We start from the raw sequence: 113,852 nt of genomic DNA on the forward strand, positions 1-113,852 counted from the left end.
CTTCTTTAAACTTTTTGTAATCAAATTCTTTTGTCATGAGGCAAAGTTATTTTCTTTTTAATCTATTATGACACAAAGTTTTGAACACTCTCAATAAAAATGGTTGTTTCGTAGTAAATATGGATCATCCGGCCTATGTTAACCTCTTCCCTTTTAATGTAAATATATTCGCAACCAATGTAAACTGTCATTGAGGCAGTGTCAACTGACATTGAAGCAGTGTCAACTGTCATTGAGGCAGTGTAACATGACATTGATTCAGGTCCGAAACGCTTTGTAAGCGATGCGAGTGCTATCCCATCACGTGAAACTGTCATTGAGGCAGTGCGACCTGTCAATGATTCAGGTCCGAAGGCTTTTGCAACCTTTACGAAGGTCTTTGTAACCAATACTAGATTTATCGGCAAAAATTAAATGTGTTTACATCCATTACAGATCACTTTTTTATGTGAATCAATAGTTGAAAAAAAGAATGATACTGAGACACAAAGGTAGAGAGCGTATTATATACATCACTCATCTAAATTAGAAAAAGAGCAGTAATCAAACTCCATTATTAGATAATTATCAAGTAGTTCACAGAGGTAAATCCTTACGGATTTAATGATTTTTTTTTAATAAACTCAGTGTCTCAATACCTCTGTGTTCATTTTTAACACTTGATTGACCTTATTCATCAATTTAGAGAACATGGCTACCATTATAGATTTGACCACTATCACTTGAAGACGACTTTACCTGCCTGCAATTCCCTATCCGCAAATAACAGAGGAATTGTTTTAAACAAAAAAAGGCTGTCCTTAAACCAGGGACAGCCTTCAACATCATGTAAAAACAATATTTTACTTATACTCAGCAAGTATATCTTTTACATCTTCAGGAGCTACTCTACCGTAAACTTTTTCACCTACTGTAACAACAGGTGCTAAGCCGCATGCGCCAACACAACGTAAGCTGCTTACAGAAAACTTACCATCGGGAGTTGTTTCTCCAACTTTAACATCCAGTAAGCGTTTAAACTCATCCAATACTTTTTCGGCACCACGCACATAGCACGCTGTACCCATACATATTGAAATAGGATGCTCTCCTTTGGGTGTCATGGTAAAAAATGAGTAGAAGGTAACTACACCATAAACATGAGCAATATTTACATTTAGTTGCTCCGCCACCACTTCCTGTACTTCAGCAGGCAGATATCCGAAGATTCCCTGAGCTGCATGCAATACATTTATTAATTCGCTTTTATCGTAATTAAACTTTTTGCAAACTTCTTTTAATTCCTGAACCTTACTTTCAGCTAATTTTATTTCGGCCATAACTGTTAGTCGTTATTAATTTTATTTTTCATTTATCTGACAGATTTCACCAGAACTTATCATTATTCGTTATCAACGCGTATAACTAAAGTTACGGATTCAATTCAACCTTATTTTTCTTATCAAAATAATGCGTATGAAGCAATTTATGTGACAATTCACCACAAGGCTCACCCAAAAATTCATCGTATAACTTAACAATAAATGGATTTTCGTGTGACTTACGAAGCGCTTTGCCTTCATCCTCACGATAAATAGCAGCAGCTCTTTTCTTAAGAATTGAGGTATCGCCATGGTGATATGGCTGACCAGCACCACCAATACATCCGCCAGGACAAGCCATAATTTCAATGGCATGAAACTCTGATCTTCCGGCTTGTACATCCTCCAACAACTTACGTGCATTACCCAAGCCATGTGCAATTCCAATTCTCAAAGGTAATCCATCAAAATCAATTGTTGCCGCACGAATACCGTCAAATCCTCTCAACTCCTTAAAATCAACCTTCGACAATGATTTTTTAGTATAAACTTCGTAAGCAGTACGTACAGCTGCTTCAATTACTCCACCTGTGTTTGCAAAGATAACACCAGCACCGGTTGATTCACCCATTGGATTATCAAAATCCTCATCATCCAGCTCTTCAAAGTTAATATTGGCACCTTTAATCATTTGTGCCAACTCACGGGTAGTAATAGAGAAGTCCACATCAGGATTACCATCTACGGCAAACTCTGGTCGCTGCGACTCATATTTTTTAGCTAAACATGGCATGATTGAAACCACAACCATATCCTCACGTTTGATGCCCATTTGTTCTGCCAAATACGATTTTGCTATGGCTCCGAACATTTGCTGAGGAGATTTTGCCGTTGAAGGAACATCTAACATATCAGGAAAGTTACTTTCAAAGAAGTTCACCCATCCCGGACAACACGATGTTAAAATAGGAAGCTTTACATTTTCATCACCATCCAGATGCTTTTGTAAACGACCCAACAATTCTGTTCCCTCTTCCATAATGGTAAGATCGGCAGCAAAATCAGTATCAAACACCTTATCAAAACCAATTTTACGAAGTGCAGACGCCATTTTTCCTGTAACCAGTGTTCCCGGTTCCAATCCAAACTCTTCACCTAAAGCAGCTCTTACCGCAGGAGCAGTTTGAACAATCACAGTTTTTGAGGGATCAACCAATGCAGCAATTACCTTGCGAGTGTTATCCACTTCGGAAAGAGCTCCGGTAGGACAAACAGCTACACACTGACCGCAATAAGTACAGGTTGACTTTTCTAAATCCATTTCAAATGCAGGAGAAACAACCGACTCAAAACCACGATTAATAGCCGACAAACAACCCACTGTCTGAATTTCGTTACATGCCATTTCACATCTGCGACACATGATACATTTATCCATATCGCGAATGATTGATGGTGATTTATCTTCCTTATAATGAGATTGCTCTCCTTCAAAAGGAATTTCACGGATACCTAGTTTCTGAGCCATGGTTTGAAGCTCACAATTTCCGTTCTTCACACATGTTAAACACTCCGCAGGATGATCTGAAAGAATCAACTCCATCACGGTACGACGGGCATTAACAACTCGTAATGAATGCGTATTAATATTCATTCCCTCCGAACACTCTGTTTTACATGCCGGAGCTAAATTTCTTCGTCCTTCAACCTCAACCACACAAATACGACAACCTCCCGGATTGTTTTCGTAATTCATATCGTGCAGTTTCATATGACAAAGCGTAGGAATCTCAACACCCACAGACTTTGCCGCTTCTAACAACGTAGTACCTTTTTCAACGACTACAGATTTGTTATCTATATTTAATTTTACAATATCCATTGTTTTATGAACTTTAAAGATTACTGGATGCTGATCGCATTAAATTTACATTTCTCCATACAGGCTCCACACTTGATACAAACAGCTGTATCGATAACATGAGGCTGCTTTTTATCTCCTGAAATAGCATCAACCGGACAAACCCGTGAACATAAGGTACATCCCACACATGTATCCGGATTAATCACATACTCCATCAGGTCTTTACACTGACCAGCCGGACATTTGCCTTCCTTAACATGCGCCAGATATTCCTCCGGGAAATTATCCATGGTTGACAATACCGGGTTTGGAGAAGTTTGACCTAAACCACACAGCGAAGTATCCTTAATTACATTACCCAGGTTACGTAAAATACCCAAATCTTCTTCAGTAGCATTTCCTTTGGTAATTTTATCCAGCATCTCATACAAACGCTTATTACCAATTCTACAAGGTGCACACTTACCACATGATTCCTCTACCGTAAAATCCAGATAGAATTTAGCAACCGAAACCATACAGTCATCTTCATCCATAACAATCATACCTCCAGATCCCATCATAGATCCACAGGCCAACAGATTATCGTAATCAATCGGAATATCAAGATGCTTTTCGGTTAAACAACCTCCGGAAGGACCTCCGGTTTGAACAGCCTTAAATTTCTTACCATCCTTAATTCCACCACCAATATCAAATATTACCTCACGTAAAGTAATACCCATTGGCACTTCAATCAATCCCACATTATTGATCTTTCCTGCTAAAGCAAAAACTTTTGTTCCTTTGCTTTTTTCAGTTCCGATGGCGCTAAACCACTCCGCACCATTATTTATAATTACCGGGATATTTGCTAGTGTTTCCACGTTATTTACGTTGGTAGGCTTTCCCTTGTAACCACTTACCGATGGGAATGGTGGTTTAACAGTTGGCTCACCTCTTAATCCTTCCATAGAATGAATTAACGATGTTTCCTCACCACAAACAAAGGCTCCTGCACCATAACGCAATTCAACATCAAAATCAAAACCGGTTCCGAAAATATCTTTACCTAAAACACCTAATTCTCTGGCCTGATCAATTGCAATTTTTAAGCGCTCAATAGCCAAAGGATATTCTGCACGTATGTAAATTAAACCATGATTTCCACCAATACAATATCCGCAAATAGCCATTGCTTCAAGTACTGAATGCGGATCACCTTCAAGAATAGAGCGATCCATAAATGCTCCGGGATCACCCTCATCGGCATTACATACCACATATTTCTCTTTTCCTTCAACATTATGTGTAATCTCCCATTTTAATCCTGTTGGGAAACCACCGCCTCCTCTACCTCTAAGGCCTGAATCTTTAATGATTTTAATGGCCTCTTCAGGAGTCATCTCTGTTAATACTTTTCCCAATGCAGCGTATCCTTCTCGAGCCACATATTCATCCACATTTTCAGGATTAATGAAGCCACAATTTCGTAATGCAATACGAATCTGTTTCTTATAAAAACCCATATGTTTTGAATCAGTTATATGCTCATTCTTTTCCGGATCGGTATATAACAAGCGTTCTACTTTTCTACCTTTTACAATATGCTCTGAGATAATCTCTCCGGCATCCTCAGGTTTTACCTGAACGTAAAATGTATTATCGGGGATCATTTTTACAATTGGTCCCTTTTCACAGAATCCAAAACATCCTGTTCGAACCACTTGAATTTCATTCTCCAGGCTGTTATCAACAACCGCCTGCTTTAAGTTTTCTACAATTTCTTCACCTTGCGAGGCACGACATCCTGTTCCTCCACAAACCAAAATGTGACTATTATACTTGGTCATGATTCAAAATTAGTTTTCGTTATCGTCTTCATTTGCAGTTGTGTAACTGACTGGAATAATTCCATCAACCAATTCACCTCCAATAATATGTTTGGTGATGATTTCATCAGCTTTTTTTGTATCCACATGTCCATATACCACAGGATCAAATCCCGGAATATGTACTTCAATTGTAGGTTCTGAATGACAGTATCCCATACAACCGGTTTGCGTCACAACAGCGTCAATAGAACGATTATCTAATTCCTCAATCAGATAATTCATGGTTTCTTTAGCACCTGAGGCTATTCCACAGGTTGCCATTGAAACCTTAATCTGAACCATTCTTTCAGGATGATCACTTTTTTCGCGAAGGGTCAGCCTGGACTGAAGCTGATCCCTCATCTTTTTGAGATCCTCTAAGGTTTTAACTTTTGCCATTTTGCGTTTATTATAGTTTGTAAATAGTTTTCTTTAGATTTTAGATGTGATTTTTAAGGGGCTCTATAGCTCCACTCCTATTTCTGTCAGATTTTCATCAACCATTTGTGTTAAAAACCGGACTACATTGGGTTGGGTAATATCCACTCCTTCTAATATTTGCTTAATTTCCCTGCTGTCCAACACAAACTGTTCTTTATCCAGAACATGGGTATAAACAAATTCTACCGAAGGGTTTCCGGATATCATAAGGCTGATTGTTGAGGGTAAATCCCCAAGTGGTGGTCTGTCTATGTGCGATCGCACAAAGGTTGCTTCAAGCGTTGTGCCTTCACCAATCTTTGATTTGATGATTAAAGCTCCGTCCGATAACTGAGCATTTTGCTGAAGAAGAGGAATTCCCAGTCCTACTTTTCTTGTTTTCCTTGAAGTAAAGAATGGATCCAATGCATTGGCAATCATCTTATCATCCATTCCACAACCGTTGTCCTTTACGATTAAAACAAGTTTATCATCTTTTGATTTTTCAATCACAGATACTTCTATCAGCGTGGCCTTTGCCCGAACTGAATTACCAATTATATCAAGTATGTGCATCGCTATATCTCGCATTACATCAAAACTTTAAACTGATACTTATTATTTTACGCCCATCTTCATTATGCAGGGCTTTCTTTATCTCATTAAAACCTGGTGCTTCCAGCAAAAAAGTGGAGTAACCTGCACCTATATCCTCAGGTACATGAGCATCTGAGTTTGTGAGAACCGGATAATTCTTTATCCAGCTATACCTTTCCAACACCTCTTTTAAGTTGGCTATACGGCTTACTTCAAGTGCTGACACCTTTAAATCAGGAGAAATAAATCCAAGCTGACTACTGACACTATATCTCGGCCTGTCAACATGAGCCGGAATAAAAATCCCATTTAAAGCTTCAACTTTATCGGCTACCTCATCAATCGACTGATCTAATCCAACTATTAACAGCCGATCCTCTTCTCCTAAAATATTACCTTCTGCATCAACCCAAACCTGATCGCCAAAAAGTTCAGGTTTATTTTGAATATAAGGCAAATGCTGATCTAAATAATCCTGAAATTCATCAAGCTGTTCATCTGTTTCAAAAAATGCCAGACAATGAACTTCTTCTTTTGTGTTTACCTCTGCTCCGCAAAGTACAAATACATCGTTTTGTTTTCCAATCTCTTTTATTAACCGACTTTGCCTGGTACTATTGTGATCAGCAATACCAATAATATCCAGATCTTTTTCTTTAGCCGATTGAATAATTTGCTCAGGACTCATTTCTAAACTTCCGCATGGCGAAAGAACCGTATGAATATGTAAATCAGCCCTGAATGCTTTCATTTTTTAACCATTTAATAACTGAAATAAAGTACCCGAGGCTTCAAACGTTTCCATGTCAGTTCCTAAAATCGGAATTCCCTCCTCGTTACTTTGTTCTATTGCTGCTTTCTCAGGCTTGTAGCCCTTTACCAGAATAATTGCAGCCACCTCTTTTAAAGAGGCAATAGCCATAATGTTTCTATGCGTTTGCAAGGTTATCCATACTTGTCCCTCATCCACATTTCCCATTACATCACTAAGCAAGTCTGAAGTGTAGGCTCCTACTACTTCATTATTTATTCCTTGTTCACCACAAAAAACCTTTAGGTTTAGCTTTTCCACTAAATCACATACCTTCATTTTTTGCTCCTTTTTTTCTACAGTCCTTATCTAATCGTTGTTTACCCCAGGTTTTTTCTATAATCCTTGTGGCATGTTCACTACTTAATTTTCTGTTCTTCTCCATCATACGCTGCATAAAAACACAATTAGACAGGTTTGCTTTTCGTTGAACAATATCTTCTGCCAATGACTGGCAACTGGGCGACCCGCAAGCTCCGCAATCTATTCCGGGCAAATAACACATTAAGTTACGAATTCGCTCCATCTTTTTCAATGCTTCAGAAAAATCCTGATCCAATGACATAGCCGGAAGCGGGTCTATTTTTGTGATAAATAAATCTTTATCCTGAAGAATATCTTTATGGTCCTTCAACTCATCTCCTTCAATCTCATTCTCAAGCTGACTGGCACGTATCTTAATCCGTTCCACAGTTAAAAACCGGTTTCCCTGTAATAAAGCGCCACCTGCACATCCCTGATCACAAGCTCTTAATTCAAGAAAATCCACTTCGGGTATATCATCATTCTCCAGCATTTCCAGAAACTCAATTACATTATGAATTTCATCAACTGAAAGCGTACGACCTTGCATGTGTTCAGCTTCACCATGCGATAAACTCCACTTCATGGCTTTACTCGACAAGTGAGGTAAAACAGGTAAATCCTTGAGAGAATCTTTCCTGTTTTTAATTTTATGATAGAGTTTATTGGATATATAACTCATATTGATTACACCATTAATCATATCGTTTGTATTTTGACCAAACCCTTTAATGGCTGCAATTTTAGCCGCACATGGTGTAATATAGAATATACCTATCTGATCGGTTGGAATGCCTTGATTACTCAGCATTTTTTTGTAAAAAGCTGCCGATGCATCCACCGGAGGTTTTACAGACGCAATATTATCAATTAGCGAAGGAAATTTAACCTGAATCAATCGTACTACAGCAGGACAAAATGTTGAGATCAATGGTTTTTCTTCACTTTGATCTATCTGCTCATTCATCAGATTATTGATGACATCTACCATATACTCAGCCTGAAAAACATGGGTAAATCCCAACTCTTTCATTTCGCTGAAAATCTCCTCTTCGGTAATTTGCGTAGGGAATTGTCCTGTAAATACAGCAGGTACTAATGCAACACGGCATTCGTAATCAAATATTTTTTCAAGGTCATCCTGTTCTACATAGATAGCATCAACCGGACAAACTTTTAAGCACTCTCCACAATCGATACAACGCTTCTTTAGTATTAATGCATTCCCATCATTGATGCGTATTGCATCAGTAGGACATACATTCATACAGTGTGTACAACCGTAACAAATATCTGTGTCAACCTTTAAGGCATGATATATTTGCTGCTTTCCCATTAACCCGCTATCTTATAAATAAGTTATCATTTCTACTGTTGTACCTTTATCCACCTCGCTGCTGACATTTAATTCGTCCACATTTTTCTTCATATTCGGAAGTCCCATTCCAGCTCCAAAACCCATTTCCCTGACTTTTGAAGAAGCTGTAGAATAACCTTCCTGCATAGCTAAATCAATATCAGGAATTCCTGGACCTTTATCATCCAAAACTATATGAATATGCTCTGAATTAATGGTTACTTTGATGGTTCCATTATAGGCATGTGCCACAATATTAACCTCTGCTTCATAAAGAGCAACAACAATTCTCTTTACTACTTTTGGGTTAACATTTAATTGCTTCAGTGTTTTTTTAACTGCACTTGAAGCATTTCCTGCCTTTGTAAAATCTCCGCCTTCTACTTCGTAAACAAATTCCATTGCACAACTAATAAACGGGTTCTAATCCAGCCTGATATAGCTTTCCTACCGCATTAAACATTGAATATTTACATTGAAGCAAAACCATATTATGCTCCTGAGCCAGTTTCAACATATCTTCAGATATCTGCTTATTTCTTACAAACAGGATACATTGCACATCAGCCATCTCCACAGTCCTGATGGTTTGCATATTAGCAAGACCCGTAATCAATATCATTTTATCAGTGTCCAGAGTAAGAACATCACTCATCAGATCACTGGCAAAACCACGCTCAATATTCGTTTCGATATAAGCTTCTCCGCATGCAATTGATGCATTCAGAACTTTAATAATCTCGCTAATTTTCATGTGTGTATAATATTCTTCATTGATTAAATGTAATACGCAAAAAAAACAATCACCCGCTATGTTGATAACATACTTTGGGGGCTTATTTCATTTAACAATTCAGCTTAATTCATATAAAACAATCCTGAGAAATTCAATTAAAGAAATTTTTCAAGAATTAACCTGCAAAATACAATGTATCAGATGAAAAAAAAAAGCTGAAACATAGCTTAATCGCAATACATAAACAATCTAAATAAACTATAAAAAGATTTAAATTAAATTTTCAACCCAATATGAATAATATACGAAAACAGGCCAACGTCCATCAACAATCACACATCTAATCTTCAACACCTTACACACTATTCAAAACATGAACACATCAACATCTCAAACCTTTGTTATACTTATATTTATTTATTTTGAAACGATATAAATTATATGTACTCAATTGAAACTTCTTTCAGAAACTTGTCCTCTAACAAAGCAGCGATTCTTTTTACTACAGATCGCCTGATTTCCAATTCAACAGGAAGGTTAGGATCCTGATGGGCTACATTAATTCTTGTTCCGTTGATGATGTGAATCTGATCACTCTCTAAAAACATTTTTACAACCTGATGCGCTGGTCCCCGACCTAAGGACTGGTCTTTTTCAAAGTGCTCAAGAACTCTCACAACTTTTCCCAGGGTTAAAATGCCTTCTGTTACCAGATCAATACCTTCCATTTGAGCAGCCGGAGGCAAATCCGGATCTAACATCTCTAAACTTGCGGCAAATTTAAGTCCCAGCTCCCTGGCTATTATTTCGGCTGTAGTTCCGCCACTAACAATCTTCTTACCTCCAAACTGTTGAACTTTCAGAGAGAAATCAGCATCTTTTTCTTCATCGTACGGAGGTCCTGTTACAAAGAGTAATTTTCGGGGTTCTCTTAAATATATAATCCCACACGAAGTATCATCAAGCGGACTTCCTCCATCATTTAACGAAGCCATATTTACAATCTTCCGGGTTAATTTTGAGGCTGAAATAAAGGGTGTGTTTTTCACACTTTTAATCACGTAATTTTCAACGGCTTCTCTTCCCCATCCAAATGGTAAAGTCTTTGATCCCATTCCGGATTGAACAATTCCATCCGACCAAAAGAAAATCCGGTCTTCTTTTCGCGCCTTAAAGTGGCAGGTATAAAGTTTCTTGCCTTTATTTTTTTGACTATCTAAAATAATTTCTTCCCAACCCGGATCAAAAGGCCGGTGTGTACGCATTATTAAACAGCGGGGATTATCATACTCAACAATTGTTGTACTACCATCATCCTCCACATCAATAATGGTAAAAGTAGAATAACTCACCTTACGAACACTACACACAGGAAGGGTGTTCATAATGATTTCTGCAGTTTTTTGAACCTCTTTATGCTCAATGGTAAAGTTAACTGCCATTGACGCAGTCAGTGTTGCCAGTACGTTGGCCTTTACTCCACTTCCCATCCCATCCGACAAAACAGCGATTGTTCTGCCATCTTCTTTAATACGACGAGAAATAAAAACATCACCACAAATGAATTCACCTCTGTGGTTATTCTGACTGCAGTTGATATCCAAATAAAAATCAGGTTCCTTAACTTCCATGACTATCCCCAATTTTTTGTGCTTCAATAATTGAATTCAGTACCTTTTCTGTTTTGGATGCACTTTCTCCCAGTAAAAAAGCAATCTGCTGAACAGTCTGCAAATTATCGCGGATAACAGACCTTGCTCTGTTTATGATTTCTTCCTTACGAACTTCAGGAGCTGTTAAATCACGAATAATACCACCAACTATTTTGTGTTTCTTGATGGCAAAAATGGATACATTCAAAATATTTTCACCAACTGATATATCTCTGTTTTTTACTTCCTGCCCGGTTTGCAATACGCTTGAAAATAGTTTACCAAATGGTAAAAGCGTATTGATATCTGCCCCTTTTAATCCGGGAATCACTTCATCAAGTTGCCTGGCATCCTCTCCCATCATTTCTACAAAACTCTGGTTGGATTCAATAATATTAAGATTGGCATCTACCATTACAACGCCGGCTCTTAATTTGTTTAACATCGCAGTCATGGTATCAGCAGCTTCCTGAGCTGCCTTTCCTTCTTTGCGAGCCAGTTCCTCACTCTCCCGTAATGCTTCTTTGGTATTTTTTAGTTTTTCATTTGATGAATGTACTTTATTGATATAAGTATGAAGACTCTTTATGGAATAGGAATAACACATTTCAAAATTTGTTAGACCCTGACAATAAGCTACAGCAAATTCTTTACACGATGGATACCCACAAGCCCCACATCCTAATTGATCCCTTATATCACTTTTACCCATATCATGTAACACTCTGTTCACTTCCTCTTCCGAGGGTTTGGGTAATCGCCTGTCTGTAATTTTAAAGGAACGGGAAAGATCCAGTTCGATAAATTCCTTCATATCAGCCCGCCACTGATCACAATCAATATCCTTCAATCGCTTTTCAACATACCGTACAATATCAGATTGCCGTGTAAATTTTTTTCCCCCCTGAGTCATTCCTGGCCCCATGGAACATCCCTCACAATAGTATAAATCGATATGCTGCCTCAGGTTACTCACCTCTGCAAACTCTTTTAAAGAACTAATAAAATCATTTCTTCCATCTGCTGAAATGACACTACTCTCCAGTAAATCCTGCGACATATCAACAGCCTGCCATAATCCGTGACTAATGGGATATAAGCCTCCTTTTCTACCTACAGGCGGATCAAAATCACTAAACTCAACGGATGATTCTGTCACATTATAGTTTTTAAACAACTGACGCAACTCCGTAAATGTAATTACTGCATCTACTCTGCCGTCTGTTTTTGTAAAACTTTTCACATCATCTTTAGCCGAAACACACGAGGTGATATAAACTACTTTGATGTCTTCTCCGTAACGCTTACGCATCACTTTTGACATGGCAATAAATGGAGGAACTATGGGAGCTAGATTATCAACCAGGTTAGGTCGGTACTTCTCAACAAAAGACCTGACCGGAGGACAATGCGTGGTTAAATAATATTTTCCCTGAAAATTTTTCAACAGCTCCTTATATTTTTGTGCCACCAGATCAACACCAAATGCAACTTCTCCAACCAAGTCAAACCCCAGGGCTCTTATCATGGCTACAAATTTCCTGTAATCAGATATATCGATAAATTCGCCGGATAAAGCCGGGTCGCAGATTGCTGCAACTCTTCCTTCTTCTTTTAGTAATTGCTCTACGTCAGTTTCCTCATTTCTGAAGTTAATGGCATTTTGTGCACAAACCACCACACAATTTCCACAACCAATACATTTACTATTGATAATATTAGCATGCTTATCTGCAATTTTAATTGCCTTTGCAGGACAAGCCCTGATGCAGGTAAAACTTAAATTACACTTCTCTTTATCTACTTCTATTAGTGGGGCCATTATCAAATCGTTTTATACATGAAAGTAATTTGCCAGAATATCATAAATCCCATCAGGAGTTACTAACGAGAACTCTTCATCATCTATTTTTAAAATCGGTCCTTTTTCGCAGTTGCCTGTACATAATTCACCTTTAAAAAACACCGACTTTTCAAGTTGATGTTCCGCCAGAAATTTTTTAACGATGGGCAACACTTCTTTATTTCCTCTCGAAAAGCAAGAACTTCCCATACATATGGTAATTGAATGCTCGTTTTGCATAGTTTCAATAAAATTAAAAATCACGATGATTTTTTGACCCTTGATTCTGTATCATTCTTCAAGAAGTTCAAAATACAAAAAATGACTGTCTGCACAAGGGCAGACAGTCAAATAATCCTTCTTATACTAGTATATCCAATCAATATCTATTTCGGGGAGTATAGGTAGTATGTAATAATTCATGTGACTTATGACCCAAAGGCTTTTTAAGAAATTCTTCATAGAGTTTAACCACTTCTGGGTTTTCATGTGATTTTCGAATCGGCATACCCTCATCTTCTCTGTAAATGGCTTCTGTTCTCCTTTTTCGAATTTCCATATTGGTTGGAATTGGTTGTCCTCCACCGCCTAAACAACCTCCGGGACAGGCCATAATTTCAATAAAATGATATTGAGCTTTACCATTGACCACACTATCCATTACTTTTTTAGCATTTGCCAATCCATGAGCAACACAAGTCTTCAATTCTACACCATCCAGAAAACTCCATTCCGGTAACGGATTTTCTATTTTAATGGCAGCCTCTTTTACTTCATCCATGCCTCTGACCGGAGTGATATTCAATCCATCAAACGGAACTTCTCTTCCTGTTACAATCTCGTAAGCTGTTCTGAGTGCTGCCTCCATTACACCACCTGTTGCTCCAAAAATAACTGCAGCTCCACTGGAAACACCCATGAACGAATCAAACTCTTCATTCTCCAAAGCTTTAAAATCGATCCCTGCCTGTTCAATCATCCGGGCCAGTTCTCGGGTTGTCAATACCAAATCAACATCTTTATAGCCACTTGAATGCATTTCAGGTCGATTAGCCTCGTATTTTTTAGCAGTACAAGGCATTATTGAAACAGAAACGATGTCTTCGGGATCAACTTTAATTTTATTGGCATAGTAGGTTTTAACCAATGCGCCAAACATCTGTTGTGGCGACTTGGCTGTTGAAACATTAGGTAATAACTGCGGATACATATGTTCGATGTATTTGATCCAACCGGGAGAACAAGAGGTTGTCATTGGTAACTTTACTTCCGGATCTTTATCAACCAAAGCACCTTTTAAACGCTGAAGTAGTTCGTTCCCTTCCTCAATGATTGTTAAATCTGCAGTAAAATCAGTATCTAAAACGGAATCAAATCCCAAACGTCTTAATGCAGCCACCATTCTTCCGGTAACAATATTACCTGATTCCATGCCTAGAGCTTCTCCCAGCGCAATCCGGACTGCAGGAGCGGTCTGAACCACCAAGTGCTTTTGTGGATTGTTAATGGCCGACCAAACTTCATCTATATAATTACGCTCAATCAATGCTCCTGTTGGACAACGGTTAACACACTGTCCACAGTTTGTACAAACCACTTCATACATCGGTTTTTCAAAGAAAGAAGCAATCTTCATTTTCTCACCCTTATAGGCCACAGATAATGCCCCTATATTCTGAAGCTGATCACATGAACGTACACAACGCTGACAGCGAATGCATTTGGAATCATCTTTAATGATTGATGGAGAAAAATAGTCAATCGTATAATTCTTTAATGCCACTAAATCAATTAACCCATCTTCCCCAATTAAATATTCTGAAGATAAATGTTGTAACTCACACACTCCATTTTTATAACACCTGGTGCACTCTGCCCGGTGTTCCGAAACCAATAATTCGATAACACTTTTACGGGCATTACGCACTTTTAAGCTATTTGTCAGAATTTCCATTCCTTCTGAAGCTGGTGTGGCACATGAGGGAACCAAACGATCACTTCCCATTTGTTCCACAACACAAACCCGGCAATTACCTGCTACACATAAATCTTCATGATAACACAAGGTTGGAATTTTTATATTGAGTTTTTTTGCCGCTTCAAGAATTGTAGCGCCTTTATCAACGCTAACTTGTATATGATCTATTGTTAAGTTTATTTTACTCATCATTCATTCTTTTATGATTAATAAATCATTTCTTCTTTAAAGTTCTCTACAATTGAGGAAAAGGAATTGGCCACGGACTGACCTAAACCACATTTTGCTGTCACTCTCATATTTTCGGCCAAACCCAATAGCTTCTCTAAATATTCAGAAGACTTTTCGCCCTTTTTAACAGCTTCAATACCCAATAAAAGCTGTTGCGTTCCAACACGACAAGGTGTACATTGACCACAACTTTCTTCAACAAAAAACTCCAGGTAATTATGCAAAACATTATACATACTTCTTGAAGAGTTAAAGATCATCATCGAACCTCCGGTTGGTAATGATACTCCGGTTAATTTACCCTGATAGCCTATTTTTGTATTTTCAAATTTCTTTCTGGGAACGCAAAATCCTGAAGCACCTCCTACCTGAACAGCTTTAGCATCTCCATCTCCAAAGTCTTCTACAAATTTTTGGAGAGACATACCAAATTCAAGTTCATAAATTCCGGGAATTGGAGTATCGCCAGATACGCTAAATACTTTCGATCCTCTTGAATCCTGCACCCCAAGATCCTTAAACTTGTCGGGTCCATATTTAAAAATGGAATAAGTATGTGCCAGAGTCTCTACATTATTAATTACGGTAGGCATTTTACGATAACCAGCTTGAGTTGGGAACGGAGGTTTATTTCTTGGTTCTCCCCTATGGCCTTCCATACTCTCAAACAATGCACTTTCTTCTCCACAGATATAAGCTCCGCTACCCAAAAATATCTTCACTCTAAAATCAAAGCCAATTTTATTTAGCAATACATGAAAATCATCAATTATCTCAGTCAACGGCTCTACCAAAAACTTATATTCACCACGTAAATAAATATACCCCTCATGCGCTCCAATCACCTTTGCACAAACAGCCATCCCGATAAGAACCTTTACGGGTACCTGACTCAAAATCTCACGATCCTTAAATGTTCCGGGTTCCCCTTCATCTGCATTGCATATCACATATTTAAAATCACCCTCAGCTTCTGATGCTAACTTCCATTTTAAACCAGTTGGATATCCGGCCCCTCCTCTTCCTTTCAACCCTGATATGATCAGATCATTTACAATATCCTGATTAGATCTTTTAAATGTCTTTGTAAGAATCTGTTCTCCATCCTGCTCATTCTTAAAAATGAGGTCTAACCTTTGTAGATTTTTCTTTGCCATAGCTATTTAGTTTAAATCAGGGTTTGACGTTTTTGATGTATCATTTAGCTTAATAGACTGTATTATCTCCCTCACTTTTTCCGGATTCAACTCTGTATAAGGTTCATCATTAATTAACATTGCCGGCCCCTTATGACACTGTCCTAAACAGTTTGTCTCCAACAATGTAAACTTACCATCCAGTGTAGTCTCTCCTAACTTAATTTTCAGACTTTTCTCCAGCTCCTGAATAATTTGATTCTTTCCATGCATCATACAGGTAATTGTTTTACACACTCTGATAATGTATTTTCCCATGGGACGGGTATTTAGAAAAGAATAAAATGAAGCTGTCCCAAAAACCCGGGCTGCTGAAATATCAAGCTCTCGGGCTATCTCTACCATTGCTTCCTCCGACAAATATTTATGTTGTTCAACGACCCCTTGCAAAATAGGCAGTAGGCTCTCTTGATATCGTCCATGCTTATCAGCCAACGATTTAACCAGGTTAGTTATTTCAGACATAGTAAGTGATTTTGGTATTAAACAACTTAATTAGAGAATTACTTCTTTAATAATTTAATACTTTTTAACAGTTGTAAAAGTGACGATTGTCATGTATTCTTATTTAGAAGAGGTAAAAGCTAGGTATTTAGGGAATACGTCTTCTTATCGCTTACTAATTTGAGATAAACCTTAAAACTTATATTTTTGCGTGAAATCAGCAAGTAGGCATGAGGAATAAGATATTACAGGAAAAAATAAATCAGGGGGAACATCAGCAGCAGGATTTTAAATTTGCGATTAATGACTCCAAAAAGATTGCTCGATCGTTAGCTGCTTTTGCCAATACTGATGGAGGCAGTTTACTTGTTGGAGTTAAAGACAATGGTAAAATTGCAGGTGTGGCCTCAGAAGAAGAATACTATATGATTGAAGCTGCTGCAAAAATGTATTGTAAACCACCTGTAAATTTTGAAGTATTAGAGTGGAAAAGTGAAGGGAAAACGGTGCTGGAAATAATTATTCCTCAAAGTGATGAAAAACCACATAAAGCACCTACCAAAGATGGAAATTATAAAGTTTACATTAGAGTCAAAGATCAGAATCTATTGGCAAATAAAATCTTATTGGAATACTGGAAAGCTCAAAAAAGAAACAAAAACCAATTATTACAACTTAATCCTCCTGAAAAATTTTTACTGGATTATTTATCTGAAAATGAATCCATATCCTTTACGCGCTTTTATAAGAAAGCGAATATATCCAGATATAAAGCTGAAAAAATTTTAGTCAGCTTGCTTTGTATGAATATTATTGAAATACATTTTACTGAAAAAGAGATATATTATACGCTTTCTGAAGAGCCAAATGAAGATGGTTATTCTTCCTTTGAATAAAGTAAATATTTATCACGTAATAAGGAATATTTCTTTAAATCAACTGCCCACTTTGCTCTTATTTCCTGTTCGGATAATCCATTAATAATATCCTCACTAAGTTGACTTTTTCCTGCTAAAAGATTAAACCATTTTACATCAAACTTAAAACCATCATTAGCTTTCAGTGTATTATAAAATTGCAGAAAATATTTTAATGAAAACTGATGCTTTAAAGATTCACTTCTTAGATCTACACCATAACATACTTGATCTTTCTGTTTTGGTGTTTTACTCATTCCATCAATACTCCTCGGTGTAAAAGAAAAGGATCCCAAACTTGAATCAGGGTATCCTATAACCTGAAAAGGAAAATATGTTCCACGCCCAATACTAATATTTGTGGCTTCAAAAAAACATAGTGAAGGGTATAAACGAACAGACAAATAATTGGGTAAATTTGGTGATGGCTTAACAGGTAAATCATAAGACATTTTATGATCCCAGTTTTTCATTTTAATTACAGTCAAATCACAATGTGTCTGATTTTCTAACCAGCCCTCTCCATTTATCATTTGTGCCAGCTCTCCAACTGTTAACCCATGTACTATTGGAATAGGATGCATTCCAACAAATGATTGATATTTTTTATCTAAAACAGGACCATCAAAATAGTCTCCATTAGGATTTGGTCTGTCTAAAACTATAAATTTAACGCTTGACTTAGCACATGCCTCCATCATATAGTGCATTGTACTTATATAAGTATAAAATCTTACTCCTACATCCTGAATATCGAAGACAACTACATCTAAATCCTGAAGCATTTCCACAGATGGTTTCCGGTTTTTACCGTACAATGAAACAATAGGTAAACCTGTTTTTTGATCCATATCATTTGCTACATGTTCCCCTGCATCCTTTTTACCCCTAAATCCATGTTCCGGTGCAAAAATCTTAACAACATTAATATCCTGAGCTATCAAAGTATCCAAAAGATGAACTCCCTGAACAAGTGAAGAATGATTCACTAATAAACCTACCCGTTTATCCTTTATAAGGGGAATGTACTCCTGAAAACTACTTGCACCAACTTTTATATGATTATCTGATATTAATTTGGCAGAGCAGGCAGAAAAATGGAAAACAATAACTAATAGGAATATTATACGGCGTACCATAAGGTAATAAATTAGAAGTAGTGTGTGAATGAAATGTAGTAGGACTCAATACTCAGAACCCTACTTTACATAATTTAAGCCTCAGGAGTTGTTCCACCAAAATTCATGGGAATATTTCCGGCTCCAGGGTGACCATCTTCTATATTCTTGATTGGTCCGTGTAATGATTCATACCTTTGAATATTATCTTTAAGAGCCATCATTAACCTTTTAGCATGCTCCGGAGTTACAATAACTCTTGATTTTACCTGAGCTTTAGGAATACCTGGCATTACTCTGATAAAATCTAATACAAATTCAGAAGGAGAATGTGTTATAACAGCTAAGTTTGAATAAACTCCCTGAGCCACATCTTCATTAAGCTCGATATTAATTTGGTTCTTATTTTTCTTATCGTCCATAATATTTTTTTATAAAATTATAAATCTCATTAAGATAAAAAAAGGGAAGCATAAAATACTTCCCTTTTGAATTATGATTTTGTAAATCAAATCTTAGTCTTCTTCAACTTCAGCTTTAGTCACAAGTTTATCAAATTCTTCTTGTGATCCAACTACTAAGTTGCTTAATGCACGTTGACCTGTACCTGCAGGAATTAAGTGACCACAGATTACGTTTTCTTTTAATCCTTCTAATTGGTCAATTTTTCCTGAGATGGCAGCCTCATTAAGAACTTTTGTTGTTTCCTGGAAGGAAGCAGCTGACATAAAGCTCTTAGTTTGAAGTGCGGCTCTTGTAATACCTTGTAATACCTGACTTGAAGTTGCAGGAACTGCATCTCTAGCCTCAACAAGTTTAAGATCTCTACGCTTCAACTGTGAGTTTTCATCTCTAAGTCTACGAGCTGTAATAATTTGACCAGCACGTAAATTTTCAGAATCACCAGGTTCAACAACCACTTTCTTATTATAGATATGGTCGTTTTCATGCATAAATTCTAATTTGTCAACAATTTGTTTTTCAAGGAATTTAGTATCACCCGGATCAACAATATCAACTTTACGCATCATCTGACGAACGATAATTTCAAAGTGCTTATCGTTAATTTTTACACCCTGTAAACGGTATACATCCTGTACCTCATTAACAATGTATTCCTGAACAGCTGTAGGTCCCATGATATGAAGAATATCTGAAGGTGTAGTAGCTCCATCTGACAATGGAATACCTGCACGTACATAATCATTCTCCTGAACAAGTATTTGTTTTGATAATGGTACCAAATACTTTTTAACCTGACCATTTTTAGAAGTAACGATAATCTCACGATTACCACGCTTGATTTTACCAAATGTTACTTCACCGTCAATTTCAGAAACAACAGCTGGGTTAGATGGGTTACGAGCTTCAAATAACTCAGTAACACGAGGAAGACCCCCTGTGATATCACCCGCTTTACCAATAGCTCTCGGTATTTTAGCAACGATTTCGCCAACTTTAACTTTAGCTCCTTCATCAACAGAAACGTGAGCTCCTACTGGTAAGTTAAATGTTTTAAGGATTTCTCCTGAATCATCAACTACTCTTAAAGCAGGGTTTTTAGTTTTATCTCTTGTTTCAATAATTACTTTTTCGCGGAAACCTGTTTGTTCATCAGATTCCTCTTTATAAGTAATACCATCAAGCATATTATCGAAACTAATAATACCTGATTTTTCAGAAACAATTACGGCATTATATGGATCCCATTCACTAATTAAGTCTCCAGCTTTAACCTCAGCACCATTTTTAATATACAGTTTAGAACCATAAGAAATTGGGTGGTTTGCTAAAGCAATACCTGTATTTTTATCAATAATACGTAATTCAGCCAAACGACCAATTACAATATCAATATCTTTATCTGTATCGTCTTTTGTAGGAACAGTTCTTAATTCTTCAAATTCAGCAATACCATCATATTTTGCTACGATGCTGTTTTGAGAAGAAATGTTACCAGCGGTACCCCCTACGTGGAACGTACGAAGTGTAAGCTGTGTTCCTGGCTCACCGATTGACTGTGCTGCAATAACACCAACTGCTTCTCCAATATGAACAAAGTTTCCTGTTGCCAGGTTACGTCCGTAACATTTAGCACAAACTCCAACTTTAGATTCACAAGTAAGTACAGAACGGATTTCAACTCTTTCTAGAGGAGAATCCTCGATGATTTTTGCTTTAAATTCATCAATCTCTTCACCTGATTTTACAATCAACTCACCAGTAGATGGATGGTAAACATCATGTACAGAAACTCTACCAAGAATTCTTTCATATAATGTAGCAACTACATCTTCATTATTCTTAATAGCTGTTGCTGTTAAACCTCTTAATGTTCCACAGTCATTTTCTGTAATAATAACATCCTGAGATACATCAACCAAACGACGTGTTAAGTATCCTGCATCGGCAGTTTTAAGAGCCGTATCCGCAAGACCTTTACGAGCACCGTGAGTAGAAATAAAGTACTCAAGTACTGAAAGTCCTTCCCTAAAGTTAGAAAGAATTGGGTTTTCAATAATCTGACCACCCTCAGCTCCTGACTTTTGAGGTTTTGCCATCAGTCCCCTCATACCTGATAACTGACGAATCTGCTCTTTAGAACCCCTCGCACCTGAATCAAGCATCATGTATACTGCATTAAATCCTTGATTATCGGTACTCAATTGTTTCATCAGCGTATTTGTCAAACGGGCATTAACATGCGTCCAAATATCAATGATCTGGTTGTAACGTTCGTTGTTCGTAATGAATCCCATGTTATAGTTATTCTTTACTTCTTCAACTTCAGCATATCCCTCTTCAACCATTTTGGCTTTAGCTTCAGGAATAATAACGTCACCAAGGTTAAATGAAAGACCTCCTTCGAATGCCATTCTATAACCTAAATTCTTAATATCATCAAGGAAATCAGCTGTACGTGGAGTACCACAAATTTTCTGTACTCTACCAATGATATCTCTCAATGCTTTCTTAGTCAATACTTCATTAATAAATCCTGACTCTCTTGGAGCAAATTCATTAAATAAAATACGACCTACTGTTGATTCTATAATTTGAAGCTCAGGTACTCCGTCTTTATTTAAGTCGTAACCTTTCACTTTTACACCAGCATGTAAATCAACTTTTCCTTCATTATAAGCAATCTTAACTTCTTCTAATGAATAAAAAGTTAAACCTTCACCTTTTGCACCTTCACGAGCTTTAGTCATATAGTAAAGCCCAAGAACCATATCCTGAGATGGTACAGTAATAGGAGCACCATTTGCAGGGTTTAAGATATTCTGAGAAGCCAACATTAACATCTGAGCTTCAAGAATAGCAGCATGTCCTAAAGGTAAGTGAACAGCCATCTGGTCACCATCAAAGTCGGCGTTAAATGCCGCACAAGCTAATGGGTGTAACTGAATCGCTTTTCCTTCAATTAACTTAGGTTGGAATGCCTGAATACCTAAACGGTGAAGCGTTGGGGCACGGTTTAGTAGTACCGGATGTCCTTTCAATACATTTTCAAGGATATCCCAAACTACAGGGTCTTTTCTATCTACAATTTTCTTAGCAGATTTTACTGTTTTTACAATTCCCCTTTCAATTAACTTACGTATAACAAAAGGCTTGTAAAGTTCCGCTGCCATGTTCTTTGGAAGACCACATTCGTGCATCTTCAACTCAGGACCTACAACAATTACAGAACGTGCAGAATAATCTACCCTTTTACCTAATAAGTTCTGACGGAAACGACCTTGCTTACCTTTTAAACTATCACTTAATGATTTTAAAGGACGGTTTGCATCCGTTTTAACTGCATTAGCTTTACGTGAGTTATCGAATAATGAATCAACAGATTCCTGAAGCATACGTTTTTCATTACGTAAGATTACTTCCGGAGCTTTGATTTCAATTAATCTCTTTAAACGGTTATTTCTGATAATAACCCTTCTGTATAAGTCGTTAAGATCTGATGTAGCAAATCTACCACCATCCAAAGGTACTAATGGGCGTAATTCTGGAGGAATAACAGGTACAACCTTAACAACCATCCATTCAGGACGGTTTCTTCCTACAGATTCACGGAAAGACTCAACAACCTGAAGACGCTTAAGTGCTTCATTTTTTCTTTGTTGAGAAGTTTCAGTATTTGCTTTGTGTCTTAACTCATAAGAAAGACCATCCAAATCTAATCTTGATAAAATCATATGAAGTGCCTCAGCACCCATTTTAGCAATAAATTTGTTTGGATCATCATCTTCTAAATATTGATTTTCTTTTGGAAGTGTATCAAGAATATCTAAATACTCTTCTTCAGTAAGAAAATCCATATATTGAATTCCATCCTCGGATTTAATACCAGCCTGAATTACAACGTAACGCTCGTAATAAATGATAGAATCAAGTTTTTTAGTTGGTAAACCAAGTAAATAACCAATTTTATTTGGTAAAGATTTGAAATACCAAATGTGAGCAACAGGTACAACTAAAGAAATGTGTCCCATTCTTTCACGGCGCACTTTCTTTTCTGTTACTTCAACACCACATCGGTCACAAACAATACCACGGTATCTAATTCTTTTATATTTACCACAGTGACACTCATAATCCTTTACTGGACCGAAAATTCTTTCACAGAATAATCCGTCTCTCTCTGGTTTATAAGTTCTATAGTTAATGGTCTCTGGTTTTAAAACCTCACCACTTGATCTTTCTAAGATTTCTTCTGGTGAAGCTAACCCGATAGAGATTTTTGTAAAATTACTCTTTACTTTCTGATCTCTTCTGAATGCCATATGTCAACGTCTTCTATTAATTTTAAAACAAATAAGGCAATCATTGAATAATGCAATGCACTATCCAATGATAGTAAGGCTTTAATCTAGGTTTACACTTAAACCAAGACCTCTAAGCTCGTGTAATAACACGTTAAGTGATTCTGGTATTCCAGGAGTTGGAAGAGAATCTCCCTTAACAATAGCTTCGTAAGCTTTTGCACGTCCCATTACATCATCAGACTTAACAGTTAAGATTTCCTGTAGGATATTAGCTGCACCAAATGCCTCTAATGCCCAAACTTCCATCTCTCCAAAACGCTGACCTCCAAACTGAGCTTTACCTCCAAGTGGCTGTTGCGTAATTAAAGAATAAGGACCGATAGAACGAGCATGCATTTTATCCTCAACCATGTGGCCTAACTTAAGCATATAAATTACACCTACAGTTGCTGGCTGGTGGAATCTGGCTCCTGTACCTCCATCATAAAGGTAGCTCTTACCATATTGTGGTACACCTGCTTTTTCTGTATAAGAATCCATATCAGCAAAACTTGCACCATCAAAAATTGGTGTTGCAAATTTAAGTCCCAGCTCTTTTCCTGCCCATCCTAAAACAGTTTCGTAAATCTGTCCAAGGTTCATCCTTGAAGGCACACCCAGTGGATTCAATACGATATCAACAGGAGATCCATCCTCTAAAAATGGCATATCTTCAGCACGAACAATACGAGACACGATACCTTTATTACCATGTCGACCCGCCATTTTATCCCCGATTGAGATTTTACGTTTCTTAGCGATATAAACTTTAGCTAATTGAACAATACCTGCTGGTAGTTCATCACCAATAGTAAGATTATATTTCTGACGTTTCTCTTTAGCCTCAAATTCCTGGAATTTCAACAAGTAGTTATGAATTACTTTTTGAATTAATTCATTCTTATCTGTATCTGTTGTCCATCCATTAGGATCAATATTATGATAGTCAATATCCTGAAGGATTTTTTGTGTAAACTTCGTTCCTTTAGAAACAATATCAACTCCAAAATAATCTTGTACTCCTTGAGAAGTTTTACCGTTTACTAATGTAAATAATTTATCTACCAAACGATTTCTCAAGTCAGCAACTGATCTGTCAAACTCTTCATCAATTTTAGCAATTAATGGTTTATCTGATGATCTTGCTTTTCTATCTTTAATAATACGAGAGAATAATTTCTTATCAATCACAACTCCTTTTAATGAAGGAGAAGCCTTTAATGATGCATCTTTAACATCACCAGCCTTTTCACCAAAGATAGCTCTCAATAATTTTTCTTCAGGTGTTGGATCACTTTCTCCTTTTGGAGTAATCTTACCAATTAAGATATCTCCCGGATTTACATGAGCTCCCACACGAATCAAACCATTTTCATCAAGATCTTTAGTTGCCTCTTCACTAACGTTAGGAATATCTGAAGTAAGTTCTTCTAATCCTCGTTTTGTATCACGAACTTCAAGTGAATATTCATCGATATGTACAGAAGTAAAAATATCTTCACGTACTACTCTTTCTGAAATTACAATCGCATCCTCAAAGTTGTATCCTTTCCAAGGCATAAATGCCACTTTAAGGTTACGTCCTAATGCCAATTCTCCTTTTTCAGTTGAATAACCCTGAGTAAGAATTTGTCCAGCTTTTACTCTTTGACCTGTTACAACCAATGGTTTCAAGTCAATACAAGTACTCTGGTTTGTTTTCTGATACTTCGTGATTTTATATCTCTTAGTTTCATTATCGAAACTAACGAACTTCTCATTTTCAGAAAGATCATATTTAATTACAATCTCTTCTGCATCAACATACTCAATAACACCATCTTTTTCAGCAACGATGTTAGTTCTTGAGTCGCGAATTAATTTACCTTCCAATCCGGTACCAACAATTGGAGCTTCAGGCCTTAACAATGGTACAGCCTGGCGCATCATGTTAGATCCCATCAACGCACGGTTCGCATCATCATGCTCCAAGAAAGGAATTAACGATGCAGCAACTGATGCAATTTGGTTTGGAGCAACGTCCATTAAGTGAATCTCTTCTGGAGCAGCTACTGGGTAATCAGCTTCAAGACGTGCTTTAACTCTTGAATTAACGAAGTTACCTTCATCATCAAGAGGAGCGTTAGCCTGAGCAATAATTAACTCTTCTTCTTCCTCTGCACTTAAATATTCAATTCCTGCTTCAGTTAAATCTACTTGTCCGTTGGTTACCTTACGGTATGGAGTTTCAATAAAACCAAGGTCATTAATCTTAGCAAATACACAAAGAGAAGAAATCAAACCGATGTTTGGACCTTCAGGTGTTTCAATTGGACATAAACGACCATAGTGGGTATAGTGAACGTCCCTTACCTCAAAACCTGCTCTTTCACGAGAAAGACCACCTGGTCCTAAAGCTGACATTCTTCGTTTATGCGTAATCTCTGCCAATGGATTAGTTTGATCCATAAACTGAGATAAAGCATTTGTGCCAAAGAAACTATTGATAACAGATGACAATGTTTTACTATTAATTAACTCAATAGGAGTAAATACTTCATTGTCACGAACATTCATTCTTTCACGTATTGTTCTAGCCATACGTGCTAAACCAACACCAAACTGATTACCTAATTGTTCTCCAACGGTACGAACACGACGGTTACTTAAGTGGTCAATATCATCGACCTCAGTTTTTGAGTTGATTAGTTCAATTAAATATTTGATGATTTGAATAATATCAGATTTAGTCAATACCTTAGTATCCATTTCTGTTTCTAAACCTAATTTCTTATTCAAACGATAACGTCCAACTTCTCCTAAATCATAACGTTTATCGGAAAAGAATAACTTATCAATAACATCACGTGCAGTAGCCTCATCTGGTGGCTCAGCATTACGTAATTGACGATAAATGTGTAACACAGCTTCTTTTTCGGAGTTACATGGATCCTTTTGAAGTGTGTTATATATAATTGCAAAATCAGATAAATTCTGATTTTCTTTATGTAACAAAATTGTTTTAGCACCTGAATCTACAATCTCATCAATGTGCTCAGGTTCAATAATTGTTTCACGATCAATGATAACCTCATTACGCTCAATTGAAACAACCTCACCTGTATCCTCATCCACAAAGTCCTCAATCCAAGTTTTAAGGACACGGGCAGCTAATTTTCTCCCAACAACTTTTTTTAATCCTGACTTAGAAACTTTAATTTCATCAGCTAAATCAAAAATTTCTAAAATTTCTTTATCACTTTCGTACCCAATAGCACGTAAAAGTGTTGTTACAGGTAATTTTTTCTTCCTATCAATATAGGCATACATCACACTGTTAATATCAGTAGCAAACTCTATCCACGATCCTTTAAAAGGAATAATACGTGCTGAATAAAGTTTAGTACCGTTAGCATGGGTACTTTGACCGAAGAAAACACCAGGTGAACGGTGTAGCTGAGATACAACTACCCTTTCTGCACCATTGATGATAAAACTACCTTTATCGGTCATATATGGAACAGTTCCAAGATATACATCTTGAACAACTGTATCAAAATCTTCATGTTCAGGATCGGTACAGTATAATTTCAACTTTGCCTTTAATGGTACACTAAAGGTAAGTCCACGTTCGATACATTCTTGAATAGTGTATCGAGGAGGGTCAATACCGAAGTCAAGAAACTCAAGTACAAAGTTGTTTCTTGTATCCGTGATTGGGAAGTTTTCTTGAAAAACCTGATATAATCCTTCTTCGCGTCTTTCCTCTAGAGTTGTGCCCTGTTGAAAAAACTCACGGAATGATTTTAATTGGATTTCTAAAAAATCAGGATAATCTAACTGATTTTTAATAGAAGCAAAGCTAATCCTTTCGCTTGTGGTATTTGGAGTCATCTATCAGCAATATTAATTGAACTTAATAACATAAATGCATAAAAAGGTCTAGGAACTTATCGTTAGATAAGTCCCTAAACCGTTCCCTATATAAGGTAGTAATAATTACTTAAGTTCAACTTCTGCTCCAGCCTCAGTTAATTGAGTTTTTAATGCTTCAGCTTCTTCTTTAGAAACTTTTTCTTTTAATGGAGCAGGTGCTTTGTCAACTAATTCTTTAGCTTCTTTTAGTCCAACGCCTGTCATTTCTTTAACAAGCTTAACGATAGCTAGTTTAGAAGAACCAGCTGATTTAAGAATTACGTCAAATTCTGTTTGCTCTTCAGCAGCATCACCATCAGCACTAGCTGCAGGTCCAGCAACAGCAACAGCTGCAGCAGCAGGCTCAATACCATATTCTTCTTTAAGGATCTCAGCAAGTTCGTTAACGTCTTTTACTGTTAAGTTAACTAATTCTTCAGCAAGCTTCTTTAAATCTGCCATTTTTCTATTTATTAAATATTAATTTTTTACTTTTCTTATTCTCTTTCTGCTAATGTTTTCAATACGCCATGTATTGTTGTGCCACCTGATTGAAGTGCAGAAATAACGTTCTTCGCTGGTGACTGTAGTAGAGCAATGATATCTCCAAGTAGTTCGTCTTTAGACTTAATGTTAACAAGAGCTTCTAAATTCTCTTCTCCAACATATAAACACTCTTCAACGTATGCACCTTTTAAAATAGGCTTTTTATTAGCCTTAGCAAAATCTTTAATAAGTTTTGCTGGGGTGTTACCTACGTTTGAAAAGAAAATAGCCGTAGAACCAACTAAAGTATCATATAATGGTGCAAAATCTCCTTCTGTAACTTCAAGAGCTTTTTCAAAAAGGGTATTTTTAACCACCATCATTTTGATATCTTTCTTGAAACACTCTCTACGAAGATCACTAGTTTTACCCGAGTTCATACCTGCTGCGTCTACCACATAAAAGTGACTGTACTCAGCGATATTTTGGGTAAGTTCTTTTACAAGTAAGCTTTTATCTTCCTTATTCATGATTCCTTTTTTCTGTTAGTTAAACATTAGGCTTCAGCCGCTTTGGTTTCAACACGGATGCCTGGACTCATGGTACTTGAAAGACTAATGCTTTTAATGTAAGTACCTTTTGCTGCAGAAGGTTTAAGTTTTAAAATTACATTTAAAAACTCTTTTGCATTCTCAACAATTTTATTCTCCTCAAAGGATACTTTACCTATAGAAGCATGAATAATTCCGAATTTATCAACTTTAAAATCGATTTTACCAGCTTTTACTTCGTTTACTGCTTTACCAATTTCCATAGTAACAGTACCACTCTTAGGGTTTGGCATCAAACCGCGAGGACCTAAAACACGTCCCAACTGTCCAACTTTTGCCATAACACTAGGCATAGTAATGATTACATCAATATCAGTCCAGCCTCCTTTGATTTTTTCCACGTATTCATCCAATCCAACGTAATCAGCACCTGCAGCTTTTGCTTCTTCCTCCTTATCAGGAGTACATAAAACAAGCACACGTACTTCTTTACCAGTACCATGAGGAAGAGTACAAATACCTCTTACCATCTGGTTTGCTTTTCTTGGATCAACACCTAACCGTACATCAACATCTACAGAAGCATCAAATTTTGTAGTGGTAATTTCTTTTACCAATTTGGCTGCTTCCTCAAGCGTATATTGCTTTCCGGCTTCGATTTTATCTAACGCTAACTTCTTATTTTTTGTTAGTTTTGTCATAACTCCAAAATGGTATTAATTAATTATCACCAGGGAATTCACCGCTAACAGTGATACCCATACTTCTGGCAGTTCCAGCAACCATCTTCATACCAGAGCTAACTGTAAAACAATTCAAATCCGCCATTTTATCTTCAGCAATAGCTTTAACTTGGTCCCAAGTTACTGAACCTACCTTTTTACGGTTTGGTTCAGGAGAACCTCCTTTAAGCTTAGCAGCATCTAAAAGTTGAACAGCTGCTGGAGGTGTTTTAATCACAAAGTCAAAAGACTTATCTGAATACACCGAAATAACAACTGGTAAAACTTTACCTGCTTTTTCCTGAGTTCTGGCATTGAATTGCTTACAAAACTCCATTATATTTACACCTTTTGAACCTAAAGCAGGTCCAACTGGTGGTGAAGGGTTTGCTGCTCCACCTTTTATCTGCAATTTGATAAAAGTTTCTACTTGTTTAGCCATGTAGCAATTCTAATTAGTTATTTATATATATAAAGACACAAACTATTCATATTCCTTGTAGTGATAAAAGAATAACTTCTTTTATGGAAGCTTAACTTACAAGATGATATAATTTATGATTCTTTCTCTACTTGTAAAAAACTTAGTTCCAATGGTGTCTTTCTTCCAAAAATTTTCACCATTACTTTTAGTTTTCTCTTTTCCTCGTTAACATCCTCAATAATACCATTAAATCCATTGAATGGCCCATCTGTAACCTTAACTGTTTCTCCAACAAAATAAGGCACATCAAGTTCAGTATTTTCGGTATCTGATAATTCATCAACTTTACCTAAAATCCTGTTAACTTCGGACATTCTTAATGGAACAGCACTATTATCTCTGTCTCCTAAGAATCCAATCACATTTGGTATGCTTTTTAAGATATGAGGAATTTCTCCTACCAAAGCCGCTTCGATCATTACATAACCAGGGAAATAATTTCTTTCCTTACTTATCTTTTTACCGTTACGTATCTGATAAACTTTTTCTGTTGGTATTAATACCTGAGAAATATAATCATGTAAGTTAAGTCTTTCGATCTCACTCTCCACACTTTCCTTAACTTTCTTTTCTTTTCCTCCAATGGCTCTTAATACATACCATTTTTTATCAACATTACTCATTCTCAAAAATATTAGTAAAGTTGATTATAAACCATGTCAAGAACTTTTTCAAACGAATAATCCATGCCAAAAACAATAGCTGCAATAATAGCAGAAGCTGCCATTACAACCAAAGCACTACTTTGCAACTCAGACCAAGTGGGCCAAGATGTTTTGTTCACTAACTCGTTTTGAACGTCTTTAAAATAATTTACTATTTTACTCACAAGATCTCTCTTTAATGGTTATAAATACAAGAATCAATTCCTTAAAATTAATTCCTATTCACGAACTTGCCGGATAACAATCGCCTTACGATTTTTTACCCGGCTAAGCACGAGAGGAGAGACTCGAACTCCCGACACCTGGTTTTGGAGACCAGTGCTCTACCAACTGAACTACTCTCGTGTATAAGAAGGAAGGATAAACCTTCCTTCTGCTTTATATTGATTACTCAATAATTTCAGTTACCTGACCAGCACCTACAGTTCTACCACCCTCACGGATAGCGAAACGAAGACCTTGATCGATAGCAACAGGGTAGATAAGCTCTACAGTGATAGTTACGTTATCACCAGGCATTACCATTTCTGTTCCTTCTTGTAATGTAATTTCACCTGTTACATCTAATGTACGTAGGTAGAATTGAGGACGGTATTTATTGTGGAAAGGAGTGTGACGACCACCTTCTTCTTTCTTCAATACGTAAACCTCAGCTTTAAATTTAGTATGAGGAGTAATTAGACCAGGAGCTCCGATAACCATACCTCTTTTTACTTCGTTTTTGTCAATACCACGAAGTAATAAACCTACGTTATCACCAGCTTGTCCTTCGTCAAGAATCTTACGGAACATCTCAACTCCAGTACATACAGTCTTTTTACCAGCAGCACCTAAACCGATAATTTGCATTTCATCACCAGTGTGAATAATACCAGTTTCAATACGACCTGTAGCAACAGTACCACGACCTGTAATAGAGAATACATCCTCGATAGGCATCAAGAAAGGCTTATCAACATCACGTGGAGGAATTGGAATCCAAGTATCAACTGCATCCATAAGCTCCATGATTTTATCAACCCACTGAGGCTCACCATTCAATCCACCTAAAGCAGATCCTAGGATTACAGGAGTATTTTCACCATCAAATTCATAGAAATCTAATAGTTCACGAACTTCCATTTCAACAAGCTCTAAAAGCTCTTCATCGTCAACCATATCAACTTTGTTCAAGAAAACTACCAATCTTGGTACGTTTACCTGACGAGCTAATAGGATGTGCTCGCGAGTTTGAGGCATAGGACCATCAGTTGCAGCAACTACAATGATAGCTCCATCCATCTGCGCAGCACCAGTAACCATGTTCTTTACATAATCGGCGTGACCTGGACAGTCAACGTGTGCATAGTGACGATTTTCAGTTGCGTACTCTACGTGAGCACTGTTAATTGTAATACCCCTTTCTTTCTCTTCAGGAGCGTTATCAATTTGATCAAAATCTCTCGCTTCTGAAAATCCTTTATCTGCTAATACTTTTGTAATTGCAGCAGTTAAAGTTGTTTTACCGTGGTCAACGTGACCAATTGTACCGATGTTCACGTGAGGCTTTGACCTGTCATAATGTTCTTTAGCCATAACTCGAAATAATTAGACAATTAGATATTAACTTATATTTTTTTAACTTCCGAACCAGAATAGAGCCAATGATGGGATTTGAACCCATGACCTCTTCCTTACCAAGGAAACGCTCTACCCCTGAGCTACATCGGCTGTTAAGAGCGGGAGACGGGATTCAAACCCGCGACCCTTAGCTTGGAAGGCTAATGCTCTATCAGCTGAGCTACTCCCGCTTTTTTTTTGATTCGGGCTACAAAGGTAATGAATTATCGTTCAAAATCCTTGATTTCCCGATGTTTATTTCAATATTTTAATCTGGTTCTTGTGGGGAGAGCAGGATTCGAACCTACGAAGACGAAAGTCAGCGGAGTTACAGTCCGCCCCAGTTGGCCACTTTGGTATCTCCCCAAAAATTACCTTTACTTTTAAAGGTTACTTTATTTCATTTAATAGGCTGATTACTTTTCAACAACCAGCCTATCTTATGCTTTTATTTTAGTGTATTAAATTCACTTTCCTAAAACGGTGTGCAAATGTATAATATTTTTTTAATACAACAAAAATATATCAGTTTTTTTAAATTATTTTGCTTGTACCTTCTCCTTCTTCTTTATCAACTGCTTACGAAGTGCTTCACAAGAAAGATCTACAGACTCCTCAAATGTTTTTGACTGTTTCTTCGCAAACAACTCTGCTCCAGGTACATTCAAACTAATCTCAGCAACCTTATTCTCCAATGTTTCCGACTTATCCAACTTAAGTATTACTTCAGCATCAATAATACCATCAAAAAACACATCTAACTTACTTACTTTTTGCTCGATAAAGCTTTGTAGATGATCGGCAGCATCAAACTTCACTGATTGAATTGTAATGTTCATATTAAATCCTCCATTATTTAAGACCGCGGATGGGCCTGATTATATATATCGGTTAATTTCTCAAAACTATTATGAGTATACACCTGAGTGGCATTTAAATTACTATGCCCCAATAATTCTTTTATTGCATTTAAATCCGCGCCTGCATTCAACAACGAGGTTGCAAATGAATGACGCAATACGTGCGGACTTTTTTTATGCAAAGTAGTCACTAAAGTTAAATATTTATTTACTACCCTGTATATTAATTTATGATATACTGCATCTCCTTTTTTAGTAAGAAAAAAAGACAATACATTCTCTTTTCCAAAAATAACATTTCTATAATTAATATACTCCTCCACCAAAGAAATTAATGAAGAATACATAGGAATAATCCGAACTTTATTATACTTACCTGTAACTCTGACCACACCTTGCTTTAAATCAAAATCACGATCCTTCAGGGAGACCAGTTCCGACAAACGCATTCCTGAACCATAAAACAATTCAAGAATCATCTTATCTCGCTTCCCTTCATAATCATCAGCAAAAGGAATCTCATCTAACAAAAGATCCATTTCTGATTCACGAACAAATACAGGTAATTTTTTTGGCAATCTTGGAGTAGGAACTCCATCAACCGGATTGACTTCAACAATCCCCTCTCTCATCAGGAATTTGAAGTACGATTTTAGCGAAGTAACTTTTCGATTCACACTTTTGGGTGCCAACCCAGAATTCACCATATCTACAATCCAATTACGAATATGCTTCCTGGTAATCAGCGCAATCGATTCTATCCCTTTTTCTTTCGAAAAAGCAATAAATTGTTCGAGATCGCAGCGATAAGAAACCAGTGTATACTTTGAACTGCGCTTCTCGAACTCTAAATATTTTAAAAACGATTTTATTGAAATCATCCAAGACCTATTCTACTGTTTCTGTATAAACGAATATACTAAATTTTCCAGTATTTGGTCTCAATTATTTCTCTATTCCTCGTTTTGTTGCAATTTTTGTATATAAACTGCTTTTTTAACTTCCTCTCTTCTTACTACAGAAGGTTTTGTAAAGGCTTGACGTGAACGCAATTCTCTCATTGCACCAGTCTTTTCAAATTTTCTTTTGAATTTTTTTAACGCTCTTTCAATGTTTTCACCTTCTTTAATCGGAATAACAATCATAATCTTCTCCTTTGATTTTATATTTTCGCTATATTTTTAATACTAACTCCCAAATAATCAAACGATTTCAACATCGACTGCTATCACCCCTCAATTATTTGCGGGTACAAAGAAACTAAAGTTTATTCATTGCAGCAAATTTTTATATAATATTTTTTTGTAACAGACTATAAAACACGCTAAAACACTAGTTTTTACACAAAAAAATTATTGAATATTTAAATTCAAACTATCTGATTTCAAATACATTTTCATCTTATTCCACTCTTCATCTGAGATATTTTCAAACACTAACTCTTGATCCTCAAAAATATCAACACCTTTCCTCATTAGATTCTTTAATTCAACTGTTTGTTTGTAATTAAAATAGGGATGCTTACACACCTCACTGATTTTAGTATTTATAAGGTCTATTTTATGAATCTGTTCAGCATCTACTGTAAAACTTGAGCATATTTTATTATACAGTTCTTCTGTAACACCATAAACCTCTTGTAATTGTTTAACCTCAGTATATCCGCCAAGTAAATTCCCATATTTTAATATGCGCTTTGACAATACTTCCCCAATCCCTCTCACTTCCTTTAAAGCTGATGCATTCGCTGAATTTAATTCTATCTGTGAGTTAAAATTCTGCTTTTGATATTTTACTTTAGAATGTTGCCGGAGCCATAGAAGTAATTTCTCATCAGTAAATTCCTTTACTTTATAATTAGGTAAAGATTTAGCGATGTAATTTAAATGCAGCAATCCTATTATAGTATCTCTAATTTCATTTGATTCCACATTTGTATACCAAAAATCATCTGCAACTTTATTAAAGTTAATCCAAACAATATCATCTTCAATATCTTTTTGCTCCTGGCGAATTTTAACCTCATCAAAGTGAATAAAAGCTTTATACTTATTGATAAAAACAGAATCCACCCCATATACTTTCTGTAAATCATTTATTGAACTCAATTGCCCAACTTTACTGCGATATCCTAGTAATGAATTGATTTGATAGGAAGAGAAACCTAACATCTTCATATCTAACTTAGATACTGTATTTGGATCAAAAAAGAATAAGGAATCATGCCGAATTTCCTTTTCGCTTAATGATAGATTTATTTTATCTATCTGACTCAAAAATTGCTTTTGATCTTCTGAGATTTGAGGATTCAAGACAAGAAAGGGCAGTATAATACGAACAACAATAACTATTGCAACAATAATCAGAAGAACAACAATACCCTTTTGCTCATTTCGGGAGTAGTAGAAAAAGTCTTTCCACATCATTAATTAAGGTTTGGTTAATAGCAACTATTGCACGAATCAATAGTTGCATGTAAAGTAATATAACAATGAACTACCCTAAGGTAGTTAAATATTTTTGTACCTGCTCATATATTCCATAAACAGAAACAATCATAATAGCAATTGGAGCAATATACTTTAACGAAAAGTAAATGGCATCAAAATACCACAGGTTAATTTTGCCATGGTTAGACAACTCTGCTTTTGCTTTCTTATATCCATATTTCCATCCTATAAAAAGTGATATCAACGCCCCTCCAAATGGAAGAAAAATATTGGCCGCAAAGAAATCTAACGTATCAAAAAAGTTCATTCCCAGAAACACTTCTCCATCCATATCCCCGAGTGACAAAGAACAGAATATTCCTACAAAGGAAATGGATACCGCAGCCAATACTACAGATACCCGACGACTAATTTTTAACTCTTCGGACAAAAATGCAACTACAACTTCTAAAATAGAAATTGAAGATGTTAATGCTGCAATAGTTAACAAGATAAAAAACATTACAGAAAAGATGCTACCTCCGGGCATCTGCATAAAAACATTTGGCAATGTTTTAAAAACCAAACCAGCACCGGCACCTGGTTTTAAATCAAAAGCAAAAACAGCAGGTAAAATTACCAATCCTGCCAAAATTGCGATAACAGTATCCGCAATGGTTACCTGCAGCGCAGTTTTACCCAGATTATTCTTTTTATCAATATATGAACCATAGGTAATTAGCGTACCCATACCTAAACTTAAAGAGAAAAAAGCATGACCTAAAGCATTCAAGACACCATCCCAAGTTAATTTCGAAAAGTCAGGATTCAGGAAAAACTCAATTCCTTTCATTGCACCAGGCAACGTGACGGAGCGAAAAACCAAAATAACTAAAAGCACCACCAACAAAGGCATTAATACTTTTGAATATCTTTCAATTCCTTTTTGAATACCCATTAAAACAATTACAGCAGTTAAAACCATAAAAGCAAGTTGCCATAAAACTGGATTAAGAGATTGCGAACTAAAATGATTGAAGTATGCAGATATTTCCTGCGGTGTTTTTCCCACAAATGTTCCTTTTACGGATTCTGCCACATAATCCATAGCCCAGCCAGCAACCACGCCATAAAATGATAAAATCAGGTATGCCGCACCAACTCCTAAAAAACCGGTTACAAACCACACCGACTTTGGTGCTAATTTACGAAAGGCACCAAACGCATTTCGTTTTGCTTTACGGCCTATTACAAACTCCGACATCATAACAGGCAGTCCAATTGCCAAAATAAAAGCAAGATAAACGAATAAAAAAGCAGCTCCTCCATATTGACCGGTGATATAAGGGAACTTCCAGATATTACCTAATCCTACAGCAGAACCTGCAGCTGCAGCTATTACACCAAATTTACTACTAAAACCAGTTCGTTTATTTTCTTTTAATTCTGACATTTGATAATCATTATTGTTTTAAAGCAGCTAAAAAACAAAAAAAACACCTAAAAAAAAAGCCCCTGTCTATTCAACAAGGGGCTTAAATACAATTTTTTAATGTCTATTATAAAACATCTACACAATTAAGATCATTAAAAGCCACTTTTAATCTTTCGATTAAAGTTTCCTGACCTTTTCTTAACCATACACGAGGATCATAATATTTTTTATTTGGCTTATCATCTCCTTCAGGGTTACCAATCTGTCCTTGAAGATACTCACGATTAGCAGCCTCATACTTACGAATTCCATCCCAAGTAGCCCATTGTGTATCTGTATCAATATTCATTTTGATAACACCATAGCTAATAGCTTCTCTGATTTCTTCTAAAGTAGAACCAGAACCTCCGTGGAACACAAAGTTTACAGGATTACTTCCTAAACCATGTTTTTCTTCGATATACTTTTGTGAATTATCAAGAATTTTTGGTGTTAACACCACGTTACCTGGCTTGTATACTCCGTGAACGTTACCAAATGAAGCAGCAATAGTAAAGTTTTTACCTACCGAGCTTAATACTTCATAAGCCTGATTTACTTCTTCTGGTTGAGTATATAAAAGTGCATTATCAACATCAGAGTTATCAACACCATCTTCTTCACCTCCAGTAATTCCAAGTTCAATCTCGATAGTCATACCAATTTTATTCATTCTCTCGAAATATTGCTTACATGTAGCAAGGTTTTCATCAAGAGGCTCTTCTGAAAGGTCTAACATATGAGAACTAAACAAAGGCTTTCCTGTTTCAGCAAAATTCTTTTCACCAGCTTCAATTAATCCATCAATCCAAGGTAATAATTTTTTAGCAGCATGGTCTGTATGAAGAATTACAGGAACACCATACGCTTCTGCTAAAAGGTGTACATGCTTTGCAGCTGAAATAGCACCAAGGATTTGTCCTTCCTGACCAGATAAACCAACACCTTTTCCAGCGTAAAAAGCAGCTCCTCCGTTTGACAACTGAATAATAACTGGTGAGTTAACTACTTTTGCAGCCTCTAAAACACCGTTAATAGAATCTGTTCCTACTACATTTACTGCAGGAATTGCAAAACCATTATCTTTTGCAACTTGAAATAATTTAGCAACATCGTCGCCTGTAACTACTCCGGGTTTAATTACGTCTAGTACTTTTCCCATGATTTTATTTGTAATTTTTGAATTTATAATTTCCAAAGTTAATATATATTATAACGACATCCTTAACAAAAAGAGAAATATAATTGTTCAACCGCCGTAACAAACTATGTTCTAATTTAGAATCACAACAAATTTCATAACAATAGAAGCGAACTAATTATAATAATTGGATAACAATACAGGAATATCTATTTTTGCGCTCTCAAATTTCACTCTAGCAGATACCGATATATTATTGCCTCTTTTGCGACACATTAGAGATTTAGTATGCACAAAATTATAAACAAACATAATTTAATCAATAAATTAATAATCAAATGGCAGTTAATTACAAAGAGCTAGGCTTATCGAACACAACTGAGATGTTCAAAAAAGCTGTAGAAGGCGGGTATGCTATTCCAGCATACAACTTTAACAATCTTGAGCAAATGCAAGCAATTATCCAGGCTTGTGTTGAAACTAAATCTCCAGTTATTCTTCAAGTATCTGCAGGAGCAAGAAAATATGCTAATGCAACTTTATTGAGAAACATGGCTAAGGGTGCTGTTGAGTATGCTGAAGAGTTAGGTTATAAAATTCCTGTTGTTCTTCACTTAGATCACGGTGATACTTTTGAACTATGTAAAGATTGTATCGACAACGGATTCTCTTCAGTAATGATTGATGGTTCTCACCACTCATACGAAGAAAACGTTGAACTTACTAAAAAAGTAGTTGAATATGCTCACGCTCACGGTGTGACTGTTGAAGGCGAGCTTGGTGTTTTAGCTGGTGTTGAAGACGATGTTGTTGCTGAAGAATCAACTTATACAAGACCAGAAGAGGTTGAAGACTTCGTAAAAAGAACTGGTGTTGACTCATTAGCTATTTCAATTGGTACTTCTCACGGAGCTCACAAATTTACTCCAGAGCAATGTACTACAAATGAAGAAGGACTTTTAGTTCCTCCTCCATTGAAATTTGAGATCCTTGAAGAAATTGAAAAAAGAATCCCTGGATTCCCTATCGTACTTCACGGATCTTCTTCTGTGCCACAAGAGCACGTTGCTACAATTAACAAATTTGGTGGTGCAATGAAAGCTGCTGTAGGTATCCCAGAAGAGCAATTACGTAAAGCTGCTAAATCAGCTGTATGTAAAATCAACATTGACTCTGATGGTCGTTTAGCTATGACTGCTGCTGTACGTCAGGTAATGGCTGAAAATCCATCTGAATTTGATCCTAGAAAATACTTAGGACCAGCTCGTGATTTATTAAAAGAGCTTTATATGCACAAAAACATCAATGTATTAGGTTCTGCTGAACAAGCTTAATTTACACATTGAGATAAAATACAAAAGCTGACTGAAAATATTTTCGGTCAGCTTTTTTTTATGTCTTGTAAATTCTTTGATGCAATAATTAGAATGGATATCCTATAGCAAAATTCATCGCAAAATCATCCCATGTATATTTTCTATTCGTAGGGATCCATCGATGTCCTTTTTCTTCAACAGGATTCCTTAGTTTCATTCCTGAGTCCAATCGAAAAATAAAATACTTAAAATCAAATCTCAATCCCAATCCGGTTCCCACAGCTAACTTACTGGTAAAATTATTAAACTCAAACAATCCGCCCTCCGGACTAATATCTTTCCTAATCGTATAAATATTACCTACATCCAGGAATAAAGCACTTTCGAGAATCCAAAATAACTTGAACCGATACTCTATATTAAATTCAAGTTTAATATCACCTGTTTGATTATAATAATCAGCATCCTGAGAATCATAGGAACCAGGACCAATTCCCCGAACAGGCCATGCTCTGATACTATTAGCTCCTCCTGAGAAATATCGTTTCTCAAATGGTAACACATCATAGTTTCCGTATGGATATCCAACGCCCAAATAAAAGCGATAGGCCATACTATTAATTTTATTCAGATAATGATGGTACCTCAAATCAATATCGCTCTGAACATACTGCGCATATCTAATCCCTAAAATTTCATTATATCCCTCTGGATTTTTCTTTGATATTGAACTCGACCACAAATTTAAAAAATTACCAGCCTCTTCCAGATTCCAGTTTACATACAAAAAGTCCTTTCTCTTTTCAACCTCTTGTTGATTATAAACAAATGAGTAAGATGTATTTGTAATTAAGTGATCCTGATACGAGTAACCTAAAAAGGTACCTTCAATATCCTGCAAAAAATCGTTATCAACAGTTGGGATTAACACAAAGTTAACACCCAATGGCGTTACCTGATGCGAAACCCTTTTACTCGAATTCCACAAATAACTAATTTTTCCATTGGCTATAGTTCTTGTGTAATCCGGACGCTTCTGATAATTATAGGCTACAGATAATGATGTTTTGGGATTAAAACGCTGACGAAACTTTTTAATTTGAAAAGGCATCCAGAACTTTGGAAATATAATTCTGGATTCTACTCCGAACTCAGTTGTGTTAAACTGCTCACTCTGTCTGTTTAACTGATTCTGCATAGAACCTCTGATATTAAAAGTAAACTCCTCTGCTCCTTTAAATAGATTCTTATGCTGATATTCAAGATTACCTCCTGCCCCTAAATTACCAGAGGAATTTAAACCTTCCACATCAATGGAGTATGATTGAAACTTAGCAGGAACCAGCTGTATGAAACAATTCAGAAGTCGGCTACCATCAACTGTACTTGTGGCACCCTGAACCTCTTCAAATCGAATATTAATAAAACGATAAAGACGTAAACTCGACAGCAAGTTTTTTGTTTTATCAACCAAGTTTGCCTGAAACAATTGACCCGGTGTAATATATGTAGAGTTTACCAACACTTCAGGCTTTACCTTCAGCTTATCGATATACATAAACTGAAAATCACCATATTTTAAAGTGTCATACTGATCGTAATAACTTTCCTTTTCGTTTAAAGCCCTATGCGGATCAAAATTTGTCCTGAAATAAACATTATGTATACGATAAATCGGATGAACAAAGCTGGAGTCCCTATTCTTAGCAACCTCAGCACTGGCATTTTTAATTAACACAGAATCTACTACTCTGTTACCTCCAAGTGTACTATCAGCTTTAAAATAGATAAACTCCTTAGAAAAACTGAAATAACCTCTGTCTCTTAAATATTTGGTGATACGTTCACGTTCTGCATCATGCATAGAAACATCAAAAGGTCCACCCTCTTTAAGAATACTATTCTCCAGATCTTCCTCCACTAATCTTTGAATGGTTGTATCTTCGGCTCTATAACCTACATGCTCCAATACAAACTGCTTACCCGCTTCTATTACATATTTAACTTTAGCCTTTTTCTTCCTGTATTTTACCACAGTATCCACATCTGCATGGTAATATCCTTTGTTGTGCATAAAAAGCTCTAACTGAGACATGGTTTGTCCCGACAGGAAATCATCATACAAAACAGGCTCTTCACCTATTCGTTGTAACCATTTATTAAAACCTTTCGTGGTATCTTTCCCCGCCAGATTATACAACCACAAATGAAACTTAAACATCCCAAAAATCTGAATATTGGGATTTTGTTTCATATACGGCGCAAACCTTTCTTTGGGAATATTTCTGGCAGTATTATGAATATCAACCTTATCCAATAGATATTCGTTCTCTGGCACATGTTTTACTGTGCTACAACTACTAATAATTAGAACAAGAATGATATAATAAAGAACTTTCTTCAATGTACGTACTTACTTTTTATTGCTAAAATATCAGATTAGATTTAAACTTGGGATATTTTTTGACACCCTTGTGCAATTTTTATGCAAAAGTATCTAAATCCGATGGAATAAAGTAAATTTGCATCTGTTTAAACAGTAAAAAATGATTAGTCAGAGTAAAATAAAATTAATTAATTCACTTTCTAAGAAGAAGTACAGAGATATCAATCAGCTCTTTATTGCTGAAGGAGAAAAATTAGTATCTGACTTATCAGATTCTTCTATTCATATTAAATGGTTATTTGCCAGTAAACAATGGATTGAAGATCATTCATCTATAATTGCAGATGAAATAACTGAATGCGAAGAATCACAACTTAAAAAGATTACACAACTCAAAACACCGTCTCCTGTTATTGCCATTTGCAGCATACCAGACCAAAAGATTCAGAACCTGGATATAGACAAAGATTTAACACTTGCTCTTGACGATATTCAAGATCCGGGAAATTTAGGCACTATTATCCGACTTGCAGATTGGTTTGGCATCAAAAACATTGTATGTTCTCAAAATACTGCAGATGCTTATAATCCGAAAGTTATTCAGGCAACGATGGGTGCAATTGCCAGAGTCAACTTATTTTATACAGATTTGGAACTGTTTTTAAAGCAAGCCAGGGAAAAAAACAATTCCATATACGGAACATTTCTGGATGGGGAAGATATTTATAGGAAAGAATTAAATTCCTGTGGAATTATTGTTATGGGAAATGAAGGAAAAGGAATCTCCTCGAAAATAGAATCACTGGTTTCAGACAAACTATTAATCCCATCCTTTTCCACAAATCCAATCCACTCTGAATCATTAAATGTATCTACAGCAACAGCAATTACATTAAGTGAATTCAGAAGAAGATTCTAGTATAATATTTTATTCGGATCTATAAAGCTTAGAAAGTTCCCTCGAGCATTTGGTTGACAGCATCTGCACATTTCTCACCATCAATAGCAGAAGATGCGATACCCCCGGCATATCCGGCACCCTCTCCACAAGGAAAAAGTCCTTCAATCTGAGTATGCTGAAACGTATATGGATCACGAGGAATTCTCACAGGTGAAGAAGTTCTGGATTCTGTTCCGATGACAATAGCTTCCGGATCGATAAAACCTTTAGCCCATTTTCCAAACTGTTTAAATCCTCCCTGAAGTCTGCTCGTAATACCCTCCGGCAAAACAAAATGTAACGGAGATGCAATTGCTCCGGGCACATACGATGTTGGAGGCAAATCAAATGACAATTTAGAATCCACAAAATCGGTTAATCGCTGAGCAGGCGCTATCAGATTACTTCCTCCATTAACATAACATAATCTCTCAACCTCTTTTTGATATTCTAATCCAGCCAAAATACCATACTTTTTAAATTCTGCAGGAATATCTTCCGGACGAATCTCTACCACCATTCCCGAATTAGCAAAAGGAGAATTCCTTCTTGATGGAGACATACCATTAACAACCATCTCATTTTCACCAGTCATGGCTGGCACCACAAAACCTCCGGGACACATACAGAATGAATAAACACCTCTCTCCTCTACCTGACAAGAGAAACTATAAGATGCTGCTGGCAAATATTTACCCCTTCCTTCAGGTGAATGATATTGTATCTCATCTATTAATTCCTGCGGATGCTCAACTCGAACCCCCATTGCCCAGGTTTTGGCTTCAAGCTCAATAGCCTTATCATGAAGCATACTATAAACATCTCGTGCTGAATGACCTGTAGCCAGAACTACTGCTTTCGATGCTATTTTTGTACCATCTTTTAATACAACTCCAGCTACTTTTTGCCCATCAAGCATCAAGTCCACAACCTGTGAATTAAACAACACTTCACCCCCGGCTTCAATAATGGATTGACGCATTGACTTGATCACACCCGGAAGTTTATCGGTTCCGATATGAGGATGTGAATCGATTAATATATCATCCTGTGCTCCATGAAAACGCAACACATTCAATATCTTATTAAAATCTCCTCTTTTGGTACTTCGGGTATATAACTTCCCATCAGAGAATGTTCCGGCACCACCTTCGCCAAAAGCATAATTTGATTCGGGATTAACAGGATTATTTCTGTTTAATAAGGCAATATCTTTCTTTCGCTCATTTACATCCTTACCTCTTTCAAGCACAATTGGTCTTAACCCTAATTCAATCAATCGAAGAGCAGCAAACAAACCTCCAGGTCCGGCTCCAACCACAACAACCTCTGGTTTATTGGAAACATCTGGATATTCAAATTTTACAATTTCAGGATCCGGCGCGGGTGTATTGGCATATACATCAAGATATAACTGAACCATTACCTGACGCTGACGTGCATCAATTGATCTTTTGCGAATTCTCATCGCCGTGATCTTATCCGGGCTCACCTTCATCTTTTTTGCCACTAATGATTTGTAGTACTTTTCATCAGAAGCCTCTTGTGGAGTTAATCTTAATGCTATATCCTTCTTCATCCTCTCTTAAAATTGTGGCGCAAAGATAGTAAATTTACCCTTATGCTAAACACTGTATGAAAATGATGTTATTTTTCTGTAAACTGATGATTGAGTATACTTTATTAGATTTTTAGACTATAGTTAAGCCTTACGTTGCAAAAAGGCGCACATTTAGAAATCTTAAGCAGGGGTCAACTATATTAGTATACTCACCAAAGGGCCGTTAGGCCTGTTTTCTTAGTAGAAAATAGATGATGTATGTAATCAAGGGGCGTAGTCCTGTTGTCTTAAACCGGACTATACCATTCAAAAAGATATTTAGGATCAAAGTTAATATCAAATTTTTTAAGAAATGATAGATACTCATCTTTAAAACATCTTTTTATATGATGTTCTGGTTGATTTAATATATATTTTATTACTCTGTCGGTTTGTGATTTAGAATATGTAAACGCACCATATCCATCCTGCCATGAAAAATGCCCAGATAAAAATCTTTTATCATTAATCCATTTTGAAGAGCCAGCTTTTATTTGTTCAATAAGCTTTGAGATCGATATAGTTGGATGTAGCCCTACAAAAACATGTGTATGATCTGGATTACAGAAAACAGCAAGAGGTTTTGATTTATGTTTGGTTGCAAGTCCGCATATTATTTTTTCTAATTCGTTTCTGAATTCTTCACTTATTAAATTTTCTCTACCTTAAACGGCAAAAACATATTGAACGAAAAGTTGGGTATAGGTATTGGCCATAATAAAAATTTAAGATAACAGGGCTAACGCCCCTTAATCTATTATATAAGAAATAAATATATTTAAAACAATAAAAAAATCTGAATGTAGAAAGAATTTCTATCCTCTATGTTTTCTATATTATTTCATATACTCTAATTAATTATTTTCATTGGTCATATGGAACTCATCTAGAAAACAATCATTTTTCCCCATAAAACGATACAGGCAACGTGTGATAGCTTCTTAACTTTCAATCTCACGATTCTCATACTTGTTTCATTTAATTAAAAGTTAAATACATTACCAGAATTGGCCCTAAAAAACTTTTTAAGAAAATGCAACGCATTTGTAAACTACACAGAATTTCTATTCAAAATAAAAAGATAAGACAAAGATTCTTGAGGTAAGCCTGTCTATTGCTTCTGTGTATTTGGCATCTAAAATATCACCGGTTCCTTGATGATCCAAAACATCCATTGTACCGATTGATATTTTAAGCTCTGTAGAAAGTCGAAAGTAGTTTAAGTAGGAATCGAATCCAACTCCAACCTCATAATATAAGTCAAGATTTTTAAGCAACATTCTATCTTGCTTATTCTTAGCTAAATCAAAGCGAGGATTTATACCTGCAACCAGATATGGCTTGAAATTATGCATCCGGTCTGAACCATATTTAAGCATAATCGGCATTTCCAGAAAAGTGGATTTTATTTGTAGTGGATCTGCCATGTCAATACTACTCGTTGCATTTGGCTCAGGATTATCATTTAATGTTTCTGGATCACCATCATTATAAATGTAAGTCAGATTTCTTTGTCCAAATGCAATACCAGGAAGCACTCGAAGGTTTAAATTCTTCCTCAGCTTTAGACTGGAAACAATACCCAGATTAATTCCCGGAGTTAAGTCCAACACTTCGGCATACATTGGTACTCCATTATTATTAGCATTACTTACCCCGGTATGCCTTACCGAGAAATTCATGGTATTGAAACCTATGATAAAACCAAAATGAATCTTCTTTTCATCAAAAGTAGTCAGGTTAGGTACCTTTTTATTTGTTTTTTGCGCAGAGGCATTAACACATAAAAAAGAAATCAAACCCAAGAAAAATATGTACATGAACTGTTTTATCATTTTTTGTTTTTGAAATCAACCAGACTCATAAAATATGAATCTTTTAACAAAACTCAATAATATAAAATTTATTGTATTTCTTTTTGAGCAAAATAAATTGTAGCAATTCCAAATGTTTGTCGCCAAACCTTTAAACTCTTAAAACCTGCTTTATTTAACTCTTTAACAAAAGCATCCCCTTCAGGAAAAGCGGCAACTGATTCTGGTAAATAAGTATATGCTGCTTTATCCTTTGATAAAAGACCTCCCCACCAAGGTAATATTTTAGTAGAATAAAACTGATAGATTTGCTTAAATGGAAATTTTGATGGATTTGAAAATTCCAACACCATAAATTTACCTCCATCCTTCAACACTCTGTTAATTTCTACCAACCCCTTATTTAGGTTCTCGAAATTTCTCACTCCGAAGGCTACTGTGGCAGCATCAAACTCATGATCTTTAAACGGTAAATTCTCGGAATCCCCTTCTACCATAGAAATAACTTGATCCAGACCTTTCTTTTTAACCTTTTCCACACCTACTTTAAGCATTTCGGCAGATAAATCTAAACCAACAATTCTTTTGGGATTTAATTTCATGGCAGCAATAGCTAAATCTCCGGTTCCGGTTGCAATATCCAACACTTCAGGACGATCTAAATCCTTCAGAAGTTTAATCGCTCTTCTTCTCCATATCTTATCAATCCCCATTGATAACGAATGATTCAGAAAATCATATTTATGAGCAATATTATCAAACATTGCTTTTATCTGCTTCTTTTTACCGTCAGAAGATGCCTTATATGGAGTTACTGTCATGAATTTTAATTTGAAATTTCAAATGCAAAAATAACAAAGTTAGCCTGATGACAAAACAAAGAAAAAAAGAACATATGGAGACATTCGCTACAGTTTGGCATATAAACAAATGAATACTGAATTTACTTCAAGTGAAAATAATTTAATTGATCAATAGATAACTAAGAACCTCCTCCCCCTCATCCTTCCGGTACTCCTCCTAAATCAGGAGGAGAGTTGATTTACAGCACGCCTATTCTTTTCATCGTAAGATCTAGAATTTTCTCCTATTAACACTCCCATCCATTAAAAGTAGGGGTGGCAGATTTGATGCACGAAAAGCTGACGGTGTGGTTGTATTAAGTCAATTACGACATGAACAAATTAAAAGCCCTATAGCTTGAGCAAAAGTATTTTGAAACGTAATATGTTATATATTATTCTTTTGACATCTCCCAAAAGAACCAAAAAGTCTAGGCCAATTGAACTGGCAATCGTACCTTGTTCATATTTCATAAGTAACAATCTTATATTTTATATTATATCCTATTTATGTAAATATGGAATTAACAACCTCCTTTTACTAGTTCAAGTTTGCAACTTGGACCTTTATTAAAGCTTTTTTACCAGAGAACGATATCAACATGTACTATAAATTATTATGAGATAGGGTCACAAGATACAATCTTGCGACAGCAATGATATAACTTGTTAAAAATAATGTATTGATTTGTACCACCTCCACCTCATCCTTCGGGTACTCCTCCTAAATCAGGAGGAGAGTTGATTTGCAGCACATCTATTCTTTTCATCGTAAGATCTAGAATTTTCTCCTATCAACACTACCATCCCTTAAAAGGAGGGGTGGCAGATTTGAGACACGAAAAGCTGACTGGGTGGTATTATTAAGTCTACTATTGTCCAACACAAAATAAAAAATTCTGCTGTTTGATTATAACTTCGAATTTATCAATAGACTACGCGTAAGGACACGCGTAGTTTCCTTGAAAGGAATTAGGATCACTAAATTAGAATAGTACTATACTTCTCTATCAATCCATTTTTTTAACTGAGTAGATATCTTCTCTTTATAATCATCAATAAAACCATATGACTCATCATCAATACGAATCTCTCCTTTGGTAACATGCCCTAATGCTGAAAATGGAGTATCTGCTTCAAGCATAAAGTCAACGAAATCATCTTGTTTTTCAGGAGATACTGAAACCACCACCCGACTTTGAGCTTCCCCAAATAAAAATGCATCCTTACGAACCTCTGCATCTGTTGTTATATCAAAACCAAAACCTAAAGGTAACGATGATTCTAACATATTAAAAAACAAACCTCCTGATGAAACATCATGAACAGAACGAACTAACTTATTCCTAATTAATTGCTTAACCACTTCCTGAACTTCAAGCTCTTCTTCCATATTAAAATATGGAGCAGCATGACTCTTCATTTTATGATAAAAATTCAAATACTCAGACGCATTAATATCATCTTTTGACTGTCCAATTAAGAAAATCATATCGCCCTTATGCTTATAAGTCAAAACGGTATGATGATCCTTTGATTCAACAACTCCAACCATTCCTATGACAGGACATGGAGATATTGCCTTAAGTCTTCCTTCCTGAGAACTTTGGTTGTAAAAACTAACATTACCACTTACCACAGGCGTATTTAAAGCTTTACAAGCATTAGACAACCCTTCTACTGATTGTGTAAATTGCCAAAAAACTTCAGGGTCATACGGATTACCAAAATTTAAACAATCTGTTACTGCCAGAGGAACTCCACCTCCACAAATAATATTTCGAGCAGCTTCTGCAACGGCAATCTGCGCACCTACATAAGGATTCGCTTCAACATAATATGAATTACAATCTACAGTCAGTGCAAGAGTTTTATCTGCTTCCTCAACTTTAACAAATGCAGCATCCGAAGGATATTTATTACTCATTGAATCTTTATGTAAAGCCTGATCAAAAGTATCCATCAAATAACTCTTGGAAACAATATTCAAACTATTCATTAAATCAGCGATCACTTTAGGGTAATGATCCGGCTCCGGAACATCGTCAATCATCAACTCTTTAATGACATTTTCACCGGGCTCCTGAATTTCTCTTTCATAAATAGGAGCCTTCCCCCCTAATCCCACATACGTAACAGGGATTTCAGCCAACAATTCTCCATCTGATTTACAAGTCAGCTTATCAGTTTTATTTACTTTTCCAATGACTGAAAATGCCACTTGCATCGGTTGTAAAATTTCGGAAACTTTGGCTAAATCATCCTTATCAATACAAAGCAAAATCCTGCCCCATGTTTCAGAAAGTAATTTCTCTCTTTCATCCAGATTGTCTTCTCTTACCGGTATTTTACTGCAGTCAATCTCCATACCTGAGTTCCCTCGAGCGGCCATTTCGGTTGCTGCACCGGCAATTCCCCCAGCTCCTATAGTTTGGATTCCTACAACAAGCTTCTTTTCATTCAGAGATTTTACGGCTTTTAGTAAACTCTTTTCGATATTTGAATCCAACATCTGATCATAAGTAATAGCCTCAGTTCCATTTCCTGAGATCACATCAGCAGAAAACACATCATTATCCACACCTTCTTTGCCTGTTAGAGCACCCACAACAAGAATTAATTGACCTTCCTCTGCTGCCACGCCTGAAATCAGATCTTCTTTTTTAGCAATCCCTACTGTCATATTATTTACAATAGGATTTGAATTAAACCCTTTATCAAAACCAACCTCTCCACCAACAACTGGCACCTTCATATTTTCTTCAAAATCTTTTATGCCATTGATAACTTCTGAGAACAACCAACGTGCAGTATCTCGCTCCCCATCACCAAACCTTAATGAATCCAGAAATGCAACAGGCTTCGCTCCCATTGAAAAAACGTCTCGCGTTACAACACGCATTCCTGTTGAGGCACCCAATCTGGGCTGTATGGAACAAGGATGATTGTGTGACTCCATTTTAAACACACATACATAACCATCTCCAATATCAATAGCTCCAGCTGACTCATCTCCGGCCTTTACAATAACATTATCTCCTGTCTTTGGTAGCTTTCCCAACCATTTTAATGAATTTTTATAAGATGCATGTTCCGTCCACAGTCGCGAAAACATATCCAATTCCAATTGATTCGGTTCTCTTTTAAGAATCTCAGAAATTAAATCTATTTCAGCATGGGTTAGGTCTATGTTTTCTGATCCACTGGAGGTAATATTACTGTTCATCTTAATATTTTTTTAAGTTCCTACTAAAAATCATTAATTATTAATGATCCTGTTTTTATCTTTGGAAAACTTCAACATACAAATGGCCTGTTTTCTATCAGGATAACATTTTTTAACTTTTTGAATGTATAAAAAAATTGTGTAAGATAAAAGACTGATCTTTTGCTTTTGATGAATAAATAAAACTTGTACAGCAAATAAATTTTTGGACTAAAATGAATAAAATAGCATTAATCACAGGTGCTACATCCGGAATCGGTGAAGCAACAACTATAGTATTGGCAAAATTAGGGTACAACACCATTATTACAGGTCGTAGAGAGGAGAGACTAATAAAATTAAAGGCTACTTTAGAAAACGAATATTCTATTAAAACACTCCACCTTTGCTTTGATATTAGAAATCAGGAAGAGACTTTAAATGCAATTAATAGCATTCCTGCGGAATGGCAAAATATTGATATTCTTATCAACAATGCTGGCTTAGCTTCAGGAACTGAAAAAATGGACGATGTAAGATGGGATAAATGGCAACAGATGATTGACACCAATATTACTGGTTTATTATTTCTTTCTAAGGAAATTATAAAATTTATGGTTAAAAACCAATCCGGTCATATCATAAACATATCCTCTATTGCTGGTATAAATGTATACGAGGGAGGAAGTGTATATTGCGCTACTAAACATGCAGTAAATGCCATTACCCAGGGAATGAGAATAGATTTATTAAAACACAATATTAAAGTGACATCTATTGCTCCGGGAATGGTAGAAACAGAATTCTCCTTAGTTCGTTTTGGTGGCGATCAACAAAAAGCTGATGATGTATACAAAGGTGTCACTCCTCTTTCTGCTCAGGATATTGCTGAAACCATTGAGTTTGTTGTTACACGTCCTGCTCATGTTAATATCAATGACATATTAATCATGCCAACTCAGCAGGCTAATGCTTATTATACGAATAGGGGTTAAGTAGTCAACGGTCGGCAGTTCTCAGTCGGCAGTCGGCTGAGAACTGATGACTATATGAAGTAAATAGTCGCATAAGCAAAATTAAGCAGAACGCTTTATCAAATTAAAATATAAAAAATCAAACAGATTTACTTTGTCCTCTTCATTCCGTATATTCTGTAAAAACACATACCAACATATAATACTTACGACAACCATTTCCCCACCATCTTCAATTAAACCCAATAAACCTTTAATTACCTTATTTGCATTAATTGAAGTATGTACAACATCCACTACAACACCACAAAATATCAAAACAGCAATCAACAACACCATATCATGACTCAGTTTTCTGAATACTTTAGATCCCAAAATATAAGTTAATAAAACTAATAATAACAATACTAAACCTACAGTACCAGATACCATTAACTCACCAATATCCTGAATTCTAAGTCCGGCAAATGAGACATTCGGAAGTCCACGAGCAACAATAGCCCCAGCAATCTCATGAAACTGCAAAGCATCATCCAATAACAGGTAAGTAAAAAACAATCCCCATACATTATAACTAAAAGATCGTTTTTTAAATGATAGATATACCAATAGAAATATGATCCAAAACCATTTTATATATTGGTATATTTCCGAATATCCTCTATCTGTACCTAAAGAAAGCATTGAATCATCCCAATAAAAGACTTTATTTATTATATGTAGCATTAAAAATACTATGTCGGTACTAAAAAGCAACACAAGTAAAAGAGTGCTTGATTGCTCATGAAATTTTCCCTTGAGTTCAGATATCATTTTCAGTTTATTAAATTAAAAGAAAACCATTATAAATATTTTAGTAGAGGAATAAAAAGAGTAACATTCTAAATGTTTCCTTTCTATCACCAATATAATTACGGTAAGCTCAATTATTTACTGAGTTAATATAAAACTAATAAAAATGGTAATACGGTAGTATTTCATGCTCTTTAATTTTTTACAAATATTTTATCAATACAATTAAAACTAGTGAAGCAATGCATCTATTGAATAAATAAACCATTTAGTGCTAATTTTAATAACGACTACGAGTATAAAATATGATAAATTGGTAATTCCAAGATACTTTTTTCTATATTAAGAAGTAATTTATTAGAGAACCATTTTTTTTTAGAAATTCAGATTGCTTATTTAATACAACTAAAGTTCTTATTGAGTTACTTGGAAATTAATTTATAGTTTAATAATATTCTTAAGAATTTAGGAAGAAGTCCATTGGGTTAATGGGAAAATTAAGTAGAACTGCTTCATCCTATTATTACTATGAGATTGTACATTCTGAATTAATTTAATCTTCTATGTTTAAATTAGAGAAGCAGGGAGATTTTGTTACATATCAGATATCCCATAATTATTAAAATCTATCTTTAATAAGAATAAATTGGAATTTTATCAATTATTTCTGACGTTTAAACAAAGTATTATCATTACAATTTTCAAAAGCAGTACCTTAAATAATGTTATATTTAAGTGTTTATCAATAGTTTTTTCTATAGTTAAACTAATAATCTTTAATAAATTAATTATAGTATTATGAAAGAAAAAATTAGAAGTTTTATTGCTGAAATAACATTTAATGATTCTTCTTTAATTAAGGATGATACAATGATTTTTGACGAAGGAATTTTTGATTCTATGGGATTATTGGGACTCATTAACTTTATTGAAAGTGAATTTAATGTTTTGGCTGAAGATTCAGATCTTCAGGAAGAAAATTTTGGATCAGTAGAGAGAATTGTTGCTTTTATAGAAAAGAAACAAACTCAAGCTGCTTAGTTTATCTTTACTCAAAAAGCAAGGAGTGATCTTCTGCTAGAAAAGAACATTAGTTCTGTTGGAAATAATTTTACGTACTACATATATAATCTATCACTTTTATAACTAGTGATTCTAGATTAAATAAGCCTCTTGTAGCTATTGGCTAATACCCAAAAGCTAACTGTCATTAGTGAATAGTTTTTATTACATATCAAGAAGCTAAAAACTAATAATCAAAATTCAATACTTATGTGTGGAATAGCAGGTTTTGTACCAAGAAATTTTGTCTCCAATCCCGAACGCACATTAAATGCGATGTTGACTCGCATTCAGCATCGGGGTCCGGATGAGTGCGGAACATACCTATCTGATAGGCTATGCATGGGGAACGTAAGATTAAGTATAGTTGATCTTGCATCTGGGCAGCAACCGTTATCCACTCAGGATGGTAGATATTGGATTGCATACAACGGTGAAGTTTTTAATTATCTGGAGTTAAAAAGAGATCTGGAAATTAAAGGACATACTTTTAAAACCAATTGTGATACTGAGATTGTTGTTCATATGTATCAAGAGTATGGCTCTGAATGTCTTCAACACCTTAACGGACAGTTTGCATTTTCAATTTGGGATGAAGTAAAGGATGAATTATTTCTTGCCAGGGATAGAATGGGAATCAGACCGCTTTTTTATTCCTATCAAAAAGAAAATTTTGTTTTTGGATCAGAAATTAAGTCTATTTTTGAATTTCCTGAAATAAACAGAGCATTAAATCATCGTGGTCTTCAACAAGTATTTACATTTTGGACAACACTAACACCACAAACTATATTTGAAGATGTATATGAATTACCTCCCGGACATTATGCTATATTTAATAGGGACAAAAGTTTAACCATTCATCGTTATTGGGATTTAAAATATGAAAAAAATAATTCTTTGACGATTGAAACTGCAAAAAATCAGTTTCAATCTTTATTTGAAGACTCCATAAAGTTGAGAATGAGAGCAGATGTACCTGTAGCAGCATATTTGAGTGGAGGTTTGGATTCAACAAGTACAACGGCATTTATAAAGAAAATGTTTCCTGAAGCCTTAAATACTTTTTCAATAGGTTTTGAAGAGCAAGATTTTGATGAAACGATTTTTCAAAAAGAAGTGGCAGATCATCTGGACACAAGGCATCATTCAGTCATATTTAAAAATGATGATGTTATAGATTTATTCTATGACGTAATTTGGCATACTGAAATACCTGTTTTACGTTCAGCTCCTTTCCCTATGTATAAGCTTTCTAAGCTAGTTAGAGACAATGATATAAAAGTAGTTATAACAGGAGAAGGAGCAGATGAAATGCTTGGGGGCTATAATGTTTTTAAAGAAGCTATTATCAGGCATTTTTGGTCAAAATATCCGGATTCTAAGATTAGACCAATGCTTCTTAAAAAGCTGTATCCATATTTACCTCAATTACAGGGTGCCGGCAATAGTATGTTGAAATTATTTTTTGGATATAAACTTTTGGAAACGGATTCCCCCATATACTCTCATCTCTTAAGATGGAATAATACCAGCCGAATTGCCAACCATTTTTCAGAAGACCTTAGAAAAACTTTAAATGGGAAAGATATAGTGCGTAAATATGAAGAATCTGTTATAGAAAAAATTAAGAATTATTCTCCTTTATCTAAAGCTCAATATATAGAATCTACAGTATTTATGTCAGGTTATTTATTGTCTTCTCAAGGTGACCGTATGGCCATGGGTAACTCTGTTGAAGGCAGATATCCTTTCCTGGACCACAGAATTATTGAATTTTGTGCATCCTTACCTGATGATTTTAAGTTGAATGGATTAAATGAAAAATATTTATTAAAAGAAGTTGTTAAAAATGTGATTCCTCAATCAGTTTTAAAAAGACCAAAACAAGCATATAGAGCCCCAATTGCTCAAGCATTATTAAACAACAAAAATGGATTTGTAGATGATACACTAGCTTCTTCTGCTATTAAGTCTTTTGGAGTTTTTAATGAAAAAAGCATTGCTGGTTTAATTACAAAAATGAGGAAAACCCCAAATATTTCAGAAATTGATAATATGGCTTTAATGGGTATCCTATCAACTCAAATATTATATAAACAATATATTGAAGAATTTCGATATTTAAAGGATGAGGAGATTAGGAAGGGTGTGGTGAGAAACTAGTTATCTGTCTTTATGTCTCTGATAGTAACTTTTAGTAATCAGGCAGAAGGGATAAAGGAACATAGAGAACTGTGATTAATACTTATTAGAGTTTATGCGCTACAAAAAATACTTAAAGAGTTATAAAACTTCGATTCTATACCAATAGTAAAATACTAACAACTAATAGCTAATAGTAAAATATAACCAAATACAACATTATGACTAAAAGACCATTTTCAAAAGATATACTTCACCTTGAAAATATTGATGAAGTAATTGATATGATTTGTGAAAAATTAAGAGAGGATGTTTACAAACGATTTCGTCGCTATGGCGGTGTAATTGGAATAAGTGGTGGTATTGATTCCTCAGTAACTTTAGCGCTAGCCGCAAAAGCATTCGGACCAGAAAAACTCCTTGCAATTATGCTACCAGAAACGGATTCCAGTCCTGAGAGTGAACTATTGGCCATAGAATTGGCTGACAAATTTGGAGTTAAAAGCATTGTTGAAAATATAAGTGGAGCTCTGGAAGGATTTGGTTGTTACAAACGCAGGGATGAAGCCGTTAAAAATGTGATTCCTGAATTTAATCCGGCAACGGATAAAATGAAAGTAATCATACCTGAAGAATTTGTAAACAAAAACCTTCCTCCGGTACATTTTGTATCCGTTATTCTTAAAGACGGGACAAAGAAAAGAGCCCGTTTACCGCTTAAGGAGTATTTACAAATTGTAGCTGCATCTAATTTTAAACAACGAAGCAGGGCTAACATGTTATATTATCATGCAGAAGCTTTAAATTATGCAGTAATCGGAACTCCCAATAAACATGAAGTTCAACAAGGCTTTTTTGTTAAATATGGAGATGGTGCTGCTGATGTAATGCCAATAGGGAATTTATTTAAAACACAAGTTTACCAAATTGCAAAACATTTAGGTGTGCCTGATGCTATTATTCAAAGAACTCCAACTACGGATACTTATTCTGCAGAACAAACTCAGGAAGAATTCTTCTACCAAATGCCTTTTGAAAAAATGGATTTGTTATGGTATGGTTGGGAAAATAATTATGCTGCTGAAGAAGTTGCTCCTGTAATGGAAATGACTGCTGAACAGGTAAATAATATTTTCAAGAATTTTGCCCGTAAAAAGCAGACTACAGAATACTTAAGAACTCCTCCTTTACATGATTATTATATTAAGAAACAATTAGTAAAAATGTAATTTGGAGCTAGGAAGTAAATTTAAAATGTATATGGTTTAATTTAAATATTTGACTTATGAACTGTATTGATTACTTGTTGCCAAATGATATTAATAATGGAGAGATATTTGTTTTAGGAAAAAGAGAGCCATTAAGCTTTTATGAACTGAGATCACAAGTAGCATCTTTAGCTGTTTATTTGAATCAAGAATATGGTACAGGAAATAAGTTTATTTTATTATCTCCTAACAGTAATTATTTTATTATATGTTATTTGGCTATAATGAAATCTGGGAACGTGGTAATTCCTTTAAATCCTTCCATTGAAAAAGATTCATTGCAATATATAAAAGACCAGGCTGAAGTTAGCCTGGCATTTATTCCTCATATTTTACATAAGCAAACATTAGTCACTTTTGAGAATATTTGGGACGAATATAAAATCAATGATATTGTTCAAGAAAGAATTGAATATGAGAATCATATAAACTTTGAACCGAATACTCTTGCTCAAATCATTTATACTTCCGGCTCAACTGCTATGCCCAAAGGAGTTATGATTTCTCATAAAAATATAATTGCAAATACTACTTCAATAATAGAGTATCTAAAACTCACTGATAAAGATATTATGGAATGTGTTTTGCCTTTCTTTTATTGTTATGGACTTTCGTTGCTTCATACTCATCTGAAAGTCAAAGGTAAAATTGTTTTAAACAATAATTTTATGTTTTTAGGTTCAGTAATTAATGATCTACAAAAATATAAATGTACCGGATTTGCAGGCGTACCCAGTCATTTCCAAATTTTACTTCGGGTATCTGATTCTTTCAAAAATGAAGATTTCCCAAATTTACGATATGTAACTCAGGCTGGCGGAAAATTACATACTGCTTTTATCGCTGAATTTCGACAAGCAAAACCAGATACAAAATTTATTGTAATGTATGGTCAAACAGAAGCCACTGCCAGGCTCTCGTATTTACCTCCCGAGAAATTAAATGATAAATTAGGATCAATAGGAAAGGGAATCCCCGGAGTTGAATTAAAAGTAGTCGACAGCAATGGTGAAATAATAAAACCAAATGAAATAGGAGAAATAATAGCCAAAGGCGATAACATCATGTTAGGCTATTTTAAAGATGAAAAGTCTACAAAAGAAACACTAAAAGATGGTTGGTTGTATACAGGGGATCTCGCAAAGGTTGATGAAGATGGTTTTATTTACCATGCTGCCAGAAGAAAAGAGATTATTAAGGTTGGAGGAAAAAGGGTAAGTCCTAAAGAAATTGAGGAAGTAATCGTTTCTATTCCCGGTGTCGTAGATTGTACGATAGAGGCAGTCTCTGATGAAGTTTTAGGAGAAGCAATTAAGGCGATTATTGTCAAAAACGAAACAAATGAAGAATTAACTGTTGACAAAATAAAGTCTTCATGTAGTGCCCGTCTATCGACCTATAAGATACCAAAATTCATTGAGTTTGCTTCAAAAGTTAATGTTAATGCAGCAGGGAAAAAAGTAGCGAAAAGCCATAACTATTAAATATTTTTACGGAAATACAAGTCCTTTTTCACGTGTTTTTAATCAGTTATCACATTTTTTAGGTTGTTAGTGTAAATAAGTGGACTTTTAATAATCGCCTTTGTACCTTGTTTAATGTATGTTTAAATAATAGGCTTATGAATTCACTAAGTACAAATGCATCAGTTAGTTTGGGTTCTAATGTTATTTACGAGGAGGTTGGTGCTCATTTAAATATATCTTTAGATCCGGATAAAAAACAATTGTTAAAAAATCTGGATATCTCCGAATATGAATATATCTCTAGGCATCTCATTCCCGAACGTGCAAGCACTAAAGTTAAGCAAGTGAATAATGCATCTGAACTTAACATTAGTGAATTTAGCAAATCAACAAGTTTGATAAACCTTAGCCTTATAAATAAATCCCGTTATATTAATCAATTTTTAATACAAGTAAATAAATGCTTACCTGATGCAGGCATTTTTATTGGTTGCTTAGAAACTGTTGAACAAAAATATCAGAATACTCTTGGTAAAAAACGTAGCATTTTCAATTTATTGTATTGGTTATATTGTTTTATAGTACATCGAGTGTTTCCTAAAATGCTATATATACAAAAATTATATTTCTTCTTAACACAAGGAAAATTTCGTTGGATTTCTCAAGCCGAAATTTTAGGGAGGCTGGTTAGTTGTGGGTTTGAAATCATTGAATTTAGTGTCGTAAATAATAAATTTTATTTCGTGGTAATGAAAGTCAGCGAACCTGATTCCAGTAAAAAACCGTCTTTTATGCCATTTTTTCCCATGAACAGAGTAGGTAAAAATGGTAAAATGATTAAAGTATATAAATTGAGAACCATGCATCCTTATTCTGAATACTTACAGAGTTTTGTTGTTAAACTCAATGGTTATAATGAATATGGAAAACCTGCAGATGATTTTAGATTAGCTATTTGGGGTAAATTTTATCGAAAATATTGGCTGGATGAACTACCTCAGTTTATTAATGTTTTTAAAGGTGAATTAGGATTGGTTGGTGTAAGACCTTTAAGCATGACCAGATTTAAAGAATTGCCTGAGGATGTTCAAAAAATGAGAATCAAATTTAAACCCGGATGTATTCCTCCTTATGTTTCTCTTAATATGCCTGATGAAAATGGAAATATTGAAGCTGAACGAATTTATATGAAAGAAAGACTTGAAAATGGTTTTACAACTGACATTAAATACTTTTTCCTAGCTTTATTCAATATTCTTTCTGGAAAAATAAAGAGTTCTTAATAAGAACTTTTTAGTGTATTAATATACTACTTCAAGACCAACCTCATAGGTGTTAACTACAATAAAACATTAAATTTTACACACAACACTATTTGTGAAAAATAATTAACAGCACCTTACAAATTACACAAGTACTACTATACTCGAATTATTCAAACATTACAAACTTTAAAGTACTAGGAGTAAAATATAGGTTGAATATCGACTTTTAAAACTCTACATTCATAATCTTTACTCAAATAAAACTAATGAAATATAAATATCTACATGAACCATTCTTAGATTCTGCTAAATTATACAGAAATAAAATCGCTATAATTAACGATGACAAACAAATAAGTTATCAACAACTAAATACCTATTCAAAAATATTAGCAAATATATTACTCTCTTTTGCTACAAACAAAACAAAGATTGTTGCTGTATGTTTAGATAAAGGTTGGGAACAAATTGTAAGCGTGTTAGCCATTTTAAAAGCAGGGTTTACTTATCTTCCAATATCACCTGAATATCCATTAAATAGGATCTCCAAAATTATAGAACAGGCAAATATTGATATTATAATTTCTGTAAATGATTTTAAAAATCTTTTTTCTAATGAAATATATTTTATTGATTTCAACAAAATAAATTTAATAGCTACTGAAAATAAAGAATTAACTGTTATTAATAAGGAAGAATTAGCTTATATTATTTGCACATCTGGTACAACAGATATCCCCAAAGGTGTAATGATTGAGCATAAGGCTGCTCTAAATACAATTCTCGACATAAATAAAAGGTTTAAAATTAATAATAAAGATACAATCCTATCTTTATCTGAATTAAACTTCGACTTAAGCGTTTTTGATATCTTTGGTGGATTAGCAGCTGGAGCCACTATTGTCATTCCAAGAAAATCTAGCAAACGATTTTCCTTGCATTGGTATAACCTTATTATTAAACACAACATAACAATATGGAATTCTGTTCCTTCATTCATGTTGTTATTTATGGAATGTGCAAAAAAATTTAATCATTCTATCCCAATTCGATTAGTCATGATGAGTGGTGACTGGATTCCTATAGATTTACCATCTAGAATAAAAGAACAAATTCCTAATGCAATTATTGTAAGTCTAGGAGGAGCTACCGAGGCTTCAATATGGTCCATTTTTTATATAATTAATAAAATTGAAGAAAATTGGAATAGCATACCTTATGGAAAAGCTTTGACAAATCAGGAAATGTATGTACTCAATGACAACCTGGAAGAATGTGAAATAAACGAAACTGGTGAAATATGTATTTCTGGTTTAGGCTTAGCTAAAGGCTATATCAATAACACAGAGCTAACTGAAAAAGCTTTTATTGTTCACCCTACATCGAATAAACGTATTTATAAGACAGGGGATTTAGGTAGATATATGCAAGATGGAAATATTGAGATATTGGGTAGAAAAGATCTTCAAGTCAAAGTTAATGGCTATAGAATAGAATTAAAAGAGATAGAATATATTTTAAACCAACACCCTTACATTTTTCTTACTATTGTTAATATCTGGAGTAAAAATTTATTATCTCAAAAACACCTAATATGCTACATAAAAATGAATCAGGGATATATATTATCAGTCAAAGATATTAAAAAATACTTAAAGACTAAGCTACCTGAATACATGATCCCTAATTTTTATTGTTTTATTGATGAAATACCATTAACTACCAATGGAAAAGTAGATAGAAGTGCTTTTTCAATTCCTGACATACTATTATGTGTTAAATAGAAAATCAGGGCTACAAATTTAGATACATATACAAAACAAATTTAAATGAGATTAAGAATATGAGTTAATTCTCAATAAATATAAAAAACAATTAAATTACCTTTTGATGAAAACCTCTTTAAAAAATTTTATATTTCTTTATTTTATTACTGCTAGACCTATTTTATATTTGTAAATATGCATTAAAAAAATACTAATAGGGAATATAAATTTTACCATCCCAGCATTAACTAAATAAGTGTTATTTTTAAGTAGAACATAAGCAATATATTTTTCGACTAAAAAACTGAATCAAATCAATCTTGTCAAAAAATCACTATTACTATTTTTTACCTCTGACAAACAATTAAATACAATAAAAACCCTATACATGTAATTGCATTTTATTTCATTTGTCACTACCTTTGGCATTAGTTTGCATATTATCATTTTTATTTCTAGAACTTAAAATTGTCAAATAACTAAGTTTATTATCATAGATAATTTAACATGTAATACTTGACAATTCTCTCAACTTTTATGGTGACTAATATATAGTTAGTGTATTTTTTTAATCATCAAAAGTTTTTATTAATGGTAAAAATTAAACAACTCATTTTTTTTGTGTATTTCATCCCAATTTTACTTGCTTTTTTATCAGGTGAAGTTAATGCACAAAAAATATTTCCAGGGGCAATGGGTTTTGGATCAGATTCCAGAGGGGCATATAGCGGTAGTTCAACACCGACTATATTATATGTAGACGTACTAGATGCAGGTTCTGTTCAATCTTCAAGCAACTCCGGTTCTTTTGAATGGTGTATTGGCAGAGATTATCCTAGAATTATTTTATTTAAAGTTGGCGGTGTAATTGATTATTCAAAAACTAGTACACGAAGAATTACCATAAGAAATCCTTATGTGAATATATATGGACAATCAGCTCCATCTCCTGGTGTTACTATTTTTTCATGTGGTATATATGTACAATCACACGATATTCTAATTCAACATTTAAAAATACGATTTGGTGATTACCCATTACCAAACGGGAACGTTGATATTAGAGATTGTATTGCTGTAACAGATGATGCAGAAAACGTTGTAATTGACCATTGTAGTATATCTTGGTCTCAAGATGAAATCGTTTCATGTTACGCATCAAATACAACTTTTTCTAACACTTTATTTTATGATCCACTACATTATTCAGCACACGCTGATGAAAGTGGAGTTCATAATCCAGAAGCTCATGGCTATGGGCCTTTAGTTCCATTATATGAAGGTAGTTTTTCTTTTATTAGAAACTTTTTAGGATGGACCACTTATCGTAATCCAGCATATGATGCTGTAACTCTAGTACATGCCAATAATTTTATATATACATACTCTTATAGGGCTACTGAAATAAATGGTTCTAAAGGAGGATCCTGGGCTTGCCTGGTTGGAAATGTTAATTTTCCAACAGAAGGCAGAATTGGAAGTTCCTTAGCTGAACACTCATGCTATTTAACCAGTTATGTTCCTGAGAATTCCAGAATATATTTAAATGATAATCTTTGTGTACGAAAACAGGAAGGCCATTCTGATATTGATAATGCATATACAGAAAACTGGTCAAGTACAAAACGAAGTACTGTTTTAGTAACGAATCCTGCTAGTACAGGTCTTAATTTAAATGATTATGACATACTTCCTTCTTCAGATGTAGAACAATATATATACGATCAAGTAGGAGCATTTTATTGGGATAGAGATAAATATGATATTGATGCCTTAAACCGACTAAAAAACAGAACTGGTAATTTCACAAATAGTCCAACAGACCTTCCTGCAAGAGCATATAACATGGACCCATTTTTTGGGTGGAGAACAAAAGATGGTAACATGGAAAACGGCTATAATTTTTCCAGCAATCCGGTTTCATTTTCAGTTAATGGTACAAACATAAGATTAAATGAAAATTTAACATCAGTAACTGCAGTACTATCTGCCATTAACAATCAATTACCTTCAGGTACAGTAGCAATTGACCACCCTCATAAAGATTCTCATCACATAATTATACAAACTACTGCAAAAGGAAGCTATGCTACTCTTACTGTTAGTGGAGATGATCTTCGCGTATTTGGAATCTATCCCGGTACATATTATGGCAGTGATGGCATTGGTTACCCGGATTTTCAGGAAACAAATCATGAAATAAATCTTCCAAATAATCCGCACAATGATGATAATGGCAATGGTTACACTAACCTTGAGGACTGGATATTTGATAATAAATGCAATCTAAGTATAGAAAGTCAAATTACAGACTCGGAAAAAGGGACTAACAACGGATCTATTACATTAGAAGTTTCTGGTGGTACTGAACCATATTCTTTTTTATGGTCCGATAACAACGTAACTGATCAGAATCGGGATAATTTAAGTGGAGGATCATATTCTGTTACAGTAACAGATGATAATGATTGTCAAATTCAACAAACATTTGAAGTAAATGAGGACAGTATCTACATTGATAATATTGATATAAATAATGGAATTATTACAACATATTTTAGTTCTACAGGTTCATGTTCTACTGCAACTATTATTATTGACGACAATTCCGGAAATAATATTTATACCACAACGTCAGATGTTCAATCTGGATTTTCAATAAACTTATCTTCGGAATGTACTGATTGTGTTACTGACTCATATAATTTATCAATTACATGTGGAAATCTTTCTGACAGTGAAATTATAAATTATTCTAAACCTTCGATAGGAAATACTGAGTCTGACCCTTGTATTAACTTTAATTTATCCGGGAGTACTACTAATGAAGATTACCAACAGAGTAATGGTTCGATTACATTAAATATTAGCGGAGGGACAGAACCATATACCTATAATTGGAATGATGGCAATACAAATAAGGATCGAACAAATTTAATGGCAGGAGACTATACCATAACTGTTACAGATAATTCTAATTGCTCCATAAATGATACATTTACAGTAGAAGAAAACTCAATTGATATAATATCCTCTAATATTACAGATGGAATTATAACAACAGAGTTTACTGCTTCTGGGGAGTGCTCAAGTGTTTCTTACGCTCTTATTTTTGATGGTAATACTGTAATTGGTCCAATTTCTGATATTGTAACAGGATTTAGTATTAACATTCCTGATGAATGTCCATCATGTACAAACGGAACATATAACCTCATCTTATCATGTGGAAATGTGTCTGCACAACAAAGTATCAATTATGCAGTAGCCACTGATCCTTGCAATAATTTTACTATTGATGGTTATATTTCCAATTCAGACTTCGAACAGCAAAATGGGACTATTACTTTAGCTATTGAAGGAGGAACTCAACCTTATCGTTACTTATGGAATGATACTTCAACTGAAGAAAACAGAACTAATTTAGATGTCGGAATTTATACAGTAACAGTAACTGATGCTAATAATTGTTCTGTTAATAGGTCCTTTGCTGTAAAAGAAAATAAAATTGAAATTTCAAGTGTTCAAATAAATAATGGAGTATTAACTACATATTTTACAACTTCAGGTGAGTGTAACAACATAACATACATATTGTATGATGCAGGTAATAATGTTATCGATAATTCTGAACAAATTGTTCAATCTGGATTTAGTATCAATATTTCTAATATCTGCTCAACTTGTAATGACGGAACATATCACATAGATCTAATATGTAATAATTTAAGGGATTCTGAAAATTTTGATTACATTTCAACTTCAGATCCTTGTGAAAACTTTGTTGTTACTGGAGAAAAAACAGACACAGAATACGATAATGAGGTTGGTATTATTAATCTTACTGTAAGCGGAGGATCAGAGCCATATACATTCACATGGAGTGATGGTGCTGTTTCTCAAAATAGAGATCAACTTAGTAATGGAACCTATACTGTTGAGGTAACTGACGCTAACAATTGCAGCCAACAATTAAGTTTTACAATAGTTAAAAAATCAATCCCACTCGAAATTTTAAAATTCTATCCAAATCCAACAACAGGTCTGATCGCTATTGAATATACAAGTCCAATTGTATCAACTGTTGAAATAATTGCTGAAAGTAAGAATGGAGATACTATTTTAAATTTTTCTGAAACAAGTATAATCGGGAAGAATAAGATTACTATTGATATCTCTGTTGATAAAAATGGTAACTCAAATCCCAATGGCCCATATACAATCATATTGAGACAGGAAAATGAAGAAGATATAATTGATATAATTAAAATAAAATAACCTTTCAAAAACTCATAAAAAGAAGAGGCTGTTCGTAAATATTAACAGCCTCTTTCTTCTTTATTTTTGTCTAGTCCTGAAATACAGTTTACAACAAAAGCATTTTAAATTAGAACTTTTTAATCATTAAAGACTTTATAAAGAGTATTATACACTAACATATCTGGTCTTAAATTTTGTTGATAATAAAGCCAATTATTAAGCATCATTGATTCTCGAATGCTTGGATTATCAATTAGTCTTTGTATATTTTCAATTAACTCATTTGGCTCTCTAAACTCTAAATAATTTTGATTTTTTTTAAAATCTCCTGGTAATTCAGAAATAAACTCCTCGCTAACAATTGCTTTAGATTTTGCCACATATTCACCCATTTTCCAACCGATAGACTTATGTAATCCCATTGTTGATACACAAATTGAAGATTCATCCAATACTTTAAAATAACCTTCTTTAGAGACAATTTTAGAATTATTTACACAATATTCTTTATAAAATTTATCTGAATATTCACTATTTGCAAAACCACCTAAAAAGATATCTCCAAATTCTCTTCTACATAAATCAATACACTTAGCTCTTGTATCATTTATATAACGTCGTTCATCCTTCTTTTCTTTTGATTCTGAAATTTCTTCAGGATTCCATGTTCTTGTTAAAAATAGTATTTTAGGGTCTGATAAGAATAAAGGCATTCTTTCGATATTATTAAAATTACAAACATCCCACTTAAAGTCATTCATCCAGCTACTAATAAAAGTATGCTTTAATATGTATTTAAGCATGCCTGGGAATTTAATAATATACTTAAATTCTAAACCAAAATTTTGATCACTTGTAACCAGATAATTAAATCCTAAAGGAAAAATTTTCTCTGATATGTCCAAATCTTTAAAATATTGTCTAGAGCAATCTCTTTTAAAATAAAAATCAAATTCAAAATCAAAATATTCTTCCGGTATGTTATAATCATCCCTTACATCATAAATAATTTTTACTCCATTTACTATTGCCATTAAGGTTTGATTATGTTTCAAGTCCTTTCTTTTATTAATAAAGACTTTAAAAGAACTAAAAACACCTTTTTGATTAAGCTCACTAAAACCAGTATAAACTTGTTGAAGGTGCCTATTTATAGAATTTAAGTATAATTCGCATTTCATACATTACTTTTTGAATTGCCTATCTATATCAAAAACATTTACTTACTAAACAAATTAATAGAAATTCTTTCTTGAATTTTTGTATTGAGAAAACATTATAAAATTAATAAAACTCCATAATCATTAATGATTATTATGCGTATCAGATTAATAATTCTTAAAACAATCTTACCTCTAATTCAACATGAATAGTTATCCACAACTTATCTTGCTCATACACTAAATATAATAATATCAAAGATGATAAATATTACAATTATGTATAAAATACAATAATTAATTAAAACAGATTAATTACTGCACCACACCTTCATCAATAAGTTTTTCTGTAAATAATAATGCTCCCTTATAGCTTAGATGTACTAAATCATTAAAGCACGAATCATCTAATTTCATTCGTGAATAATCATAATAAGGTATATCGGAATAATTCTCATTAATAAAGTTATTAAAATAGGTTTCTGCATCCATAGTATGGGTAGAATTTTGTAATGCGCTATGAATAGGTGTATCCAGAAAGATCAGTTCTAGATTCTTGTTTTTACAATAATCATAAATATCTTTTAAATTATTTGCTTCTAAAACTGAAATATTATACATCTTTGCCTCTGTATTTTCATTTAATGATTTAATTTCTTTTGTTAAAATATTCCGATTATCTACTTTAAATCCTCCTATATTAAGTATCCTTATATCCAAATTTCGGCTTTGCACCAGTTTTTTTATCATCTTTAATGTATACAATGGAGATCTCATAATACCATGTATCAATGACGCTTTATTATATTCCCATGTTTTATAATATTCCTTATTTGTATAAAAATGGATATATTGAGGTAAGCGTGATTCTAAATGGCTAGGACTTGTTAACCATCGAGTATCAATTTCATCGGATAAGTTTCGAGAACCCAAACAAACTATAATTCTTTTCAAATTTGGATTATTACTATGTAAGGTCCTTAACTTAATATAGGAATAAAACAAAGCATCTGCATTAGCGGAAATGTTGGTTGTTTGAGTCAACATGTGATCATTTACAGAATATACAGTTCTGGATGCACCTAAAACAATAGTATTTACTTCGTTTTTAAGTTTTAACAAACCTGCAGCATTTATAAAAATTTTATTACAAATAACTGAACCAACTACAATTAAACTAAATGCCAATACATACTTTATAATTTTTTTGAGAAACTGCTTCATATCAACAATTTAAAATTGGAAATACACAAATGGAGCCTGTTCTCCTCCATAAATAAGAATTGAAAAAGTAATGGCCAAATATAATCCCCACCTAACTACTATTGGCTTCATCTCAAAAACGCCATGTAAACCGTGTGGCTTATCTCGATTAATCCACTCTACTAAAAATAAAATAGAAGTAAAAAACATGGCCTTAAGAAAATCTTCCAAATTATTCTCTATAAACCTAAAGGATTCACGAATTTCTGTATTTGATAAAATACTCAGAAAATACTGCTTAGAATGTTGAATATTATCTGCCCGAAAAAATATATATGTAGTTGCAATAAGCCAAAATGTAGTAAAAATTTGAGTAAACTCTTTAAAAGAAGGAAATATTTTACTTTTACTAATAGGTTCTAAATGGCGTCTGTTACGTCCCCTCAACATTGATGGAGCAAAGTATAATCCGTTCAATAAACCCCAGCAAATAAAAGTCCAGTTAGCTCCATGCCAAAATCCACTAATTGTGAATAAAATTAATGTGTTTTTAAACTTATTCAGATTGCTACCTCTACTACCTCCCATTGGGATATAAATGTAATCCCGAAACCAGGTTGACAATGATATATGCCAATTTCTCCATCGTTCACCTATACTTCGAGCGAAAAGAGGATATCTAAAATTAATCTTTAAATTAAATCCGAGTAGACGACTTATACCAATTGCAATATCTGAATAACCTGAAAAATCAGTATATATTTGAACAGAAAACAATGCTAATCCCAGAATTAAAACCAATGAGGACATTTCATCAGGATTATTATAAATTGGATCTACAATCTTACATAAATTATCTGCTACTACGACTTTTTTAAACAGCCCCCACAACATTTGCCTTAATCCATCAATAGACTGTTCTAAGTTAAACTGTCTTTTTTTATAGAATTGAGGTAAAAGATTTGTTGCTCTTTCAATAGGACCAGCTACTAATTGTGGAAAAAAACTTACAAAAGCAAAAAAGGATATAAAATCATAACTTGGTTCTAACTTTCTTCTATAAACATCAATTGAGTAACTTAATGTTTGAAAAGTATAAAAACTGATACCTACAGGTAATATAATTCTTAATGTATGAATATTGGGTGAATGTCCAAAGGCTGTGAATGCATCAATAAAACTTTCTATGAAAAAATTATAGTACTTAAAAAAACCAAGCAATCCGATATTAATGAAGATACTTATAAAGAGCAACCACTTCCTGTTTAATTCTTTTTTCGCACGGCCTAACTGTAATCCAACTGTAAAATCAATAATAGAGCTAAAAATTATTAACGATAGAAATCGCCAATCCCACCAACCATAGAATATATAACTAGAAAGTAAAAGTAATAAATTCTGAACTTTTAAATTTCTATTTACTACAAACCAATAAATTACAAAAATAATTGGCAGAAAAATTGCGAACTCTATCGAATTAAATAACATTTTATAACAATATAATATATTGATTACATAATAGTCCCTTTTTTTCTAGTCTTCAACACACCGAACTGAGAATCCATATGACTTTCCGTATAAGGATGTATAAACACCTAATGTTGAATTTGATAAACTAACAGCATAAGCATCATATTCTGTATTTTCAGAGCTTGACCACCAATATCCTACAGATGTAATTCTATCAAAAGTACCATCATATAAATATCTGCTCCCACCAGGTAAGGCATTAAAATAATACTCATTGGTAACATCTGATTCAGTTTTTTTCCAATGAGATGTACCTGTTTCTTTTAAATAACCACCTGCAGTAACCACACCTCCAACGTAGTCAAACAATTCATGCCATTCACTTTCTGATGGTATGTGCCATCCATCCGGACAAACCCCCTGCGTATTTACTTCAATTAAAGGAGCTCCATTCATAGCTGCAGCATAAGTATAAAGAGCACCATAATCACCCCCATACTCTTCCTCATCATTATCATAAAAACAATATGCCTTATCTACATTACCATCCTGTAAATCGCCCCAAGCATTATTCTCCACTACAAGAGGAATTTCTGTACCATCCGAATACTTTGTAACTCTTAAATTTTCTGCCATCCAGGTTTGATTACCTATAACGATAGTTTCATAAACATTTCCATCAACATCAACTAAAGATCCGATTGTTAAAGGTTCCTTTTCTTCTGTTGGATCATCTGAACATGATGATACACTAAAAATCACTAATAAAGCAAGAATTAAATTTTTAAACATATCTTCTATTATTTGGTTAAACATCAATCTCTAATTAAGATCAGAATTTATATTTTTATACTAATAAGATAATCTTTATATATTTAAAATCAAATCAATATTTGACTAATGGTAGAAATTTAAAATTAGTGATAAAACTTATGTATCTATTGCAGACCAATCAACAGCAATAAAATTTATACATTTAAAAATCATTTGTTTTGGAACAAATCTGACATCAATATAAAATATGTGATTTCAAGATTAATTCAATTAGGCAATAAAATATTATAATTATAGAAGTACAACTATATGTTTCTATATGCCTTATCTCCTTCAGTATATTGCATATACCATTTATTAACATCTACACCTAGTGTTTCTAATATATTAGATGGCTTTACAAAGATTGGTTTATCTTTTAATGTATAATCTATATAGCTAGAAGCTTTTGTGACTTTTAATAAGTCCCTATCCATCAGAGATAAACTAATTGATACACAACCTTTTTGTTGTAAAAACCTTGTTAAATATGCTATTAATTCTCTTGCTTGTAACCAATTATGACCAAAATTTGGCATATAGACAATCCTACCTCTATTATATTTATTATTTATTTTATGGATATAACATACACTATATCCTATAAATGCTTCATCTTTAAAAATCTCAAATCCATAGGACTCATTAACAGGACAATTCAGTAACCACTTGATGAAATTTGCTGTCATATATTTTTCCATATATGTCTTATGAATATATGGAATATCCTTATTTACACTATTAACATCAACTTCTTTTATTTTAAGAATATTTTTTAGCTTAGGTGTTCTTTTAATATAACTTTGCAACATAATTGTTAGATTACCAATTCTTTTATAAAGAGATTTGTTTTCTAATGTGAGATAATATTTTAACGGTTTGATCAATTTCATACAAGTATGAGAATAACCTATATTTGTTAATCCAAACATCGAATACATTGATTGAGCTATTTCTGATCCCTCAATAGTCAGATTAAATTCACCATGTTGTAAAACCTTCTTGAATAGTTGTATACCTGCTAATCCTTTATACCCATCTTCTATTTTCCATGACATAGGAATTACACCTACAATTTCATTGTCTCCATATTTATATATACTGGATATAAATCCAATCATACCAACAATACGTCCTTCTTTATTTTCTGCAACATAACCATTAAGTTTATCAGGAACATCAGGATCTTGCAGTAACCAATTTAATTCAGGTACACACTTTCGTTTCTTATACAATTCTTGTAATTGAAACAAGTCAGAAGCTTTTACCGGTCTAATTTTTTCAGACATTCTTATTTAGATATTTGAGATAAAAACACTAATAATTGTTCTCCTAAATAATCCTCTCCAATAGTATTTAAATGTCCTCCATCATATGTGTAATCGGGAACTAACGTATAACAAGTATCATTACCTACCTTTATAAACGCTCTTTGGTTATTAGGTTTTGTTGATTCATATAATGCTATATCAAAAATAGCAGCATCATTTTGATATCTTTTCTTTAATAATTTATTAAACTTATTTCGTGCAATATTATCTTCAAGTCCAATAGATCGCCCAATCATTTTCTTAACAAAAGCTTTAAATCCACTTTGAAGTTTTCTTAAAGGAACTGTAGAATGTGTAAAAATAATATCTGGATATTTACTCGAAAGCGAATCCATTGTTTCTGTATATATCTTAAAAACTGATTCAACATCTGTTCCCTCAATAAAATCCACATAACAAAATTTAAAAAATGCCACATCTATGTTAGTTGATAATTCACTATTGATTTTAAATTCAAAATCCTTAATTTTTGAATAAGGATTTCCATTTTTACCAATTTGAGTATGATATATAAAGCCATTCTCAATATTCAAATCTGTCATTGGGATATTATCTACTATTTTAATATCTAAACTATTGTTAGATATGTATCTCGACGTACCACTTAGAATATTTCTTCCTACAGACATATGTCCAAAATAGATTCTTTTAGATGCAATTCTATTTATAACTTCAGGATTTAATTGAAAATAAGTATTGTCTGTATTTTTTTCCATATCATTTTTACTATTACACCCGATGTTAATTAAAAGGACTATTATGATTTGTAATATAAATCTTGTCATAATTTATTCTTATATAATATGTTGGAGTTTAAAATAAAACCTGAGAAATGATTTCAATTCATCCTTAAAAGAAAATATTAACCGCTGGTTAAATTATTATTCAATTCGAAAAGGAAGTTATTTTATATACTTATTAATAAGATCTACTGTTTGATCAATATGACTTTTCTTTGACATTCCAACTACAACCGATTTAATTTCTGGAAATTGTCCTATAAACTCAAATGCTTCTTCCGGAGGAATCGCCCCTGCTGCTAACGTACTCATTGGAATAAAATTCATTCCAGGTTTCTGCACTGCTTTAATAGTTGCATCAAGTGATGGGTTTAAATAAAAACCTGTTTTATTGAATGCTGCCATTATTAAATAATCATCCCACCCTCTTTCGTCAAGTCTATTTCGTAATAGTGGGACATTTTTAGATATTAATCCTCCAGGTACACCATATTCCTTTTGAATATGATCTCTAAATACATCAAACGCCTCATCACACCCCAACCCAAGAGCAAGATCAACAAGGGCATCATGCATAAAAATTGCACCTATTTTATGACCTTTAAATGGTAACATCTCAATATCAATTAAGATCTTTATCATTTTATATAAATTACCACCAACTAGACCTGTCATACCTGTAAGCATCATTGATAAACTTTTACCCGCTCCAGCTTGTGAAAGTAAGTCCGTTAAAACGTTAAACATTCCCTTTTCATTAGCCTGACGCACATACTTTACAATGTAAGGTAATAAAGGATACACTGTAAAATCATCTTTCAAAACAGGATCTGTGGATAAGATATCCAGTATAACTTTTGATCTTGGGTGAGTTGACATCATCATAGCCTTAACTCCTTTACTATGAGCATATCTTAACACCTCAACTAAAGCACTTTTGTTCTCAAATTTTTGTTGTTTTGCATTTCCCCTTTCTTGAGATAAGTGATCTACACCAAAAAGGGGATTGTGACCTAATAATATCTTATCTAACTGTTTCATATATATCAAACTTACTTTAAAATGGATTAGAGAAAATCTTATCTTTTATTTATCACACAACTAAGATCTTTGTCTGGCAGAAAGCCTTTTTTGTTGACCTGCTTGCATGAATTATTATAATTCATCAGGAAATTAAAACTGGCTTACCTTGATCATTTGCCGATTCATAACATGCATCAACAACCTTTTGTATATGAAAACCATCAAGTATTGATGGAGATGATTGACGATTCTCCCTTATCGCATTAATAAATTCAATATCCTGATTTGTAAACTTAGCTCCATTAATATCTATACATACACCCGTAAATAGATCATTTGCAGAATAAAATATTTTACCAGAATTATAATCACCTACTGCTTCATCCAGAAATAGATCAACTGTATCATCCGTTATTATTAAATTTCCATTTTCTCCCAGAATTTCTAATCTTAACTCCATCTTTCGTTTAAACCTAACACTCCATGAAGCATCCATCCAGCCTTTTAAGCCTGATTTAAAATTTAAATTAACGTGAGCAAAATCTTCTATACCAGGAGAGTATACCGATAAAACATCAGCATTAACACGTTCAACAGGGCCGAAATACCAATAAAGCAGATCAAGCAAGTGAGAACCTTGACTTTCCAACACTCCTCCTCCTGATATTTTTGGATCATAACGCCAACCTTTCCCTTTTTTAAATAATTGAGAAACATATACACTACCCTTAACATTGATAATATTACCAAGAGCTTTTGCTTCTATAATTTTCTTACCTTTTTTAAAACTATCAATATTTCTTGCCATATATCCAATCATATTTGGAATCTGGCGTTTCTCCAATTCTTGTAACAGTTTTTCTGCATCACCTGCTTTAACAGCTAATGGTTTTTCCATTAAAAATGGAATATTATGCTTAATACATTCCATTGCATTTTCAATGTGATATCCAACAGGACTACCAATCAACACTCCATCAATAGTTTCTTTTTTAAGCATCTTGTCGATGCTTTTATACACATTAATGCGAGGATTTAGCATATTTAGAGGTTTTGCAGGAAACATGGCAGGATCAACAACTGCAACAACCTCACTATCAGGAAGTGAATTAAATATAGCAGCATGCATTAATCCCATTCGACCTAATCCTATTATTCCAATTTTAAGTTTTGGTTGATCCATATTATTTACTTTTTATTTAATAATTGCATTATATTTCATCATCTATTTAACTGATTATAAATAGATTTATATTCTTCAGCTATATTATCCCAATTATATTCCTTTAAAAATCGTTCTTTGGCCTTATTTGCTTTTTTCTTCATTTCTTCGATATTTGACAATGCCCAGGATACTTTATTAGCAATATCATTTACATCTCTTACTTTAAAAAACAGTACTTCATCTTCATTCAAAATGTCTTTATTCCCAATTATATCACTGCACACAACAGGACAATTGACCGTTACCGCTTCCATAAGCATCATAGACATTGCTTCTACATATGAGGGATAAATAAATAAAGTGGCCTTAGATAAATAACTTAATAACTTTTCCTTTTCCTTAATCATACCCAGAAAAGTAACATTTAAATCACCTTTTAATTGATACAATTCCTCTGAATAATCTTTTATTTGGTTCATATCTCCAGCAACCAATAAATGGCCCTTATAATCAATTTGTCGCAAGGCTTGTATTAAGTCATGCAACCCTTTGGAGCGAATAATTCTTCCTGCAGCAAAAAATATATAATCTTTATGGTCGATGGAAGGAAGCAACGCTGCGTTAACTGGATCAATACCGTTAGGAATTAATTGTGCATCTAGTTTAAATAAATCTTTATATTTTCGTTTTTCAAATTTTGAAACGCAGCATAATCGATCAGCCTTTTTTACATAGAATTTATTATTCGCATTCCAAAACCACTCAAATTTCTTCCATTTATCTACAATATTGAAACTTCCATGTGTAGTTAAAACTACTCTATACTTCGGCTTAAGAAAAAGTAATGAAAAGGCGGCAAAACTATTATGAAGATGAATGACATCATAATTACCTTTAAAACGAGCATGTAATGCTGAAATCAAATAATACCAAAATCCATTTAGTTTTAGAAATGGTAATTTTTTAAATACCTTTTGATATACGCCATTATAAGGACCTGATTTTAAATGAGTATGTGAAGAAATTGAATAAACATAAAAGTCAAAGTCATTTTTTAGATTATTAATTATATGCTCACCAGCAGTTCCTGCACCTACAAACGATGGCAGTCCTTTGATTCCAATTACAGCAACTTTAGGTTTTCTAGGCATTATCAATAATTTTTAAATATTCATTAGTAAAACGTTCTACACTATACTCTTGAGATATTATCTGATAGGAATTTCTTCCGTAAGCATCCCTCATATCAAAATTTAAAATTAAAGTTTGAAGTGCATCTGCTATTCCATCTGCATCTTTCATTTTTAGTATAAAACCATTTAATTCGTTTTTCACAAGTCTTGAATTATCTCCCACATCAGTAACTACACATGGTAATGAATAACTCATTGCTTCCATTATCGTATTTGAAATTCCTTCAAAAAGGGAGGTAGATAAGTATATTGTAGCCCTTTTATAATAATCCAGTATATTCGTTGGATTAATTACTATACTTACATACTGTTCTAATTGTAATTCAACAATCCAACTTCTAATTGTATCTTTCAATTCACCCCAGCCAATTATTGTATAATGAATATTATTAATACCTTTCTTTACAACCAGACTAATAGACTTTAAAGCTGTCAAGTAATCTTTCTGAGGAACAAATCTTCCTACCGTTAAAATTTCTACAATTTTATCATCTTTTCTTTCGATTAAAGCTGGAGATATAATACAATTGGGTATTACAACAATTTTCTCTTTATTGAATTTTCTCCTTGAATAAAGCGCCGCACCGGATAAGTTATTAAATATTGTATAGGTATTAAAATGGTTATGCATCACACGTTCAAATATCTCTTTATGAGGTTTTAAAAAAGCATTTCTAACCCCACCTATTCGTACTTTTACTCCAGCCAAAAATCCAATTACACCACATAAAACATTCCCTTTAAACAGATATGAGATTAAGACATCTGTATGATATGCTTTTAAGGCTTTAAACAGAGCAAACAAATTAAAAAATAAGCTGCCATTCAGAACTTTAATTGGAATATTATTTTCTTCAATATACCTAAGATTCCTGTGGTGTATTATATTTTTAAAAACAATTACATAAATATTATGATACTCATTTAGGGTTTTGGCCAGCATTAAAGCTTGTTTCTCTGCCCCTCCTGCAACTAGATCTTTTGAAAGAATACAAATATTTTTCTTCTGTTTCTTCATCAAATACTTCATGTAAGGTGTTACTCTAAAACAGGTATCAATTTTTAAGTTTTATTACTATTTAAAAATTAAGACTAATCTGTTACTATTCTCCTAAAATTATTACGAAACATCGGAAATATTCCATCGATATTAGCTTTTAATAGACTTTCGCTGGTTTGAGAGTTAATGCTAATGCGAGGTAAAGCTTGTAAATAGTTTTTATGTTCTGGAAAAATATTGGCTAACCTTGTTGTTGTTGCGGTTGAAAAGCCTATTTCTTTTACCATTTCAAACTCCCTTATACCTGCCTGATTTATTTTACCATACGGATAGCTGAAATGAGTAACTTTTTTACCTATTTTCTGTTCTATTTCTTTTTGGGAATTTATTATTTCTAAATAACACTCTTTTTCTGATAATTTTGCAAGTGCTAAATGGTTTTGCGTATGCCCTCCTATAGTTACCATGGGATCGTTTGACAATTGAATAATCTGATCCCATGTTAAACTCATTTTCTCATTATAAGAGTTAAGATCAATATCAAATAAATCAAAGAATCTAATCAATTCCTCTTTATTCATTTTAAGTAACTCGGTGCGTATTAAATTAAACGCTAACTCCTTTTGATATGCTGTCTTACATTTAATCTTATTTAAAAAAAAATATTCTTTTTGACTAAAACTATTTTTTTTTAATAAAAGATCTTCAAGAGCATACCACCATAATAGTATTTTTTTATTTGGAAAACTATTTGCAATATAAATTGTAAAAGGGATATTATATTTTTTAAAAATAGGATATGCGTATTGATAATTATCAAAGTAACCATCATCTAATGTATACACCACGAACTTACGTGGCAGATCATTATTTATTAGCCGATTATATAACTCATCTAAGGAAATTGTCTTATATGAATTCCTAATAAAGTATTTTATTAATTGACTTAATTGGTCCTCTGTTATTTCAATACTTTGATGATTATGAATCCTTGTTTTATTTTCAGTTGGGATAACTCTATGAAGCATTAAAATATGTCCATATCCCCCATAAATTTGTTTAGAGATTCTGCCTATACCTGAGTATTTAATTAAAGGAGAAAATAGATGAGCTATATGTTTTATTAAATAATTATTCATCGACTTAAACAAATAGGAAGAACATCTTTAACTGAAAACTAAATACTAATGCAACAATTCCTGATAAAGTTCTATTGTTTTATTCCCCATGCTTTCTATACTGAAATTTTCTTTGATTTGAAGATGTGCTTTTTTTGAAATTGAAACTCTTAGTTCATGAGATCCAATCAACTTCTTCAATGCAGAACTAAATGCTATTTTTGACATTGGTTCAATTAACAATCCATTTTCATTATTTATGATTAATTCATCTGTTCCTCCTCCTTTAGTCGCTATCACACTTTTACCCAAGGCCATATATTCAATTAAAGAATTTGATATGCCTTCAAGATGATTGTTTGAATTGGTTAATAAAACTCCAATATCAAGAACATTAATTACAGACTCTACATTATTAACATTTCCTGTAAAAACTATTCGATCATTTTCTTTATACTTCTGTTCAAAGTCTTTTTTTGATTCCCCATCTCCAATTGCAAGAAATGTAACATCTTCATTTATTTTGCAAATTTCGTTAGCTACTTCCAAAAAATTAGAATAATCCTTTCTGGGATGAAATGCAGCAACCATTCCAATAACTATTGATGTTTTTATTGAATATTTAGAACGTATTTCATTAGCATCTTTTAAATTTTCTAACCGGCTAAAGTTAAATCCATTATGAATTACTTTACCTCGATCTAAAGGTGCTTTATACGCCCTTAGACCTGCATATGAATTTGATAATACAATATTTGAAAAAGGGAAAGTTATCTTAGCTCTTAACCATTCTGATCCATATTTTTTACATTTTGAATTGGTTATCATTGCATTTACAAACGCAATTTTTTTAAAATGTGCAATTAGAAAGGAATAAATAGAAGGCATTGATCCCCAACTATGAATTATTTGAGGTTTAAACTCTTTAATAATTTTTAAAATTTGAAAAAAAACAAACGGATCTTTTTTAATTTTCCTTTTTAAAATAACCAGTTCCGTATGCTGCAAACCATATACTTCCGGATAATCAATTCTATCTCTTAAGATAACTAATTTAGTTTTTATATTATTCTCTTTATCAAAATACCTAAGAAGTTCCATCAGCCGTCTTTCCTTTCCTCCTTTCATTAGGTTATCTGTAATTATAAAAACTCTCATTTTTATTTATTGTTATTGAGTACAAAATCTGACAATGAATCAGAATAGGATTTATAATCAAAATATTTTTTACCTGCTTTATATGAATTTTCTCCAACAACATTTGCTAAATCATTATTTTTATATACATAAAGCATCATGTTACTGTATAAAGTAGTATCATAATCTTTACAATAAAAAGCAGAATCATCATTTAGATAATTTATTATTTCCCCAAAAGGAGTTGTTATTATTGGTCTTTTTGATGCACAATATTCAGCTATTTTTTGAGGAAATCTAGCTATGTCTTGCTTCGTATTTCTTAGAGGAATTAATAATGCATAAGCACTTTTATATGCCTGAATTAACTCTTCATTTGTTAATCCTGTTTGTATTATAATCCTATCTTCCATATTATCAGATGCAATTCTCTTTTGATAATCATCGATCTCTTCTACACTACCATTTATAATGAGTTGCAATTTGACGTCTTTGACCTCTTGTTCTATCAATTTGAATGAGTCAATGATAAAATCAATTATCTCAGTATATCCAACAGATCCGCAAAAAAGAAAGCATCTATGGTTACTTGTTAATATTGGAACATTATCATAAGCCTCAAAATCAACTATTGGAGGAATTATAAAACAAGGCTTTTGCGGATAATTTTTTCTTACCTGATTAATCAATTCCTGACTTATTGTAATAATTCCGGAAAAATGTTTAAAAGAATTTTTATCCAGCCATTCATCATTAATTTTATCAAAATATGATTTAGACATGGTAAAAGATGATCTTAATTCAAAATAAACCAAATACACAGGAATATTAAATATTCTTGAAAAGAGAGACCAAAATTTAACATATAAATACTTGTATGAGTATAGTATTATGGCATCTACGTTCCTGATTCGAAGAACAATCCAAACAAATTCTCTAATAAAACCATATGCTTTAGCATAAATTTTTAAAATTCTACTATTAGGAGAAAACACATATGGTGAAGTAGTAAAATAATTAACACCATGCATCACGCCTTTTTTAGTAAGCAAATAATTTAAATCATTCTTCTTAAGAAAGGTATGACTAATTACTGTAAAAGAAATATCATCTCTTACTACAGCTCTTGCCATTAACATTAATTTCTGGACAGAGGCAGTTCCATATGGAAATCCACATAAACCGAGTGAATATATATTACGTTTTTTATTAGACATATCTATTTAAAATCAATAATTACCAAGCACTATTATACCCACATACATCTAAAATTATAATCTATTTATGCGTCAACTATTTAAACTTAGAGTAGGTTATTAAATAAACAATATAAAAGAATGGTACAAATGGTATTAGAATTAATCTTAACCTGTTATCTTTTAATATCTTTATTATAGATATTGAAGAATTATTTTCCAACCACCCATTCCTAAATAGATTAAGTAAATTCTTTAAAATCAGCTTATAGTTCCCTGTCCTGATCATATATATAAAGTTATTATTTATATGCCATGAAAGGTAATGGAACATAGTTTTCGAGCTTTTTTTAGGATTGACAATTGCCTTTTGTATGATAGAATTAGAATCATCCATATAGTAATTCCTAAGAGCAATATTATGACATATAACTTTATATCCTGCATTTGCAATAGAAAACCAAATATAACTTTCCACATAGGCTCCCCTGTTAGATTTAAATTCCGGGAATGGATATTTTCTTAGTATGTCAGTTCTAATCATACCCCATTTTTCACCATTGATTTTATACCTATAACCTAGTTCAAGATTATTACTCACCAATGGTGCATTTGGATATTTATTACCTATTATTTTGTTAGTATATGGATCCTTACATAAAACATTTACACCACTAAACTCATTTTGCTGATTCTTTGGTATTTGATTCCAAAAACTTAGAAATATTTCTAATGTTTCGGGAATAAAACTGTCATCTGCATCTGCAGGAACAAAAAACTTCCCTTTTGCATACTTTAAGGCCAGATTCCATGCGAAATGTTTGCCTTTATTTTCATCATGCACCAGTATTTTGAAATTAATATTTGAACTCGCCAAAAGATTTTTTAATACAGATTGAAAATTATCAGGCGAAGCATCATCTACAATAATCCATTCAAAATCTTTAAATGTTTGATTTTCTAAACTCTCAAATACACGATGTATGGTTTTTTCGCATTTATATGCTGGAGTAAAAACGGTAAAAGTATAATTATCATTATCCATAATTATTGTATTTTATTACTTATCAAGGTTCTAATATTCAATTACTAATTGAACCTACTAATTAAAATGAGTCAGCAATAATATCTTTCATCATGATCTACATATTTTCGACCTAAGCATCGGTTAGGTATGCCAACTGCAATATCATTTTCTGGAACATCCTTTGTTACAACACAATTAGCTCCAATAACAGAATTATTTCCAATAATGACACCACCTACAATTATGGCTCCAGGAGAAAATCTTACTTTATCACCAATAACAGGTGCTTTTCCTTTTTCCTTACTAAAAGTCAGATTGTGTATTAGGGTAACATTATTACCTATAACAGTTTGCGAATTAACAACCAAACCAAAACCATGATTTATCTTACAACCATAACCAATCTTAACTGTAAGAGGTAATTCAACACCACTACGACGACAAATATTTTGATAGATTTTTTTTGTAATATAAGCAAAGACAAAGATTCTTTTCCTTTTAAGTAGACTTGCAAACCTATTCCAAAACATAAGTCTATATAACCTATAGCCTATATAAGTTTTTAAAAATGCCTTTAATGAAGATTCTCCACGATACCTGTACAAATCACTCTTTATTAGATCAATAAATCCATACATGTATATAATAGTTAATTTTAAATAATTGATTTGTCAAGAAAATAATTTATAACTTTTTTAATACTTTACATGGTATACCGGCAGCTATAACATTTGGAGGAATGTCTTTTGTTACAACACTATTAGCTCCTATCAATGAATTTTCACCAATTGTTACTCCCTTTAGTATTAATGAATTCATTCCCAACCACACATTATCCTTGATAATAATTTTTTTTGGTTGCCCGCTTCTGAAATCTCCTCTATGAAAATCAGTATCAGCAATGGTAACATTAGCTCCACAAAGAAAATTATCACCAATCTCAATACATTTTTCAGCAATTATTGAAACACCACTAAAACCACAATTATCTCCAATCCAAATACTTGCTTCATCATTTAAAACTGAAATCATACATGAATGATGTAATCCTATTGGATTACTATTTGATCGGGATCGAAATCGACAATTATCTCCAATATGAAGTCTTCCTTTGTTTTTAATACTAAACCTTGCTATTCCAAAAAATTTAACTCCTTTACCAATAATAATTCCATAACTACGATAATGCAACACTAACAATTTAGTAATTAATCCATCACAAGCAACATCCTTATAATAACGTAACAGATTTATATATTTCCGATATATATTCATCATTAAAATAAATCATTATTGCTTTTAAAATCATCAATTATATCTCTATAAGCATTAGTAATATCGTTTGCAACCTTTTCAGGATTATGTCGTTGCTTAGCACTTATCTTGGCATTACGGCCCAAACTAAAGGCCAACTCTTCATTATTTATTAATTCATTTACTGATGCTGCCATTATCCATGGATCTCCATCTTGAATTAAAACTCCATCCCTATATTGTGAAATATAACTACCTGTTCCACCAACATAGGTTGCTATGCATGGCATACCAATTAACATTGCTTCTGCCAGTCCATTGGGGCTATTCTCAATATGTGAAGCTTGTACATATATATCTGACTCGCACAACAACTCTGCCAAGTCTGTTTCATTTAAAGAACCTAATAATTCAACATTATCTTTAACTTGAGAATATTCCTTATTAAAAAGCTTAATTAAGAAACTATTTGTAGAAGTTCCTGCAATTTTCCAAATAAAATTAATATTACTTTCTTTCAATATATTTGCTGCAGAATAAACTGTTTCGAAACCTTTATAAACATTATCACGAATGGTTGTTACCAAAACAATAGGTTTTGAATTATCTCTAACTCCCTTCCATGATAAATTATAAAAATGAGATCGAATAACTCTATTAATTTCATAATACTTTGATTTTTGATTCATTAATTTAGTGATTGCTCTATCCCAAAAAGTTCTGCCAAAAACATAATTAATATTTCTGATCATGTTCAGTTCCCGGTCAGCTTTTCTTATATATCCCTGATGCTGCATTAACAGTCTGCGTGGAACTTTCCTTTTTGAATAATCAACAATATTCAATCCACTAAAAAATTTATAATGATATACACTAAGTAATCCCTGAATAGACATAACTACGGGTATATCAACAAATTTAGAAATCAATCCATAGTTCTTTTCACTACCGTGTATATGAATTATATCAGGAGATACCTGATCTATTATTTTAAGATATTTTCTTAACTGATATTCATCATTCTTGCGTTCGTACTTCTTTACAAAAAAGTTCTTTTTAATAATATTTGTATCTAATGGTTTTACAGAAAAATACTTTGAACCATTGATTTCAAATTCATCATCTTTATCTCCGTTAAACACGACAATAATACTTACGTTTTTTATATATTGAATGATCGCATTCTCCAAAGACATAATCCACCCACCACCAAGCAATTTATTATTTAATCGCGACTCTGCTAAAGAGGGTGTATTAGTAAACCATAAAATTTTAATATTATCCATTAGCTGCAATTTCTTTTATTTTTTTATCAATAACCTTTTTAAGATGAAATGGTCCAATAAAAGGTCCATACCAATTAGTGAGTATTGTACATAAGATTATACTTTCAATTCCCCAATGTAAATATTTAACAAAAAACAGAACCATAGGAATGTATATTATAGAACCAATGATTGACAAAATCATTTGTAACTTCACTTTACCTATCCCATTAGCCAATGAAGAATATATTCCCCCATACGATAATGTAATATTATAAACAAGCATCAAACTAGAAAGACCAATTGTAATCCTAATTGAATCTCCAACCCATATTTTATAGATATAATTTGATATAATCAACAAGAAGAGACCGAAAAAACTAACATAAAATATCCATTTATTTAATTTACGAATTGACGATTTAATCCATGAAATATCATTAAGAGCATAAGCTTCTGTAAAAGCAGACCACATAGGCGTTAACATAACACTAAAAACCATATTCAACACACCAAAATACTTAAATGCAATACTATATGGAGTCACTTGAGCTGGTCCAAAAAGCTGACTAATTAATATATTTGCAGATTGATATCTAATTATGCGACCAATGGATATTAAAAAAAAATTAATCCCTAATGATAAAATTTCCTTGATATACTTGAATTCTATATAATTTAGTTGAGGGCTAATACTCTTATAGTCATTTCGAAAAAAATAGATAGATGATATCAATAAAATTAATAGAGGAACAAAAGATTGAACCAAAGCTAAATTCAATAATGTACCAGATCCAAAACGAGACAGAATATAAATAATAATTAATACAATAAAATTACTAACAGGCCCATAGGATATTGCTATAGCAGATCTTTGAAAGGCATATAATACATTTGTAAATAACTGTAAGAAAAATTGAATAAAAAAAGACGAAAATACAATTAATGTTATCGATGATAAATTATCAACAATTTCTTCTTCTGTGTTTAATATTGCATACCAATCTAAAAACGGATGAACTAATATATAAACACCCCACATCAACCCAATAATAATTCCTAAAATGGCATATGATGTACTTATATATTTTCTTGCTAAAATAAAATCTTTATTTGAAATAGCTTCTGTAAGTTTGTTTCTTAGGCCTTTACCTAAGCCTACATCCATGAAACTAATCCAAACAAATAATGAACTAATAGTTAACCATATTCCATATCTCGTTTGATCAAGATAATTAAGGGTTACTGTTACTAATAGAAATCCATTTATTATACTTAATCCCTTAATTCCAAATGAGGCCACAATGTTCTTTTTTGCTATAACAGAACGCTCATGTCCTTCATATATGGAACTAACTAATTTACAAGTTTTAAATTTACGTACCCAATTACTCATGTAGGTCCACCAACTTATTTAAAATTGCTTTATTAAAAATTAAAACCAGTAAAATTCCCATATTGAAAATATCAAAAAACACTAAAGTGAGGTTAGATATCAAAAACATGGACCACCCCAACAATCCTCCATAAACTTTTGTTTCCCTTGCATCTCTATACAAGCTAAGAGTTAGTAAGATTAAAAACAACATATATATTCCACCACCTACATATCCATAATAGTAAAACAAGGAAAGATAACCAACATGTATTTGAGAGGATCTGCCATGTAATGCTCTAACTAATTCAACATCTCTACTTTCATTTTGTCCTTTAATTCTAATACTATGTAAATTCCCTTTTCCCCAAACCTTATTCTTATAAAACAATTTATCAAATATTTTAACTGCCAACAATCTGGTTCCTGCTCCTGAACTTTGAAATGATCTGTTTTTTTCTAATAAGCGTTCATTTACAAATTTTTCTGTATCAAATCCAATTACCGGAGCTGCAACTAAAAATCCCCCAATAATTAAACTAACAATTAAAGATAGTCTAGCCACTGTCTTCATATTAATTTTTACATTCATGGGAATCAATACCAAAACCATAAAAAAATTCAATAGAATAAATCTTGATTTATTCAATAATGCACAAACAAAACCATAAAAGAGTAATAAATATGCATTCTTACTTGAATTTTTAAATTCCAGATCTACAAGCACTGCTAAGACTGGGAAAAAACTCAAACCAAAATATGTTATCCTTTCACCCCAAGTATATATAGATTCTAATCTCACTCCATCAATTCCACTATTTAGATCAGTGCTTTCTGAAGTTTTTGCTAAAAAAGAAGGAGAAATAGCTTGTTGTAAAATCTGGACAAAAAAAGCTAACACAATTATTCCAAAACTTATCCTAATAAGATTGCTGTATTGTTTTTTCTCTAAATTTACATTTTCTATTATAATAAATGCAAGAAAACCTGCTATTCCAAGATGCTTTCTAAAAAACTGATTATCGAGTTGGATTCCCGCTAAATAAAAATCTGAAACAATAGTATAAAGTACAAATAATCCATAAAACCATACATATTTTGGAACCCTAAGTACACCTCTCTGATACCACAATAAAATAAAGGTTAAAAGTGTTGGAAAAAGAAAAGCCGGACCAATTCCTTTACCAATTGCTTTTTCTACTAACATAGAATATATAGGAGCAATTGCTAATAAAACATAAAAATAATATGCGACAGTTTCAGGAATTGATTTTGTTTTTAACATATGCAGTTAAATAATCTACCAAATAAAAAATGTTCACTTATTATCAATTCTTTCTGTCATCATAATAACCATAACCATCCTTTTTTAGTTTTGTAATATCATTCAATACCACACATGACTTAATACCTTTATTAATAAGATCCTGTTGTAAAGATTTAAACTCGGATTTAGGCGATATTTTCATCCTTAAAATAATCATACTCAGATCACAATGATTTATTAGATGATATCCATCTGAAATTAATCCGATTGGCGATGTATCAACTATAATATAGTCGTATTTCTCTTTGAGCTTTTCAAACATAACGGTTGTTTGATCAGATGAAATTAATTCGCTGGGATTAGGAGCTAGTTCTCCAGATAAAATAACATCTAAGTTTTTTGTTTTGGTTTGCCCAATTACTTCATCGAGTGTAGCTTGCTGACTAATAAACTCTGTTAGTCCAGCTTTTTTTCTATGTTCTGTATATTCTGATAAGTACTTACTAAATTGGTTCTTTCTTAAATCAAATGCTAGCAATATTGTTTTATAACCAGAATTTGCAAACGTAATAGCACTATTCAGGGCAATGAATGATTTTCCCTCACCTCCTACCGAAGAACTTATCAATATAGTTTTACAACTATTATCTTTAAAGAAATATTTCAAACTAACATTTAAATGTCGGAAGTTTTCAGAAACTTGTGTTTGAGGATATCTTTCCACAACATTTTCACAACCCTTATTATTTGTTGAGATCTTACACAACACAGGTAATTCTATACTACTTTCGGCCTCAAGAACTGACGAATAGGTTGTTTGTGTTAATTCCTTTATCCGAATAAAAATAACAGGTATGAATATCCCCAATATAAGAGCTATCATATAATTTAAAGTCTTTTTGGGAGAAATTGGTCCAGTTCCGGCAATAACAGAGGGCTCTATAATCTCTGTATCTGGCTGATATGATGCCTTGGCAATTTCTGCTTCGGCCCTTTTCTCTAGCAAATATGTATATATCGCATCATTTACATTAAATTTCCTTTCAATACCTATTAAAGTTCTTTGAGTAGCTGGGAGCTTTCGAATTTCGCTACTTAATCTTCCTATCCTGGAATTCAGATCTGCCAATTTAATAGCATTTGTTTCTTCATAATATGAAATATTTTCAGAAACCATTTTACGTAAATTTTCTATTCGAATATTTATTTTCTTCAAATAAGGACTTTTCTCTTGATTATTCTCAATAAAACTAACACGCTCACTATTGAGCCTAATTAGTTCATCAATTAAATTATTAAGCATAGGGTCATTAATACCCATTGCAGAAGGAGCAATTAATTCATTAAATTCTTTATTGTGATTGAAGTAATTCTTAACATATTGATAATATTCTGTATTTACATTCAAAATTGCTTTTTGGCTTTCCAATTCCCTCATATCTTCAATAAATTGCCCTGACTGCATTGAAATATCTGTAACTTCATTTCTGGTTTTAAAAGATTGCAAATTTTGCTCCGCTCTTGCTAGTGAATCACCAATAATTTCTAACTGATCATTAATGTACTCAATGGTACGCACAGAAGTATGTCTCTTTCTTTCTAACTCTCGATCTACATATGTAGCTGTAAGAGTATTCAAAAAATCTATAGCCTTTACTGGATTTTCTGTCTTTAATTTTATTTCAGCAACTGTAGCTTCTAAGTCAGGAGGTATCACAACCAACTTACGTTTATAATTTCTTACCAATGCCCCATTTGTATTTATATGAAATGAGTACTTTTTATCTTTTAGATCTTCAAAATCAACACTTGAGTTTAATAAGATTTTAAACCTCATATAATCGGAATAAATATATTTATCAAAATCGACATGTTCTTTAAAATGTAATTTCTGTACCCTTTGAACAATATTTCCTGAAACAAAACTATAAATACCAACATCCTCATGATCCATAGTGATCTCACATGTAGAACTATCTATAATTTTAATATAAAAGGTCGCACTAATGGGTTGTTGATAATTTTTATCCAGTATTATTAAAAAAGGTGATGATTTATATAATTCACGCTTAGAAAATAATTCATGTTCAAAATAAGAAATTTGAAAATCAAGCTTTTCAATTGTTTCACTGATTAATGGAGTTGATTTTAGTGCCAACAATTCATTAGCAAAACTTTTATTATTTGAAATAAATCCAAATTCGTTTAATAACTGAGCGGATGCATCTGCTAACCCTCCACTTTCTTCATTAATAACAATGGAGGTGGATACTTCATAAACTTTAATACTGTATTTATTTATCACGTAAGCAAAGGCCAAAGACAGAATTGAACACATAGCAATAACAAGCCAATGCTTCTTAACAAACCGTATAAAATAGTTAACATCTAATGTTTCATGAGTACTGATCTTTTTCATATAGATAATGTGTTAATTATTAATTTTGGATTGCATTATATACTAATAGAGCAGTAGTAATTGTTGAAAATATTAATGATATAGGTGTAGAAATAACTGACCACTTAGATGAACTTCTTGGTTTTACATATATAATATCTCCTGATTGTAAATAATAACAATAATTAAATACCATATTATCATCTGTTAAATCAATCTCATACTTTAATGCCTTATTACTTTCATTATTCCTTATCAACAAAACCTCTCGTCTATCTCCATGAATTGTTAAATCATTCGCCATAGCAATTGCTTCCAATAAAGTAATTTGATCTTTTGAAAATGTATAATAGCCTGGAGAGTTTACTTCACCTAAAACAGAAATCTTTTTAAAAGCTAATTTAATTCTAACATTAGGTTGATCAAAGTATGAAGTCAAAATGGTACGCATTTTTTCCATAGCTTTATCAAGAGTATCTCCTGCCAATTTAACTTTCCCAATTACAGGGAAATAAATAAACCCATCAACATCTACGGTATACGTTCTTGCAGTTAACGCCAGCTCATTACTTGCCTGCATAGATGCATTACTTCCTTGTCCATTAAAAAAGTTAAATGATACATCATCAAAACTAGAAACAGTAATTAATAATTCATCATTAGCTTTTATTACATGTTTTTCTGCACTCTTATAAATATTATTATCTAATCCGGTTATCTTAAAACTTTTGATCGCTCCAGGAGATTGTAAATACTCTAACTTACGTTGAGGAATGCAGGATCCCATCAATACAACAATAATGAAAAACAAAAGAATTTTCATATGCCCCTTTATTTTTAATAAATACTATTTACAGCTTCGCCTACTCAATCACATATTTTATTGTAATTGAAAATACTTAGGATATAACATTCTTTAAATTATACATTCCTAATTTCTCGTCCTAATACTAAATGATTAATGTTTAATTTTATTTGTTGAATGCCAGTTATTTTACGATAAAAAGAAACTTCTTAGTTAATTGTTAACAATTTCACTATTAAGTATTAAGAATATTGAATTTCAAAATAAAACAAAAGGAATAGCTTACTATTGGTATCATTTAAAAGTACTATACCAATTGAAGATAGATAGATTTCTTAGTAATCAAACACCAAAACAATTATATAAACTTATAAGGATAAAATTATTTTATGTCAATTATTTTAATTATGCCATATCAATAAAATACATATAATCAAAACAATAGCTCACATAAAAAAATAGTAGCATAAATACTTTATCTAAACCAAGATTAAAAATAATTAATAAACAAATTTCTACCTTTTAAAGGATTTCCCCTAAACTCCCTTTCCAAAACATTAAACCCATAATATCCCTTAGTTCATCAAATTTTCAAATCATTTTTAGAACCTGTAAGTATGTATTATTATAATTAAATTATTTTTGTCGCAAACACATTAAAAGATGGCATCAAATTTCTTAATCATATCAGAGGACCCTGTTTTTTCTTCTATCATGCACAGGCATTTGGTAAATCATTTTAATCTATCAACTATAAAAAAGATAAACTCTTATTCTTCTCTTAAATTAATTAATGAAGATATTCGTTTTGATTTAATATTGTTAGATGATTCTATCAAAGGAGCAGCCAATTATGAAATTATCAGTTACTTAAGACTACACAAAAACATCACTACATCAGTAATCTATTTTAGTAATATGGAAATTGATGAAGAAAAAGCGCGTCAAAAGGGAGCAAATATCTTTTTCAAAAAACCTTTTGTACCTTCAGAGGTTATTAAAGGAATCGAGTCATTACTTGATTAGTTCTATAACATTATTGAATATGACCAGGATACTATATATCGTAATATTTTTCACAATTTCGAATGCTGCATTCGCACAAACTAATGTTGACTCTTTATTTAACGTAGCTATTAACCTGGCAAAAGATAAAGATTATGATTTGGCTGTAGATAAAGCAAAGGAAGTTGTAATATTAGATTCTACAAGAAATGACGTGAAGGTTTTTATTGCAAACGCTTATGCATGGAATAATAACTATACCGCATCAAAAGAATATATAAATGAAGTGTATACTTCTAATCCGAGTTACCATGAGCTTTATGATACATGGTTAAATGTGCTATTATGGAATAACGAATACAAAGATCTACTTTCTACAGTTAAAGTAGCACAAAACAATGGTTATGACGACGAGTATAACATAGCTTTAAAAAAAGCCTTGGCATATCAAGGTTTACAGCTCTACAATGCAGGTTTTAATTATTTAAACCAAAATAAGGCGTTATTAGATTCTTCAACAATTAATCAATTATACCTGGAGTTAAAAAAACAAGCAAGTAAAAACACAATTACAGGATATTATTCATTAGATCTTTTTGATAAAAATACGCCTACTCCACAGCATCTTGCATACATTGATTATAGTCTTTCTAATCATAAAAACACCTATATTTTAAGATTTAATTATGCTAACCGTTTTGATTTTGAGGATTTCCAACCAGAAATGGACTGGTTTCATATATTTAACAACGGTCATTATTTATACACCAACTATGGTATTGGTATAAAACACAAGCTGTTTCCTCAACACAGAATTGGAATAGAATACTTTTTTCCATTTGCAAATGAATTTGAGGCGAGTTTTGGCGGAAAATATTTTATTTATGAGAACACAAATGCAACTGTTTTAACAGGGCATATCGCTAAATATCTGGCAAATACATGGCTTTCATTTCGTCCATATTATACTATTAAAGACGGTGCAAATTCTTTTGCCAGTTTATTTAACATGCGTATGTATGCAAAAAATCAAATTAGCTACACAGGTTTAGAACTTGGGTATGGTAATTCACCTGATGACCGTTTTGCCTACACTCAACCAGGTGGAAAGATTTGGCTAAGTGCATATAAAGTAAAACTAGAAAGAAATATTTCAATCTCACTTGCTGATGAACTTCGATTTGGACTTGGATATGTATATGAAGAAATCAGTGACAACAGATATAGAAACAGGTATTTATTTGAAATTATCTTAAAACACAGATTTTAATATGTGGGTAATTTATAATATTAAAATAAAAAGATTCTTTAAGCAGATATTGCGAATTCTTGCAATTGCAATACCTATTATTGCATTATATTTTCTTTATCAACCACATTTTCATATTGGATCATACGAGGTATTTAACCCCGTATTCCCTCGTTATTTGTGGTGGCAATGTTTAGTTGTTTTTCTGATTTTCATAAACATTTTAGGAATATTTACATTTATCATACTTAGCTTATACTTTACTTCGCAACGAACCAGAAACGAAAAAACACTACCACGTCTTTCTAAAATGTTTGTTAACCTGACGGTAGAATATTTGTATGCTGACAAGTATAAAATTGAGAAAGAAAGAGATGCTTTTTTTGCTAAAATAAAAAGGTTTACACGTTACAAATTACATATTGAGGCATTATTTACATCGATTGCTAAAATTCAGGAAACAGTAGCAGTAAACCATAGTGACGACTTTAAAGAACTTCTTTCAAAAACAGAGCTCCATACAAAAATTGATCGTTTTTTATATTCCTATAATCTAAGCGATAGAATATTAGCAATGCGTATTATTTCTTATTTAAGAATAAGAAACGCTGACTATGAAAAAAAAATATATGAATACTCAGATTCCAAAAACTATGCACTTAGATCTGAAGCCTATGGTGCTTTGATTAGATTAATGGAAGGTGACAATCAATTAGCAGAATTTATTGGAAGCAAATTTGACTTATCACTTTTTGATATAAATACAGTTGTTAATGCTGTGATCAAGAATCATAAAATGAATATCAACTATATTGATTTTCTTTCATCAAAACTGAATAGGAAAATTATTGTTGGTTTAATGCTTGCCCGATATCGATATCGCAAAGGCTCCAGAAGTTTGATCCTTATTTTGAACTACATTGGTAATGAAGATCCGATATTAAACCAATTGGCATGGAGTTCATTTTTAAAGCTGGTTCCTAAAGATGAAGGTGTTGACATCATTATGGATCGATTTGAACAAGAAACGGATGATATTAAAATTATGATATTAAAGAACTCACATGACACCCAAAATGAAATGTATCACAAATTTCTACAGGATGTTATTTCCAGAAGTTCGTTATTAATTAAAATTGAAGCTATTAAGATTCTTTTTAAAGAAAAATTTGACTTTATATCGCCCTTTGTTAATTCAGAAGATTCTGATGTTATGATGGCCTTACACGAAGTTTCTGATTTAAACATTAACCAATAGCAATATGGATTCATTAAATACAGTTCACTATATATTTAACATTTTCTTTTTAATATTTGGTTCAACCTTATTTATATCCTATATCATTATAGGTACACTATCTAGTTTTGAATTAAGTTTTTATGCAAAAAGAAATAAGTTCTTTAACTTCAAAAGTGTATCGGAATATAAACTACTTCCGTCCATTTCTATTATTGCACCTTGTTACAACGAAGAAAAAAGTATTGTAGAAAATATCAGAAGCTTACTTTCACTTCAATATCCTGACGTTGAAGTCATCATCATTAACGACGGGAGCTCTGACAAGAGTTTATCTCTTATGATTAATCATTATGAGTTGGTTAAGGTGGATTATGCCTATGAAAAAAAAATTGAGACCAACCCTATTAAAGGAATATACAAATCAACAAATGTTGCCTATTCGAATCTGATTATAATTGATAAAGAAAATGGAGGTAAAGGTGATGCCTTAAATGCTGGAATTAATGTTTCCAGATCTGAATTATTTCTGGGTATTGATGTGGATTGTATTATCGAACCTGACGCAATTTTCAGAATGGTAAAACCTTTCTTAGAAGAAGAAGAACATAAAAAAGTAATTGCATCTGGTGGTGTGATAAGGGTAGCCAATTCATGTAAAATTGAAGAAGGTCGAATTGTTAAAGTAAATTTTCCTAAAAACCTATGGGCTCAATTTCAGATACTGGAATATTTTAGAGCTTTCGTTTTAAGTAGAATGGCCTGGAGTAAAATCAATGGTCTTCTGATTATATCGGGTGCCTTTGGTTTATTTGACAGGAAGATTGTAATAAACTGTGGTGGATATGACAGAACAACTGTAGGAGAAGATCTGGAGCTCGTTATGCGAATGAGAAATTATATGCACTCAGTTGAGAAAAGGCCTTACAAAGTAGCTTTTATACCAGATCCACTTTGCTGGACAGAAGTACCTTCATCACTAAGATCTTTAGCTCGTCAAAGAAACAGATGGACCCGAGGTTTGATAGATTCTTTATTTAAACATAAAAGAATGTTTATCAATCCAAGATATGGAAGAATTGGCTTGATTGCATACCCTTATTGGGTGTTTTTTGAATGGTTAGGACCTATATTTGAGTTTATAGGGATAACCTATTTTGTTACGATGTTGTGGATTGGAAAAATTAATCTACACTATTTTTTACTATTTACAATATTCACTTTTTCATTTTCACTTCTCTATTCCTCATTTGCCATCTTTTACGAAAAAAGGATATTTGGTAGATATCGTGGAAATTTATTTATGCTGAAAATTATTTTGATTTCAATACTTGAGATGGTTTTATACCATCCTTTAAATTTATTTTTCTCACTATCCGGCAATTTTGATTTCTTTTTTAGAAGTAGACAAAAAGGATGGGGAAAAATGAAGAGAACCGGGTTTAATTCTTAAAACTTGAGCCATGAGCACAGGAAGAGATTCTAGAATTAATTTTTGGTTAAACAATTCATTTCAAATTGAATTGATTGATCAGCTTCATTATGCGTTTATAGAACTCATGTATGAAGTGGAAGCTATTGTAAATAAAAATTCACAAACATCTCTTCAAACTATAATTATTGAATTAGAAAAATATTCACAGTCGCTTAAGAATGAAGAAAATTTACTCCGAAAAGCAGGGTTTAATGACACTGACAATCATATAATAAAACATAATCATTTTTACGCAAAAATAAAATCATTTAAGCACGAACTCACATACAATCATTCATATCTTTCAATCAACATACTCAATTTTTTGAAAAAATGGTTGATTTCTCACATTATAAAAGAAGATAAAAAGTACAGAATTAAAGTATATGAATATTTAAATATCAAATACAATCTTAAGAGTAATATTTGGCTTAGAGGGTTTTCTGATCTTCAAATTGATTCAATTGATAATCATCACAATAAATTCCTTGATCTATTGTATAATGTTGAAATTGCCATCAAGGAAAATAATAAAACTATTATTTCTTCAATTATTCAAAGACTTGAAGACTACGTTACAATAGACTTAAAGGAAGAAGAAGAATTATTCATACAATCCGGTTTTAAAAATTACGGAGTTCATATTTCACAACATCGCTTATTTGCAACCAGAGTTAAAGAGTTTAAGCACGAACACAACTACCAAAATCAATTCATATTAAGTAACATTCTTAATTTTCTGAAAAAATGGCTGATCTCTCACATTTTAAAAGAAGATAAAGAATACAGAGTGAAAGTATATGAACATCTTAACATAAAATATAATCGAAAAAGTAATATTTGGTTAAGAGATACAGCTCTCAAAATTGAGTCTATTGATAATCACCACAAAAAATTTCTGGATATTTTATATGATATTGAAACTGCTAACAAAGAAAATAACAAAGAAGTAATACCTATAATTATTAACAGACTAAAAGATTATGCCGTAAGAGATTTAAATGAGGAAGAAGAATTACTAAGACTTGTTGAGTTTAAAAACATTGAACACCATATTGCTCAACATCGACTTTTATTAACTCGTGTTGAAGAATGGACACATGAATATAATTACGAGAATCACTATATCTCAAGTCATATTCTAAGCTTTTTAAAAAAATGGTTGATTTCACATATTTTAAAAGAAGATAAAGAGTATAGAGAGGAAGTATATTTCTATTTGAAAAGATATTGTGCATAATTATTTAAATCGATTAGTTATTGAAAGAAATTATAAGAAAACATAAACATCTGATACTGGTTATATTTTGGGGAATAACCATTTTATTAGGTATTTGCAGTAAAGTATATTCTCAGGAAAACATGAAAACATTTTTATTTAAAGATATCATGTGGCACAATAAAATTTCAAAGGAACATGTAGGCCCGGGAAATAACATATTTGGAGTACACAGGCACAATGTTGTTTTTGATAGAAATGGGAATATTAATCTAAAAATCAAAAAAATATCAGACGGATATTCTTGTGCCGAATTTTATTCCGACACCTTGTTTAGCGCGGGACGATTTGAGACAATAATAAAAACCAATATTAAACATTTTTCACCTCAAATGGTATTAGGTATATTTTTATATGATGCAACTGCCGAACCTCATTATAATGAAATTGATATTGAATTGGCCCAATGGGGGAATACAGATGATAATAATGCCCAGTTTGCGATGCATACCAATAACAAGTTACAGGTACATCGATTTTTAATTCCATCAAAAAAGAAAGTAACAAAACATATTATTGATATCAGTGACCATAACATAATGATTTCAAGTTTATTTTATAATAAAAAAACTGACCAGTATGAAAAAATTGAAGAAAAGACACTTAAGAAACCCGAAGAATTTAAGTTTTTAAATACACGATTTCATTTTAATTTATGGTTGACAGACAATCTCAATAAGCAAGTAGGAAAGAATCCTAAAGTAAAAATCACATCATTTAAATACACTCCATATTCAATAAATTGAAATATAAGTAATATTTGCCTTGAAAAAAGTTCTCAAAAAAATAACAAAATAGAGAGTCTTTCTTGGCAATTAGATTCAAACTTAGAAATATGAAACAATATATTTTGAAAAACAACATTTACATACTGCTAGTTGCGCTCTTTTTGGTTTCTTCAATTCAAACAAAAGCTGCAATTAAAGATACTTGTCCTTTTTCGGTAAATGCTACAAACCTAACAGTCTGGAATGGTGAGGAATATATCCCCATCAATATCAAAGGAATCAACCTTGGAGTTGCATTGCCTGGAAAATTTCCAAGTGAACTAACACCTACTTATGAAATGTATTACGAATGGTTTGATATGATTCGTCAGGCAGGTTTTAACACCATACGTTTATATACACTTCATTATCCGAGATTTTATAAAGCTTTAAAAGATTACAACCTGGCTCATCCGCTTTCTCCTTTATTAATTTTACATGGAGTTTGGCTTGAAGAAGAATTAGAAGGATATGATTCTGATTTATTTTATATGGAGGAAAGTTTTACTCAGGAAATTCACGACAATATTAATTGCATTCATGGGAATAATACAATTGAACATCGATATGGTAAGGCCTATGGAACTTATGTTGATGATATTTCGCCATGGGTATTAGGTTACATAATCGGTAGAGAAGTTAGTCCTTATGAAATTCAAACTACGAATAGTAAAAATGATAATCTGAATTCTTACAGTGGAGAATATCTATCCATTCAAGGAGTAAATGCTGCTGAAGTATTTATAACTTCAATGCTTAACGAAGTTATAAGCTATGAACAAACAAATTATCAAACACAACGACCTGTTAGCTTTTCTAGTTGGCCAACCTTAGATCCGTTGGATCACCCGGGAGAAACAACAACTGATGAAGATGTTGCTTTTATAGAACTGGCAAATATCGATTACACAAATGCACCTGCAGGAATATTTATTAGCTATCATGCATATCCTTACTATCCTGATTTCATAAGCCGAGAAGAAACATTTACAGGCTACAAAGATTATTTAGGACAAAATAGTTATTTAGGTTATTTAACTCACCTAAAAAATCATTATCCCAATGCCCCATTAATTGTTGCTGAATTCGGGGTTCCTTCAAGCTGGGGCGTTGCCCATTATGCACAAAGCGGCATGAACCACGGTGGATTTGACGAATGGGGACAGGGAGATACAAATATTAGAATGTATAGCAACATTATGGAAGCTGGTTGTGGTGGAGGAATTATGTTTTCATGGATTGACGAATGGTTTAAAAGAACATGGATCACTGACCCTATGGATTACTTAATGGATCGAAGAATTATTTGGCATAATATTACTGCTGCCGAACAAAACTTTGGTTTAATTGGATTTAAGAAGTCGGATGGTGGCTATACCCCATGGAATATTGATTGCCAGGATTGTTTAATTTCTGATGTTGAAGTTGATGCTGATTTCAAATTCTTTAAAACAAAATTTCAAACCGAAGAAGAATTTGGCCTTGACGATACACTTTGGATCAGTATTGATACTTATGATGCAGCTTTAGGTGAATCTATATTACCCAATGGAAAAAAAGTAAGCAACAGAGCTGAATTTGCCTTGATGATCACTGCATATAAAGCAGAGCTGTATGTAACAGAAGCTTATGATCTTTTTGGTATATGGTTTTATAATGTTTCTTCTGACAAACAACTTTACCATTCTGTTGCTACAGATGGAGCCCCATGGAATATTGTAAGATGGAAAAATAACGAAGATGAAAACTACGTTCAATACATTGGTAGCATGCAAGTCAACAGATTAAATCTGCCTACATCTTCTTTAGATGCCGTAAAAATTAATGGTACAAGTATAGAAGTAAGACTACCATGGACATTAATTAATGTTGTAGATCCCAGCGCACACAACGTAATGAATGATAACAGATCAACTTCTGAAACAGAACTTGCAGAAACTGATGGATTTTCTATGTCATTCTTTTATAAAGGAGCACAAATTAATACTACTGAAAGATACCTTTGGCCAGCCTGGAATCATGCTGAAAATACAGAAGCCTATAATAAAACATCTTATGAGGTTATTAAAAAAGAACTGCCATTTTTTGAAGGTGGTTTAATTGCTGCAATAGATAGTTTTACAATGAAAGCCTCTGAAAGTTTAAAAGTAAATGCCAATAATAGTCTATTAAATAACGATTACAATTTTGATGGTGGAGATACATATTTATCAATTGTTGATAATCCTCAAGATGGTATTTTATTAATAAATGAGGATGGAACATTTACTTATTCTCCAGAAGAGACATTTGTTGGTACTGATGTTTTTTCCTATCGTCTTTATTCTGGAATAAACCGTTCTGACATTGCTAGTGTAAAAATCAAGGTTGAAGGTACACCAAGCATTAAAGGTGAACTCATAAAAGTATCACCAAATCCATCTTCCGGTAATTTTAAATTCGAAGCATCGGCAACAATCAATAATATTGAAATATATGATACCCGCGGTCTTCAACTCCGCAATATTATAAGCAATACAAATACCGGAACCATTGATCTTACAGATCTACCATCCGGAAGCTATTTTGCGAAGTTTTACAGTGGAAAAGATCACTTAGTTAAAAGACTGGTACTGGTTAAATAGAAAAATATAGACATAAACAAAAGGTGTTGGATTCATAAAATCCAACACCTTTTGTTATATCTTATAATCAGTAATCTTTAAGCCGTCTTAATTTTATAAGAAACACTCACTTTACCTTTTGTTATTGCGGCAAGTTTTCCCTTTAAAAATCTCTTTTTTAAAGGAGATAAATGATCTACAAATAACTTTCCTTCAAGGTGATCATATTCATGTTGAACAACTCTGGCTATAAACCCATCCAGCTCTTCTACTACCAACTCAAAATTCTCATCTTCATATTCTACCTTAATCTTAGTTGGTCTTTTCACATCTTCCCTAATACCCGGTAAACTCAAACAACCTTCAGATTCATTACATTCTTCCTCACCAAATTCTGTAATAATAGGGTTAATCAACACCTTTTTCCATCCTTTACATTCTGGAAAATCTTCAGCTAATACATCTGCATCAATCACAATTAAACGAATGGATTCGCCTATTTGAGGAGCTGCTAATCCTACGCCATCTGATTTATACATGGTTTGCCACATATTATCGATCAACTCTTTTAATCCCTTGTAATCCTCATCAATTTCTTCAGCCACCTTTCTTAAAACCGGATGGCCATAAACTACAACTGGTAATATCATAATTTAAAATTTCCTTTCTGTTCTAAATAAGTTTGTAGAATGATTGTTGCACTAATTTTGTCAACTAACGATTTATCCTGTCGTGCTTTCTTCTTTAGTCCTCCATCTATCATAGCCTGAAAAGCAATTTTGGAAGTAAATCGTTCATCCACCCATACAACATTCATATTGGGGAATTTGTTTCTTAATCGATTAAAAAAAGGCTTTATGTATTTCATTGATTCAGAATCCTGTCCGTTAATTTGCTTTGGATATCCTAATACAATCAACTCAACATCTTCTGATGCCATATACTTTTCCAGGTAATCTATTAAAGTATGTGATGGCACAGTTTCTAATCCGTTTGCAACAATCTGTAATGGATCTGTTACTGCCAACCCTGATTTTTTACGCCCATAATCAATGGCTAAAATTCTTCCCACTCTATATTTTTTTTGAAGTACAAAAGTAATTGTTTTTGTGCAGATTAAAAACGATGCTACATAATCAATGAACAATCTTACTTAAATTACCTTAAAAAGAGAGTGATTTAATAAATTATCACTTAAATTTAGCATATCACTTTAAAATCTATTAACCTGTACATAACTCAATCAACATCACAATTTCATATGGAATCAAAAAGTAAAGGCTTTGGCACTGCTCCTGTATTTTTTACAGCCATCTCAACAATTCTGGGAGCAATACTCTTTTTAAGATTTGGTTATGCTGTTGGAACCATTGGTTTCTGGGGTGTTATCGGAATTATCATACTGGGGCATTTAGTAACCATACCTACTGCTTTAGCAATTTCTGAAATTGCCACTAATAAAAGAGTTGAAGGAGGAGGCGAATATTTTATTATTTCAAGATCATTTGGACTAAATATCGGAGCCACTATTGGCTTTGCACTATATCTATCTCAGGCAATTAGTGTGGCTTTTTATATTATTGCTTTTACCGAATCCTTTGAATTTCTGTTTTCATATTTAAAAGATATTGTTGGCTTTGAACTACCTCGACAAATCATAAGTATACCGGCTATGCTGGGATTGGCATTACTAATTGTAAAAAAAGGTGCCAACCTGGGGGTAAAAGCTTTATACTTTGTTATTGCTATTTTATTTATCTCCATTACTTGCTTTTTCTTTGGCAGCACAGATCATGCTTCAATGTCTGAGTTTTCTCTATTTTCGGCAGAGTTTAGGAATACCGGTCAGTTTTTTGCTGTTTTTGCCATTGTATTCCCTGCATTTACAGGAATGACAGCTGGTGTGGGTTTATCCGGAGATTTAAAAAATCCTGCTAAATCAATTCCTCTTGGTACAACTGCTGCCACATTTGCTGGTATGATAATTTATATGTTCATCGTATATAAACTGGCTCTTTCTGCAAATATTGAAGATTTAACCAACAACCAGTTAATAATGGCAAAAATTGCCATTGGTGGTCTGATTATAGTCCCTCTCGGATTGGCAGCCTCTACGATCTCTTCAGCCTTAGGTTCTATTATGGTAGCACCAAGAACTTTGCAGGCGCTTGCTGTAGATCACTCTTTTCCTTCTAGAAAATTAAATGTGTGGTTGGCTAAATCCCGAAAATCAGATGGAGAACCACTAAATGCATCACTGGTTACATCTATTATTGCCCTGATTTTTGTAGCCATGGGCAATGTGGATGCAGTAGCTGAAATCATATCTATGTTTTTTATGGTAACTTATGGATCATTGTGTCTTATTTCATTCCTGAACCACTTTGGTGCATCACCTTCTTATCGCCCTCACTTTAAATCAAGATGGTATATTTCACTAATTGGTTTTATTACTTCGGTATGGGTGATGTTTAAAATCAATACACCTTATGCTTTTATTTCGGTAATATTAATGACCGGAATATATCTGTATATCAATAGTTATCACAAAAACAGAAAAGGATTGGAGGCTATATTTGTAAACACCATCTTTCAATTGAATAAAAATCTTCAGGTATATTTACAAAAATCAGGAAACAAGAAAACAAAAAAAGAATGGAGACCTAGTGCTGTTTGCATCTCAAAAGATTCTTTTAAACGAAATACAGCATTCAAACTACTTAACTGGATATCGTACAAATATGGCTTTGGCACTTACATTCATCTGATTGAGGGTTATTACTCAAGAAAAACACACGAACAAGCTGGCAATGAATTGAGTCGATTGATTGATCGTTTTGGAAGAATTGAAAACCATGTATACGTAGATACTTTAATTTCCCCAAGTTATACATCTGCGGTAGCTCAAACTATTCAGGTTCCTGGTATTGCCGGAATGGAAAACAATATGGTAATATTTGAATATGATAAAGAAAAACCGGATAATCTGGATCATATTATTGATAATTTTGGATTGGTTAAATCGGGTAATTTTGATATCTGTATATTAGGAACTGCAGCAAAACAAATTGAATATAACAGCAATATCAATGTTTGGATCAGAAGTATAGACACTGACAATGCAAACTTAATGATCATGTTGAGTTTTATTATACTGGGGCATCCGGATTGGAAAAAAGCGAACATTAAAATATTTGAAACCTGTAAACCCGGACAAGAAAAAGAAACATTTGAAAGAATGGAAGAACTGGTAAAATCGGGAAGACTACCAATCACATCCAAAAACATTCAGATTATTACCGAAAAGGAAAACATGAGCATCAAGAGCCTTATCAATGAAAAATCTGCAGACGCAGGTTTAACCATATTAGGTTTCAGAGGTGATCAGCTCAAATTCGAGAATAAAGAACTATTTACTGGATATGATAATTTGGGAACTGTTTTATTTGTTAATTCTCACCATCAGGTTGAAATAGAATAAAACAACATCCCAAATTATTACTTTGTGATATACAAAATAAATCTGGTTATTAGTAACAACAGGCAGTAGTTTACCTATGTTTTGCAGATATATTATGAGTTAGTTAAGTTCTGATGTCCAGTACATTTTCACCCCAAGGTAAGACACTAAGTAAAAATAAATCTTAGTGCCATTCTGTCTTTGTGGTGATATTAAATCATAACAAGTACTTTAGGTTTGAATGATAACAGAACTTTGGCCAAAATAGCAACGATATTTTAACCTAAAGCCTCAAACAAATATCAAAAACTTAAATAACCAAGTATTTGGCATTTATTACTACCACCAACTAGCTTAAACCTCGCTTAAAATTAAACGTAGTTGACGGTTGAAGTTGCTCTGAAGCTTTAAACTTTTTAAAGAGTTTTACAGGTAAATGTTTTGATGGTGTTTCTGTTCTAAGATCAAATAAGAATCTTGAGAATCCATCCTTCATTAATGATTTTGAATACTGTAATAAGGCCACAGGAGTTTTTGAATATACAGATGTCATTCCATTGCGAACATATCTCTTAAACTCCTTGTCTGTATTATCTTTAAATTCATCATCGTTATTATAAACAGATACCGGCATACGAGCAAAAAACAATTCCGGATTTGCATACATCGATACAATTCCATCTCTTGAAGTACCTCGCTGTAAATTTTCATAATCACTTTCAACCGGATAAATTGTTTGAGCTACACCTAAAGATTTGATACCCTTGATTGCTGCGTCATTATAAGTATAAACTCTTTCATTAGTTATGATATTTACACCCTTAGGAAACAAATCGAATTGCGACAAGTGACTAATTACAAAATTCTTCAATCCTTTTCGAATCAACCATTTTACATTTTGTTGCATCTGCTGCAAATGATTCTCAGAGATAAAACCGGGGATTTCTATATAAAACCTGAATATATTATTCTTAAAAAATGGGCTATCAAAAGGTATTTTTCGCCATTCATCTTTTGGTAAATCAAGGAATATACCTTTAAAATCATCTACTCTTAACTTCCTAAGCCATTCCAAATTATCAATTCGAACAAAAAACTCAGGTTTTGAACTATTTTGATTTCGTATTTGAATATCCTGACGAATCTTACGTTTAAAAGCACCGCTTATAGGCTTTGTATTTTCTTTTTTAAGAAACTCAAACTTGCTGGGAAAATTCCTCGATGGCAATCCAATTAAATAAACATCATTACCTTTTACAATATCTTTTTCAGTGTAAACTTCCACTTCATTTCCTTTAGCCTCAAACTCCTTAACTTTCACAGAAACGGAATCTCCCACTTTATTTACAACCCTAAGTTGCTGCCCCTTTTCTAGGTCCATATCCGTTTGTAAAACAAAACCTTCATCTAAAAGTCTCTTTACTTTTCCCAGGTAAATTCCGTTATTGGTTTTATCAGAGATAGAACCTTTAACTTTTCCTCCCATGAAATAGTCGGTTTTCTCTCTACCAAAGTCCCATTTCAGAAGTTCTTCTGCTTCTTTTATTTTTGAATGATCATCAATCGCCATTCTGTATGCCTGAGCAACCCTGTAAACATAAGATGCAGATTTCATCCTACCCTCAATTTTAAGAGATGCTACATTCATTCTGGCAAAGTCAGGAACCATACTAATTTGTTGATTATCTTTCAATGAAAATATGGCATGATCCTTTCCATTATCTTTAAATACTCTTCGACAAGGTTGTGTACACTGACCTCGATTGGCTCCCTTGCCTCCCAGATAACTACTGAATAAACATAAACCAGAAAATGAATAACACAAAGCTCCGTGAACAAAGATCTCAACCTCACTTTCTGAGTTTTGCATAATCTTTTCTAACTCAGGATGAGTTAATTCCCGAGCCATGATAACTCGTTCAAAACCATTTTTCTTTGAAAAATTGGCTCCCATAGAATTATGGTTAGCCATTTGGGTACTGGCATGAATCGTTAAATTAGGAAAGAACTTTTTGGCCAGATACCACACTCCCCAATCTTGTATAATTACAGCACTAACTTTGGTTTGTGACAGAAAATTCAGAACATCTAAAAGTTCCGGAATCTCTGCATTCTTAATCACCGTATTAAGTGTTACGTAGATTTTTACACCATGCTTTTCTGCAATATCTAACATGGTAACTAACTGTGGATTCGAAAAATTTACAGCCCTTCCTCTGGCATTAAATTGTTTCAATCCTAAAAATATGGCATCAGCTCCACCTTCTATTGCAGCATGAAAAGCTTCTATATTCCCTGCAGGAATTAATAATTCTGGTTTAAAATCCATCTTCTTTCCTTATCATCAATTTGATGCAAAAATAAGAAAAGAAGATGGAAGTACGAAGTACATTATTTGAATGTAAAATTTCTTTATGATAAAACGATCAGAACTTAAGAATAGACTCTATTTCATTAAGCTCCTCTCTTGAAAATTCTATATTAGTAAGTGTTCCTAAATTATCATTAAGCTGTTTTACTGAGCTAGCACCAACCAGAACTGAGGTTACTCTCGGATCCTTTAGCAGCCATGCAATAGCCATTTGCGCTAACGACTGTCCTCTTAACTGAGCAATTGAATTCAACTTTTTTATAGCCTCCAACTTTTCTGTAGACAGATGCTCTTGCTTTAAGAAGTGATTTTTACTCATTCTTGAGCCTTCAGGAATACCATTTATGTAGCGATTGGTAAGAAGTCCCTGAGCTAAAGGAGAAAAAGCAATCAATCCCATTCCTCTTTTATCCAAAACATCAAGCAACTCGGGTTCAACCCAACGTTCAAACATACTATATCGAGCCTGATGAATTAAACATGGTGTGCCTAATTCTCTTAAAATAGACTCAGCTTCTCTGGTTTTATCAGCTGGATAATTCGAGATTCCTGCATACAGCGCTTTTCCTTGTCGAACTGCATGATCCAATGCTTTCATGGTTTCTTCCAATGGCGTTTCAGGATCAAAACGATGAGAATAGAAAATATCCACATATTCCAGATTCATTCGTTTTAAACTTTGATCTAAACTTGCCAGTAAGTTTTTGCGGGATCCCCACTCACCATATGGTCCGGGCCACATGTAATATCCAGCTTTGGTTGAAATAATCATCTCATCGCGATAAGCTTTTAAGTGCTTGTTTAGTATCGAACCAAAATTTTCTTCAGCACTACCAGGCTCTGGTCCATAATTATTGGCCAGATCAAAATGAGTAATCCCTTTATCAAAAGCTTCAAATATGATGGCTTTACTATTTTCATATATATCAACAGATCCGAAGTTATGCCATAAGCCCAAAGAGATAGCCGGTAATTTAATTCCACTTCTACCGCACCTTTGGTAAATCATTTCATCGTATCTGGTTTTGTTTGCGTAATGTTCCATTTTTAGTTGATTTTTATTTCCTCATGAACCTCGCTAAATCTGATCTTTTTTCCAGGCGAAAATCAATTGATTTCGCCGATTTAACGATTCTTATAGCTCGTTTCATATTTTTAGATCGGTAATTTTATTTATAGATTTCTAATTCAGCGTTTGTTGCGAAGTACTGATATTATAATCCTCTTTTAACTATAATTCGTTCGTTAAAAATAACACCATTTTTTCGATTGCTCTTTGACATACAGGACAAAATCCCTCTGCTTCATTTGTTTTCATTCTGCAATCAATCATAGGACGATAAATTCCTTTGGCTACATAACCCCCACCTTCATATACCCCCACTGATTTATTGTATTCATCTTTTACAGGTGTCGGTACGGGCATAGATTTATCTATCATATCCTTCCATTTACTCTCAAAATCAACGAGCGAGGTAAGGTTAGGCTGCCATGGTTCAATTTTCTGATTAAAAAAATCATTGTAACTGGTAGATGAAGTATAATACTCATCACCCAAACCCGCAAATCCATGTCCAAATTCGTGAACGCAAACAATCATAGATCTTTCATTATCAACAGAGGTTAATGAAAAATGATTGAATATACCACCCCCTCCGTATTTGGTTGTATTTGCAATAACATAAATCTGATCATATGGCACTAAACCTGCGTAATCACGAATTTGAAAAGTATGTTCACTCTCCAAATACCTGTCAGAATTCAAAGTATTGAAACTGGATTTAAGAGCAGTATTTTTCCAAATATTCTTTCTGGGATCAGTCATTCCGGAATTTTCAGAAACCACATCTACAGTCCATATATTAAATTTCGTTTTTAATTGATCAAAAGGCGCTTGTTTAAATAAGAAATCAGTGAGGCGATTTACATCATTATGAAATTTATCCATCTCGTCCTTTGTATATCCATCTCCAACAAAAACAATATCTACGCATTCCTCAGCACTACCATTATCTACAACCTTTTGCGTTTTTATGTTTGACTTTGCAATTTGTTTAATAGAGTAATCATTGGGATTAATTACCGTCTCCAGTAAACTATAAAATACACCATCTCTATTTCGTCTTTCAATGGTTACATTTACCTTTTCTTTAGGATATGGACAAACCACACTTTGTTGAAAAGCTTTATTAATTCTTAAGGCCTCATCTGTTGTTTGCCATTCTTCATAAAGAGTACAAAATCCACGAGAATAAAGAACCTCCTCTTTTAAAGTATCCCGAACTACAACACGAAATTCACCATAATCAAAATAGTCTTTCTGCTTAGGTGAACCTCCCCAGAAAGGTTCTTTTTTAAGTTCAAAGATAGCTGCAGTTGTTTCCGTGGCATTCCCACTCAGAACAAAATCGATTCTTAAAGATTCATCAGAACTCCACCCCAATGATTGTCCGGTTAATAATGTTCCATGAAGTGTAAAAAAACACAGAATAATGATAAGGTACCTCATACTAATTTAATTTTAACTTATATTTTTGTAAAAATAATAAAACAGAATAGAATAAAGGCTGAGTTTTTGCATTAGCAAAACTGCAATAATCAGCAACTATTAAAAATACAAAATGATTCAGCTACAATCACTTGAAGAAACCATAAATAAAGTAGACCCAAAATCTCTGGTTAGCTCTTTCGAAAATATTTTAAAAAAAATTGGTGTAAATGAAGAATTAACTACTTATATCACTGTAGTTTTATTTTCAGCTATTGTACTACTGATTGCCAAATTTGCTCATTTTTTGGTAAAAAAATACCTGGTACGATATGTAGAACAATTTATGCACAAGACAAAGTCGAAATACGATGACTTTTTTGTAAAAAGGAGATTAATCAGCAGGGCAGCTAATATTATTCCGGCAATTATTATTTATTCATCCCTTGATTTAATTTTCACACCTTTTGAATCACTTAATGTTTTACTTCATAACCTGGTTGCCATATATTTTATAATTGTAATTCTTTTAATATCAGATTCATTCCTTAAAGCTATTGGTGATTTATATGATACTTTACCACATAGTAAAGAGAGACCTATAAAAGGATATTTACAAGGTGTACAACTGGTTTTTATTTTAATTGGAGTTTTAATCACCATCTCTATAATACTGGATATTAAACTATCAACAGTTTTTACCGGATTGGGAGCTATTGCTGCAGTTTTAATTCTTGTTTTTAAAGATACCATATTAGGCTTTGTGGCTAGTATTCAGCTTTCTGCTAATAACATGGTAAAACCTGGCGACTGGATTGAAATGCCATCTCACAAAGCTGATGGAACTGTCATGGAAATGACGCTTAATACAGTTAAAGTTCAAAACTGGGACAAAACCATATCTACTATTCCCACTTATGCTTTGGTCAGTGAAAGCTTTAAAAACTGGAAAGGGATGGAAGAATCCGGTGGAAGAAGAATTAAGCGTGCGATTAATATTGATATGAAATCTGTTAAGTTTTGTGATGACAAAATGATCTCAAAATTTAAGAAAATTCATGTGCTTAAAGATTACATTAATGAAAAACTTGTTGAATTAGAAAAACACAATAATCAATTTGACATTGACGAATCCATAAAGATTAATGGAAGAAGATTAACCAACCTGGGCGTATTTAGAAAATACCTTGAAGGGTACTTATATAATCATCCAATGATTCATAAGGAAATGACTTTTCTGGTTCGTCACTTACAACCTAATGAAAAAGGTATTCCTGTTGAAATATATGTTTTTAGTAAAGATCAGGCCTGGGCAAATTACGAATCAATCCAGGCAGATATCTTTGATCACATATTGGCTGTTTTACCTGAATTTGAATTAAAAGTGTTTCAATTTCCAACCAATTCTGCCCCTGAATCAGCAATTTTCACCAATGAATGATTTGAATAAATTATTAAATCATTCATAAAAAACTACGAAACAAACAATTACAAATAACCATTCATCTTCAAACAGATAGTAACAATTTGTAGTTAACAAATGCTAATATTTTACTTATTTGGTAAAAACAATTGAATATTTACTTAGTTATTTATAATTTCGCAGCAGATTATTAGTATAAACCGTAAAATAATAACAAATTATAACTTCAATAGAAGCGAAATGGAAAACAGCCAACAAATTGATCATTTAGATAAAAAGATACTTTCTCTTATTACTAAAAATGCTCGAATCCCGTTTTTGGAGGTTGCCCGCGAATGTAAAGTTTCAGGAGCTGCAATTCACCAACGAATTCAACGTTTAATGAACATGGGCGTAATTAAAGGCTCTGAATTCATTATTAATCCTACTAAAATAGGATTTCATACTTGTGCTTTCATGGGTATTTTCCTAAAAAAAGCAAGCCTTTTTGATAAAGTTGTTGAGCAATTAAAACAAATTCCTCAGATTGTTGAATGTCATTATACAACTGGTCAATATGCCATTTTCATCAAGGTATATGCTCAAAACAATGAAGATTTAAAATCGATTCTTCACACTAAATTACAATCTATTACAGGTATATCTTCAACTGAAACCATCATTTCACTCGAAGAAACATTTAAACGTCAGTTACCTATTGAATAAAAAAATAAATGCCGAATATGAATCATATTCGGCATTCTTATTTATAATCTCTTTTTGCTTACAACTTCCATTCACCTGAAATAACCTTCTGCAAAGGTTGAATAAACTTATTAAAGTTTAAAATCAGCAAATTAATTAAAGGATCATTCTTCGTTAACTCCAAATAATTTGCTTCAGATATTTCCATAAGCATTCTCCTGTCATATTTACTGTTAGGTGTCGACAGTACTATGTGCGGCAATATTGTTGATGTAGCTGCTACTCTATAATCCTCCTCTTTAAATATTCCCTCTGAAATTAACCGTGGATATATTTCAAAAAAATTATAGGTATTATCACCCAAATACAAGTTAAACGATAAGTTTTGAACCAATGGAACCTGAAAATAAAAATTAAAAGTATCATTTGGATACTGAATATGCATTGACACAAAGTTATTATGCATATTTTCAGGTGTATAATGTATTTTCCAGCTTAACGACTTATAATCATTAAACTGTTCTTTTAAGCCTAACCAAACTAACAAGCGAGGCCATAAAATCAAATTAAAATGATCATTCCAATCATTCTCCTCTCTTAATTTCTGAATATTTTCATGTGTAAAATCAATGATAGGTATCTTCATGTGCCAATAATCTGTATTTTAATACCACATGGAACTTGCCAAATTAAGTCATCCTTTTGAGTTGGAATTTTCTCTCTTGGCTCGTTTCATCTGATTAAAACTTATTTTCAAAAGTCATATACAATGCTCCAAAGTTGTACAAAAATAAATCAAGTACTTATATATTTCGGAACATCTCAGACAAAAATATTACAATTGTGAATTATAAGCTAACCTTTGATCTTTTTTATCATCGCTAAAAACAATATCCAATCGCCCTAACTTTACACCTGCCCATCCTGTTTGATTAATCACAACATCATTTCCTTGTTTATTGGTTATGATAGTTGGCTGATCCAGAAACGTATGTGTATGACCTCCCAGAATCAGATTGATATTTTCTGTATTTTGTGCTACCTCTATATCATCTACCTTATCACCTTTATATTGATAACCCAAATGTGATAGCGCAATAATATAATCGCAATTTTCTTTATTCTTTAGATATCCCGCAAGAGCATCTCCTGATTTTATGGGACAGTTATACTTAATATCTCCACATTTATTTGGATCTACCAATCCATAAAGTTCAATACCAAGTCCAATAACACCAATTTTCACAACGCCTTTCTGAATAATTTTATAGGCTTGCATCAATGGTTTCAAAATACTTTGCTCCAGGCCGTAATTACAATTCACAAACGGAAAATCAGCTATTTTTATTTGTTTAGCCAGTTCCTCAACCCCATTATCAAATTCATGATTACCAATGGTTGCCACATCATACCCCATTGCATTCATTAATTTAATATCCAGCTCACCTTTATAGAAATTAAAATAAGGAGTACCCTGAAAAATGTCACCAGAATCCAATACCAAAACATGCTCTTCTGTTCTTCTGACCTGCTTTATTAGAGCAGCTCGTCTTGCAAAACCGCCCTGATTTGGATATGAAGAATGATCTTTTGGAAAAGGATCAATATGACTGTGTACATCATTTGTATGCAGTATTGTTATCTTAGTATCGCTACCTTTTACTTTACATGAAGGTAAAACCAATGTTCCTGCGGCAGCTCCAAGAGCTATATTTTTTATAAAATTCCGTCTACTGTTCATTTCCTCAATCTATTTTTATTCTGCCGTCTATGTTACTAACAACTTTTAAATTGTTTTGGTTTAACTCTTCAATATGCTCAATAATAGCCTCCCGAATTTTACAACCAATTAACTGACTTTGGATTGGATTGGTAATCATAGAAAAATAATCCCCTCCGTTTGCTAAATAATCAGATGTTGCTAAATAATAATTACGATTTACATCTAACACATCACCATTAATGGTTACAGATTTTACTTTATCATTCTTAATAACTAACTGTGCGCCACTGATACCTTCACCGTTTGTTGTACTTATATAATCAAAAAACGCTTTAATATTAGTTCCTGAAATAGTTAATACAACGATCTGATTCTCAAAAGGCATAATTTCAAAAATATCGCGCACCGTAACTTCTCCCTCTGGTAAATTTGCTCTTAATCCTTTAATATTCATTAAAGATATCATGGGTAAAGTATCTGCATTATTAGCTTTTAAATATCGCAAAGCTCTTTCCTGTATAATATCAGATACAAAATTTGATAAAGGACTTTCGGGATAATAAGAATCCTGTTCCGCTTCACTAAAGCCGATGATACGGCTCATTTGTTTATCAATCTCTTCTCTAAAAGGAGATATAACACTAGCAACAGCACTATCTGCAGCAATACTACTGTCCACCAATACTAATTTCCCTGAAGTACTTTTTAATTCAATATTTTGCCTGCAACCAAACATTAAAGCCGACCAAAGCAAAATATAAATCACCTTACTTTTTAATATCATTATGTTATATATTTTCATCATCACTACAACAAAAATACATTATATTATCAACATATTAATGATTTAAATCTTATATAGATGTTAAGAATAATAAATCGACCGGTTGGTACAATAAAAAAGACTCCCACGGGGGGAGCCTAATTCAAGTTGAGAATATTTTACTTATTTAATTTGTTCAAAGTACTTCTTCTTGATCTCAAGTAGCATTTTCAAATCAATTTTAGGATTATAAATACGAATCATATCTTCAATTTTAAAGTCGTTATGAAAATGTCCTAATGCTGCATCAAAAAAACTACCTTCCCAGTTATACTTAACTTTCCTGGTTAACTCCTGAAATTCTGTCCACTTATAATAATTAGGAATAGTAATATATCCGTGATCTTTTTCAATTAAATCGAGATATACGCCATCTTCAATTTTTTGAAGTTTGTAAAACTTTTTAATTCGTATAAGACCGGATTCCTTGATACTTTTTACTGGTTTCTTTTTAAATTCAAACCCCTGATCAATAAAACAAGCCTGCAAATCCTTTATTCGATCATATTTATCCAGATGACGAACCCTTATAATATGATAGGTTTTATTATAAATGGTAACTGTTCCTGCATCAGCATGAAACGGTGACGGAAAGAATTTCTCAATATTAACCCTTGCTCTTGTTACTTCTTCAAGCGTATAAAGTTTATCCACTACAAAATACACATATAAAGGCTTAGCTTCACTGGGCGATTCACTGTAATAATGAAAAAAACCGGGGAAAGGTTCAGGCGCTTCAAGCACAAATGTATTTGGCATTATCTTATCTTCCATGGTAACTAACTGCTCCGCTTTTAACAGATTACCATATCTTTCTAATATATCTGAATTTAACATGACGGTTTTATTTTTTAGATTCCACATTTATAAGTTACAAAAAAATTGATTAGAAAATAGAATAATACCCAAAATGTTATAAAACAACCTGTATCATGATTCAGACGACATGTAATCACCAATACATATCCATCTCATTTACTATATATTACCAGATATTCACCAGCTAAAAACAACCCAAAATATTGAAATCGAAATTTATTTATAGACATCTACAATCTATAGATTAAAGTTGGGTTAAATAAGAGATGTAGATGATTCAAACCCCTATTAAACTCATTAGAAACTCATATACAAGTCATACTAAATTCATTGAATAACGAATTTGATATGACTTGTATATGTATATATTATGTGAATAACTGCACTACATTACCAACATAATAGCTTGTTAGTATTTACAAGCCTACTGGCCATAAGCGTACTATATATGAGATAAAAGAAAGACGTGTAGATATATTCTCTTTTAAGAGGAAGTGGCATCGACAATTGGTAGAGATTAACGCTATGATCTGAAGATAAAGTTGACATCTTTCCGGGGCATACCAATGACTGTAGTATATAGCCATTGTTTGTTATCAGACTAACCAATAACAAAATAAATCATTTGCTCTTTGTGTAAAAACAATAAACCTTCTACTCCTATGCTATTTACATCAATTTTAAAACAAGTTAATGATCACGGGTAAACACCGGTTTTAATTCAGTAGAAAGCTGATTATTATAGATGTATCCTTCTAAATCAAAAGCTCTTAAATCTTCGGGATTTGTAATATTGTTTTGAATGATAAAGCGAGTCATTAATCCACGAGCCTTTTTAGCATAAATGCTAATCACTTTATATTGACCGTTTTTTAAATCTTTAAACTCTGGAGAGATCACAGGAACTTTAATCAACTCTTGCTTTACTGATTTAAAGTATTCATTTGAAGCTAAATTAACCATTGCTTTATGCTTAAACTCATTGCTATCAGCATTTAGCATATCTGTAATTCTACTTCCCCAAAAGTCGTATAGGTTTTTATAGTCTTTAAATGCGAGCTTTATTCCCATTTCTAAGCGATAAGGAAGTATCATATCCAATGGACGAAGTACACCATAAAGACCCGATAAAATACGCAGTTTTTCCTGAGCAAAATCAACATCCTGTATATTGAGTGTTTCTGCCTGTATACCATTATAAACTTCTCCATTAAAAGCAAATAAAGCTTGCTTGGCCTTATCTTGTTCAACAGGAAAGCTCCATTCCTGATAGCGATTATAATTAAGATCAGCCAATTTCGGACTAATCTTCATTAAGTTTGCCAGATCTTTAGGCATATAGTTCTTTAATTCACCTGTAATTTCCTTCGCCTCTTTTACAAAACGGAAGTCACTTCTCATGTTTGTTACTGCTGGCTTTTCAAAATCAAGTGCTTTGGCGGGAGATATAATAATTTGCATACTTTTAAATCGGATATTTTGGATTAAAACGCAAAGATATTTAAATGGTTCAATTAATAATAGACAGTTAGATTATAGACGATAGACTTTAGACTTATTTACAAAACTTAAATAAGTATTTATAACCTCAGTTCGATTCTAAAATAAGGCTAATTGATCAGACTTAATTTGCTCAACTTTAATAGCAGGTTTCTTTGGAAAAAATGAATAGGCT

The 113,852-nt window shown here is 33.0% G+C and carries 92 protein-coding genes and 4 tRNA genes; 21 read left to right on the top strand and 75 right to left on the bottom strand.

Translation table 11 applies throughout. The features are described 5' to 3' along the window. Nucleotides 1-842: 842 nt before the first annotated feature. From OM075_RS06850 to nuoE, 16 genes are all read right to left on the bottom strand, one after another. Complete coding sequence (locus OM075_RS06850; protein ID WP_301189747.1) at nucleotides 843-1,319, bottom strand: NADH-quinone oxidoreductase subunit NuoE family protein; 477 nt, start codon at nucleotides 1,317-1,319, stop codon at nucleotides 843-845. A gap of 91 nt (nucleotides 1,320-1,410) precedes the next feature. Next, the gene (locus OM075_RS06855; protein WP_301189748.1) at nucleotides 1,411-3,183 is read right to left on the bottom strand and encodes an NADH-dependent [FeFe] hydrogenase, group A6; all 1,773 of its coding nucleotides are present in this window, start codon (nucleotides 3,181-3,183) and stop codon (nucleotides 1,411-1,413) included. A gap of 20 nt (nucleotides 3,184-3,203) precedes the next feature. Next, nucleotides 3,204-4,997: an NADH-quinone oxidoreductase subunit NuoF gene (locus OM075_RS06860; protein WP_301189749.1), complete on the bottom strand. Its 1,794-nt coding sequence runs from the start codon at nucleotides 4,995-4,997 to the stop codon at nucleotides 3,204-3,206. Between the two features lie 9 nt (nucleotides 4,998-5,006). Beyond that, entirely contained in the window at nucleotides 5,007-5,417 is a 411-nt protein-coding gene (locus OM075_RS06865; RefSeq protein ID WP_301189750.1) for a (2Fe-2S) ferredoxin domain-containing protein, read from the bottom strand. Between the two features lie 63 nt (nucleotides 5,418-5,480). Beyond that, a complete protein-coding gene (locus OM075_RS06870; protein ID WP_301189751.1) occupies nucleotides 5,481-6,029 on the bottom strand; it encodes an ATP-binding protein in 549 nt (182 codons plus the stop codon). 4 nt (nucleotides 6,030-6,033) lie between these two features. Next, nucleotides 6,034-6,786 (bottom strand): PHP domain-containing protein, encoded by a 753-nt coding sequence (locus OM075_RS06875; RefSeq protein ID WP_301189752.1) that lies wholly within the window; start codon nucleotides 6,784-6,786, stop codon nucleotides 6,034-6,036. Between the two features lie 3 nt (nucleotides 6,787-6,789). Further along, complete coding sequence (locus OM075_RS06880; protein ID WP_301189753.1) at nucleotides 6,790-7,125, bottom strand: DRTGG domain-containing protein; 336 nt, start codon at nucleotides 7,123-7,125, stop codon at nucleotides 6,790-6,792. Beyond that, nucleotides 7,112-8,485: a [Fe-Fe] hydrogenase large subunit C-terminal domain-containing protein gene (locus tag OM075_RS06885; protein ID WP_301189754.1), complete on the bottom strand. Its 1,374-nt coding sequence runs from the start codon at nucleotides 8,483-8,485 to the stop codon at nucleotides 7,112-7,114. The genes OM075_RS06880 and OM075_RS06885 overlap by 14 nt, the downstream gene beginning before the upstream one ends. Nucleotides 8,486-8,497: 12 nt before the next feature. Next, the gene (locus OM075_RS06890) at nucleotides 8,498-8,908 is read right to left on the bottom strand and encodes an ATP-binding protein (RefSeq protein WP_301189755.1); all 411 of its coding nucleotides are present in this window, start codon (nucleotides 8,906-8,908) and stop codon (nucleotides 8,498-8,500) included. A 7-nt stretch (nucleotides 8,909-8,915) separates the two neighbouring features. Further along, nucleotides 8,916-9,260, bottom strand: coding sequence for a DRTGG domain-containing protein (locus OM075_RS06895; RefSeq protein ID WP_301189756.1), 345 nt, complete (start codon nucleotides 9,258-9,260; stop codon nucleotides 8,916-8,918). A gap of 419 nt (nucleotides 9,261-9,679) precedes the next feature. Then, the gene (locus OM075_RS06900) at nucleotides 9,680-10,873 is read right to left on the bottom strand and encodes a SpoIIE family protein phosphatase (RefSeq protein WP_301189757.1); all 1,194 of its coding nucleotides are present in this window, start codon (nucleotides 10,871-10,873) and stop codon (nucleotides 9,680-9,682) included. Further along, nucleotides 10,863-12,716, bottom strand: coding sequence for a [Fe-Fe] hydrogenase large subunit C-terminal domain-containing protein (locus tag OM075_RS06905; protein ID WP_301189758.1), 1,854 nt, complete (start codon nucleotides 12,714-12,716; stop codon nucleotides 10,863-10,865). Before OM075_RS06905 ends, OM075_RS06900 begins: the two co-directional genes overlap by 11 nt. Before the next feature lie 12 nt (nucleotides 12,717-12,728). Next, complete coding sequence (locus tag OM075_RS06910) at nucleotides 12,729-12,977, bottom strand: (2Fe-2S) ferredoxin domain-containing protein (RefSeq protein WP_301189759.1); 249 nt, start codon at nucleotides 12,975-12,977, stop codon at nucleotides 12,729-12,731. A 139-nt stretch (nucleotides 12,978-13,116) separates the two neighbouring features. Beyond that, nucleotides 13,117-14,904 (bottom strand): NADH-dependent [FeFe] hydrogenase, group A6, encoded by a 1,788-nt coding sequence (locus tag OM075_RS06915; protein WP_301189760.1) that lies wholly within the window; start codon nucleotides 14,902-14,904, stop codon nucleotides 13,117-13,119. A gap of 17 nt (nucleotides 14,905-14,921) precedes the next feature. Next, nucleotides 14,922-16,103: an NADH-ubiquinone oxidoreductase-F iron-sulfur binding region domain-containing protein gene (locus OM075_RS06920; protein ID WP_301189761.1), complete on the bottom strand. Its 1,182-nt coding sequence runs from the start codon at nucleotides 16,101-16,103 to the stop codon at nucleotides 14,922-14,924. A 6-nt stretch (nucleotides 16,104-16,109) separates the two neighbouring features. Continuing rightward, entirely contained in the window at nucleotides 16,110-16,607 is a 498-nt protein-coding gene (gene nuoE / locus OM075_RS06925; protein ID WP_301189762.1) for an NADH-quinone oxidoreductase subunit NuoE, read from the bottom strand. A 209-nt stretch (nucleotides 16,608-16,816) separates the two neighbouring features. On the opposite strand from nuoE, the gene OM075_RS06930 reads away from it, so the two are divergent. After that, nucleotides 16,817-17,482 carry an AlbA family DNA-binding domain-containing protein gene (locus OM075_RS06930; RefSeq protein ID WP_301189763.1) on the top strand — a complete coding sequence of 222 codons (666 nt, stop codon included), beginning with the start codon at nucleotides 16,817-16,819 and terminating at the stop codon, nucleotides 17,480-17,482. Here the strand turns inward: OM075_RS06930 and OM075_RS06935 are convergent. From OM075_RS06935 to fbaA, 21 genes are all read right to left on the bottom strand, one after another. Continuing rightward, on the bottom strand, nucleotides 17,464-18,642 hold the full coding sequence (locus tag OM075_RS06935) for an exo-beta-N-acetylmuramidase NamZ family protein (RefSeq protein ID WP_301189764.1): 1,179 nt from the start codon (nucleotides 18,640-18,642) through the stop codon (nucleotides 17,464-17,466). The two genes, OM075_RS06930 and OM075_RS06935, sit on opposite strands and share 19 nt — an antisense overlap. A 74-nt stretch (nucleotides 18,643-18,716) precedes the next feature. Further along, on the bottom strand, nucleotides 18,717-19,043 hold the full coding sequence (locus OM075_RS06940) for a DUF3467 domain-containing protein (protein ID WP_301189765.1): 327 nt from the start codon (nucleotides 19,041-19,043) through the stop codon (nucleotides 18,717-18,719). A 93-nt stretch (nucleotides 19,044-19,136) separates the two neighbouring features. Continuing rightward, nucleotides 19,137-23,405, bottom strand: coding sequence for a DNA-directed RNA polymerase subunit beta' (rpoC, locus tag OM075_RS06945; RefSeq protein WP_301189766.1), 4,269 nt, complete (start codon nucleotides 23,403-23,405; stop codon nucleotides 19,137-19,139). Nucleotides 23,406-23,486: 81 nt separating this feature from the next. After that, nucleotides 23,487-27,299, bottom strand: coding sequence for a DNA-directed RNA polymerase subunit beta (gene rpoB, locus OM075_RS06950; RefSeq protein WP_301189767.1), 3,813 nt, complete (start codon nucleotides 27,297-27,299; stop codon nucleotides 23,487-23,489). Nucleotides 27,300-27,404: 105 nt separating this feature from the next. Next, nucleotides 27,405-27,782 carry a 50S ribosomal protein L7/L12 gene (gene rplL / locus OM075_RS06955; protein ID WP_301189768.1) on the bottom strand — a complete coding sequence of 126 codons (378 nt, stop codon included), beginning with the start codon at nucleotides 27,780-27,782 and terminating at the stop codon, nucleotides 27,405-27,407. A gap of 35 nt (nucleotides 27,783-27,817) precedes the next feature. After that, on the bottom strand, nucleotides 27,818-28,336 hold the full coding sequence (gene rplJ / locus OM075_RS06960; RefSeq protein WP_301189769.1) for a 50S ribosomal protein L10: 519 nt from the start codon (nucleotides 28,334-28,336) through the stop codon (nucleotides 27,818-27,820). Between the two features lie 26 nt (nucleotides 28,337-28,362). Next, nucleotides 28,363-29,058 (bottom strand): 50S ribosomal protein L1, encoded by a 696-nt coding sequence (gene rplA, locus OM075_RS06965; RefSeq protein ID WP_301189770.1) that lies wholly within the window; start codon nucleotides 29,056-29,058, stop codon nucleotides 28,363-28,365. Nucleotides 29,059-29,077: 19 nt separating this feature from the next. Continuing rightward, nucleotides 29,078-29,521 carry a 50S ribosomal protein L11 gene (rplK, locus tag OM075_RS06970; RefSeq protein WP_301189771.1) on the bottom strand — a complete coding sequence of 148 codons (444 nt, stop codon included), beginning with the start codon at nucleotides 29,519-29,521 and terminating at the stop codon, nucleotides 29,078-29,080. 113 nt (nucleotides 29,522-29,634) lie between these two features. Further along, nucleotides 29,635-30,186, bottom strand: coding sequence for a transcription termination/antitermination protein NusG (nusG, locus tag OM075_RS06975; protein ID WP_301189772.1), 552 nt, complete (start codon nucleotides 30,184-30,186; stop codon nucleotides 29,635-29,637). An 11-nt stretch (nucleotides 30,187-30,197) separates the two neighbouring features. Further along, on the bottom strand, nucleotides 30,198-30,392 hold the full coding sequence (secE, locus tag OM075_RS06980; RefSeq protein ID WP_301189773.1) for a preprotein translocase subunit SecE: 195 nt from the start codon (nucleotides 30,390-30,392) through the stop codon (nucleotides 30,198-30,200). 108 nt (nucleotides 30,393-30,500) lie between these two features. Next, a tRNA-Trp gene (locus OM075_RS06985) sits at nucleotides 30,501-30,573 on the bottom strand. A gap of 42 nt (nucleotides 30,574-30,615) precedes the next feature. Beyond that, nucleotides 30,616-31,803, bottom strand: a complete 1,188-nt coding sequence (gene tuf, locus OM075_RS06990; RefSeq protein WP_301189774.1) for an elongation factor Tu — start codon at nucleotides 31,801-31,803, stop codon at nucleotides 30,616-30,618. 63 nt (nucleotides 31,804-31,866) lie between these two features. Beyond that, nucleotides 31,867-31,938 (bottom strand) — tRNA-Thr (locus OM075_RS06995). Between the two features lie 7 nt (nucleotides 31,939-31,945). Continuing rightward, nucleotides 31,946-32,018, bottom strand: a tRNA-Gly gene (locus OM075_RS07000). A gap of 92 nt (nucleotides 32,019-32,110) precedes the next feature. After that, a tRNA-Tyr gene (locus OM075_RS07005) sits at nucleotides 32,111-32,193 on the bottom strand. A 173-nt stretch (nucleotides 32,194-32,366) separates the two neighbouring features. After that, complete coding sequence (gene hpf / locus OM075_RS07010; protein WP_301189775.1) at nucleotides 32,367-32,666, bottom strand: ribosome hibernation-promoting factor, HPF/YfiA family; 300 nt, start codon at nucleotides 32,664-32,666, stop codon at nucleotides 32,367-32,369. 17 nt (nucleotides 32,667-32,683) lie between these two features. Further along, nucleotides 32,684-33,568, bottom strand: a complete 885-nt coding sequence (locus tag OM075_RS07015) for a tyrosine-type recombinase/integrase (RefSeq protein ID WP_301189776.1) — start codon at nucleotides 33,566-33,568, stop codon at nucleotides 32,684-32,686. A 72-nt stretch (nucleotides 33,569-33,640) separates the two neighbouring features. Then, a complete protein-coding gene (gene rpsU, locus OM075_RS07020) occupies nucleotides 33,641-33,832 on the bottom strand; it encodes a 30S ribosomal protein S21 (RefSeq protein ID WP_301189777.1) in 192 nt (63 codons plus the stop codon). A 207-nt stretch (nucleotides 33,833-34,039) separates the two neighbouring features. Then, a complete protein-coding gene (locus tag OM075_RS07025) occupies nucleotides 34,040-35,113 on the bottom strand; it encodes a helix-hairpin-helix domain-containing protein (RefSeq protein ID WP_301189778.1) in 1,074 nt (357 codons plus the stop codon). 70 nt (nucleotides 35,114-35,183) lie between these two features. Next, entirely contained in the window at nucleotides 35,184-36,569 is a 1,386-nt protein-coding gene (locus OM075_RS07030; protein WP_301189779.1) for a sodium-dependent transporter, read from the bottom strand. Between the two features lie 106 nt (nucleotides 36,570-36,675). After that, nucleotides 36,676-37,752, bottom strand: coding sequence for a class II fructose-bisphosphate aldolase (gene fbaA / locus OM075_RS07035; RefSeq protein WP_301189780.1), 1,077 nt, complete (start codon nucleotides 37,750-37,752; stop codon nucleotides 36,676-36,678). Nucleotides 37,753-38,069: 317 nt separating this feature from the next. On the opposite strand from fbaA, the gene OM075_RS07040 reads away from it, so the two are divergent. Next, nucleotides 38,070-39,065 (top strand): class II fructose-bisphosphate aldolase, encoded by a 996-nt coding sequence (locus OM075_RS07040; RefSeq protein WP_301189781.1) that lies wholly within the window; start codon nucleotides 38,070-38,072, stop codon nucleotides 39,063-39,065. Between the two features lie 88 nt (nucleotides 39,066-39,153). On the opposite strand, the gene tamL is transcribed toward OM075_RS07040, so the two are convergent. Next, nucleotides 39,154-41,451, bottom strand: coding sequence for a translocation and assembly module lipoprotein TamL (gene tamL / locus OM075_RS07045; RefSeq protein WP_494515754.1), 2,298 nt, complete (start codon nucleotides 41,449-41,451; stop codon nucleotides 39,154-39,156). 142 nt (nucleotides 41,452-41,593) lie between these two features. Between tamL and OM075_RS07050 the strand changes: the two genes are divergently transcribed. After that, on the top strand, nucleotides 41,594-42,352 hold the full coding sequence (locus OM075_RS07050) for a TrmH family RNA methyltransferase (protein WP_301189783.1): 759 nt from the start codon (nucleotides 41,594-41,596) through the stop codon (nucleotides 42,350-42,352). Between the two features lie 28 nt (nucleotides 42,353-42,380). Here OM075_RS07050 and OM075_RS07055 read toward each other — a convergent pair whose 3' ends face one another. From OM075_RS07055 to purL, 5 genes are all read right to left on the bottom strand, one after another. Further along, entirely contained in the window at nucleotides 42,381-43,952 is a 1,572-nt protein-coding gene (locus OM075_RS07055; RefSeq protein WP_301189784.1) for an NAD(P)/FAD-dependent oxidoreductase, read from the bottom strand. A gap of 269 nt (nucleotides 43,953-44,221) precedes the next feature. Next, entirely contained in the window at nucleotides 44,222-44,623 is a 402-nt protein-coding gene (locus tag OM075_RS07060) for a transposase (protein WP_301189838.1), read from the bottom strand. A gap of 414 nt (nucleotides 44,624-45,037) precedes the next feature. Continuing rightward, nucleotides 45,038-45,793 carry a type IX secretion/gliding motility protein PorT/SprT gene (gene porT / locus OM075_RS07065; RefSeq protein WP_301189785.1) on the bottom strand — a complete coding sequence of 252 codons (756 nt, stop codon included), beginning with the start codon at nucleotides 45,791-45,793 and terminating at the stop codon, nucleotides 45,038-45,040. 83 nt (nucleotides 45,794-45,876) lie between these two features. Beyond that, complete coding sequence (gene ubiE / locus OM075_RS07070; protein WP_301189786.1) at nucleotides 45,877-46,608, bottom strand: bifunctional demethylmenaquinone methyltransferase/2-methoxy-6-polyprenyl-1,4-benzoquinol methylase UbiE; 732 nt, start codon at nucleotides 46,606-46,608, stop codon at nucleotides 45,877-45,879. Nucleotides 46,609-47,626: 1,018 nt separating this feature from the next. Beyond that, the gene (gene purL, locus OM075_RS07075) at nucleotides 47,627-49,855 is read right to left on the bottom strand and encodes a phosphoribosylformylglycinamidine synthase subunit PurL (protein WP_301189787.1); all 2,229 of its coding nucleotides are present in this window, start codon (nucleotides 49,853-49,855) and stop codon (nucleotides 47,627-47,629) included. A 215-nt stretch (nucleotides 49,856-50,070) separates the two neighbouring features. On the opposite strand from purL, the gene OM075_RS07080 reads away from it, so the two are divergent. After that, on the top strand, nucleotides 50,071-50,829 hold the full coding sequence (locus tag OM075_RS07080) for an SDR family NAD(P)-dependent oxidoreductase (RefSeq protein WP_301189788.1): 759 nt from the start codon (nucleotides 50,071-50,073) through the stop codon (nucleotides 50,827-50,829). An 81-nt stretch (nucleotides 50,830-50,910) separates the two neighbouring features. Here the strand turns inward: OM075_RS07080 and OM075_RS07085 are convergent, their stop codons facing one another. Then, nucleotides 50,911-51,534, bottom strand: a complete 624-nt coding sequence (locus tag OM075_RS07085) for a DUF8692 domain-containing protein (RefSeq protein ID WP_301189789.1) — start codon at nucleotides 51,532-51,534, stop codon at nucleotides 50,911-50,913. Between the two features lie 864 nt (nucleotides 51,535-52,398). Here OM075_RS07085 and OM075_RS07090 point away from each other — a divergent pair. The 7 genes from OM075_RS07090 to OM075_RS07120 all read left to right on the top strand — a co-directional run bounded on the left by OM075_RS07090 (nucleotide 52,399) and on the right by OM075_RS07120 (nucleotide 64,850). Beyond that, entirely contained in the window at nucleotides 52,399-52,641 is a 243-nt protein-coding gene (locus tag OM075_RS07090) for an acyl carrier protein (protein ID WP_301189790.1), read from the top strand. Between the two features lie 231 nt (nucleotides 52,642-52,872). Beyond that, complete coding sequence (gene asnB / locus OM075_RS07095) at nucleotides 52,873-54,828, top strand: asparagine synthase (glutamine-hydrolyzing) (protein ID WP_301189791.1); 1,956 nt, start codon at nucleotides 52,873-52,875, stop codon at nucleotides 54,826-54,828. Between the two features lie 200 nt (nucleotides 54,829-55,028). Further along, a complete protein-coding gene (gene nadE / locus OM075_RS07100) occupies nucleotides 55,029-56,036 on the top strand; it encodes an NAD(+) synthase (RefSeq protein WP_301189792.1) in 1,008 nt (335 codons plus the stop codon). A gap of 56 nt (nucleotides 56,037-56,092) precedes the next feature. Beyond that, nucleotides 56,093-57,559 (top strand): class I adenylate-forming enzyme family protein, encoded by a 1,467-nt coding sequence (locus OM075_RS07105; RefSeq protein ID WP_301189793.1) that lies wholly within the window; start codon nucleotides 56,093-56,095, stop codon nucleotides 57,557-57,559. 137 nt (nucleotides 57,560-57,696) lie between these two features. Further along, nucleotides 57,697-58,824: a sugar transferase gene (locus OM075_RS07110; protein WP_301189794.1), complete on the top strand. Its 1,128-nt coding sequence runs from the start codon at nucleotides 57,697-57,699 to the stop codon at nucleotides 58,822-58,824. Nucleotides 58,825-59,072: 248 nt separating this feature from the next. Further along, a complete protein-coding gene (locus OM075_RS07115) occupies nucleotides 59,073-60,590 on the top strand; it encodes an amino acid adenylation domain-containing protein (RefSeq protein ID WP_301189795.1) in 1,518 nt (505 codons plus the stop codon). A gap of 573 nt (nucleotides 60,591-61,163) precedes the next feature. Continuing rightward, nucleotides 61,164-64,850, top strand: a complete 3,687-nt coding sequence (locus OM075_RS07120; protein ID WP_301189796.1) for a SprB repeat-containing protein — start codon at nucleotides 61,164-61,166, stop codon at nucleotides 64,848-64,850. A gap of 119 nt (nucleotides 64,851-64,969) precedes the next feature. Here OM075_RS07120 and OM075_RS07125 read toward each other — a convergent pair whose 3' ends face one another. From OM075_RS07125 to OM075_RS07225, 21 genes are all read right to left on the bottom strand, one after another. Further along, entirely contained in the window at nucleotides 64,970-66,013 is a 1,044-nt protein-coding gene (locus tag OM075_RS07125; protein WP_301189797.1) for a hypothetical protein, read from the bottom strand. Nucleotides 66,014-66,307: 294 nt separating this feature from the next. Further along, nucleotides 66,308-67,216, bottom strand: a complete 909-nt coding sequence (locus OM075_RS07130; protein ID WP_301189798.1) for a hypothetical protein — start codon at nucleotides 67,214-67,216, stop codon at nucleotides 66,308-66,310. A 9-nt stretch (nucleotides 67,217-67,225) separates the two neighbouring features. Further along, nucleotides 67,226-68,683: an MBOAT family O-acyltransferase gene (locus OM075_RS07135; protein WP_301189799.1), complete on the bottom strand. Its 1,458-nt coding sequence runs from the start codon at nucleotides 68,681-68,683 to the stop codon at nucleotides 67,226-67,228. Between the two features lie 45 nt (nucleotides 68,684-68,728). Beyond that, on the bottom strand, nucleotides 68,729-69,457 hold the full coding sequence (locus tag OM075_RS07140) for an FISUMP domain-containing protein (RefSeq protein ID WP_301189800.1): 729 nt from the start codon (nucleotides 69,455-69,457) through the stop codon (nucleotides 68,729-68,731). Nucleotides 69,458-69,744: 287 nt separating this feature from the next. Then, a complete protein-coding gene (locus tag OM075_RS07145; protein ID WP_301189801.1) occupies nucleotides 69,745-70,767 on the bottom strand; it encodes a hypothetical protein in 1,023 nt (340 codons plus the stop codon). Nucleotides 70,768-70,769: 2 nt separating this feature from the next. Further along, complete coding sequence (locus OM075_RS07150; protein ID WP_301189802.1) at nucleotides 70,770-71,525, bottom strand: hypothetical protein; 756 nt, start codon at nucleotides 71,523-71,525, stop codon at nucleotides 70,770-70,772. Between the two features lie 186 nt (nucleotides 71,526-71,711). Further along, the gene (locus tag OM075_RS07155) at nucleotides 71,712-72,590 is read right to left on the bottom strand and encodes a hypothetical protein (protein ID WP_301189803.1); all 879 of its coding nucleotides are present in this window, start codon (nucleotides 72,588-72,590) and stop codon (nucleotides 71,712-71,714) included. Nucleotides 72,591-72,714: 124 nt separating this feature from the next. After that, on the bottom strand, nucleotides 72,715-73,755 hold the full coding sequence (locus tag OM075_RS07160) for a Gfo/Idh/MocA family protein (protein ID WP_301189804.1): 1,041 nt from the start codon (nucleotides 73,753-73,755) through the stop codon (nucleotides 72,715-72,717). Nucleotides 73,756-73,793: 38 nt separating this feature from the next. Then, a complete protein-coding gene (locus tag OM075_RS07165; RefSeq protein ID WP_301189805.1) occupies nucleotides 73,794-74,888 on the bottom strand; it encodes a glycosyltransferase family 4 protein in 1,095 nt (364 codons plus the stop codon). Further along, on the bottom strand, nucleotides 74,881-75,948 hold the full coding sequence (locus OM075_RS07170; protein ID WP_301189806.1) for a glycosyltransferase: 1,068 nt from the start codon (nucleotides 75,946-75,948) through the stop codon (nucleotides 74,881-74,883). The genes OM075_RS07165 and OM075_RS07170 overlap by 8 nt, the downstream gene beginning before the upstream one ends. Nucleotides 75,949-76,022: 74 nt before the next feature. Further along, nucleotides 76,023-77,069, bottom strand: a complete 1,047-nt coding sequence (locus tag OM075_RS07175) for a polysaccharide deacetylase family protein (protein WP_301189807.1) — start codon at nucleotides 77,067-77,069, stop codon at nucleotides 76,023-76,025. Nucleotides 77,070-77,114: 45 nt separating this feature from the next. Continuing rightward, nucleotides 77,115-78,206 (bottom strand): glycosyltransferase, encoded by a 1,092-nt coding sequence (locus OM075_RS07180; RefSeq protein ID WP_301189808.1) that lies wholly within the window; start codon nucleotides 78,204-78,206, stop codon nucleotides 77,115-77,117. 2 nt (nucleotides 78,207-78,208) lie between these two features. Next, on the bottom strand, nucleotides 78,209-79,402 hold the full coding sequence (locus OM075_RS07185; protein WP_301189809.1) for a glycosyltransferase: 1,194 nt from the start codon (nucleotides 79,400-79,402) through the stop codon (nucleotides 78,209-78,211). A gap of 76 nt (nucleotides 79,403-79,478) precedes the next feature. Next, the gene (locus OM075_RS07190) at nucleotides 79,479-80,426 is read right to left on the bottom strand and encodes a glycosyltransferase family 2 protein (protein WP_301189810.1); all 948 of its coding nucleotides are present in this window, start codon (nucleotides 80,424-80,426) and stop codon (nucleotides 79,479-79,481) included. Nucleotides 80,427-80,497: 71 nt separating this feature from the next. Further along, a complete protein-coding gene (locus tag OM075_RS07195) occupies nucleotides 80,498-81,046 on the bottom strand; it encodes a serine O-acetyltransferase (protein WP_301189811.1) in 549 nt (182 codons plus the stop codon). A gap of 46 nt (nucleotides 81,047-81,092) precedes the next feature. Continuing rightward, on the bottom strand, nucleotides 81,093-81,686 hold the full coding sequence (locus OM075_RS07200) for an acyltransferase (RefSeq protein WP_301189812.1): 594 nt from the start codon (nucleotides 81,684-81,686) through the stop codon (nucleotides 81,093-81,095). Beyond that, entirely contained in the window at nucleotides 81,686-82,948 is a 1,263-nt protein-coding gene (locus OM075_RS07205) for a glycosyltransferase family 4 protein (protein ID WP_301189813.1), read from the bottom strand. The genes OM075_RS07200 and OM075_RS07205 overlap by 1 nt, the downstream gene beginning before the upstream one ends. After that, entirely contained in the window at nucleotides 82,941-84,323 is a 1,383-nt protein-coding gene (locus OM075_RS07210) for an MATE family efflux transporter (RefSeq protein WP_301189814.1), read from the bottom strand. Before OM075_RS07210 ends, OM075_RS07205 begins: the two co-directional genes overlap by 8 nt. Then, nucleotides 84,316-85,587 (bottom strand): hypothetical protein, encoded by a 1,272-nt coding sequence (locus tag OM075_RS07215; protein ID WP_301189815.1) that lies wholly within the window; start codon nucleotides 85,585-85,587, stop codon nucleotides 84,316-84,318. Before OM075_RS07215 ends, OM075_RS07210 begins: the two co-directional genes overlap by 8 nt. A gap of 43 nt (nucleotides 85,588-85,630) precedes the next feature. After that, nucleotides 85,631-87,988, bottom strand: a complete 2,358-nt coding sequence (locus OM075_RS07220; RefSeq protein WP_301189816.1) for a GumC family protein — start codon at nucleotides 87,986-87,988, stop codon at nucleotides 85,631-85,633. 19 nt (nucleotides 87,989-88,007) lie between these two features. Further along, nucleotides 88,008-88,790, bottom strand: coding sequence for a polysaccharide biosynthesis/export family protein (locus OM075_RS07225; protein WP_301189817.1), 783 nt, complete (start codon nucleotides 88,788-88,790; stop codon nucleotides 88,008-88,010). Nucleotides 88,791-89,435: 645 nt separating this feature from the next. Between OM075_RS07225 and OM075_RS07230 the strand changes: the two genes are divergently transcribed. From OM075_RS07230 to OM075_RS07260, 7 genes are all read left to right on the top strand, one after another. Beyond that, nucleotides 89,436-89,798, top strand: a complete 363-nt coding sequence (locus tag OM075_RS07230) for a response regulator (RefSeq protein WP_301189818.1) — start codon at nucleotides 89,436-89,438, stop codon at nucleotides 89,796-89,798. 19 nt (nucleotides 89,799-89,817) lie between these two features. Then, nucleotides 89,818-91,047 carry a YaiO family outer membrane beta-barrel protein gene (locus tag OM075_RS07235; RefSeq protein WP_301189819.1) on the top strand — a complete coding sequence of 410 codons (1,230 nt, stop codon included), beginning with the start codon at nucleotides 89,818-89,820 and terminating at the stop codon, nucleotides 91,045-91,047. Between the two features lies 1 nt (nucleotide 91,048). Beyond that, nucleotides 91,049-92,284 carry a hypothetical protein gene (locus tag OM075_RS07240; protein ID WP_301189820.1) on the top strand — a complete coding sequence of 412 codons (1,236 nt, stop codon included), beginning with the start codon at nucleotides 91,049-91,051 and terminating at the stop codon, nucleotides 92,282-92,284. Nucleotides 92,285-92,288: 4 nt separating this feature from the next. Beyond that, nucleotides 92,289-93,716, top strand: a complete 1,428-nt coding sequence (locus OM075_RS07245) for a glycosyltransferase family 2 protein (RefSeq protein ID WP_301189821.1) — start codon at nucleotides 92,289-92,291, stop codon at nucleotides 93,714-93,716. A gap of 10 nt (nucleotides 93,717-93,726) precedes the next feature. After that, nucleotides 93,727-94,977: a bacteriohemerythrin gene (locus OM075_RS07250; protein WP_301189822.1), complete on the top strand. Its 1,251-nt coding sequence runs from the start codon at nucleotides 93,727-93,729 to the stop codon at nucleotides 94,975-94,977. A 20-nt stretch (nucleotides 94,978-94,997) separates the two neighbouring features. Then, a complete protein-coding gene (locus tag OM075_RS07255; RefSeq protein WP_301189823.1) occupies nucleotides 94,998-95,762 on the top strand; it encodes a family 16 glycosylhydrolase in 765 nt (254 codons plus the stop codon). An 89-nt stretch (nucleotides 95,763-95,851) separates the two neighbouring features. Further along, nucleotides 95,852-98,407 carry a cadherin-like domain-containing protein gene (locus tag OM075_RS07260; protein WP_301189824.1) on the top strand — a complete coding sequence of 852 codons (2,556 nt, stop codon included), beginning with the start codon at nucleotides 95,852-95,854 and terminating at the stop codon, nucleotides 98,405-98,407. Between the two features lie 77 nt (nucleotides 98,408-98,484). On the opposite strand, the gene def is transcribed toward OM075_RS07260, so the two are convergent. Continuing rightward, nucleotides 98,485-99,036, bottom strand: coding sequence for a peptide deformylase (gene def / locus OM075_RS07265; RefSeq protein WP_301189825.1), 552 nt, complete (start codon nucleotides 99,034-99,036; stop codon nucleotides 98,485-98,487). After that, the gene (gene ruvX, locus OM075_RS07270; RefSeq protein ID WP_301189826.1) at nucleotides 99,033-99,458 is read right to left on the bottom strand and encodes a Holliday junction resolvase RuvX; all 426 of its coding nucleotides are present in this window, start codon (nucleotides 99,456-99,458) and stop codon (nucleotides 99,033-99,035) included. Before ruvX ends, def begins: the two co-directional genes overlap by 4 nt. A 189-nt stretch (nucleotides 99,459-99,647) precedes the next feature. On the opposite strand from ruvX, the gene OM075_RS07275 reads away from it, so the two are divergent. Continuing rightward, entirely contained in the window at nucleotides 99,648-101,867 is a 2,220-nt protein-coding gene (locus OM075_RS07275; RefSeq protein ID WP_301189827.1) for an APC family permease, read from the top strand. A gap of 328 nt (nucleotides 101,868-102,195) precedes the next feature. Here OM075_RS07275 and OM075_RS07280 read toward each other — a convergent pair whose 3' ends face one another. The 3 genes from OM075_RS07280 to OM075_RS07290 all read right to left on the bottom strand — a co-directional run bounded on the left by OM075_RS07280 (nucleotide 102,196) and on the right by OM075_RS07290 (nucleotide 106,726). After that, nucleotides 102,196-104,175, bottom strand: a complete 1,980-nt coding sequence (locus OM075_RS07280) for a peptidase U32 family protein (protein WP_301189828.1) — start codon at nucleotides 104,173-104,175, stop codon at nucleotides 102,196-102,198. Nucleotides 104,176-104,272: 97 nt separating this feature from the next. Further along, the gene (gene mgrA / locus OM075_RS07285) at nucleotides 104,273-105,262 is read right to left on the bottom strand and encodes an L-glyceraldehyde 3-phosphate reductase (protein WP_301189829.1); all 990 of its coding nucleotides are present in this window, start codon (nucleotides 105,260-105,262) and stop codon (nucleotides 104,273-104,275) included. 186 nt (nucleotides 105,263-105,448) lie between these two features. After that, on the bottom strand, nucleotides 105,449-106,726 hold the full coding sequence (locus OM075_RS07290) for a M64 family metallopeptidase (protein WP_301189830.1): 1,278 nt from the start codon (nucleotides 106,724-106,726) through the stop codon (nucleotides 105,449-105,451). A gap of 112 nt (nucleotides 106,727-106,838) precedes the next feature. Here OM075_RS07290 and OM075_RS07295 point away from each other — a divergent pair, with 112 nt between their 5' ends. Together OM075_RS07295 and OM075_RS07300 are read left to right on the top strand one after the other, a co-directional pair. Next, on the top strand, nucleotides 106,839-108,146 hold the full coding sequence (locus OM075_RS07295) for a mechanosensitive ion channel family protein (protein ID WP_301189831.1): 1,308 nt from the start codon (nucleotides 106,839-106,841) through the stop codon (nucleotides 108,144-108,146). 222 nt (nucleotides 108,147-108,368) lie between these two features. Then, the gene (locus OM075_RS07300) at nucleotides 108,369-108,833 is read left to right on the top strand and encodes an Lrp/AsnC ligand binding domain-containing protein (protein WP_301189832.1); all 465 of its coding nucleotides are present in this window, start codon (nucleotides 108,369-108,371) and stop codon (nucleotides 108,831-108,833) included. Between the two features lie 58 nt (nucleotides 108,834-108,891). On the opposite strand, the gene OM075_RS07305 is transcribed toward OM075_RS07300, so the two are convergent. From OM075_RS07305 to yaaA, 5 genes are all read right to left on the bottom strand, one after another. Beyond that, the gene (locus tag OM075_RS07305; protein WP_301189833.1) at nucleotides 108,892-109,458 is read right to left on the bottom strand and encodes a hypothetical protein; all 567 of its coding nucleotides are present in this window, start codon (nucleotides 109,456-109,458) and stop codon (nucleotides 108,892-108,894) included. 189 nt (nucleotides 109,459-109,647) lie between these two features. Next, nucleotides 109,648-110,553 (bottom strand): bifunctional metallophosphatase/5'-nucleotidase, encoded by a 906-nt coding sequence (locus OM075_RS07310; protein ID WP_301189834.1) that lies wholly within the window; start codon nucleotides 110,551-110,553, stop codon nucleotides 109,648-109,650. A 4-nt stretch (nucleotides 110,554-110,557) separates the two neighbouring features. Beyond that, nucleotides 110,558-111,319 (bottom strand): 5'-nucleotidase C-terminal domain-containing protein, encoded by a 762-nt coding sequence (locus OM075_RS07315; RefSeq protein ID WP_301189835.1) that lies wholly within the window; start codon nucleotides 111,317-111,319, stop codon nucleotides 110,558-110,560. Nucleotides 111,320-111,481: 162 nt separating this feature from the next. Then, nucleotides 111,482-112,195: a hypothetical protein gene (locus OM075_RS07320; RefSeq protein WP_301189836.1), complete on the bottom strand. Its 714-nt coding sequence runs from the start codon at nucleotides 112,193-112,195 to the stop codon at nucleotides 111,482-111,484. Nucleotides 112,196-112,867: 672 nt separating this feature from the next. Then, nucleotides 112,868-113,638 (bottom strand): peroxide stress protein YaaA, encoded by a 771-nt coding sequence (gene yaaA, locus OM075_RS07325; RefSeq protein WP_301189837.1) that lies wholly within the window; start codon nucleotides 113,636-113,638, stop codon nucleotides 112,868-112,870. Between the last annotated feature and the right edge of the window lie 214 nt (nucleotides 113,639-113,852).

Source organism: Plebeiibacterium sediminum (genome assembly GCF_026013605.1).
GTDB classification, from domain to species: Bacteria; Bacteroidota; Bacteroidia; order Bacteroidales; family Marinilabiliaceae; genus Saccharicrinis; species Saccharicrinis sediminus.

Bases quoted from the DNA above. Each gene is read 5' to 3' on its own strand.
- OM075_RS07105 (WP_301189793.1), top strand. From the start codon at position 56,093: ATGAACTGTATTGATTACTTGTTGCCAAATGATATTAATAATGGAGAG.
- OM075_RS07055 (WP_301189784.1), bottom strand. From the start codon at position 43,952: ATGAAGAAGGATATAGCATTAAGATTAACTCCACAAGAGGCTTCTGAT.
- OM075_RS07220 (WP_301189816.1), bottom strand. From the start codon at position 87,988: ATGAAAAAGATCAGTACTCATGAAACATTAGATGTTAACTATTTTATA.
- OM075_RS06855 (WP_301189748.1), bottom strand. From the start codon at position 3,183: ATGGATATTGTAAAATTAAATATAGATAACAAATCTGTAGTCGTTGAA.
- OM075_RS06875 (WP_301189752.1), bottom strand. From the start codon at position 6,786: ATGAAAGCATTCAGGGCTGATTTACATATTCATACGGTTCTTTCGCCA.
- rpsU (WP_301189777.1), bottom strand. From the start codon at position 33,832: ATGATTGTTATTCCGATTAAAGAAGGTGAAAACATTGAAAGAGCGTTA.
- OM075_RS07300 (WP_301189832.1), top strand. From the start codon at position 108,369: ATGGAAAACAGCCAACAAATTGATCATTTAGATAAAAAGATACTTTCT.
- OM075_RS07130 (WP_301189798.1), bottom strand. From the start codon at position 67,216: ATGAAGCAGTTTCTCAAAAAAATTATAAAGTATGTATTGGCATTTAGT.
- rplJ (WP_301189769.1), bottom strand. From the start codon at position 28,336: ATGAATAAGGAAGATAAAAGCTTACTTGTAAAAGAACTTACCCAAAAT.
- ubiE (WP_301189786.1), bottom strand. From the start codon at position 46,608: ATGACAGTAACTCCATATAAGGCATCTTCTGACGGTAAAAAGAAGCAG.
- OM075_RS06885 (WP_301189754.1), bottom strand. From the start codon at position 8,485: ATGGGAAAGCAGCAAATATATCATGCCTTAAAGGTTGACACAGATATT.
- OM075_RS06900 (WP_301189757.1), bottom strand. From the start codon at position 10,873: ATGGAAGTTAAGGAACCTGATTTTTATTTGGATATCAACTGCAGTCAG.
- OM075_RS07275 (WP_301189827.1), top strand. From the start codon at position 99,648: ATGGAATCAAAAAGTAAAGGCTTTGGCACTGCTCCTGTATTTTTTACA.
- mgrA (WP_301189829.1), bottom strand. From the start codon at position 105,262: ATGGAACATTACGCAAACAAAACCAGATACGATGAAATGATTTACCAA.
- OM075_RS07215 (WP_301189815.1), bottom strand. From the start codon at position 85,587: ATGTTAAAAACAAAATCAATTCCTGAAACTGTCGCATATTATTTTTAT.
- OM075_RS06890 (WP_301189755.1), bottom strand. From the start codon at position 8,908: ATGGAATTTGTTTACGAAGTAGAAGGCGGAGATTTTACAAAGGCAGGA.
- OM075_RS07305 (WP_301189833.1), bottom strand. From the start codon at position 109,458: ATGAAGATACCTATCATTGATTTTACACATGAAAATATTCAGAAATTA.
- OM075_RS07200 (WP_301189812.1), bottom strand. From the start codon at position 81,686: ATGATGAATATATATCGGAAATATATAAATCTGTTACGTTATTATAAG.
- yaaA (WP_301189837.1), bottom strand. From the start codon at position 113,638: ATGCAAATTATTATATCTCCCGCCAAAGCACTTGATTTTGAAAAGCCA.
- OM075_RS07025 (WP_301189778.1), bottom strand. From the start codon at position 35,113: ATGATGTGGAAAGACTTTTTCTACTACTCCCGAAATGAGCAAAAGGGT.
- purL (WP_301189787.1), bottom strand. From the start codon at position 49,855: ATGAACAGTAATATTACCTCCAGTGGATCAGAAAACATAGACCTAACC.
- OM075_RS07165 (WP_301189805.1), bottom strand. From the start codon at position 74,888: ATGCCTAGAAAACCTAAAGTTGCTGTAATTGGAATCAAAGGACTGCCA.
- hpf (WP_301189775.1), bottom strand. From the start codon at position 32,666: ATGAACATTACAATTCAATCAGTGAAGTTTGATGCTGCCGATCATCTA.
- OM075_RS07145 (WP_301189801.1), bottom strand. From the start codon at position 70,767: ATGTCTGAAAAAATTAGACCGGTAAAAGCTTCTGACTTGTTTCAATTA.
- OM075_RS07050 (WP_301189783.1), top strand. From the start codon at position 41,594: ATGATTAGTCAGAGTAAAATAAAATTAATTAATTCACTTTCTAAGAAG.
- OM075_RS07290 (WP_301189830.1), bottom strand. From the start codon at position 106,726: ATGAGGTACCTTATCATTATTCTGTGTTTTTTTACACTTCATGGAACA.
- OM075_RS07090 (WP_301189790.1), top strand. From the start codon at position 52,399: ATGAAAGAAAAAATTAGAAGTTTTATTGCTGAAATAACATTTAATGAT.
- OM075_RS06915 (WP_301189760.1), bottom strand. From the start codon at position 14,904: ATGAGTAAAATAAACTTAACAATAGATCATATACAAGTTAGCGTTGAT.
- OM075_RS06935 (WP_301189764.1), bottom strand. From the start codon at position 18,642: ATGGTACGCCGTATAATATTCCTATTAGTTATTGTTTTCCATTTTTCT.
- OM075_RS07310 (WP_301189834.1), bottom strand. From the start codon at position 110,553: ATGAACAGTAGACGGAATTTTATAAAAAATATAGCTCTTGGAGCTGCC.
- OM075_RS07225 (WP_301189817.1), bottom strand. From the start codon at position 88,790: ATGAAAATTCTTTTGTTTTTCATTATTGTTGTATTGATGGGATCCTGC.
- OM075_RS07170 (WP_301189806.1), bottom strand. From the start codon at position 75,948: ATGAAGAAACAGAAGAAAAATATTTGTATTCTTTCAAAAGATCTAGTT.
- OM075_RS07175 (WP_301189807.1), bottom strand. From the start codon at position 77,069: ATGAATAATTATTTAATAAAACATATAGCTCATCTATTTTCTCCTTTA.
- OM075_RS07280 (WP_301189828.1), bottom strand. From the start codon at position 104,175: ATGGATTTTAAACCAGAATTATTAATTCCTGCAGGGAATATAGAAGCT.
- OM075_RS07295 (WP_301189831.1), top strand. From the start codon at position 106,839: ATGATTCAGCTACAATCACTTGAAGAAACCATAAATAAAGTAGACCCA.
- OM075_RS07040 (WP_301189781.1), top strand. From the start codon at position 38,070: ATGGCAGTTAATTACAAAGAGCTAGGCTTATCGAACACAACTGAGATG.
- OM075_RS06910 (WP_301189759.1), bottom strand. From the start codon at position 12,977: ATGCAAAACGAGCATTCAATTACCATATGTATGGGAAGTTCTTGCTTT.
- tuf (WP_301189774.1), bottom strand. From the start codon at position 31,803: ATGGCTAAAGAACATTATGACAGGTCAAAGCCTCACGTGAACATCGGT.
- OM075_RS07085 (WP_301189789.1), bottom strand. From the start codon at position 51,534: ATGCTACATATAATAAATAAAGTCTTTTATTGGGATGATTCAATGCTT.
- OM075_RS06865 (WP_301189750.1), bottom strand. From the start codon at position 5,417: ATGGCAAAAGTTAAAACCTTAGAGGATCTCAAAAAGATGAGGGATCAG.
- nadE (WP_301189792.1), top strand. From the start codon at position 55,029: ATGACTAAAAGACCATTTTCAAAAGATATACTTCACCTTGAAAATATT.
- OM075_RS07125 (WP_301189797.1), bottom strand. From the start codon at position 66,013: ATGAAATGCGAATTATACTTAAATTCTATAAATAGGCACCTTCAACAA.
- OM075_RS06920 (WP_301189761.1), bottom strand. From the start codon at position 16,103: ATGGCAAAGAAAAATCTACAAAGGTTAGACCTCATTTTTAAGAATGAG.
- OM075_RS07240 (WP_301189820.1), top strand. From the start codon at position 91,049: ATGTGGGTAATTTATAATATTAAAATAAAAAGATTCTTTAAGCAGATA.
- OM075_RS07250 (WP_301189822.1), top strand. From the start codon at position 93,727: ATGAGCACAGGAAGAGATTCTAGAATTAATTTTTGGTTAAACAATTCA.
- def (WP_301189825.1), bottom strand. From the start codon at position 99,036: ATGATATTACCAGTTGTAGTTTATGGCCATCCGGTTTTAAGAAAGGTG.
- OM075_RS06930 (WP_301189763.1), top strand. From the start codon at position 16,817: ATGAGGAATAAGATATTACAGGAAAAAATAAATCAGGGGGAACATCAG.
- OM075_RS07110 (WP_301189794.1), top strand. From the start codon at position 57,697: ATGAATTCACTAAGTACAAATGCATCAGTTAGTTTGGGTTCTAATGTT.
- rplL (WP_301189768.1), bottom strand. From the start codon at position 27,782: ATGGCAGATTTAAAGAAGCTTGCTGAAGAATTAGTTAACTTAACAGTA.
- OM075_RS07135 (WP_301189799.1), bottom strand. From the start codon at position 68,683: ATGTTATTTAATTCGATAGAGTTCGCAATTTTTCTGCCAATTATTTTT.
- OM075_RS07260 (WP_301189824.1), top strand. From the start codon at position 95,852: ATGAAACAATATATTTTGAAAAACAACATTTACATACTGCTAGTTGCG.
- OM075_RS07080 (WP_301189788.1), top strand. From the start codon at position 50,071: ATGAATAAAATAGCATTAATCACAGGTGCTACATCCGGAATCGGTGAA.
- OM075_RS07120 (WP_301189796.1), top strand. From the start codon at position 61,164: ATGGTAAAAATTAAACAACTCATTTTTTTTGTGTATTTCATCCCAATT.
- nuoE (WP_301189762.1), bottom strand. From the start codon at position 16,607: ATGTCTGAAATAACTAACCTGGTTAAATCGTTGGCTGATAAGCATGGA.
- OM075_RS07210 (WP_301189814.1), bottom strand. From the start codon at position 84,323: ATGAGTAATTGGGTACGTAAATTTAAAACTTGTAAATTAGTTAGTTCC.
- rplA (WP_301189770.1), bottom strand. From the start codon at position 29,058: ATGACAAAACTAACAAAAAATAAGAAGTTAGCGTTAGATAAAATCGAA.
- asnB (WP_301189791.1), top strand. From the start codon at position 52,873: ATGTGTGGAATAGCAGGTTTTGTACCAAGAAATTTTGTCTCCAATCCC.
- rpoB (WP_301189767.1), bottom strand. From the start codon at position 27,299: ATGACTCCAAATACCACAAGCGAAAGGATTAGCTTTGCTTCTATTAAA.
- rplK (WP_301189771.1), bottom strand. From the start codon at position 29,521: ATGGCTAAACAAGTAGAAACTTTTATCAAATTGCAGATAAAAGGTGGA.
- porT (WP_301189785.1), bottom strand. From the start codon at position 45,793: ATGTACATATTTTTCTTGGGTTTGATTTCTTTTTTATGTGTTAATGCC.
- OM075_RS06860 (WP_301189749.1), bottom strand. From the start codon at position 4,997: ATGACCAAGTATAATAGTCACATTTTGGTTTGTGGAGGAACAGGATGT.
- fbaA (WP_301189780.1), bottom strand. From the start codon at position 37,752: ATGGGAAAAGTACTAGACGTAATTAAACCCGGAGTAGTTACAGGCGAC.
- OM075_RS07185 (WP_301189809.1), bottom strand. From the start codon at position 79,402: ATGTCTAATAAAAAACGTAATATATATTCACTCGGTTTATGTGGATTT.
- nusG (WP_301189772.1), bottom strand. From the start codon at position 30,186: ATGAGTAATGTTGATAAAAAATGGTATGTATTAAGAGCCATTGGAGGA.
- OM075_RS07140 (WP_301189800.1), bottom strand. From the start codon at position 69,457: ATGTTTAAAAATTTAATTCTTGCTTTATTAGTGATTTTTAGTGTATCA.
- OM075_RS07195 (WP_301189811.1), bottom strand. From the start codon at position 81,046: ATGTATGGATTTATTGATCTAATAAAGAGTGATTTGTACAGGTATCGT.
- OM075_RS07030 (WP_301189779.1), bottom strand. From the start codon at position 36,569: ATGTCAGAATTAAAAGAAAATAAACGAACTGGTTTTAGTAGTAAATTT.
- OM075_RS06880 (WP_301189753.1), bottom strand. From the start codon at position 7,125: ATGAAGGTATGTGATTTAGTGGAAAAGCTAAACCTAAAGGTTTTTTGT.
- OM075_RS07205 (WP_301189813.1), bottom strand. From the start codon at position 82,948: ATGGATAATATTAAAATTTTATGGTTTACTAATACACCCTCTTTAGCA.
- OM075_RS07230 (WP_301189818.1), top strand. From the start codon at position 89,436: ATGGCATCAAATTTCTTAATCATATCAGAGGACCCTGTTTTTTCTTCT.
- OM075_RS06850 (WP_301189747.1), bottom strand. From the start codon at position 1,319: ATGGCCGAAATAAAATTAGCTGAAAGTAAGGTTCAGGAATTAAAAGAA.
- OM075_RS07155 (WP_301189803.1), bottom strand. From the start codon at position 72,590: ATGAAACAGTTAGATAAGATATTATTAGGTCACAATCCCCTTTTTGGT.
- OM075_RS07315 (WP_301189835.1), bottom strand. From the start codon at position 111,319: ATGATATTAAAAAGTAAGGTGATTTATATTTTGCTTTGGTCGGCTTTA.
- OM075_RS06870 (WP_301189751.1), bottom strand. From the start codon at position 6,029: ATGCGAGATATAGCGATGCACATACTTGATATAATTGGTAATTCAGTT.
- OM075_RS07245 (WP_301189821.1), top strand. From the start codon at position 92,289: ATGGATTCATTAAATACAGTTCACTATATATTTAACATTTTCTTTTTA.
- OM075_RS07115 (WP_301189795.1), top strand. From the start codon at position 59,073: ATGAAATATAAATATCTACATGAACCATTCTTAGATTCTGCTAAATTA.
- OM075_RS07160 (WP_301189804.1), bottom strand. From the start codon at position 73,755: ATGGATCAACCAAAACTTAAAATTGGAATAATAGGATTAGGTCGAATG.
- OM075_RS07150 (WP_301189802.1), bottom strand. From the start codon at position 71,525: ATGGAAAAAAATACAGACAATACTTATTTTCAATTAAATCCTGAAGTT.
- OM075_RS07235 (WP_301189819.1), top strand. From the start codon at position 89,818: ATGACCAGGATACTATATATCGTAATATTTTTCACAATTTCGAATGCT.
- OM075_RS06905 (WP_301189758.1), bottom strand. From the start codon at position 12,716: ATGGCCCCACTAATAGAAGTAGATAAAGAGAAGTGTAATTTAAGTTTT.
- OM075_RS07190 (WP_301189810.1), bottom strand. From the start codon at position 80,426: ATGGATAATGATAATTATACTTTTACCGTTTTTACTCCAGCATATAAA.
- OM075_RS06895 (WP_301189756.1), bottom strand. From the start codon at position 9,260: ATGAAAATTAGCGAGATTATTAAAGTTCTGAATGCATCAATTGCATGC.
- OM075_RS07320 (WP_301189836.1), bottom strand. From the start codon at position 112,195: ATGTTAAATTCAGATATATTAGAAAGATATGGTAATCTGTTAAAAGCG.
- OM075_RS07015 (WP_301189776.1), bottom strand. From the start codon at position 33,568: ATGATTTCAATAAAATCGTTTTTAAAATATTTAGAGTTCGAGAAGCGC.
- OM075_RS07180 (WP_301189808.1), bottom strand. From the start codon at position 78,206: ATGAGAGTTTTTATAATTACAGATAACCTAATGAAAGGAGGAAAGGAA.
- OM075_RS06940 (WP_301189765.1), bottom strand. From the start codon at position 19,043: ATGGACGATAAGAAAAATAAGAACCAAATTAATATCGAGCTTAATGAA.
- rpoC (WP_301189766.1), bottom strand. From the start codon at position 23,405: ATGGCATTCAGAAGAGATCAGAAAGTAAAGAGTAATTTTACAAAAATC.